Source organism: Gemmatimonadota bacterium, assembly GCA_016712265.1.
Taxonomy (GTDB): domain Bacteria; phylum Gemmatimonadota; class Gemmatimonadetes; order Gemmatimonadales; family Gemmatimonadaceae; genus RBC101.
The window spans coordinates 576,432-691,774 of record JADJRJ010000031.1; the positions used below are offsets into that span (position 1 = coordinate 576,432).

General features: G+C 67.7%; 95 protein-coding genes, 1 pseudogene and 1 riboswitch (2 of these 97 cut by a window edge). Of the genes and pseudogenes, 46 read left to right on the forward strand and 50 right to left on the reverse strand.

Features of this window, described 5'->3' with window-relative positions:
• Window positions 1–367 carry the 3' portion of a pyridoxal-phosphate dependent enzyme gene (locus tag IPK85_23425; protein MBK8250318.1) on the forward strand. 704 nt of this gene lie to the left of the window's left edge, so only the last 367 of its 1,071 coding nucleotides appear in the window; the start codon falls outside the window, past its left edge; its stop codon occupies window positions 365–367.
• 30 nt (window positions 368–397) lie between these two features.
• Here IPK85_23425 and IPK85_23430 read toward each other — a convergent pair whose 3' ends face one another.
• Together IPK85_23430 and IPK85_23435 are read right to left on the reverse strand one after the other, a co-directional pair.
• A complete protein-coding gene (locus IPK85_23430) occupies window positions 398–1,663 on the reverse strand; it encodes a DUF1501 domain-containing protein (GenBank protein MBK8250319.1) in 1,266 nt (421 codons plus the stop codon).
• Between the two features lie 18 nt (window positions 1,664–1,681).
• Window positions 1,682–3,490: a DUF1800 domain-containing protein gene (locus tag IPK85_23435; protein MBK8250320.1), complete on the reverse strand. Its 1,809-nt coding sequence runs from the start codon at window positions 3,488–3,490 to the stop codon at window positions 1,682–1,684.
• Between the two features lie 126 nt (window positions 3,491–3,616).
• Between IPK85_23435 and IPK85_23440 the strand changes: the two genes are divergently transcribed.
• The 9 genes from IPK85_23440 (at window position 3,617) to IPK85_23480 (ending at window position 13,511) form a co-directional block, all read left to right on the forward strand.
• Window positions 3,617–3,886 (forward strand): STAS domain-containing protein, encoded by a 270-nt coding sequence (locus IPK85_23440; GenBank protein MBK8250321.1) that lies wholly within the window; start codon window positions 3,617–3,619, stop codon window positions 3,884–3,886.
• A 25-nt stretch (window positions 3,887–3,911) separates the two neighbouring features.
• On the forward strand, window positions 3,912–4,277 hold the full coding sequence (locus IPK85_23445) for a response regulator (GenBank protein ID MBK8250322.1): 366 nt from the start codon (window positions 3,912–3,914) through the stop codon (window positions 4,275–4,277).
• A 28-nt stretch (window positions 4,278–4,305) separates the two neighbouring features.
• Window positions 4,306–6,354 carry a chemotaxis protein CheA gene (locus tag IPK85_23450; protein ID MBK8250323.1) on the forward strand — a complete coding sequence of 683 codons (2,049 nt, stop codon included), beginning with the start codon at window positions 4,306–4,308 and terminating at the stop codon, window positions 6,352–6,354.
• Window positions 6,351–6,836, forward strand: coding sequence for a purine-binding chemotaxis protein CheW (locus IPK85_23455; protein MBK8250324.1), 486 nt, complete (start codon window positions 6,351–6,353; stop codon window positions 6,834–6,836). Before IPK85_23450 ends, IPK85_23455 begins: the two co-directional genes overlap by 4 nt.
• Before the next feature lie 337 nt (window positions 6,837–7,173).
• The gene (locus IPK85_23460) at window positions 7,174–8,979 is read left to right on the forward strand and encodes a HAMP domain-containing protein (protein ID MBK8250325.1); all 1,806 of its coding nucleotides are present in this window, start codon (window positions 7,174–7,176) and stop codon (window positions 8,977–8,979) included.
• Between the two features lie 26 nt (window positions 8,980–9,005).
• Window positions 9,006–10,454, forward strand: a complete 1,449-nt coding sequence (locus IPK85_23465; protein MBK8250326.1) for a hypothetical protein — start codon at window positions 9,006–9,008, stop codon at window positions 10,452–10,454.
• A 30-nt stretch (window positions 10,455–10,484) separates the two neighbouring features.
• On the forward strand, window positions 10,485–11,024 hold the full coding sequence (locus tag IPK85_23470; GenBank protein MBK8250327.1) for a hypothetical protein: 540 nt from the start codon (window positions 10,485–10,487) through the stop codon (window positions 11,022–11,024).
• Window positions 11,025–11,031: 7 nt separating this feature from the next.
• Window positions 11,032–12,105 carry a chemotaxis response regulator protein-glutamate methylesterase gene (locus IPK85_23475; protein MBK8250328.1) on the forward strand — a complete coding sequence of 358 codons (1,074 nt, stop codon included), beginning with the start codon at window positions 11,032–11,034 and terminating at the stop codon, window positions 12,103–12,105.
• A 71-nt stretch (window positions 12,106–12,176) separates the two neighbouring features.
• Window positions 12,177–13,511: a response regulator gene (locus tag IPK85_23480; GenBank protein MBK8250329.1), complete on the forward strand. Its 1,335-nt coding sequence runs from the start codon at window positions 12,177–12,179 to the stop codon at window positions 13,509–13,511.
• A gap of 63 nt (window positions 13,512–13,574) precedes the next feature.
• Here IPK85_23480 and IPK85_23485 read toward each other — a convergent pair whose 3' ends face one another.
• Together IPK85_23485 and IPK85_23490 are read right to left on the reverse strand one after the other, a co-directional pair.
• Complete coding sequence (locus tag IPK85_23485) at window positions 13,575–14,372, reverse strand: hypothetical protein (GenBank protein ID MBK8250330.1); 798 nt, start codon at window positions 14,370–14,372, stop codon at window positions 13,575–13,577.
• A 161-nt stretch (window positions 14,373–14,533) separates the two neighbouring features.
• Window positions 14,534–15,232: a response regulator transcription factor gene (locus IPK85_23490; GenBank protein MBK8250331.1), complete on the reverse strand. Its 699-nt coding sequence runs from the start codon at window positions 15,230–15,232 to the stop codon at window positions 14,534–14,536.
• Window positions 15,233–15,543: 311 nt separating this feature from the next.
• On the opposite strand from IPK85_23490, the gene IPK85_23495 reads away from it, so the two are divergent.
• Window positions 15,544–16,083: a hypothetical protein gene (locus IPK85_23495; GenBank protein ID MBK8250332.1), complete on the forward strand. Its 540-nt coding sequence runs from the start codon at window positions 15,544–15,546 to the stop codon at window positions 16,081–16,083.
• A 316-nt stretch (window positions 16,084–16,399) separates the two neighbouring features.
• Window positions 16,400–18,511 (forward strand): elongation factor G, encoded by a 2,112-nt coding sequence (locus IPK85_23500; protein MBK8250333.1) that lies wholly within the window; start codon window positions 16,400–16,402, stop codon window positions 18,509–18,511.
• 84 nt (window positions 18,512–18,595) lie between these two features.
• Here IPK85_23500 and IPK85_23505 read toward each other — a convergent pair whose 3' ends face one another.
• Genes IPK85_23505 through IPK85_23520 form a run of 4 tightly spaced genes read right to left on the reverse strand, consistent with a single transcriptional unit; the run spans window position 18,596 to window position 23,512 of the window.
• Window positions 18,596–20,623: an Ig-like domain-containing protein gene (locus tag IPK85_23505; GenBank protein ID MBK8250334.1), complete on the reverse strand. Its 2,028-nt coding sequence runs from the start codon at window positions 20,621–20,623 to the stop codon at window positions 18,596–18,598.
• Window positions 20,620–21,054: a hypothetical protein gene (locus IPK85_23510; GenBank protein MBK8250335.1), complete on the reverse strand. Its 435-nt coding sequence runs from the start codon at window positions 21,052–21,054 to the stop codon at window positions 20,620–20,622. The genes IPK85_23505 and IPK85_23510 overlap by 4 nt, the downstream gene beginning before the upstream one ends.
• 57 nt (window positions 21,055–21,111) lie before the next feature.
• Entirely contained in the window at window positions 21,112–21,861 is a 750-nt protein-coding gene (gene thyX, locus IPK85_23515) for an FAD-dependent thymidylate synthase (protein MBK8250336.1), read from the reverse strand.
• 31 nt (window positions 21,862–21,892) lie between these two features.
• Window positions 21,893–23,512, reverse strand: a complete 1,620-nt coding sequence (locus IPK85_23520) for an FAD-binding oxidoreductase (protein ID MBK8250337.1) — start codon at window positions 23,510–23,512, stop codon at window positions 21,893–21,895.
• A 49-nt stretch (window positions 23,513–23,561) separates the two neighbouring features.
• Between IPK85_23520 and IPK85_23525 the strand changes: the two genes are divergently transcribed.
• A complete protein-coding gene (locus tag IPK85_23525) occupies window positions 23,562–24,686 on the forward strand; it encodes a hypothetical protein (GenBank protein MBK8250338.1) in 1,125 nt (374 codons plus the stop codon).
• Between the two features lie 10 nt (window positions 24,687–24,696).
• On the opposite strand, the gene IPK85_23530 is transcribed toward IPK85_23525, so the two are convergent.
• The 25 genes from IPK85_23530 to IPK85_23650 all read right to left on the reverse strand — a co-directional run bounded on the left by IPK85_23530 (window position 24,697) and on the right by IPK85_23650 (window position 49,562).
• Window positions 24,697–25,413 (reverse strand): energy transducer TonB, encoded by a 717-nt coding sequence (locus IPK85_23530; GenBank protein MBK8250339.1) that lies wholly within the window; start codon window positions 25,411–25,413, stop codon window positions 24,697–24,699.
• 127 nt (window positions 25,414–25,540) lie between these two features.
• A complete protein-coding gene (locus tag IPK85_23535) occupies window positions 25,541–26,041 on the reverse strand; it encodes a hypothetical protein (GenBank protein ID MBK8250340.1) in 501 nt (166 codons plus the stop codon).
• A 134-nt stretch (window positions 26,042–26,175) separates the two neighbouring features.
• Window positions 26,176–26,862: a PEP-CTERM sorting domain-containing protein gene (locus IPK85_23540; protein MBK8250341.1), complete on the reverse strand. Its 687-nt coding sequence runs from the start codon at window positions 26,860–26,862 to the stop codon at window positions 26,176–26,178.
• A gap of 447 nt (window positions 26,863–27,309) precedes the next feature.
• Entirely contained in the window at window positions 27,310–27,591 is a 282-nt protein-coding gene (locus IPK85_23545) for a hypothetical protein (GenBank protein ID MBK8250342.1), read from the reverse strand.
• Between the two features lie 106 nt (window positions 27,592–27,697).
• Window positions 27,698–28,900: a patatin-like phospholipase family protein gene (locus IPK85_23550; GenBank protein MBK8250343.1), complete on the reverse strand. Its 1,203-nt coding sequence runs from the start codon at window positions 28,898–28,900 to the stop codon at window positions 27,698–27,700.
• Window positions 28,901–28,905: 5 nt separating this feature from the next.
• The gene (locus tag IPK85_23555) at window positions 28,906–29,643 is read right to left on the reverse strand and encodes a phenylalanine 4-monooxygenase (GenBank protein ID MBK8250344.1); all 738 of its coding nucleotides are present in this window, start codon (window positions 29,641–29,643) and stop codon (window positions 28,906–28,908) included.
• Between the two features lie 271 nt (window positions 29,644–29,914).
• Window positions 29,915–31,345, reverse strand: coding sequence for an MATE family efflux transporter (locus IPK85_23560; protein ID MBK8250345.1), 1,431 nt, complete (start codon window positions 31,343–31,345; stop codon window positions 29,915–29,917).
• A gap of 257 nt (window positions 31,346–31,602) precedes the next feature.
• Window positions 31,603–31,944, reverse strand: coding sequence for a RidA family protein (locus IPK85_23565; GenBank protein ID MBK8250346.1), 342 nt, complete (start codon window positions 31,942–31,944; stop codon window positions 31,603–31,605).
• A gap of 73 nt (window positions 31,945–32,017) precedes the next feature.
• Complete coding sequence (locus IPK85_23570; protein MBK8250347.1) at window positions 32,018–33,691, reverse strand: AMP-binding protein; 1,674 nt, start codon at window positions 33,689–33,691, stop codon at window positions 32,018–32,020.
• Window positions 33,688–34,845 (reverse strand): acyl-CoA dehydrogenase family protein, encoded by a 1,158-nt coding sequence (locus tag IPK85_23575; GenBank protein MBK8250348.1) that lies wholly within the window; start codon window positions 34,843–34,845, stop codon window positions 33,688–33,690. Before IPK85_23575 ends, IPK85_23570 begins: the two co-directional genes overlap by 4 nt.
• A 95-nt stretch (window positions 34,846–34,940) precedes the next feature.
• Window positions 34,941–35,780: an enoyl-CoA hydratase family protein gene (locus IPK85_23580; GenBank protein MBK8250349.1), complete on the reverse strand. Its 840-nt coding sequence runs from the start codon at window positions 35,778–35,780 to the stop codon at window positions 34,941–34,943.
• A gap of 35 nt (window positions 35,781–35,815) precedes the next feature.
• Window positions 35,816–38,191 carry a bifunctional salicylyl-CoA 5-hydroxylase/oxidoreductase gene (locus IPK85_23585; GenBank protein MBK8250350.1) on the reverse strand — a complete coding sequence of 792 codons (2,376 nt, stop codon included), beginning with the start codon at window positions 38,189–38,191 and terminating at the stop codon, window positions 35,816–35,818.
• Between the two features lie 77 nt (window positions 38,192–38,268).
• Window positions 38,269–38,673 (reverse strand): hypothetical protein, encoded by a 405-nt coding sequence (locus IPK85_23590; GenBank protein MBK8250351.1) that lies wholly within the window; start codon window positions 38,671–38,673, stop codon window positions 38,269–38,271.
• Window positions 38,670–39,140 carry a hypothetical protein gene (locus IPK85_23595; protein ID MBK8250352.1) on the reverse strand — a complete coding sequence of 157 codons (471 nt, stop codon included), beginning with the start codon at window positions 39,138–39,140 and terminating at the stop codon, window positions 38,670–38,672. The genes IPK85_23590 and IPK85_23595 overlap by 4 nt, the downstream gene beginning before the upstream one ends.
• Complete coding sequence (locus tag IPK85_23600; protein ID MBK8250353.1) at window positions 39,137–40,675, reverse strand: carboxypeptidase regulatory-like domain-containing protein; 1,539 nt, start codon at window positions 40,673–40,675, stop codon at window positions 39,137–39,139. The genes IPK85_23595 and IPK85_23600 overlap by 4 nt, the downstream gene beginning before the upstream one ends.
• Complete coding sequence (locus tag IPK85_23605; protein ID MBK8250354.1) at window positions 40,672–42,087, reverse strand: carboxypeptidase regulatory-like domain-containing protein; 1,416 nt, start codon at window positions 42,085–42,087, stop codon at window positions 40,672–40,674. The genes IPK85_23600 and IPK85_23605 overlap by 4 nt, the downstream gene beginning before the upstream one ends.
• A complete protein-coding gene (locus tag IPK85_23610) occupies window positions 42,084–42,971 on the reverse strand; it encodes a 3-hydroxyacyl-CoA dehydrogenase family protein (GenBank protein ID MBK8250355.1) in 888 nt (295 codons plus the stop codon). Before IPK85_23610 ends, IPK85_23605 begins: the two co-directional genes overlap by 4 nt.
• A gap of 77 nt (window positions 42,972–43,048) precedes the next feature.
• A complete protein-coding gene (locus tag IPK85_23615) occupies window positions 43,049–43,885 on the reverse strand; it encodes a hypothetical protein (protein ID MBK8250356.1) in 837 nt (278 codons plus the stop codon).
• Between the two features lie 3 nt (window positions 43,886–43,888).
• On the reverse strand, window positions 43,889–45,013 hold the full coding sequence (locus IPK85_23620; protein ID MBK8250357.1) for a hypothetical protein: 1,125 nt from the start codon (window positions 45,011–45,013) through the stop codon (window positions 43,889–43,891).
• A gap of 107 nt (window positions 45,014–45,120) precedes the next feature.
• Window positions 45,121–45,858, reverse strand: a complete 738-nt coding sequence (locus tag IPK85_23625; GenBank protein ID MBK8250358.1) for a zinc ribbon domain-containing protein — start codon at window positions 45,856–45,858, stop codon at window positions 45,121–45,123.
• Window positions 45,859–45,931: 73 nt separating this feature from the next.
• On the reverse strand, window positions 45,932–46,564 hold the full coding sequence (locus IPK85_23630; protein MBK8250359.1) for a ribonuclease HI: 633 nt from the start codon (window positions 46,562–46,564) through the stop codon (window positions 45,932–45,934).
• Window positions 46,561–46,776: a hypothetical protein gene (locus IPK85_23635; protein ID MBK8250360.1), complete on the reverse strand. Its 216-nt coding sequence runs from the start codon at window positions 46,774–46,776 to the stop codon at window positions 46,561–46,563. The genes IPK85_23630 and IPK85_23635 overlap by 4 nt, the downstream gene beginning before the upstream one ends.
• Window positions 46,776–47,936, reverse strand: a complete 1,161-nt coding sequence (locus tag IPK85_23640; protein MBK8250361.1) for an ArgE/DapE family deacylase — start codon at window positions 47,934–47,936, stop codon at window positions 46,776–46,778. Before IPK85_23640 ends, IPK85_23635 begins: the two co-directional genes overlap by 1 nt.
• The gene (locus tag IPK85_23645; protein ID MBK8250362.1) at window positions 47,933–48,889 is read right to left on the reverse strand and encodes a hypothetical protein; all 957 of its coding nucleotides are present in this window, start codon (window positions 48,887–48,889) and stop codon (window positions 47,933–47,935) included. Before IPK85_23645 ends, IPK85_23640 begins: the two co-directional genes overlap by 4 nt.
• A gap of 73 nt (window positions 48,890–48,962) precedes the next feature.
• On the reverse strand, window positions 48,963–49,562 hold the full coding sequence (locus tag IPK85_23650) for a hypothetical protein (GenBank protein ID MBK8250363.1): 600 nt from the start codon (window positions 49,560–49,562) through the stop codon (window positions 48,963–48,965).
• A 235-nt stretch (window positions 49,563–49,797) separates the two neighbouring features.
• On the opposite strand from IPK85_23650, the gene IPK85_23655 reads away from it, so the two are divergent.
• The 3 genes from IPK85_23655 (at window position 49,798) to IPK85_23665 (ending at window position 51,997) form a co-directional block, all read left to right on the forward strand.
• A complete protein-coding gene (locus tag IPK85_23655; GenBank protein MBK8250364.1) occupies window positions 49,798–50,910 on the forward strand; it encodes a CoA transferase in 1,113 nt (370 codons plus the stop codon).
• A 104-nt stretch (window positions 50,911–51,014) separates the two neighbouring features.
• The gene (locus IPK85_23660) at window positions 51,015–51,584 is read left to right on the forward strand and encodes an RNA polymerase sigma factor (GenBank protein ID MBK8250365.1); all 570 of its coding nucleotides are present in this window, start codon (window positions 51,015–51,017) and stop codon (window positions 51,582–51,584) included.
• Complete coding sequence (locus IPK85_23665; protein ID MBK8250366.1) at window positions 51,581–51,997, forward strand: hypothetical protein; 417 nt, start codon at window positions 51,581–51,583, stop codon at window positions 51,995–51,997. Before IPK85_23660 ends, IPK85_23665 begins: the two co-directional genes overlap by 4 nt.
• Before the next feature lie 61 nt (window positions 51,998–52,058).
• Here IPK85_23665 and IPK85_23670 read toward each other — a convergent pair whose 3' ends face one another.
• On the reverse strand, window positions 52,059–52,949 hold the full coding sequence (locus tag IPK85_23670; GenBank protein ID MBK8250367.1) for an EamA family transporter: 891 nt from the start codon (window positions 52,947–52,949) through the stop codon (window positions 52,059–52,061).
• Complete coding sequence (locus IPK85_23675) at window positions 52,942–54,600, reverse strand: serine hydrolase (GenBank protein MBK8250368.1); 1,659 nt, start codon at window positions 54,598–54,600, stop codon at window positions 52,942–52,944. Before IPK85_23675 ends, IPK85_23670 begins: the two co-directional genes overlap by 8 nt.
• An 85-nt stretch (window positions 54,601–54,685) precedes the next feature.
• On the opposite strand from IPK85_23675, the gene IPK85_23680 reads away from it, so the two are divergent.
• Window positions 54,686–57,352, forward strand: coding sequence for a hypothetical protein (locus IPK85_23680; protein MBK8250369.1), 2,667 nt, complete (start codon window positions 54,686–54,688; stop codon window positions 57,350–57,352).
• Window positions 57,353–57,493: 141 nt separating this feature from the next.
• A complete protein-coding gene (locus tag IPK85_23685; GenBank protein MBK8250370.1) occupies window positions 57,494–58,264 on the forward strand; it encodes a hypothetical protein in 771 nt (256 codons plus the stop codon).
• Window positions 58,265–58,358: 94 nt separating this feature from the next.
• Here IPK85_23685 and IPK85_23690 read toward each other — a convergent pair whose 3' ends face one another.
• The 5 genes and pseudogenes from IPK85_23690 to odhB all read right to left on the reverse strand — a co-directional run bounded on the left by IPK85_23690 (window position 58,359) and on the right by odhB (window position 63,921).
• Complete coding sequence (locus IPK85_23690) at window positions 58,359–59,330, reverse strand: phosphoglycerate dehydrogenase (protein ID MBK8250371.1); 972 nt, start codon at window positions 59,328–59,330, stop codon at window positions 58,359–58,361.
• Complete coding sequence (locus IPK85_23695; protein MBK8250372.1) at window positions 59,327–60,454, reverse strand: alanine--glyoxylate aminotransferase family protein; 1,128 nt, start codon at window positions 60,452–60,454, stop codon at window positions 59,327–59,329. Before IPK85_23695 ends, IPK85_23690 begins: the two co-directional genes overlap by 4 nt.
• Before the next feature lie 75 nt (window positions 60,455–60,529).
• Entirely contained in the window at window positions 60,530–61,933 is a 1,404-nt protein-coding gene (gene lpdA, locus IPK85_23700; protein ID MBK8250373.1) for a dihydrolipoyl dehydrogenase, read from the reverse strand.
• Between the two features lie 168 nt (window positions 61,934–62,101).
• Window positions 62,102–62,536 carry a hypothetical protein gene (locus IPK85_23705; GenBank protein ID MBK8250374.1) on the reverse strand — a complete coding sequence of 145 codons (435 nt, stop codon included), beginning with the start codon at window positions 62,534–62,536 and terminating at the stop codon, window positions 62,102–62,104.
• Window positions 62,537–62,663: 127 nt separating this feature from the next.
• Window positions 62,664–63,921: pseudogene (odhB, locus tag IPK85_23710) on the reverse strand (2-oxoglutarate dehydrogenase complex dihydrolipoyllysine-residue succinyltransferase).
• 84 nt (window positions 63,922–64,005) lie between these two features.
• Between odhB and IPK85_23715 the strand changes: the two are divergent.
• From IPK85_23715 to IPK85_23745, 7 genes are all read left to right on the forward strand, one after another.
• Window positions 64,006–65,055, forward strand: a complete 1,050-nt coding sequence (locus IPK85_23715) for a zinc-binding dehydrogenase (protein MBK8250375.1) — start codon at window positions 64,006–64,008, stop codon at window positions 65,053–65,055.
• Window positions 65,056–65,416: 361 nt separating this feature from the next.
• On the forward strand, window positions 65,417–66,214 hold the full coding sequence (locus IPK85_23720) for a hypothetical protein (protein ID MBK8250376.1): 798 nt from the start codon (window positions 65,417–65,419) through the stop codon (window positions 66,212–66,214).
• 147 nt (window positions 66,215–66,361) lie between these two features.
• A complete protein-coding gene (locus tag IPK85_23725; protein MBK8250377.1) occupies window positions 66,362–67,693 on the forward strand; it encodes an aspartate aminotransferase family protein in 1,332 nt (443 codons plus the stop codon).
• Window positions 67,694–67,856: 163 nt separating this feature from the next.
• Window positions 67,857–69,062, forward strand: coding sequence for a P1 family peptidase (locus IPK85_23730; protein ID MBK8250378.1), 1,206 nt, complete (start codon window positions 67,857–67,859; stop codon window positions 69,060–69,062).
• A 110-nt stretch (window positions 69,063–69,172) separates the two neighbouring features.
• The gene (locus IPK85_23735) at window positions 69,173–71,083 is read left to right on the forward strand and encodes an NAD(P)-binding protein (protein ID MBK8250379.1); all 1,911 of its coding nucleotides are present in this window, start codon (window positions 69,173–69,175) and stop codon (window positions 71,081–71,083) included.
• Window positions 71,080–72,606, forward strand: coding sequence for a hypothetical protein (locus IPK85_23740; GenBank protein MBK8250380.1), 1,527 nt, complete (start codon window positions 71,080–71,082; stop codon window positions 72,604–72,606). Before IPK85_23735 ends, IPK85_23740 begins: the two co-directional genes overlap by 4 nt.
• 110 nt (window positions 72,607–72,716) lie before the next feature.
• Window positions 72,717–73,220, forward strand: a complete 504-nt coding sequence (locus tag IPK85_23745) for a hypothetical protein (GenBank protein ID MBK8250381.1) — start codon at window positions 72,717–72,719, stop codon at window positions 73,218–73,220.
• 1 nt (window position 73,221) lies between these two features.
• Here the strand turns inward: IPK85_23745 and IPK85_23750 are convergent, their stop codons facing one another.
• A complete protein-coding gene (locus IPK85_23750; GenBank protein ID MBK8250382.1) occupies window positions 73,222–74,769 on the reverse strand; it encodes a CoA-acylating methylmalonate-semialdehyde dehydrogenase in 1,548 nt (515 codons plus the stop codon).
• A gap of 45 nt (window positions 74,770–74,814) precedes the next feature.
• Window positions 74,815–75,942, reverse strand: coding sequence for an aminotransferase class I/II-fold pyridoxal phosphate-dependent enzyme (locus IPK85_23755; GenBank protein ID MBK8250383.1), 1,128 nt, complete (start codon window positions 75,940–75,942; stop codon window positions 74,815–74,817).
• A gap of 163 nt (window positions 75,943–76,105) precedes the next feature.
• Between IPK85_23755 and IPK85_23760 the strand changes: the two genes are divergently transcribed.
• From IPK85_23760 to IPK85_23775, 4 genes are all read left to right on the forward strand, one after another.
• Window positions 76,106–77,344 carry a DUF1015 domain-containing protein gene (locus IPK85_23760; GenBank protein ID MBK8250384.1) on the forward strand — a complete coding sequence of 413 codons (1,239 nt, stop codon included), beginning with the start codon at window positions 76,106–76,108 and terminating at the stop codon, window positions 77,342–77,344.
• A 154-nt stretch (window positions 77,345–77,498) separates the two neighbouring features.
• On the forward strand, window positions 77,499–78,479 hold the full coding sequence (locus tag IPK85_23765) for a hypothetical protein (protein MBK8250385.1): 981 nt from the start codon (window positions 77,499–77,501) through the stop codon (window positions 78,477–78,479).
• Window positions 78,476–79,693 carry a hypothetical protein gene (locus tag IPK85_23770; protein MBK8250386.1) on the forward strand — a complete coding sequence of 406 codons (1,218 nt, stop codon included), beginning with the start codon at window positions 78,476–78,478 and terminating at the stop codon, window positions 79,691–79,693. The genes IPK85_23765 and IPK85_23770 overlap by 4 nt, the downstream gene beginning before the upstream one ends.
• Window positions 79,693–82,578 carry an Ig-like domain-containing protein gene (locus tag IPK85_23775; protein MBK8250387.1) on the forward strand — a complete coding sequence of 962 codons (2,886 nt, stop codon included), beginning with the start codon at window positions 79,693–79,695 and terminating at the stop codon, window positions 82,576–82,578. The genes IPK85_23770 and IPK85_23775 overlap by 1 nt, the downstream gene beginning before the upstream one ends.
• 29 nt (window positions 82,579–82,607) lie before the next feature.
• On the opposite strand, the gene IPK85_23780 is transcribed toward IPK85_23775, so the two are convergent.
• Window positions 82,608–83,318 carry a hypothetical protein gene (locus IPK85_23780; protein MBK8250388.1) on the reverse strand — a complete coding sequence of 237 codons (711 nt, stop codon included), beginning with the start codon at window positions 83,316–83,318 and terminating at the stop codon, window positions 82,608–82,610.
• A gap of 94 nt (window positions 83,319–83,412) precedes the next feature.
• On the opposite strand from IPK85_23780, the gene IPK85_23785 reads away from it, so the two are divergent.
• Window positions 83,413–85,080 carry a protein kinase gene (locus IPK85_23785; protein ID MBK8250389.1) on the forward strand — a complete coding sequence of 556 codons (1,668 nt, stop codon included), beginning with the start codon at window positions 83,413–83,415 and terminating at the stop codon, window positions 85,078–85,080.
• A 42-nt stretch (window positions 85,081–85,122) separates the two neighbouring features.
• Here the strand turns inward: IPK85_23785 and IPK85_23790 are convergent, their stop codons facing one another.
• Entirely contained in the window at window positions 85,123–85,569 is a 447-nt protein-coding gene (locus IPK85_23790; GenBank protein MBK8250390.1) for a hypothetical protein, read from the reverse strand.
• A gap of 331 nt (window positions 85,570–85,900) precedes the next feature.
• On the opposite strand from IPK85_23790, the gene gyrA reads away from it, so the two are divergent.
• The 3 genes from gyrA (at window position 85,901) to IPK85_23805 (ending at window position 89,819) form a co-directional block, all read left to right on the forward strand.
• Window positions 85,901–88,417: a DNA gyrase subunit A gene (gene gyrA / locus IPK85_23795; GenBank protein ID MBK8250391.1), complete on the forward strand. Its 2,517-nt coding sequence runs from the start codon at window positions 85,901–85,903 to the stop codon at window positions 88,415–88,417.
• A 63-nt stretch (window positions 88,418–88,480) separates the two neighbouring features.
• Window positions 88,481–89,044 (forward strand): futalosine hydrolase, encoded by a 564-nt coding sequence (locus tag IPK85_23800; protein ID MBK8250392.1) that lies wholly within the window; start codon window positions 88,481–88,483, stop codon window positions 89,042–89,044.
• On the forward strand, window positions 89,037–89,819 hold the full coding sequence (locus IPK85_23805) for a 1,4-dihydroxy-6-naphthoate synthase (protein ID MBK8250393.1): 783 nt from the start codon (window positions 89,037–89,039) through the stop codon (window positions 89,817–89,819). The genes IPK85_23800 and IPK85_23805 overlap by 8 nt, the downstream gene beginning before the upstream one ends.
• A gap of 18 nt (window positions 89,820–89,837) precedes the next feature.
• Here IPK85_23805 and IPK85_23810 read toward each other — a convergent pair whose 3' ends face one another.
• Entirely contained in the window at window positions 89,838–90,965 is a 1,128-nt protein-coding gene (locus tag IPK85_23810) for an aromatic ring-hydroxylating dioxygenase subunit alpha (GenBank protein ID MBK8250394.1), read from the reverse strand.
• A 45-nt stretch (window positions 90,966–91,010) separates the two neighbouring features.
• A complete protein-coding gene (locus IPK85_23815) occupies window positions 91,011–91,919 on the reverse strand; it encodes a nuclear transport factor 2 family protein (protein ID MBK8250395.1) in 909 nt (302 codons plus the stop codon).
• Window positions 91,920–92,047: 128 nt separating this feature from the next.
• Between IPK85_23815 and IPK85_23820 the strand changes: the two genes are divergently transcribed.
• The 10 genes from IPK85_23820 (at window position 92,048) to IPK85_23865 (ending at window position 106,189) form a co-directional block, all read left to right on the forward strand.
• Entirely contained in the window at window positions 92,048–92,869 is an 822-nt protein-coding gene (locus IPK85_23820) for a dienelactone hydrolase family protein (GenBank protein MBK8250396.1), read from the forward strand.
• A gap of 152 nt (window positions 92,870–93,021) precedes the next feature.
• A complete protein-coding gene (locus tag IPK85_23825) occupies window positions 93,022–93,528 on the forward strand; it encodes a hypothetical protein (GenBank protein ID MBK8250397.1) in 507 nt (168 codons plus the stop codon).
• Between the two features lie 73 nt (window positions 93,529–93,601).
• A complete protein-coding gene (locus IPK85_23830; protein ID MBK8250398.1) occupies window positions 93,602–94,756 on the forward strand; it encodes an ankyrin repeat domain-containing protein in 1,155 nt (384 codons plus the stop codon).
• Window positions 94,757–94,838: 82 nt separating this feature from the next.
• Entirely contained in the window at window positions 94,839–96,908 is a 2,070-nt protein-coding gene (locus IPK85_23835) for a S9 family peptidase (GenBank protein ID MBK8250399.1), read from the forward strand.
• 89 nt (window positions 96,909–96,997) lie between these two features.
• Window positions 96,998–98,047 carry a hypothetical protein gene (locus tag IPK85_23840; protein MBK8250400.1) on the forward strand — a complete coding sequence of 350 codons (1,050 nt, stop codon included), beginning with the start codon at window positions 96,998–97,000 and terminating at the stop codon, window positions 98,045–98,047.
• A 140-nt stretch (window positions 98,048–98,187) separates the two neighbouring features.
• Window positions 98,188–99,459 (forward strand): MgtC/SapB family protein, encoded by a 1,272-nt coding sequence (locus IPK85_23845; GenBank protein ID MBK8250401.1) that lies wholly within the window; start codon window positions 98,188–98,190, stop codon window positions 99,457–99,459.
• Between the two features lie 81 nt (window positions 99,460–99,540).
• A riboswitch (TPP riboswitch) is annotated at window positions 99,541–99,646 on the forward strand.
• A 60-nt stretch (window positions 99,647–99,706) separates the two neighbouring features.
• Entirely contained in the window at window positions 99,707–101,758 is a 2,052-nt protein-coding gene (locus IPK85_23850; protein MBK8250402.1) for a TonB-dependent receptor plug domain-containing protein, read from the forward strand.
• 120 nt (window positions 101,759–101,878) lie between these two features.
• Window positions 101,879–103,930, forward strand: coding sequence for a PAS domain S-box protein (locus IPK85_23855; GenBank protein MBK8250403.1), 2,052 nt, complete (start codon window positions 101,879–101,881; stop codon window positions 103,928–103,930).
• 118 nt (window positions 103,931–104,048) lie between these two features.
• Window positions 104,049–104,735: a response regulator transcription factor gene (locus tag IPK85_23860; GenBank protein MBK8250404.1), complete on the forward strand. Its 687-nt coding sequence runs from the start codon at window positions 104,049–104,051 to the stop codon at window positions 104,733–104,735.
• A 53-nt stretch (window positions 104,736–104,788) separates the two neighbouring features.
• On the forward strand, window positions 104,789–106,189 hold the full coding sequence (locus IPK85_23865) for a HAMP domain-containing protein (protein MBK8250405.1): 1,401 nt from the start codon (window positions 104,789–104,791) through the stop codon (window positions 106,187–106,189).
• Between the two features lie 38 nt (window positions 106,190–106,227).
• Here the strand turns inward: IPK85_23865 and IPK85_23870 are convergent, their stop codons facing one another.
• Window positions 106,228–108,216 (reverse strand): TonB-dependent receptor, encoded by a 1,989-nt coding sequence (locus tag IPK85_23870; GenBank protein MBK8250406.1) that lies wholly within the window; start codon window positions 108,214–108,216, stop codon window positions 106,228–106,230.
• Window positions 108,217–108,482: 266 nt separating this feature from the next.
• On the opposite strand from IPK85_23870, the gene IPK85_23875 reads away from it, so the two are divergent.
• The gene (locus tag IPK85_23875) at window positions 108,483–110,072 is read left to right on the forward strand and encodes a DUF4173 domain-containing protein (GenBank protein MBK8250407.1); all 1,590 of its coding nucleotides are present in this window, start codon (window positions 108,483–108,485) and stop codon (window positions 110,070–110,072) included.
• Window positions 110,073–110,152: 80 nt separating this feature from the next.
• The gene (locus tag IPK85_23880; GenBank protein MBK8250408.1) at window positions 110,153–111,736 is read left to right on the forward strand and encodes a hypothetical protein; all 1,584 of its coding nucleotides are present in this window, start codon (window positions 110,153–110,155) and stop codon (window positions 111,734–111,736) included.
• 72 nt (window positions 111,737–111,808) lie between these two features.
• Here the strand turns inward: IPK85_23880 and IPK85_23885 are convergent, their stop codons facing one another.
• The 3 genes from IPK85_23885 to IPK85_23895 form a co-directional block, all read right to left on the reverse strand.
• Entirely contained in the window at window positions 111,809–113,788 is a 1,980-nt protein-coding gene (locus IPK85_23885) for a hypothetical protein (protein MBK8250409.1), read from the reverse strand.
• A gap of 18 nt (window positions 113,789–113,806) precedes the next feature.
• Window positions 113,807–114,445 (reverse strand): DUF305 domain-containing protein, encoded by a 639-nt coding sequence (locus tag IPK85_23890; GenBank protein MBK8250410.1) that lies wholly within the window; start codon window positions 114,443–114,445, stop codon window positions 113,807–113,809.
• A 119-nt stretch (window positions 114,446–114,564) separates the two neighbouring features.
• Window positions 114,565–115,089 carry a ferritin gene (locus IPK85_23895; GenBank protein MBK8250411.1) on the reverse strand — a complete coding sequence of 175 codons (525 nt, stop codon included), beginning with the start codon at window positions 115,087–115,089 and terminating at the stop codon, window positions 114,565–114,567.
• A 177-nt stretch (window positions 115,090–115,266) separates the two neighbouring features.
• Between IPK85_23895 and IPK85_23900 the strand changes: the two genes are divergently transcribed.
• Window positions 115,267–115,343, forward strand: partial view of a DUF839 domain-containing protein gene (locus IPK85_23900; protein MBK8250412.1) — the beginning only. The gene runs 1,366 nt beyond the window's last position; only the first 77 of its 1,443 coding nucleotides appear in the window; the start codon lies at window positions 115,267–115,269; its stop codon lies beyond the right edge, outside the window.

Sequence of the window (115,343 nt, forward strand, 5' to 3'; positions counted from 1 at the left end):
TGGTGTGTGTGCCGCCGCCGCACCGTCGATGAAACTCTCGTGGGAACGGGGGGCGGCGATCGAGACGACGAGTGCGGCGACCATTGCCGACGGGATTGCCGTGCGCGTCCCCATCGTCGAGGCGGTCGACAGCCTGCGCGGCATCGTCGACGACATCGTCCTGGTGGATGAGCGCCAGATCATCGAGAGCATGCGGGTGACCTGGCGCGAGACAGGGCTGGTGGTGGAGCCGGCGGGTGTCGTCGGAGTCACGGCGATCGCTGCCGATCGGTCGCGATTTGCGGGGCGACGCGTGGCCACGGTCTTGTGCGGCGGCAATGTCACGCCCCAGCAGGCCGTCGAGTGGCGGCTGACGGACCCGGGCTGACGTTCCCGGTTCCGTCTGCCGTCACGATACCTACCCCGTCTTCACGACGCCGCGCCAATCGGCCGTCGTCCCGTGATACCCCGGAAAGACTAACGATGTCTCGCCCGCCCCCAGGTGCCGGCCGAGCACCTCGCTGAACACCGTGCGGAAGTCCGTCGTGAGGGCGAGGTCTCGCCCCTCGTGGAGCTGCTCCCGCGCCAGTCCGGGCCACGTCCCGTGGACCCGGCCGCCGTTCACTTGGCCGCCGACGACGAACATCGCCCCGGCGTGCCCGTGATCGGTCCCTCCGCTGCCGTTGGGCCGCACCGTGCGCCCAAACTCGGACATCGTCAGGATCAACACGTCGGTCATGCGGTCGCCGAGGTCGGCGATCAGGGCGGCGATGGAGCTGCCAAAGTCGCGCAATCGCGTGGCCAGCTGGCCGGTGGCGTTGCCCTGGTTCACGTGGGTGTCCCATCCGCCGACGTCGGCGAACGCGACCTCCAGTCCCACGTTGGCCTTGATCAACTGGGCAATCTCCCGCAGTCGCTGGCCAAAGGCAGACCGTGGGTAGCTCACGCCGGCCCGCGGCTGGTACTGCTGCGGGTTGGCCGCGCGAAGCATCTTCACGGCCTCGAACATCTCAGTGCCAGAGGCGTGCACCACGTCGGCGGTGCCGCTGCGGTACAGGGCCTCCAGCCGATCGGCCGAGGACCCCGTGGCGCGGACGGTGAAGTCACCTAACGATGACATGGCGATGGCGGCAGACGGCCCCTGAAGGATGCGTGGCGTCTGCGCCGCCATGGCGACACCGCGGAAGGGCGATGGGTCGCTCGCGCAGGCTTCGCACGTGCCGGCGACGGCAAGGTAGCGGTTGAGCCATCCGTCCCGTGTGCCCTTGAGGTCGGGGGTCCCGCTCTCCATGTAGTCCTGTGCGTCGAAATGCGATCGTGTGGCACTGGGCGATCCCACGGCCACGACCGGGGCGAGGATCCCGTCGCGGTACAGGGGCGCGAGGTCGCCGAGCGCCGGGTGGAGGCCGAACATTCCATCGAGGTCGAGCGCACTGGCGCCGTCCCCTCGCGCGGGCCGCCCGATGGCGAGCGACGCCCGGGCGCTGTAGTACCCGGCGTCTCCATGCGGTACCAGCATGGAGAGGGCGTCGGCAGCACCACGCTGGAACAGGCAGATCAACACCTTCCCGCGCGCGGCGCGCGGGAGCTCCAGGCCGAACGCGGTGCGACGGAGGAACGAGGGTGAGAGCCCCATCGTCACGAGGGCCAGGGCTCCGGATTTGACGAAGGCACGGCGTTGCATGGGAATCCTCCTGGGAGCCTAACGGCGCTGGAATTCGGGGGAACCGATCGCGAGGGCGATCAGTTGGTCGAGCCCCCGGAGTGGAGGGAGGGGCCGCCCTGCGAGCGCGGCACCACGGCGCGCGAGCGGATTCGCGCGGTCGCTGGTGGGCGAGGACCGTTCCACTCCGCGCATGCGTCCGGTCATGGACTCCGCCTCGCCCTGGGCGGGGTCGGCATCAGCACCGGGCCCCGTGAGCAGCGGGTTCTGGCCGCTGGCGAGGATTTCACGCGTCTCCGGTGAGGCCGCTCCCCCCAACAAAGTGGCGATCACACCGTCGACCTGTGCGGCCGCGGGGAGCGCCGCGAGGCGCGCATAGTCCGGCCAGGCGGAGAGGCGCGTCCCTGGCACACGACTCGCCCCGACCTGCAGCCCGAAGTTGATGCGCGCGAGGATCGCGCCCGTGTTCATCCACTCGTCCCCCGTCTCGGGCCACCCATCCGGTGCCTGGTGCCCATAGAGGGGTTGACCGAGCTGGGCCACGACGGCGGCCGACAGGACCGTGGTGTCCGCCCGGCCACCGAGCACACGCACGGCACTCACGACAACCTCGAACGGCGACTTGACCTTCACGCGCCAGGCGCTGCGGTCGAAGAACTCCGGTGCCGTCACGATCGAGCGGACGACTGCCCGGAGGTCGCCGTCTGTCTCGCGAAAGACCTCCGCCGCGCGATCCACGAGGGCATCGGGGGGGGCGTCGGACACGAGGCGCACCGCGAGTTTGCGCGCGATATGACGCGCCGTCGAGGGATGGCGGGCGAGCAGGTCGAGGACGCGTTCCCCCTCCTCCTCACCCCTCCCGGCAGGGAATCGCTCGCCCAGGATTCGCTTGTCGCCTGCATCGTGTGCCGCGCGGTTGAAGAAAAAGCCGTCCGGTTGACCTGGGCGCACGCCCCATCCCGTGAGCGCCCGGGCGACCTCGATCACGTCCTGCTGCGAGTATCCGCCGTCGACCCCAAGGGTGTGGAGCTCGAGCAGTTCCCGTGCGTAGTTCTCGTTCAGCCCCCGCGGGCGTCGCGCGAGGGCCCGCTCGAGCGTCGCCGAGTCCACGTTGGCCACGCGCCCCTGGCGCACCGCTCGGCGTGCCAGCCCGACACGCCGTTGCGCCACGCGCCGGTCGACGAGCGTCGGGCGGGTGGAATCCGCAACGCTCTGCGCATTATCGAGGTAGGTCAGCATCGCCGGACTCTTGGCCACGGCCCCGAGGAGGTCGCGAAACCGACCCATGACCCGCGGGCGAATCACGTCCTGCTCATACGATGGCAGGAGGTAGCGCATCCCCGCGTTCTTGCCGACGAACACGTTGAAGTGATTGAGCCAGAAGTCGGTCATCACCTCGTCGAGTTGCCGTTCCGCGATCACCGCACGGGCGACGCGCGCGCTCAGGAGTTGCGTCACGAGCGTACGCCCGGCGCGCACCTGGGCCGCCAGGGCGAGGGAGTCTTCACGCGACAAGCGGCCACCCGTGACCAGCCGGGTGAGCGAGGCGGGCGGCGGATACGCGCGTCGCAGTTCGGCGGGCGACCGGCCAAGGTCCGGCCAGTTGTTCAGGAGCGCGACCACGGACGGGTCGGTACCGCGGGCCGGCTGCAATTGGTCGGCGATCCATCCGTCCACACCGCGCGCCAGGACGCGATCCACCTCGCCGTGCCGCGGCCCGAAGGCGAGACGATGCAGGACGTGCGAGGCGCGTTCGCGTTCGGTAAGCGTGTCCGATCGCCCCGCCGACCCTGGGCCGAGGAACATCGCAACCAACAACGGAATGCTGGACCGGAGGTGGGGTACCATGGGGGACTCCAGGGAAGGCGGACCTGGGGGGTGGGACGTGGGACGGGGAGTGGCGTTAACGGCCTCAAGGTGGGAGAGGGTAGGGCCGACACTGTGACCAGTACCCCCCAACACCGCGCTCTTGCCATGTCCGAGGAGACCCTTGCATTCGGCCCCGTCGCCACGCTGCGCACCGCGCGTGAGCTGCTGGACCGCGCACGCGGGGTTGGCTCGACGGCGGCCTCTGTCGTGGTGGATTGCGGAGAGCTGCGGCAATGCGACGCTGCCGGACTGCAGGTGCTGCTCGCGTTGCGCGCGGCACTGACGGCACGCGGCGGGCTCTTCCGGATCGTGAACGTTCCCGCGGACCTCCGGTGGCGGTTCGACTTCGTCGGCTTGCCGTACGCCGCCGCCTGATTCCCGTCTTCACCCCAGACGCCACATGGCAAAGACAGCTTTGGTCGTGGACGATTCGACCACGATGCGTGAGATGGTCTCGTACTCGCTGAAGGAAGCCGGCTTCGAGACCCTGACGGCCGGCGACGGCCAGCAGGCGCTCGACGTCCTGCAGGGCAAGTCGGTCGACTTGATCATCTCGGACCTCAACATGCCGGTGATGGACGGCCTCACGTTCATCAAGAACGCGCGCCAGCGTGAGGAGCTCAAGGGTGTGCCCATCCTCATGCTCACCACGGAATCGCAGGCGAGCATGAAGGAACAGGGGAAGGCGGCCGGTGCCACGGGATGGCTCGTGAAGCCGTTCAATCCCGAGATGCTGCTGAAGGTCATCGCCAAGGTCGTCCCCTGAGCGCGCGCAACGATCGACCGGTGCGCGCATGAGCCACGAGACGGATCCATTCGCCGAGTTCAGCGAGGCGTTCTTTGAGGAAGCGGCCGAACATGTCGCGACCGTCGAGGACGGCCTGCTGCGACTCGACGCGGGCACCCTGGGGGTCGAGGGGATGCATGGCGTCTTTCGCGCGGTGCATTCCATCAAGGGGCTCGCCGCGACGCTGGGCTTTGGGGAAGTCGCCGCCTTCACCCACGAATTCGAGAGTGTCCTGGACCGACTGCGCAGCGGCACGATGGTGTCGACGCCAGCGTTGGCCCAGCTACTCCTGCGTTCCAATGACACCCTGAAGACCCTGCTCGACGCGAGTCGCGCGGGCCGCGCCTCCTCGGTGCCGGTGGCTGAGGAGACGGCCGCGTTGAAGGCGGTGCTCCACGGAACAAACACAGGCGCGCCGACGGCCACCACCGCCGCCGTGGACGCCACGGACGTCGCGACGGGTCCCCGCCAGTACTCGATTCGCTTCCTTCCGCGACCGGGGTTGTTCGCGACCGGACAGGATCCCATGCTGGTTGTCCGGGAGCTGGCAGAGCTGGGCGACGAGGTCTCCGTGGTGTGCGAGACCACCCGATTGCCCGCGATCGACGCACTGGACCCGGAGCAGTGTTACCTGATCTGGGTCGTGAAAGTGACGACCACGGCCGCCCGCGACGTCATCGAACAGGCGTTCATGTTCATCGAGGACGACTGCGAGTATTCCCTCCGTGACGTGACGGACGACCCCTCGCGTGCCGGCGTGGCAGCCTTTGCCCCGACGCTCAAGCAGGTCGCGGCGGCTGCGGTGGGCGACCCGAAGCCGGTCGCGGCCGAGGCGACCTCGATTCGTGTCCCGACGGACAAGGTCGATGCGCTCGTCGACCTGGTGGGAGAGCTCGTGATCTCCCAGGCCATGGTCAACCAGATCGCCACGACCTTTGACCTGGGGCGCCTGAAGGAACTGCAGGACGCACTGGCGTCCCTCGATCGCAGCACGCGTGACTTGCAGGAGCGGGTCATGAGCGTCCGCATGTTGCCCGTCGCAACGGTCTTCAACCGTTTTCCACGCCTGGTGCGCGACGTCTCTGGCAAGATCGGCAAGAAGGTGCGCCTCGAGTTGCAAGGCGCCGAGACCGAGCTGGACAAGGGGATGATCGAGCGGATTGGCGATCCGCTGACACACCTCGTGCGGAACGCGATCGATCACGGGCTGGAAACGCCGGCGGATCGGCTCGCAGCCGGCAAGTCCGACACGGGGACGGTGATGCTTCGCGCCTTCCACGAAGGCGGCACCGTGGTCATTGAGGTGTCGGACGACGGACGGGGCCTCAATACGGGGCGCATTCGCGAGAAGGCGATCACCAACGGGCTGATCCGCGCGGACGAGGTCCTCAGTGACGACGAGTTGCACGCGCTCATCTTCGCGCCGGGCTTCTCGACCGCGGCGCAAGTCAGCGACCTGAGTGGTCGCGGCGTCGGGATGGACGTCGTGAAGCGCAACGTGGAAGGGATGAGTGGCTCGGTGGCCGTGGCGTCCACGCCCGGGCAGGGCAGTCGGGTTCGCATTCGCCTGCCGCTGACGCTGGCCATTCTGGATGGCCTCATCGTGGGTGTGGGCGGGGCGAGCTACGTCCTCCCGCTGCTGTCCGTGGTTGAGTCGCTGCGGCCGAACCCGCGGGACGTGCGGACGATCCTCGGCGACGGGGAGGTCCTCGTCGTCCGCGGGGAGAGCCTCCCATTTGTGCGACTGCACAGCGTCTTTGGCCACCCCACGGCGACGACGGAGCCCAGCCAGGCGATCGTGGTGATCGCCGAGACGGACGGCCGGCGGTTCGGCCTGATGGTGGACGACGTTCTGGGTCAGCAGCAGGTGGTCATCAAGAACCTCGAAGCCAACTATCGCAAGCTGGATGGCGTGATGGGCGCGACGATCCTTGGGGATGGTCGCGTCTCCCTGATCTGCGACATCCAGGAACTGTTCCGCTTCACCACCACCCGTCGCCATGCGGCGGACATCGGCGCCACGACGGTTGGGGCGCCCGAGGACATCTTCGCATGACCGCCCCGACGTTCGCGCAGGACCTGGATGTGGCGTCCGATGCCAACCAGTACCTCACCTTCCAGCTCGGCGACCAGGAGTACGGGCTGGAGATCCTGGCGGTTCAGGAGATCAAGGGACTGAGCGCCATCACGCGCATGCCCAACACGCCGATGCATGTGAAGGGCGTGACCAACCTGCGTGGGGCCGTGGTCCCGATCCTCGACCTCCGCGTGCGCTTCGGGCTCGCCGAGCGCGAGTACGACCGCTTCACGGTGTTCATCATCGCCACCGTGGGGTCGAAGGTGGTCGGGTTGGTGGTCGACGCCGTCGAGGATGTCATCGACCTGGCGCCGGACGCCATCCAACCCACCCCGGAACTGGCCAGTGCCCTGGGCGGCGCCTATGTCCGCGGCATTGCCCACGTCGGCGAGCGACTCGTCGCCCTGCTCGACATCGAGAAGATCGTAAGCGGCGATCTCGCCCTGCTCGACGCTGCCTGATCGCGCTGCACCCCTCACTCCCCCACCGCGTACGCCCCCTCGCACGGATACTCCCATGAACGCACGTTTCGCCATTCGCAGCGTCAAGACCAAGCTGCTCATTGCCTTCCTCGGCCTGGGGCTCGTGCCCATGGCCACGGTCGGGTTCCTTGCCTACCAGCGCGGAACCGAAAGCCTCACCGAGGACGCCGGCAACACCCAGGTCACGACCGCCTACAACGTGGCGGACAAGATCGACCGGAATTACTTCGAGCGGTACGGCGATGTCCAGGCGTTCTCGCTGGCCGCGGGACGCATTCGCGACTGGGATAAGCTGCGGAGCCTTACGGACGAATACATGGTGGCCTACGGCTTCTACGACCTCATGATCGTCGCAGATCGTGCGGGGAAGATTCAGGTCGTGAACTCTGTGGATCCAACCGGCAAGCCGCTGGACACGCGCACCATCGCGGGCACGGACGTGTCGAGTGAAGACTGGTTCCAGAAGGGGATCAACGGCGGGATCAAGGCGGGCGAGACGCTGACGGATGCGCCGGCACGGCACGATTGGACCACCGCCCTGTATGGCGACGAGGAGATCGTCACCACCTTCACGTCGGCCATCCGCGACGCCAGCGGAAATGTCATTGGTGTGTGGCGGAACTACGCGTCGCTCCAGCGCATTGCTGATGGCATCCTGGGAGACGCCCGGAAGGCCGCAAAGCAGGCAAGCAACACCGACCTCGTCTTTACCCTGGTCGACAGCAAGGGGATCAAGTTGCACGACGACCTGTCGGAAGAGGGCGAGCTCACCCAGAACCTTGCCACTGAATGGGAGTCGGCGCGTCGGGCCGCGGCCCACGAGCTCGGTTACGTGCGCCAGGTGGACGCAGCTACGCATACGGCCTACATCGCGGGGTTTGCCGCGTCGTCCCAGGCGTTCATGCCGAAGTATGGATGGGGCGTCATCGTGCGCGTGACCGAGGTCCAGGCCCTGGCCCGGGCCAATGCGCTTCGCAACGCGATGCTTGGCGTCGGTGGGGTGGCGGCAGTGCTCCTGATCCTCGCAGCCCTCTGGATGGCGGGCTCGATCGCACGGCCCATTGCGACCACGGCACAGGTCATGCGCTCGATTTCCGAAGATGGCGACCTGACCAAGCGCTTGACGGCCACATCGCAGGATGAGCTCGGGGACCTGGCTGACTCGTTCAACTCCTTTGTTGCTCGGCTCGGGGACATCGCGCAAGGCATTCGCGGATCCTCGGCGAACGTGGCCACCGCATCGCGCGAGCTCTCGTCCGTCGCAGACGATATCTCGTCGGCGGCGCAGTCACAGGCCTCGTCGCTGGAACAGACGGCTGCGAGCATGGAACAGATCACAGCGACGGTCAAGCAGAACGCCGAGAACGCCGGCCAGGCCAGCCGACTCGCGACGACGGCGCGTGAAGTCGCGGACAAGGGCGGGCGCGTGGTCGGTGATGCGGTTGGGGCGATGAGCGAGATCAACCGGTCGTCCAAGAAGATCGCCGAGATCATCACCACGATCGACGAAATCGCCTTCCAGACCAACTTGCTGGCGCTCAACGCCGCCGTGGAGGCCGCCCGCGCCGGGGCCCAGGGGCGTGGGTTCGCCGTCGTTGCGGCCGAAGTGCGGTCGCTCGCGGCACGCTCGGCCTCGGCGGCCAAGGAAATCAAGGGATTGATCCAGGAGTCGTCCAGCAAGGTTGAGCTGGGGACCCAGCTGGTGAACCAGTCGGGCCAGACGCTCGACGAGATCGTGACCAGCGTGAAGCGCGTGACGGACATCGTGGCCGAGATCGCCGCCGCGAGCCGCGAGCAGAGCGTGGGGATCGAGGAGGTCAACCGCGCGGTCTCGCAGATGGACCAGATCACGCAGCAGAATGCCGCGCAGAACGAAGAGTTGTCGGCGACCGCGGGCACGCTGTCTGGTCAGGCGCGGGAGTTGGATGCCCTGGTCTCGTGGTTCAAGCTGGAGCACGGAGGTGCGGCCCCCGCCGGACGGGCGATCGAGGCACCCATCGGCCGTGCGCCGCGCGCCATGAAGCGGCGTGGCAGTGAATCCACCGGGCCGGTCCGGGAGCAACCTGCGGCTAGCGCCGCAGCGGCCGCGGAAGCAGAGCTCGACGGCTTCGTCGACTTCTGACCGCCACGTCTGCTGGAGCTGCGCTGATGTCCGAGGTTGCGCCCTATGGCCCGCCCCTCCTGGGGGACCGCGAGTTCGCGTTCCTCCGGGACCTGATCATGCGCGCCGCCGGCATCCACCTGACCGACCAGAAGCGCTCCCTCATTGAGGGGCGACTGGCTCGGCGCCTGCGGCACCACGGGTGGCGCGACTATGCTCCCTACATTGAGCTGTTGCGAGACGGCGATGGTGATGGGACGGAACTCCGGGAACTCATCAACGCGGTCACGACCAACAAGACCTCGTTCTTCCGGGAACAGCACCACTTCGACTACCTCCGGACCGACGTCTTCCCGGAGTTCAGTGGGCGCGCGCTGCGAATCTGGAGCGCCGCCAGCTCGACCGGGGAGGAGCCGTATTCCATTGCGATGACCGCGCGGGATGCCCGCGTGAATGTGGACATCCTTGCGAGCGACATTGACACCAATGTGCTGGAGACCGCACGTGCGGGCGTCTACCGCGACGAGCGCGTGGCGGACCTGTCGCCCGAGCTGCAGCGCCGGCATTTCCTGCGAGGGGAAGGCGACAAGGCGGGGTTTGTGCGGGTGCGCCCCGAAGTGCGATCGATGGTCACGTTCCAGCGCATCAACCTGATCGAAGGGTCCTGGCCGGCGTCCGAGTTGTTCGATGTCATCTTCTGCCGCAACGTCATCATCTACTTCAACCGCGAGACGCAGGACCTGCTGTTTCGCCGGTTTGCAGAGCGACTCAAGCCTGGTGGCGCGATGATCATCGGCCATTCCGAGAACCTCTCGTGGTTGTCTGACCTGTACGAGCCCGTCGGCAAGACGGTGTATCGTCGAGTCGGTGGCGCCCCGCGACGTGCGCGGACCACGCGCCCGGTTCTTGAGGCCATCCGCCCCGCCGTCCCGGCGCCACCCCCACGTCCCGTCGTGCGCATCGAGGCGGGTGGTGTCCATGCGGCCAAGGGCCCGTCCGAGATCCGCACGGTGCTCGGGTCCTGCGTGGCCGCGTGCGTCTATGACCCGGCCATGCGCGTCGGCGGAATGAACCACTTCATGCTCCCGTCTGGGGACAGCGCGGATCGTCCGGCGCGGTATGGCGTGCACGCGATGGAATTGCTGATCAACCAAGTGATGAAGCTGGGGGGTGAGCGCAGCCGCCTGCGCGCGAAGGTCTTTGGTGGGGCGGCCGTGATTCGCGCCCTCAAGAGCGGGGCGGATGTGGGGCGCAAGAACAGTGAATTCATCCGCGCGTTCCTCGCGGCGGAACGCATCCCGATCGAGGCCGAGCAACTCGAGGGCGACCAGCCGCTCGAGGTCCGGTTCCAGACGGATACGGCCAAGGCACGGGTGCGCGCGATCGATGCTGAACGCGGTGCGGCCGTCTTCAAGTCCGAGTTGAAGGTGGCGGCGGCACCAGCACCGAAACCGGCACCGGTTACCGCCGACGAGCTGGATTCGGTCCTCTTCTAGTCACTCTGGGTCCCCATGAATGTGTCGCACGTGACCGATCCCGAAGTCCTCCGCGCTCGCGCCCTCGCCCTGCACCAGAACGTGCAGGGGGCGCTGCAGGAGCAGTTCCATGAGTCCCTGCAGGATCTGCAGCAGCTGCGTAGTCTGCTCGGCGACGCCACCGGCAAGCTGAGCGCGGCGTTCCAGACGATGATCCACCAGGCCAAGGCCCAGCGCGCGGCGGCGACCGCGCTCGAGTCCGTCGCCGGCGTCGAGGCGGTGCGCGAGGTGAAGGAGCTGGCCGAAGAAATCACGCGGGGCTCGCTGATGGTGGTGCAGAGCCTGCAGTTCGAGGACATGGCGACGCAGCTCCTGACACATGTGGACCGCCGCTTGTCCTGGCTGGAAGCCTACGCACGTGAAGCAGCCCCCCTCCAGACGGCCGTGAGCGGTGAAGTGGTCGGCATTACCCGGCTCGACTTTTCGGCCGTGGAGGAGCGCCTCGCCGTCCGCCAGCTGGAAAAGGCCGCGTGGAGCCGGAAGGCCGTCCAGCAGGAATCGCTCGATGAGGGCGACATCGAACTCTTCTGAGGGTACCATGTCCCGAATCCACGTCTTCGTCGTCGATGACTCTGCCCTCATGCGGCAGCTGCTCACGACCATCCTCTCCCGCGACCCGGAGATCCAGGTGGTCGGGCAGGGGGCCGACCCCGTCTCTGCCTGGCGACGGATGAAGGAGATCGAGCGCATCGACGTGTTGACGCTGGATGTCGAGATGCCCCGCATGGACGGGCTCACCTTTCTCGACAAGTTGATGCAGGCGCGCCCCCTGCCGGTGGTGATGGTCTCCTCGCTCACCGAACGCGGGTGTGCCACCACGCTGCGCGCCCTCGAGCTCGGCGCGGTGGATTTTGTCACCAAACCCAAGTTGGACCTCACCCACGGGACCCATGAGCTGGGCGAAGAGATCATCGCAAAGGTGAAGGCGGCGGCACGTGCCCGGATCCGGCGACGCGCCGCATCGAGCACGCCGGTGGCGCGCGTGGAGACCAAGGCGCCCCAGTGGACCGGTGCCGCGTTTGCTGAGGCAACGCACCGCGTGATGTGCATTGGCGCATCCACGGGAGGCACCGAGGCGCTGCGCGTCGTCCTGACCCAATTGCCGGCGAATGCGCCAGGGATCGTGATCGCCCAGCACATGCCGGAGCGGTTCACCAAGTCGTTCGCCGACCGGCTCAACACCCTGTGCCAGATCCAGGTCAAGGAGGCCGAGGACGGGGATCGGGTCGTGCCCGGTCTCGCGCTGCTCGCCCCAGGAAACTTCCACATGCGCGTGATCCGCAGCGGCGCAGAGTATCGCGTGCGCCTGTCGCAGGACCCGCCCGTGAATCGACATCGCCCGTCGGTGGATGCCCTGTTCGACTCCTGCGCGACGTCCATCGGCCCCAATGCCATCGCCATCATGCTCACGGGGATGGGAGACGATGGTGCCCGCGGCATGAAGGCCATGCGCGACTCCGGCGCCCGCACCATCGCCCAGGATGAGGAAACGTGCGTCGTCTTCGGGATGCCGCGCGTGGCCATCGAAATGGGGGGGGTCGAGGAAATCCACCCCCTGGAAGAAATTGCCGATGTCGCCTTGCGCATGGCAATCGGCGCCGTGCGATCGTAGCTCATAACCTTGGACCCCGTTCCGATACTCCTTGGAAGAACCCAAGTCTCTGGCTGTCTTCCACCCCCGCGATGAAGATCCTGATCGCCGAGGACGACCTCGTCACCCGCGAGCTGCTCAAGCGCATCCTGAGCCATATGGCCGACGAGATTGTCGAGGCCGGCGACGGGATCGAGGCGTTGGAGAAGCTGGAAACGGAGGACCCGGACTTCCTGTTCACTGACCTGCAGATGCCCGAGCTGGACGGTCGGGCATTGCTGGAGGCCATCCGCAACTCGAAGGAACACAGCGAGATGCCGGTGGTGTGCATGTCGGCGGTGAAGGACAAGGACGAGGTCACGGCCCTGCTCGCGTTAGGCATCCAGGACTATATCCTCAAGCCGATCCGGCCCGCGGAAGTGCACGACCGCTTCCGCAAGGTGATTGCGCAGCACAGCGGGTGGCGCAAGCGACAGGTGGCCGGTGGGAACACCGTGCTGCTCCTGGTGGACCCGGATCCCAACTTCCGCGAGTTCGTCAAGCCATTCCTCGAAGGACACTTCACCGTCATCGAGGCGGTGTCCGGCGCGCACGCACTGCGCCTCTTCAAGGAGTCGGAGCTGAAGCCGACGCTCGTGGTCACCGCGCTCGGTCTCCCGCTGGTGAATGAGATCCAGCTGTCAAACCTGCTGATGAAGATGGCCGTGGACACTCGGGTGACGGCGCCGACGTTCTGGCTCTGTGCCGACGACGACGACGCCCTGAGTCCCAAACACGTGAATTTCGCCGGGCAGATTCGGCGCTCGTTTGTGCCGGAGTCGTTCACCGCCGAGCTGCAGCGCACGCTGCTGCACGGAACCTCCCCGGGCGACCGCCTCAAGGCGCATTTCGCGGACGGGGCCCGTCGCTGGTCGCTCACCGCGACGCGCCAGACCCTCGGGGTCATGTCCGGCCAGGAGGTCACGGCCATTTCTGCCAAGAAGGCCCAACCCCTGGTTGATGGGGTCGCCGGACGAATTCAGCTGTCAAACGCCGACGCCCGCATCCAAATCCTGATTGCCTGCCCCAAGGAGGATGCGGTGGCCCTGGCCAGCAAGGTGTTGCGCCGGGAAGCCACGATCGAGACCGGCGGCGCCGACGTCTTCGGTGAATTGAGCAACACCATCGCGGGACGGGCCCGCGCCGCCCTCATGGAGCAGGGCTTCGACCTGGCGCTGTCCCTCCCGGAGATTGTCACCGACTTCATGTTGGAGCCGGCCGCGACCTGGGACCTCGCCGACTGGTTCGAGACCATGTCCGGCAATCGCTTCTTCGTCGCGATGGCGGTCGAAAGCCTCGGGGGCGGCGGGAGTTCCGGCACCCCGGGCGCGGTCCCGGTCGCGACCCCGGCGTCGGGGAGCAACGACGTCGACGACGCGCTATTCTAGCCCGCACGAGAAAAGGGCCCCGCAACCATCACGGGGCCCCACATCCCATCGGGCGTCGGACAGCTATCGCGACCACCCGACGTCGAAGGCGATCCACTGCTTGTGCCACTGGTCTCGGCTACCGGGCAGGGCCCCTGCGACCCGGGTGTTCTGCCCCGAGGGGCTCAGCTGGACGTGCGCCGACGGTGTGATCACGAGGCCAAGGACGCTGAAGGAGGTCGCCGCCCCGACGTCGACGTGAGTCAGCCCAGATTGGTTGAAGTTGTAGAACGCGTCGCCGACGTCGGCCTGCTCCTGCCCTGCCGACCACCCGGCGATCCCGGTGAGACTCACGGTTCGACTGCCCATGGAGAAGCCGCGGGCGATGGCCCCCTCCAGGTACCACCCACCCACGATGCCGACGTCCCGATAGGCGGTCAGAGACGGCGAAAACGGGATGGAGTCCGCTCGATAACTCGCCCAAACCTCGTCGGTGTCGTAAACGTCTGAAACTACCGAACTGAGCGAGTTGAAACGGTAGCCGACCCACCCGGAAGCAAGGGTCCCAAAGCCGAACGAGCGCCCCCATTGCGCGGTGAGGTCCCACTCATTCAACCCGACGTGGGTGCCGCCCTGACGAAGAGCATTGGGCGATGACGCGGTCGTGGGCTCCACGTTCCCCCACGCGGCGACGCTGAAGGTCCCGGCCACTCCCGCGTGCGCGAGGTTCAGGCGCGGCTGAACGACCGAGGCGTTAGTGAAGGTGATGCCACGCCAGACATAGTGCGAGGCGCCGGTCGCGCCGGCACCCAAGGTGGTCTGGGCCTCCCCCGCAATGGGCAGTAAGGCGAGCAGGGGGATTCCGACGAGTCGTAAGGACATAGGTCGCGAGGGGTGGAGGTTGCCAGCCCTTGCGATTCTCGACCGTTCAGGCCCCCTCGCTTGATCCCGAAAATTGCGCGGCGCCCGCGCCCCCGCATGGAGACAAACAAAACGGGCCCGCGCCGTGACGGCGCAGGCCCTATGGCAGCGGTGTGGCGACCTCAGCCCGCTTTGATCATGTAGCCAACCCCACGCACCGTGTGCACCAAGGGCTGCTCGGAATCCTGGTCCACCTTCTTTCGAAGGTAGTTGATGTAGACGTCCACGATGTTCGTGGAAGGATCCAGATCCTGCTTCCAGACGGCGCGGCTGATCTCGTCGCGACCGACCGCCTCGCCGGCCCGGCGCGCCAGGAACTCGAGGAGGGCGTATTCCTTTTGGGTCAGGGCGACCAGCCGATTGCCGCGGCGGACTTCGCGGGTGAGAGGGTCGATCGTGAGATCCGCGACAATGATCTGTGCAGCGGCGGCCTGAAGCGACGAACGCCGGAGCAGGGCGCGCACCCTGGCCAGGAGCTCCTCGAGGTCAAATGGCTTGCTCAGGAAGTCATCTGCGCCGGCGTCCAGCCCTTCGACGCGATCGGTCACAGTGTCTCGTGCCGTGAGCATGAGCAGGGGTACTTGAATGCCGCGGCTGCGTAGCTCCCGGGCGATGTCCATGCCCGACCTCTTCGGCAACCCGACATCCAGCACGACGAGGTCAATCCCGGGCTCGGAGGCTTTGGCGAGCCCCTCCTCGCCGTCCATGGCAATGACGACATCGTGCCCAGCTGCCGAGAGGGCCTGGTTGAGAAGATCAACGACCTCGCGTCGATCTTCGACGACGAGGACGCGCCCAGCGGGGTCTTTGGAAGCTGTCATGCGATCAAGTAAGTGTCACCTTCGGAGTGAATACAGCGTGCCCGGCTTTGGGGCAAGGGAAACGTTGAACGCGCAAGCTGAAGCAGGCCAATGAATTAGGACGTTCTCAGGTGCAGTGCCTGGCTCCGGCGTCGTTTCGTCACGACTTGAGGGGCTGCGAACCATTCCAAGTGTCGCCCGATTGTAGGGGGAACTGCAGAAAAATCCATGTGTCCGAGTGAGGCATGGCAGGGTCATTGCGGGTATGGCGCTGGACACGCGACCGCACACTGGGTGTGGGACGTGGTCTGGCTTTTCCGAGAGGAGGGGTGATGGACGTCCTCGTGATGCTTGAGGATCGCCCCGAACACTCGACGGTGCTCGCGCACGTGAACTCGGTGCCGTCGCCACTCAATTCCGATCGCCCATCGCGCGACGTCGTGACCCTGTATGGGGATCCGACGATCGAGCGGCTGGCGATGGCGTTGGCGGCGGCGGTCGAGATGCGGCGCGAGCCCACCGAACGTTCGGACACGATCCGGCACGTCGCGCTCTGGCCGGAGCGCGGCGCGGTGGGCGATGCGGCCTGGCGCGACCAGCAGACCGGGGGTCTGGTCACGCGTGATGTGCTCATTCCCCTGGAGGTCCTGGATGAGACTGCGGGAAGCCTGCTCGATGAGTGCGGGTCATCCTTGCAGCGCATCGTCGCGGGCCTGTCCATGCACGATTGGCCCGAAGGGACCCGTCGCGCCATCAGTTTCACCCTTTCTTCCACCGTCATCCTCCCCGCGGGGATTGGGGCACGCTCCGATGCGTTCCTCGACTCCTACCGACACGCGGACGGGGTTGGTGTGGACACCGAAGGAGATTGATCGACAACCTCATCTGTCAGAGTCGAGCTGTTCAGCAGGTCAGCAGGTGAGTGGTACGAGGGCCGTTGGTTGCAGATCGCGTGAGCGATCGTGCCACCCGCGGCTCTTGTTACATGGATGCCACGCCGGCGCAGCGCGCGCGTGAGCCGGCGCCCTCCGTCCGGCGGACTACCGTCCGCAGGCTGCGGTCCGCCCTCCGCCCTCCGCCGTCAGCCATCTCCCGTCCCACCACACGTCAGGTAATCCCCCTTGCCGACCCGACCGGCAAGCGCCAGCGTCCCGACCTACTGCACCTTCCACGCTGGAGAGGGCTCGCATGCGGGAGTATCACGCAACGGACATCCGGAACGTCGCCGTGGTCGGCCACGGCGCCAGTGGCAAGACCACCCTCGTTGACGCACTCGCCTTCGTTTCGGGGTCAAGCAAGCGCCACGGCCACATCAAGGACGGCACCACGCTCACGGACCACACCCCTGAGGAAATCGAACGCGGCTACTCGATTGAATTGGGGTGCGCGTTCGCCGAATGGCAGGGCTCCAAGGTCAACCTCATCGATGCCCCGGGATATCTGGACTTCCAGGGCGATGCCATCGCGGCCGTGGCTGCCGCGGATGGGGTGATCTGCGTCGTGAGCGCCGCTTCCGGCGTGGAGGTCGGCACGGTCAAGATGTTTCACGAGGCCACGGCTCGGCAGGATCCGATCCTCTTTGCCGTGACGATGATGGACAAGGAGCACGCTGACTTTGATCGGGTGTACGCGCAGGTCAAGGAGCGGCTGACCAACAAGGTGGTGCCGGTCGAGATCCCGATGGGCCAGGGCCCGACCTTCCGCGGTGTGATGAACCTCTTTGCCCGCAAGGCCTACCTCTACAAGCCGGGCACCAAGACGGGCGAATACACCGAGACGGACATCCCACCTGAGGAACAGGGCACCTTCGACAAGTACTACCAGGAAATGATCGAGGCGGTCTCCGCCACGGACGACGCCATGCTCGAACGTTACCTCGAAGGCGCCGAGATCGGTCGCGATGAGGCAATCCACGGCATGAAGGAAGCCATGAAGCGCATGGACCTGTATCCGCTCTTCGCGGTCTCCGCGGAACACGTCATCGGGGTGCATGCGATGCTCACCGAGCTGGTGCAGCTCATGCCGTCTGCCTACGAAATGGAGGAACTCCATGCCTTCAAGGGTGCCGAGGGGGATCACACGGTGGAGATCCACGCCGTGGACACCAACCCGTTCGCGGCCCTCGTCTTCAAGACACACTCGGAGCCACATGTGGGCGAGGTGTCGTACTTCCGCATTTTCTCGGGCTCCGTCAGCAATGGCCAGGAATTCTTCAACGCGACCCGGGATACGACGGAGAAGATGGGACACCTGAGTGTGGCGCAGGGCAAGGAACGGCTCGAGGTGCCGATCCTGCGCGCGGGCGACATCGGTTGCGTGGCCAAGCTCAAGAACACGCATACCAACGACACGCTGTCGACCCGGGAGCACCCCGTGCGCCTCCCGCCCATCGCCTTCCCGGAGCCCGTGGTGTCGTTCGCCGTCCACGCGGCGTCGCGCAATGACGAGGAGAAATTGCAGCCGGGGCTGCATCGACTCCACGACGAAGACCCGACGTTTGAGACGCACTACAACGCGGAAACGCATGAGACGATCATCTCCGGCATGGGCGAACGCCATCTCGAGGTGGCGATGGCGCGCCTCAAGCGGAAGTACAACGTCGTTGCTGAGCTGACCCGGCCGAAGATCGCGTACCGCGAAGCCCTGACCGCGAAGGGCGACGGTCAGGGTCGGCATAAGAAGCAGTCAGGTGGCCGGGGACAATTCGGTGATTGCTGGGTGCGCCTCGCGCCCCGGGCGCGCGGCGCCGGTTATCACTTCGTGGACAAGATCGTTGGGGGCGTGATCCCGTCGAATTTCCGACCGGCCGTGGACAAGGGGATCCAGGAGGCCTGCGCGCGCGGCATTCTGGCCGGCTATCCGCTGGTAGACTTCGAGGTGGAACTGTACGACGGGTCGTACCACTCGGTCGACTCGAACGAGATGTCGTTCAAGATGGCCGGGATCCTGGCGTTCCGGGCCGTCGCACCCAAGTGCCGGCCCGTCCTCCTGGAACCGCTCGATGAGGTCGAGATCCAGGTCCCCGAGGCCTATCTGGGTGACGTCATGGGCGACCTCAACCAGCGCCGCGGGCGCATCGTCGGGACGGACTCGTCAGGCAACGGCGCCGGGGCCGTCGTACGGGCGATCGTGCCCAACGCGGAGCTGCACCTGTACGCCACCGACCTGAACTCCCTGACGCACGGGCACGGGGTCTATGCGCGCCGGTTCCACATGTACGAGACGATGCCCCATGAGGCCGCGCAGAAGGTGATCGCCGAGGCGGCCAGGCACCGCACGGACGACATCGAGGAGCACTAGCAGACCAACAACGAAATGCGCCCGTCGCCAGGCCGGCGGGGGGCGCACCGTGGCTGGGGCGAAGCGCGGGCGACCGGGCGTGGCCTATTGCCGGTCGCCGCGCAGGATCGTCGTGACGGTGCCCACCGCGTACACCCGCCCTTGCCCCGGCTCTCCCCAGGCCTGGATCAGCAAGGGCGTTCCGCTGGCCGGCAGGCGCTGCCAGGTCGCTCCGTCAAACCGCAGGATCAGCCCCTCCTCGCCGACGGCGTACACATCCACCGGACTGCTTCCCCAGACTCCACGGATCGCGAGGGTCGTCCCCGAGGCCATCGCGCGCCACTGCCGCCCATCGTACCGCAGGATCGTTCCCTTCTCCCCAACAGCAAAGAGGTCCGACGGTCCGGAACCCCAAACACCTCGCAGCAACTCACGCGTCGGGGTGGGCATGGGGCGCCAGGCGCTCCCGTCAAACCGCAGGACCAGGCCGGAGTCGCCGACGGCATAGACGTTGGATGGGTCGGTTCCCCAGACATGCCGCAGGAAGGCCTGCGTGCCGCTGGTCATCGGGGCCCAGGAGCCGTTGCGGTACTCAAGGATGGTCCCGCGGTCACCAACGATGAGACCACTGGTTGGGCTCCCAAGCCAAACTGACCGAAGCAGCACCTGTGTTCCCGCGGGCTCGCGTCGCCAGTCGGTGCCGTTGTAGCGCCAGATCGTCCCCGTGTCCCCGACGGCGACCACATTCGACGCGCCAGAGCCGTGCAGCCCATACAACGTCTGTGACGGGGGCAGGGGGAATTGCGCCCATCCCGCGCCCGTCGTGCGGCGATACAGGGCGCCGCCGCCCCCCGCCGCGTACACGGTGCCGTCCCCCGGACCCCACACCGTCACCAGGGTCGGCGACGAGATTTCTGTCACCCAGGCGGTGGGGGCTGTCGATCCGCGAACCACCGTCCCGTCCCACCCCGCGCCCACCACACCGCCCTGGTGATCGCCCCAGAGGCCCCGAAGGTTCTGTCCGGTCGCCGTGTTGGGCAGCTCGCGCCAGGCAACACCGTTGTAGTGTACCACGCCACCGGTGTTGCCCGCGGCGTAGATGTCGTTCGCGCTCCGCCCCCAGATCGCAAACAGGTTGCGCGGGGTGGTTGGCGGCAAGGCTGACCAGCGCGTGCCGTCAAATCGCCAGGTCGCGCCGTTGATCCCCACCGCCCACACATCCGCCGGCCCGCTGCCCCACACGCCAAACAGCGGCGTCTCGGCCGGCGTCGGCATCGGTTGCCAGGTTGTCCCGGTGTAGCGCACCACGACCCCGTTCTGCCCTACGGCGAAGAGGTTGGTGGCCGAGGTCCCCCAGATCCCCCACAGTTCCCACACCTCGCCCGTGGTCATCACCTGCCACGAGGTCCCGTCGTAGCGCAGGATGGTGCCTCGCACGCCAACCGCCCAAACCTCCGTGCGGGACAGGCCAAAGACATCGAGGAGCGTCTCACCGGTCGGGGAGTCCACGAGCTGCCACGAGGCCCCGTCCCAGTGGGCGAGTACCCCGCCGGTCCCCACCGCCCAGACATCGTTGGCGCCCGATCCCCACACTCCCACAAACGTCTCGGCGGTCCCCAGGGTCGTCACCCGCCACCCAGTGGGGGTTGAGGCCAGGATGGTGCCCAGTTGTCCCACCGCGAAGGCGGTCGGCGTCGTGGCGTCGGCCCACACAGCGAGCAGGGACACATCGGTCACGCCCTGACGCTCGGCGCCGAACGCGGCGGGTCGAGCCGCCGCCTGCACGGTGACGTCGACCGTGTCGCGGAGTGTGCCGAGTGCGGCGATGATCCGCGTGTTTCCGAGAGCGACCGCCTGGACCGCGCCCGTGGACGACACCGAAGCCGTCGCGGGGGCGAGTGCGCTCCAGCCGATCGCGGCGCCGGCTACCAGGCGGCCGGCACTATCACGCACCTCGGCGGACAGCGCCGTGGCGGCGCCTGGGGTAAGCCAGACCGTGGCCGGCGTCACGTGGAGTGACGTCGCACCGCCGGGGTTCCCGGCCGGTGGTGCCGCGCCATCGTCGCAGGCAAGCGCCAGGGAACAAGCAATCGCCCACGCCGACGAACGGCGTGCTCCTCCGCTGAACGTCACTCAGGTCTCGGGGCGCCGGTGATCACCAGGATGGCACCCTGCGAGTGACCATCGCCACCCCAACGGACCTGTGCCTGCGTGGCGCTAAAATGTCGTACCTCGATGACGACATTGATCTGGATCTCTCGCAGCATCGTCAAGCCGCCAAACGGGCGGTCATCCAGGTAAACGGCGACCTCGGACTCCTCCGATCGCGTGATGGACGTGCGCCCCCGCGTTTGCAGGAAGGCCGGACGCAGCATGCGAATCGCGGAAAGCAGGTCCGTCGCACCGGAACGCCGGAGTTCGTCGGCGCGGAGTACCTCGGTACTGCCGGTCGCCCGGGCGCCCCGGCTTCCGGCACTCGCGCAGGCGCTGGGCGCGACGATCAGGCAGAACGCGACAAGACAGGAGCGGAGGACCATGCGTACCCGCGGAAGGACCATCCGCATTATCAGGGGTCCGGCGAGTGGTGTAAAGGGCCGGTGCTCGTTAGGTCCGACGGTTCGTCACACCTTGTGATAGCCGATCCGGCCGGCCTCGCGACGATCCTCGGCGGTGTAGATCTCCAAGTCGCCAAAAAATGCCGGGGCCTCGCCCTGGAGGATGCGGATCACCGCCACCGCCAGCCGGCGAATCTCGAGTTCTGCCCCCTCGCCGGATCGCAATTCCAGCATGGTGCGCCAGGCGCGCGCGTTGGCGGTCACCACAATCTTCGTTTCGGTGGAGTTCGGCAGCACGCCGCGTGCGGCTTCGCGCGCCATCTTGCGCCGGTGCACCTTGTCCTCCACCCACGCGTAGCGCGCCATCAGCTCGTCCACGAGCGCGATGTAGGCGGCCTGGGCCGCGTCAATTTGCGCCCGCCACGTGCCCTCGAGGGCCGCGTCGCCGATGATGGCCGGGGGCACGACGAACGCGGCCTCCGATTCGTCCACATACCGCTGGCTCAGCTGCGAGTAGGCAAAGCCTGCGCGGTGCCGCACCAGTTCATGGGTCAACGAACGAGAGACTCCCTCGAACAGCAGCGAATAGTTGGCGTGTTCGAGCACGCTGCCGTGCCCCTGCTTGAGGATGTTGAGCAGGTACTCGTGCGTGGTCCGGTTCGCCGGGTTCCGCTGGCTCATGTAGCACAGGCGACCCGCGAACTCGGCCAAGCGCTCGCCGTCGCTCGACGTCCCATTCCATTGCACCGGGAGGTGGGCCGGTTCCGTGAAGGCCGGGCGCGCGAGGACGGTGATGCGGGGCTCGTAGTGGAGCATCGGGTGCGGCGGAGGGCGGAGGCCGGGCAAGCTAGCCAGTCGCGTCGAGCAACTCTAGGCGCGACTCCTCCCAGCGCCGCTCCAGCTCGACCCGATCGAGAAGTGCGCGGACGCGCGGGGCGAGCGCGGGGAGCTGCGGGTCGTACTTGATGGTGGCCCATGCGTCCACGGCCGCAACGACCTTCACTCCGGGGTTGAGGACTCCCGCTGGGTCGAACAGGGTCTTGAGGCCCCGGAACAGCGCCAGGGCGTCGTCGGACCAGAAGTCGGCCAGGACGGGGGTTCGCAACCGGCCATCGCCGTGCTCGCCAGCCATCGTGCCCCCGAGCCGAAGCGTCAGCTCGGCTACGGAACGAAACAGGGCCTGCACCGCCTCGCGCCAGCCTGCCGTGCGCACGTCGACGAGCGCATTCACGTGAAGGTGTGCGTCCCCGGCGTGGCCAAAGATGACGCCATCCAGGTGCGCGGCTGCCAATGCCGCGCGCACCCCGCGCTGGTAGTCGCCAAGGCGCTCCGGTGGGACGCAGCCGTCCTCCACCACCTGCATCGACCTGACGTGCGGGTCGAGGCGCGCGAGGATCGGGCTCGCCGCATGCCGCAGCGCCCAGAGGGCCTCCTCGGATTCCGGGTCGACTCCAAGCTGGACGCTGGACGCTCCGGTCCGCCGCCAGGCGTCCTGCAGGGCCTCGCCCCTCGCCGTTACGTCACCCGCGGATGCACCCTCGAGCTCGACGAGAAGGACGCTCTCGGTGGCGGCGTCCACCGGCAGCGTGCGTCCGCGTGCGGCGACGCGCAGGAAGGTGGCGTCGAGCAGCTCACACGCGACAGCGCCGGCTTCCCGAGCGAGGGCGGCGGCATGCACGGCACCCTCAATGGTGGGCCACGCACCGAGCAGCGTTGCCGTGGCCCCGGGGAGCGGGGCGAGGTCCAACTCAAGCGAGGTGAAGAAGGCGAGCGTGCCTTCGCTGCCAACGAGGAGGTCGACGAGGTCTCCCGAGCGGGCAAAGTCGTGGAGGCCGTAGCCGGACGATTGCTTGCGAACCGCCGGCGCGGGGAGCCGGGCAGCCGCGGCGCGGAGGGCCTGTGCCTCACTCCACCATCGCTGGAGTGGCGCCGGGTCAGATGGGCGTGCTACCTGGCCGCGCGCGACGCGAGCCGACGTTCCGTCGGCGAACACACACTCGACGGCATGGACCCAGGACCGCGTCGCACCAAACGCCAGTGTGCGAGCCCCCGCGGCATTGCATGCGACCATGCCACCCAGCGTGCAGAACGCGCCGCTGGACGGATCAACGGGAAACCGGAGACCATGGGCGCGTGCGGCGGCGTCCAGCTGCGCTCTTGTGATGGCCGTTCCAGCGTGCGCGCGCTGCCAGGACGGCTCGATCGACGGGGCGGTGCGGAGCCGATGGAGGTCTACGATGACCCCCGGACCCACCGCCGCCCCGGCCATGCTGCTCCCGCTCCCGCGAGGGATGAGGGGCTGCCCTTCACGCGAGGCCCATGCGCACAGCCGTTGCAGGTCCTCGACGTCCACGGGAACGGCCACGGCCAGGGGAACGACGCGCAGGATGCCTGCAGATTCGCTGTAGGCTTCGCGGGCGAGCTGGTCGGTGCGGAACGTGCCGCGGAACCCCGTCGGATGGTTCACGCCTGCAAATCTATGGACAGCGGCGGTACCACCCCACACCTTGGGTGTCATGACGTGGCGTCGCGTGACGTTTCTCGCCGGTGTCGTCTTCATGGGGATGCGCGCGACCGCTGGCGCGCAGGTGGCCGCGCCGCGGCGGGTCGCGTCGTCTCCGGATACGGCGTTCGCGGCGGCGGTCATTCGCCTGTCCGAACCGGGAGGGTACTTCGACTCGGACAACCTGATCTCGAACGAGACGTCGTACCTTCACGTGGCGACGCGTCTCGATGCGGATCGTCTCCGCGGGGGGGCCTACGTCGGGGTCGGGCCCGATCAGAACTTCTCCTACATCGCGATCATCCGACCCACCGTCGCGTTTGTGCTGGACATTCGGCGCGACAACATGCTGCAGCACCTCATGTACAAGGCGCTGTTCGCCGCGTCGACCAATCGTCTCGAATTTCTCTGTCGATGGCTCGGGCGGGTGCCACCCCCTGACCTGGCCGCGTGGACGGGGCGGCCGGTCGACCAGTTGTTGGCGTGGATCGACCGCGCCGCGGTGGACCCCGAATGGCAGGCCCGGGTCGCGCGGGAAACGCTGGCGCAGGTGGTGGCCCTCGGCATTCCCCTGGAGGTCCGTGATCGGGACGTCCTCACCCGCTTTCACGCCGAGTTCATGCGTCGCGGACTCGAGCTGCGTTTTTCGTCGTTTGGGCGAGGTGATGACCCCACGCGTCCCACCCTGCGCACCCTCCTCTTGGCGACGGACCTTGAACGCGCCCCTCGTTCCTTCCTTGCCCGGGAGGCGGATTGGGCCTTCGTTCGCGACCTGCACGCCGCCGGCCGGATCCTCCCGGTGGTCGGTGATCTCGCAGGCACCCGGGCCCTCCCGGCCGTGGCGGACGAGGTCCGTCGCCGTGGGCTGGTCCTCTCAGCGATCTACACGTCAAATGCTGAGCAGTACATCTGGCGTGACGGCGGCTTCCCGGCCTTTGCGGCCACCATGGCGCGCTTCCCGGTTGATGCGCGTTCGGTGGTGATTCGCTCCGTCTTTGAGCGTGGTGGCGGCATTCCCTTTGCCGTCCCGGGCCATCGCAGCGTCCAACTCTTGCAGCGCGTGCGGGACTTCAACCGACACCAGCAAAGCGGCGCATTCCGAACCTACCGTGATGTCGTGACCCTCGACGCCCGCTAGGGGCCGCGGCTCAGGGCTTCTTCGGGGCCGCAAGCATCGCGGTGTCGATGCGGAAGGAGAAGAGCTGCTGCACGAGCTGTCGCACCTTGGTCTCGTTCATCTTCGCGGCACGAAAACGCATCATCGGCAGGGTGCGCCGCACGGACTCCGCAAAGTCCTTGTGCGTGGCATCCAGGACCTGGAACGACAAGGTGTCGGCTCGGCCGGTAGTGTCCACGACGTACTGCACGGCGACGGATCCTTCGAGCTTCTTCGCCAGCATGCTGGGCGGATACGGGGGGGCCGCACCGTCATCTACCCGAGTGGCCGCGCTGTCGACCTCCAGCACGGTCATCACTTCCTCGCCCTTGACCTCCTGCTCCGGTTCGGGCGGGGTCGGCTGACCCGCCAGCGGGTCCTCCTGGGATCCCGCCGGGACCTGTAACTGCAGCTGCTCGGTCCTCGGTGCGTCCGTCCGCTCGGTACCCGCGCCCCCGGGTGCCGGGGCCGTCGCGACGAAAGTGATCCGCTCACCCAGCACTTCCGGATTCCCCTGGGGACGGTCGACCGGAAGCAGGAATCTCGCCCACTCAAACGACTCCGGCAGCTCTTGCAGTGGGTCTGGCGCCGGCCGGGGAATGAGGAAGATCCCCAAGGCCACCACATGCACCACCACGCTCACCAAATACCCCTCGGCGACCTGGACGAGGGAGTGCGGAGCATGTTGGGAAAGGTGTTTGAACAGCATTGGGCCGGGGAGCGGCGCGGTCGACCGCCCATCGATAATGCCGCCGACCCTCCCTCAGGACAAGCGGGAGGCGGACGACGCGTTCCCCGGTGGGACGGATGTCCGGTTCGAGGCTCCCAGACGTCCGTTACGAACCGATGATCACCGCGGCGGGTCGCTTGTGTGACGCGGAGACACTGCGGGGCACCTTGAGCATCCGGAGCCCCAGCCAGAACATCACCACGACGAACAGGAGGTGCTTGGCCACCGCCTTCCAGGCAGCTCCCTCGAACTGGCTCTTGGATTCCGCCTGAACGGCACTGCGCAGCTGGACAATGTCCAGCAGGAAGAACACCAGGAGCAGTGTGAAGGCCAGGGACAGGCCGATCAACAGGAACGCCGTCAGGCGCTGCATCAGGTCGTGGCCCGAGGACGCGGCCACCAGGATGGCGAGCACGATCCCGAGAACCGGGGTCAGGAGGAACCCTGACAAGAGCCCAACACTGGCGAAGCGCCACTCAATGTTGTCCAGCCGAAGGGGAAGCACCCCCGAAACGAAGTCGAGCGCCGGGGTGGCGATCAGGAGAAAGGCGATCAGGTAGAGCGGACCGGCCAGGGTCTCGATGATCTCGCTGCGTCGCTGGCTCATGGGGGAGGGCAGGGGAACGAATGCTGTCTGACAGCAAAACGACGCTGGGCGACTCCGGTCACGCCCCCAATGCGAGAAGGGCCGTGCGTTTCCGCACGGCCCCTCGGCAGGTCACGTCGAAGGGGTGACGTGAGCTACACCAGCGATCCCCGACGGACGGCGAACCCGACGATGAGCAGCACCCCGGTTCCCATCAGGATCCAGGTCTCCGGCTCCGGCGTGATGCCCGTGGTCAGGAACTCCTGGGTTCCGCGTCCGCTGACGACGCCGGCTGCGTTCACATCGGTCACAATGGTCCACTTCGAGAAGTCGAAGTTGTTCGCCCCGCCAGTGTTGTACCAGGTGGAGGCCTGCGCCAGCCAGTAGGCTTCCTGCGTGTTGTTCGTGGCGCTCGTCCCACCGTTCGGTTGGCCCGGGTTCAACAGGTTCCACATCGCGGTCTGGATGCCGCCCCACTGCGTGGTGGTGACCCCGGAGGTGTTGAACAGCGACGCCAGGTAGGCGGCCTGCTGGTACTGTGCCAGCTTGGCGTTGCCATGGCGCGTCAGGCTCAAGTCACCCGAACCGAGATTCGTGAAATTCGCCGACCAGGTGTGCCCCCACGAGATGCTGTTCAGCACGTCGACGCAGTAGAGATCGATCTTCGGGCGCGTCGGGTCGGAAGTGACCGTGCCCCAGAATGGGCCGACGTAGTAGCCGTAGGCGGTGATCGCCGGGTTGGGCTTGGTAGGCTGGAACGCCAGGCTCCCGTTACGGGGCTGGGCTTCCGCGGTGACGGCGGCGAAAGCGAGCGAGGCAGCGAGAAGTCGGCGGAACGTCATGAGTGGGTTCGGTTGTGAAGCACCGTGGAGACTGCGTGTGTTGTGCAACACCGGCCCGGCTCGGCTCTGGACGGGCACCCGGAGGAAACGAGACCGGGGCCGATGTGCGAAAGCTCACAGAAGCAGGTCACGTGCCATCACAGTTCTCGACTCTGCTTCAATGGGTGCAGAGTGACCGAATGATCGACAAGCGCTTGCTCCACAACGCTTTAGCCACGACACCGCTGCCGCGTTGCTATTGGGTGGTCGGTAGCACTGTCCGAACCGGGTGGACGAAAATCCCTACCGCTGTAGCGCTCGCTGTGGCGTCGCTCCCACCTGACTCATCCGTGGAAGTCATTGTGTCGTAACGCTTTAGGTGCCAAGGCAAAACAATCCATGCGACAAGGGGTCGATCCACTGTATGGATCGACCCCGGAGAGTGACGCGGCAGGAAGGGCCTAATCGCTAGGCAGCGACGCCGTACCCGCCGATTCTCAACGCTTCGCTGATTCCCTCGTTCGCAGACTGGGCCATTCTCACCGCGGCGGTGAACATCCGCTTGGCCACCATCGCCTCAACGAGGCCCTGGTCCATCCGACTCTCCTCGGCCTCCGCAGGTCCGGCTTTGGACGTCGCGCCCTGCTCGGGTCGCAGTGACGCGCGCGCGATCTTCTCGGCGGCTTTGTCCATGGCCGCGCCCTGCCGCTGGATGCCGGCGAGGTGCGAGTTCAGTGGGTTGATCGTCATGGCGTTCTCCGGGTGGCCTCGATTGCGATCTGTATCACAAACCGCTGAAGCGGATGTAGCCTCGACCATCAGTCTCGGCGCCCGGCGCGCGGACTTTAGCGTTCGGTCACACTGCCCGGTTGGCGATCGCCTCCTGTTCACGGGTTGCCGGCGCTCCGCCTTCTATGAACTCAGCGATCCGGTCCCGAGCTCGCTCGGCGTCCTCCTCGCCCAGCGCGACCAATCGCTCCAGATAGTCCTTCTGGAACATGACCAGCGACAAGATGTCCGGGCTCTGCGTCTTTCGCGTGCCGAGTCCCCGGGTCAGGAATCGGAAGACCGATGGCAGCCGCGGCTCATATTCCCGCGACAGTCGGCCCAGATCCGTCGATGGACGCAGGACCAGCATGTCAACGATGCGCAATCCATTGCGGTCGGCGGGAGGGACGCGCGCGATGACTTCGTTTAGCCGCTGGAGTCGTGCGACGTCCTGGTCGATCAAGTCCAGGAAGATCGCGTTGTACAGGACGCCCAGCACCTGAGCAGGCGGTGGGTAACCCACCAGTTGCGGCCGGTCGGCTTCTGAGCGCGACCGATCGTAGCGCGTCGCGATGGTGATGATGCGCGAGGCGCCGAGGTGCAGCGCGGGTGAAATCGGGGCCGCGAGTCGGATGCCACCGTCACCATACCACTCGCGGCCCACCTGGGTCGCCGGAAAGAGCAGGGGCAGAGCGGCCGACGCCATCACATGGTCGATGGTGAGCTGCGCACGTTCACTTCGCCGCTGGGGACGTTCCCATAGTTGGATGTCGCGTCCCTGGACCCAGGTCACGGACTGCGAAGTGGTGTAGCTGGTGGCGCTGAGGGCCACCGCGGCGAGCCGTCCACTGGCGAGGTTGGCATCGATCCCGGGGATCGATCCATCCGGGGAGCGTGTCAGGATCTCCTCGAGAAACGATCGGAGGGGCGTGGTGTCCACCATCCCCTTTAAGCGCTCCGGGTGTCCGCGACCGCCGCCAATGAGCCGCAGTCCGCTCCGAATCACGGTGGATGCCAGGGTGGCCGTATCCACGCGAAAGACGCGCTCCGGCGTGAGGGACAACCACCGGTGCACCAGGTCCTCCATTGCCTCCAGAAAGGTGCCTGGGTGCGACGCCAGGTGCACCGTGTTCAGGGCGCCGGCGGAGACGCCAACCAGGACGGGGACGCGGAGATGCGGGTACTGCTTCGCAATGCCACGCAGCACTCCCACCTGGTAGGCTCCGCGCGCTCCGCCTCCGCCGAGCACCATGGCGAGGTCGTTCGTGACAGGCGTGGGGCGATGGCTCATGCGGATCAAGATATCATTGGTGACTCCGGGCTCGGCAGTTGGGTGCCGAGGTGATCGACGGCGTCCCGCAGCGTGCGAAAGTCCGGAAGGACGAACAGAGTCGGTTGCACCGCATCGACCACGAAGGACTGTTGCAGCACCTGCTCGACGACAAACGGCTGGAGCGCGCAGCCGCCTCCCAGGGCGTGCCGTTCTTCGGCGATCGAGGACACCAGGCCGGATCCATAGATCCGGGGGAGGTCCGCCGTTCCGACGAGCCCAAACTCCACCGTGAACCAGAACAGTCGCTGGACCGCGAGCATGGCCGCGTCGGAGGCAGCGCGGGTGCCGAGTAGCCCAAACTGCTGCAGCATGTCAGCGAACGTGGGGTTGGCATGCAGCGGCACGTGGCCGAAGACATCGTGAAAGATGTCCGGTGACGGGATGTAGGCGAGCTGGTCCCGGGGCCGCACGTGGGTCGTCGAGGGAAACCTGCGATCGGCAAGAAAGGAAAAGAACTCCCTGGGGTTGAGGTATCCGGACACGGGCACCACCTGCCATCCGGTGCGTGGGGCCAGCCGGGCGTTCAGTTCCGAGAGGACCGGGACGCGATCGTGGGAGAGGGCGATGACATCGATCCCGGTCAGCACCTCGGCGGCGGCGGTCTCATGCAGCGTCTCGAAGCGTTGTTGTACGAGGGTCGCCCACGTGGCGTGGTCTTCGGCGGTGTAGCGGCTGGAATGCTGCGCGTGAGAGGCGGTCATGGCTGGGGAGTAAAAGAAAAACGGCCCGTGGAAAATCCACGGGCCGTCGGGTGAACGCGTTCGCCAGCTACTTAACGCACGCCACCTCCCGCGTCCCGTGAGGGCGCGTAATACGAGGCGACGCAGTAAGCGGTGGCGGCAAACATCAGCATGGTCGACTAATAGCCTGCGTGTCGTGGTTCGTCAACCGCGGCAGAGCGCCCCCATGTGCGAGCAACCACGGCGCGTGGGATTTGCTTGGGGCGGCGGGATCCAGGCGCGGCGGAGCGCACTACACCGTCCTCGTCTTCCATGTCCCCCGGCGGAACAACACCACCGAGACTACCGCGAGCGTGGCATAGGCAATGGCGATGGCGAGGTAGACCCCGTGGGCCCCAAGTCCGGTGCGGAGCGCGAGGAACCACCCGAGTGGCACTTCCCAGCACCAGAAGCATCCGAGGTTGATCCACGTGGGGGTCCAGGTATCGCCGGCGCCATTAAAGGACTGGGTGATCACCATGCCATACGCGTAGAACAGGAACCCGGCGGATATCACGCGCAGGGCATCGATCGCACTTGCTGCGACGGCGGCTTCACCTGTAAACCCGGCGACGATCCACGGCGCACCAATGATGAACAGCAGCCCCAGTCCGCCCAGGAACACGGCATTGTACTTCCCGGCAATCCAGACCGCCGCCTCCGCGCGGTCCGGCTTGTGCGCGCCCAGGGCCTGCCCGACCATGGTCGCGGCCGCATTGGCCATCCCCCACGACGGGAGCAGCGCGAAGATCACCAGGCGGATGGCGATCCCGTATCCGGCAATCACGTCAGAACCGAAGCTCGACACGATGCGGATCAGGAGGACCCAGCTCGCCGTCCCGATGAAGATCTGGAACGTCCCCGATCCTGACAGGCTGACGAGCTTCCACATGACGGCGGGATCAAACCGGAGGTGCCGGCTGGCGAGATGCAGCCGCGAGCCGGGGCGGAGGAGCCGGCTGAGCGCGTACAACGCGCCGATGGAGCGACCGATGGTGGTGCCGACGGCGGCTCCCGTGACACCGAGCTCGGGAAACGGGCCCACGCCGAAGATGAGGCAGGGGCCGAGGGTCATGTTGATCGCATTGGCCAACCAGAGGGAGCGCATGGCGATGGCCGCGTCTCCCGCACCGCGGAAGATCGCGTTGACCAGGAAGAGCATCAGGACGGAGATGTTTCCGCCGAGCATCACGCGTGTGAACATCGTCCCGGTGCGCACGACCGACTCCTCGGCGCCCATGAGTCGGAGCAGGTCCGGGGCGAACACGGCACCGGCGATGCCTAACGCGGCAGCGGTGAGGACGCCAAGCCAGATGGCCTGCATGGCGGCACGCGCTGCCCCGTCCTGGTCACGTTCGCCAATGCGACGCGCGACCATCGCCGTGGCACCGATGCCGAGCCCCATGGCAAGGGTGTAGACCATGGTGAGCAGCGACTCGGTGAGGACCACGGTGGCAACCGCCTCAGCGCCAAGCCGGGAGACGAAGAAGACGTCGACCACGGCGAAGACGCTTTCCATCGCCATCTCGAGGACCATCGGGATGGCGAGCAGGATGACCGAGCGCCCGATGGCACCCTCGGTGTAGTCGTGGCCGTGAGCACCATGAATGGCCTCGCGGACCGATTGCCACATGGAGGGGGGATGCGACGACGTGTGCGCCGCGTCCGGCGGAACGGATGACATGGGAATCCTGGATTGTAGGGGGCGATCCCTCTGGTGGGACCGGGAACGAACCGAGCGAGCCTTAGGAGGCGTCGAAGACGACCGTCAACGCGCAGCTCATCAGCCGCGGTCGGTCGAAGGGGGCTCGGAGGTAGGAATCGTTCCGCATCGGCGTTCTCTCCGGCACAGACCCCCTCCGTCGGGCATCGGTCACTGGGAAAGTCCCGCGCGGTTTCCACGCGCGTCCAAACCAGACGGAGTGGGTGCGCGCGGCCTCGTCAGGTCGTGACGATCGCCGTCGCTTCGATCTCGACCTTCGCTTGGGGCTCCACCAGCCCGCTGACGATCACCACCGCCATCGCCGGATAGTTCCGTCCAAACACTTCACGGTAGGCGAGACCGATCGCCGGGCGCGCGGCCACGTACTCATCGCGATTCGTCACGTACCAGGTGAGCCGCACCAGGTGCTCCGGGCCGGCCCCTTCGGCCGAGAGGATATCGCGGATGTTGCGGAAGGCCTGGGCGACCTGCGACGCAAAGTTGTCGGTCTCGATCACCAGGGTTTCGGGATTCCAGCCGATGACGCCGGCCGTCACGATGACGCGGCCGGTGCCGGCCATCCCATCGCTATATCCATGGGGGCGTGGCCAGTGCGGGACAACGACGGGATGTGGGTTCACGGACGGCGCGTGGTCAGGCGGAGGGGTCACGCAGGCGATATCGCTGGAGCTTTCCGGTGTTGGTGCGGGGCAGGGCGTCGACGAACTCCACGGCCCGCGGGTACTTGTAGGGCGCGAGTTGTTGCTTCACCCAATCCTGAAGGACCTTGGTGGTGGCGGGGTCCGCGACGCGGCCTGGGCGCAGCACGACATACGCCTTCACCACCTGGCCCCGCTCGGGGTCCGGTGCGCCGACCACCCCGCACTCCTGCACCGCAGGATGCTCGAGCAACACCCCTTCCACTTCCGGGCCGGAGATGTTGTAACCGGCCGAGATGATCATGTCATCGGTGCGCGCCTGGTACCAGAAGTAGCCGTCGGCATCGAGCTTGTAGGAATCGCCTGTCAGGTTCCAGCCGTCCTGCACATACGCCTGCTGGCGCTCGAGGTTGGCGAGGTAGCGGCACCCGGTGGGGCCGCGCACCGCGAGTCGGCCCACCTCGCCGACGGGGACGTCACGCATCTGGTCATCCACGACGCGAGCCTGAAACCCGGGTACGACCTTGCCGGTCGCGCCGGGTCGCACATCGCCCTCGCGTGCACTGATGAAGATGTGCAGGAGTTCCGTAGCCCCGATGCCGTCGATGATGGTGATGCCCGTCGCCGCCTTCCACGCATCGAACGTGGCGCGGGGAAGCGCCTCGCCGGCCGAGACGCACTTCCTCAGCGACGACACATCGTGCTCGGCGAGGAGCGGCAACATCGCGCGATAGGCGGTCGGGGCCGTGAAGACCACCGTGGCCCGATGGTGCTGGATCGCCGCGATGAGGAACGGCGGTGTGGCCTGTTCGAGCAGGATGGCGCTGGCCCCGATGCGCATCGGGAAGAGCACGAGGCCACCCAGCCCAAAGGTGAAGGCAAACGGCGGGGAGCCGATGAACACGTCGTCGGGTGACGCACACAGGACGTGTCGGGCGAAGGTGTCACAGATGGCGAGCACGTCGCGATGGAAATGCATCGTGCCCTTCCCCTCGCCCGTGGTCCCCGAGGTGAAGGCGATGAGGGCGACATCGTCCGCCGCGGTGCGCACGTTCTCGAAGGTGGGCGCCTTGGCGGCCATCTGCTGTTCGAGGGCAGGGGAGCCATCCGGTGCTGGTCCGCCCCAGGTCACCACGCGTGCCCCCTCACGTGGGGTACCGTCCGCACGCACCTGCATCGCCGCCGCACAATCGTCCACCAGCTTCACGTCGGTGATCGCCAGGCGGATGCGCGCCTTGTCTGCGGTGAACGTGAGCTCGCGCGCGCGCAGCAGTGGCATCGTGCAGACGACGATCCCGCCCGCCTTGAGCACGGCGTGCCACAGCGCAACCATCATCGGGGAGTTGCCCCCGCGCAGCAGGACGCGGTGCCCCGGGACCAGCCCGTAATCCTCCACGAGGACGCGGGCGATGCGGTTGGCCCGGTCCAGCAGCGCGGCGAAGGTCAGCACCTCGGTGGGGCTGCGGAACGCGATCCGCTCGCCCCAGCCGCGCGCGACGGCGCCGTCGAGCAGCTCCACGGCCGCATTGAGGTGGTCGGGATAGGCGGGCTCCCCCACGCCGGTGTAGCTCATCGCCGGCCAGAGGTCGCGGGGCGGCAGGTGGTCGCGGGCGAAGGGGTCGACGTGGGCCGTCGGCACGCCCCCGGGCAGTCCGTCAGGAGTGGTCATGCGGGCGAATGCGGGCTGGGCAGGAGCTGTCCGGCAATAACCAGCTGCTGCACTTCACTTGTGCCTTCATAAATGCGCAGGGCGCGGATCTCGCGGTACAGGCGTTCCACCGGATGCCCGCTTTGCACCCCGCGCGCGCCATGCAACTGCACCGCGGCGTCGATGGTGCGCTGGGCGGCCTCGGTGGCCTGCCACTTGGCCATCGCGGCTTCACGGGTCACCCGGGCGCCCGTGGTGTCCTTCGTCCACGCGGCCCGGTACACGAGGAGGGCGCTGGTGTCGATATCGGTGGCCATCTGCGCGAGGCGCGCCTGGGTGAGCTGGAAGTCGCTGAGTGGCTGGCCGAAGAGCCGACGCTCGCGGACGAACCCGAGAGACTCGTCAAGGGCACGGCGGGCCATGCCGAGCGCGGCGGCCCCCACGGTGGAGCGAAAGATGTCGAGGGTGCCTAACGCCACGCGCATCCCCTTCCCCGGTGCGCCCACCACCGCATCGGCCGGCACACGGCAGTTGGCGAATCGCAGGTGGGCCAGCGGGTGTGGCGCGATTGTGTCGATGCGCGAGGCAACCTCCAACCCGGCCGCTTGCGCGTCCACCACCAGCGCGACAAAGCTCCGCTCGCCGCCCTCCGGCCACCGCGCGAACACCACGTAGAAGTCCGCGATCCCCCCGTTGGAGATCCAGGTCTTCTCGCCGTCGAGCTGCCACGAGCCATCCGGCAGCCGCTGCGCCGTGGTAGTCATCGCCATCACGTCGGAGCCAGCGTTGGGCTCGGACAGGGCAAAGGCCGCAATCGCGTCGCCGCTCGCGACGCGTCGGAGGTATCGGTCCTTCAGTCCGGGTGACCCGAACAGCGAGATCGGGCCCGATCCGAGCCCCTGCATCGCGAAGGCGAAGTCGGCGAGGGGGTCGTGACGGGCCAGGATCTCGCGCGCCAGGCACAGGGTGCGCACGTCGAGGGTGCCGTCGAACGCGACCGCAGGTTGCAGCCACCCGTCATGGCCCATGCCGCGCACGAGCTCCCGACAGGTCGCGTCCACGTCATGATGTGCCAGGGCGCCGAGCCTCGCGTCGGCCCAGGTGTCCAAGGTGCTCGCGAAGGCCCGGTGCCGCGACTCGAAGAAAGGCCAGCTGAGGAACGTCGTGTCCGCCACTAGATGGCTTGGTGGAGAGGTTGCACCCGCAGGGCACCGGCATTCGGGCCCGGCGTACGGAGGCCGTTGGCGAGATCCACCCGGGCGGACACCACTCAGTCTCCCCGGAACGACGGACGGGCGCGCGCCACAAACGCTTCGTAGGCGCGCTCAAAGTCGTTGGTCAACATGCACACCGCCTGCGCCTTCGCCTCGTGCGAGATCGCATCGTCGACCGACATCGCCCACTCCTCGTGCAGGCAGGCCTTGGTCACCCCATGGGCGAAGGTTGGGCCGCTTGCCAGCTCACGGGCGAGCGCCAGTGCTTCGGCCGCCAGCGCGTCAGGGGCAACGAGGCGATTGTAGAATCCCCAGCGCTCGGCCTCGTCCGCTGTCATGAACCGCCCTGTGTAGAGCAATTCCGACGCGCGCCCTTGGCCGATCAGGCGTGGCAACAGGGCGCACGCCCCCATGTCGGCCCCGCTCAGCCCAACCCGTGTGAACAGGAAGGCCACCTTGCTGCGGCTGGTCCCGAGCCGCAGGTCGCTGGCCATCGCCAGGATCGCGCCAGCACCTGCGCAGATACCATCCACGGCGGCAATGATCGGCTGCGGACAGGCGCGCATCGCCTTCACCAGTCCGCCCGTCATCTCGGTGAAGCGCAGGATCTCGTCCGTGCGCCCCGCCCGCTTCGCCTCCACCAGCGGTCCGATGATCTCGTGGACGTCGCCCCCACTGCAGAAGTTCTCGCCCGCGCCGGTGAGCACCACCACTTTGACGTCACGCGCGTGCGAGAGGGCCCGGAAAGTGTCCGTCAGCTCGGCGTACGACTCGAACGTCAGCGGGTTCTTTCGCTCCGGCCGATTGAGCGTGACCGTCGCCACCGCATCACTGACGGACCAGACGAAGTGACGCGGCGCGAACGCCGCGCCCGAGAGCACAGGAGAGGTGGGCATCGGCGCGAAAGATGCCCCGTGCGTAGCCCCGGTCGCTAGCCGCCGCCCTTCGCGCGCTCGAACAAGCGCTCCATCTGGTCCTTGCCGGACAGGTACTGCCATGGCCAGTGCTGCTCGCGGTAGCCCTGTTGCGCCGCGGCCTGCAGCGTCCAGGCTGGGTTGGCGAGGTGTGGTCGGGCGAGGGCGCACAGGTCGGCGCGCCCAGCGGCGAGGATCGAATTCACCTGGTCCGGGTCCGTAATGGCACCAACGGCGATGGTCTTCACGCCCAGCTCGTTGCGGATCCGATCCGAAAACGGGGTCTGGTACATGCGGCCATACACCGGCTTCGCGTCCGGCGTTGTCTGCCCGGTCGAGATGTGCATGATGTCGGCGCCGGCGTCACTGAATGCCCGGGCGATCTCGACGGCCTCGGCCGCATCGACTCCGCCGGCGGCCCAGTCCGTCGCCGAGATGCGTACGGACAGCGGACGTTCCTGGGGCCACACCTCGCGAACGGCGTGGAAGACCTCGAGGGGGAAGCGCAGCCGATTCGCCAGCGAGCCGCCGTACTCGTCGGTCCGGTGGTTCCCGAGCGGGGTGATGAAGCTGGACAGCAGATAGCCGTGCGCACAGTGCAACTCCAGCATGTCAAAATCGGCCTCGATGGCGAGGCGGGCGGAGCGCGCGAACTCGTGCACCACCTGGTCCATGTCGGCGCGCGTCATCGCCCGCGGGACCTGCATGTACGGGCGATGCGGCTGCGCGGAGGGGGCCAGCAGGGGCCAGTTCCCTTCTTCCAGCGGAACGTCGGTGCCCTCCAGGCCGAGCCGGGTGCTTCCCTTGCGTCCGGCGTGGCCCAGCTGGAGGCAGATCTTCGCCCGGGACCACTGGTGGGTGAAGGTCGTGATCCGGCGCCAGGCGTCCACCTGTTCCGGGGTGTACATCCCCGTGCAGCCCGGGGTGATCCGCCCTTCGGGTGAGACGCAGGTCATTTCGGTCATGACCAGCCCGGCGCCGCCTAACGCGCGGGCGCCATAGTGCACGAGGTGGAAGTCGTTGGGGAGGCCGTCGGTCGCCGAGTACATGTCCATCGGCGAGACCACGATCCGGTTCTCGAGCGTGAGCTGCCGCAGGCGGAACGGGGTGAACATCGGGGCCGGCGCCTGCTCGACCGCGCGGTGTTCGCCGGATGTCTTGCGGGGACGCGCGGGCGCATCCGGTCGCGGGCGTGGCGCCTCGCGCTCGGCGCGCGACGCGAACCAGCGCTCCACACCGGCCAGATAGGCCCCGTCACGCAGTCGCAGGTTCTCGTGGCTCACGCGTTGCGAGCGGGTGAGCAGCGAGTACGCGAACTGTTCGGGCTCGAGGCTCACGTAGCGCTTGACGTGCTCGAACCACTCCATGGAGTTGCGGGCCGCGTTCTGGATGCGCAGCACCTCCACACGCCGTTCCTCCTGGTAGCGGTCGATCGCCTGCGTCAGTTCCGCCGACGTCCCGTGCACAGCGGCGGGAACGCGGGCGACTTCGCGCGCCAGGGCGATCGCATCCTCCATCGCGAGCTTGGTCCCCGAGCCAATCGAGAAATGCGCCGTATGCGCCGCGTCGCCGAGCAACACCACGTTGCCGTGGCGCCACTGCTCGCAGTTCACGCGGAGGAAGGTGCCCCACGGGTCGCGCACGCGATGTACGGTGCTGTTGTGCTGCAGCCGGTGCCCCTGGAGCCACGGTGCGAACCAGGCCTCGCAGGTCGCCATCGTCTGGGCCGCATCCATCTGGTCGAAGCCGGCGGCGAACCACGAGGCCTCATCGCATTCAACGATGAAGGTCGAGAGCCCTTCGGTGAACCGGTACGCGTGGACCTGGAAGGTCCCGAAAGCGTTTTCGAGGATGATGAAGGTGAAGGCGTCGAAGGGCAGGGTGGTGCCCAGCCAGATGTACCGATTGGTGCGCTGGTCCACCGTGGCGCCGAAAGCGGCCGCATGACGGCGGCGCACAACCGAGTTCACGCCGTCGGCGGCGACGATCAGATCTGGAGGATTCGGCCGCGCCCGGAGCGCGTCCTCGTCGGCCATGTCGGACTGGTAGTGCCAGGTGACGCCGAGTGCGGCCGCGCGACCCTGCAGGATCCCGAGCAAGTCGCGTCGGGCGATCCCGCTGAACCCATGACCGCTGGAGGTGATCGTCCGCCCACGGATATGGATGTCGATGTCATCCCAGTGCGCGAAGGCGTCGGTGATGGCCTGGTACGTCGCCGCGTCTGCCTGCCGGAAGTTCTCGAGGGTCTGGTCGGAAAAGACGACCCCCCAGCCGAAGGTGTCGTCGGGGGCGTTGCGTTCGAAGCCCTCGATCTCGATGTCCGGGCGCGCCTGCTTGAGGAGCAGGGAGAAGTACAGGCCGGCTGGACCACCGCCGAGAACAGCAACCCTCACGAGGACCCCTGGGTACGAGAGGCTGGAATCGTACCGTTCGCGTCCCGCGCTGTCACCCCCGCGCGGGACGATGCGCGTCAGGTGAGTCCCCACGTCTGGAGATCCTCCGACAGCGCCTCCCCCGGGCGCGTCGGGCGCCGGTAGTACCACCACTCGCGCTCGGCGTCGAGTCCCTCTTCGTCCGCGATGTCGTCGCCCCACAGGCATGGGGACGGCATGGTCTGCGCGCGGAACCGCGCATCGGCACTCGTCAGGCGCTCCTCTACCTCCCTTGGTCCTTCGGGGCCGGCGACGGCGATTGCCGCAGCCAGCAGGTCGCGGAGGTCCATGTCGTTCAGGTAATCGTCCAGCGTCAGGGGATACCCTGATTCGATGGTCGCGACGATCTCGGACCACATGGACACGAGCCCCGGAAGCCCTGCGGCGACGATCGGTGCCGGGCATCCCCGGGCCTCGAGCAGGCGTTGGACGGCGTCACTCATGGGTCGGGCCGTCGCCGGGCCTGTCGGCGAAAGTACTGCTCTCCATCGTTGGGTCGGAAGAAGGTACGAATGGTGCCGTCGCGGTTGAAGGCGAGGAACGCGCCTGAGGTCCGATCGAACCGCGTGATGACGCCGTCGCCGCGCCGCGCCTCGAGGATCGGGCCGCCAGTCATGGTGTCGCGCAGGGCCTGCGCGAGTTGGAGGTAGACCGCCGACGAGACAGCGCCGAATTCCGCGCCGTGCTTCTCCACGTGATCCTGGAGTTGCTGCCGCGACCGAAAACCCACCGTGGGTCCAAAGGTCGTGGGCTTGGTCGGACGCGGCGCGGCGACGATTGGTGTCGCGACCACCGGGACCGGGGGGGACGGCTCCGGCGCGGGACGTGCTGCGGGCTCACAGCTCCAGGCGGTGAGCGCGAGCAGCCACCGTGTGGCGCGGCCGAGGCCACTCATGACGCGAGGGATCATCGCTTGCGTCGTCCGGTCCAGATCACGATGGAGCCACAGCCATCCCGTGGATCATCAAACTCAATGGGCACCTGGGCATCGCGCGGATACACCTCGACCGCCTTGATGTCGTTGGGGTTCACGACGAACTCCAGGTCGGCAGTGCCGGTGTACTCCATCATGTCGATGGCCTCGCTGTTGCCGGTGACGGTGGGGGCGGCGGCAAGGGGCGACCGCCCGCCGCGACCCTGCCCGTTGAAGAACCGGACGCCGTCCACGAAGATCGCCGGGATGCAGAAGAAGCCTCCCGCGCGGCCCCGCATCACGACCTTTCGGCCAAAGGCCCCGCTCGAGAGGATGTCGACACCAGGCATCTGGACGAACAGGTCCGACACCTGCTTGGGGTCGCGCCGATTGAGCTCGTCTTCATCAATGAACTCGCCCAGCCCCCGCTTGCGGCGCTGGTCGTACCCGGTGCGCCAGGCCTCGGCGGAGCGCTGTCCGACGATGCGCACGGTGTCCATCGCAGCGACGAATGGAGCGAGGGCGACATCATGGCGTGTGGGCGTGGGCGGGAGGACATCGATCACCGCGCGGTATGGCACGAAACCGATCCCCCGCACCACGAGGGTCTGGCTCCCCTCGGGGACCGAATCGAGGGCGAAGGCACCGTCGCTGGTGGCCGCGGTGACCAAGTTCGTGCCCCACAGCTCAATGCGCGCACCGGCCAGCGGGGCGCCCGTGATTGTGGAGACGGTCCCGCGTACGGCGCCCGTCCCGCGCGCCGTGCGGACCATCGACACCGTGTCGTGGCGCATCGTGGGGGGGAGCCCCTGCCCGCGATCGACGATGGCCGAGCTCACCTCCGTCGTCACCGTGGCGGTCACCCGGCCGACGACCAGGTCGCGTCGCAGGAGCCCTGTCGGCGGGATGTCCAACTCGAGATAGCCGGTCGAGTCGCTGCCTTGCCAGGCGCGGACAGCGATGGGACTCCGGATGGGCAGGCCACACATGGCAAACCACCCGTCGGCGGCCACCAGCGCACGCTGGCTCGGTGTCGCCCGCTGCAAGCCCTGGCGGGTGAAGCGCAACTCGGTCCACGTCGCGAGCAACCCACCCTCGGCGGTCGCCCCGTTCACGTGGCGGACCCGCCCGAGAAAGAGGCCGGTGGAATCCGTGGTCACGTCGGCCCGACAGAGCCGCGCCACCAGGGTGCGGGCGGCCGGGATCGCCAGCGTCACCTCGCGATCCTGCCCGGCGCCCAGGTCCACGGCGAGGCTCGGGGCCTCCAGGCCTAACGAGTCCAGCGCGACGTGCACAAATCCCACCACGTATCGCCCCGGGGCGAGCTCTCCCAGCTGCCACGCGCCGAGGCTGTCCGTCGTGGCCGACCACCCCTGGGCGGGGTTGCTCGCGCTGGCCAGCTGCACCACCGCACCGGGGAGCGGCCGCCGACCCACCGAGTCGATGACGACCCCGCGCAAGCGCGCGCGGCCCTCCTGCGCGCCGACCGCGCCGGCCCACACCAACGATGCCAGGAGGACGAGCTGCCTCACGGCGAGATTCCCTCGCGGGGCTTGGCCAGCCAGCCCCGGACGCCCGTCCAGATCACGATGCTGCCGCAATCCTCCCCCTGGAACTCCGGCGGGGCCTGCATGCGGCGTGGGTACACTTCGACCGCACGCACCAGATCGGTCGGGATCACGTCGTCGAGGTTCATGTCGAGCACGGGAACCCGCGCGCCGTCGATCACGAGGACCGGCAGGCAGGCGTCGAGTCCATTGGTGGAGCGCATGCGGACGCTGCGCGCCATGAGGTCCGCGTTCCGTACCTCCACGCCTGGCATCGACCGCAGCAGGTCGGTGAAGGTCAGCGGGCGGCGTACCTCGATCGCCGCGGCATCGAGGAAGATGCCGTGACCACGCTGTCGTCGTCGCTCGAAGTCAGCCAGTGCACCCTGCGAGCGCGGACGACGGGCCAGGACCCGGACCGTATCGATCTCCATCGGAAACTCGGGGAGTTCGACGTCCACGCTCATCGCGCCCGGCGCCACGTCGACCACGCGACGGGTCGGAACAAACCCGACCATGCGTGCCTCCAGGAGCTGCGTGCCTGGCATGGCGGGGAGCGCGTAGGCGCCGCGCTCGTCCGCCCGCACCTCGAGCTCGGTCCCCCACCAGCGAAGGCGCGCGCCGCTCACCGGCTGGCCATTCGCATCGCGGACCACACCACGGACGACCTCCGTCATCGTTCCCGTGCCGCGCGCGAAGGCAATGTCCCGGCGGAGGACGCCATCGTCCGGAACGTCGACCTCGAGGGTCGCGCTGGAGTCCTCTTCCGTCGACGCCCGCAGGACCACCAGCCCGCCCCGGGGAACGCCGCAGAGCGCGAACCACCCTCGGGGCGAGGCCTGCGTCGATGCCCCCTGGACCTCCGCGCGGGCGCCGCCCGGGCTGATCGAGATCATCCGCCATTGGGCGCTCACCCTCGCGTCGGCCCAGGTGTTGGCGCTGGTCGGGTCGCGGGTGTAGCCAAGCACGACGCCGAGCGAGTCGGTGGCCGCTTTCGGGCCGCACCAGGTGGCGACCACGGTCTCGCTCGACGGGACGGCCAGCTCAACGGTTGCGATCCGGCCGCCGCGGAGTTCCACCCGCTTCACCGGGGGATCGAGGCCGAGCGAATCGAGTCGCGGGTGGAAGAAGCCAACGAGGTAACGACCCGCCGGCAGGCTATCGACGGCAAACGCGCCGGCGTCGTCGGTATGGGTCGTGCGGCGGGCCACGGCGTGCATCGTCCCGTCCACGGGCACCAGCTGAACATTCGCTCCAGCCAGGGGCACCCGCCCCACGCTGTCGTAGACGAACCCGCGCACCGACTGGGCGTCGCCCGGTCGCCCGGCGACGGCGCTCGCGAGGACGAGGCCGACCAGCCCCGTGCCCCAACGACCGACGCGCAGGCGCCAGCTCATCCCCGGATCTCCCGGGGACGGGGAGGCGAGGACGTGTAGTCGTAGAAACCCAGTCCGCTCTTTCGGCCCAGCCACCCACTCGCGACCATCCGGTGGATGAGCGGCGGGGTCGCATACCGGGCCTCGTGGAAGGCGTCGAACATCACGCGGCCCACGTGTGCCATGGTGTCCAGGCCCACGGCATCGCACAACGCGAGGGGGCCCATCGGGACACCCGTGCCTAACGTCATTCCCGTGTCGATGTCGGCCACGCTCGCGATCCCATGCGCGTAGGCACGCACGGCGTCGTTGAGGTACGGCACCAGCAGCAGGTTCACGATGAATCCCGGGGTGTCCTTCGCGAGGATCGACACCTTGCCGATCCGCCGGACGAAGGAGAGCGCCGCGTCCACCGTGGCCTCGGAGGTGGTGATGGCGCGCACGACCTCCACGAGCGGCATCGCCGGGACCGGCGAGAAGAAGTGGAGGCCGACAAAGCGGTCTGCGCGCGTCGTCACGGCGGCCTGGTCAGCCACCGGAAGCGCCGACGTGTTGGTGGCAAAGATCGCTGACGGGGTCGCCAGGGCATCCACGGCACGCCACATCGCCTGTTTCGCGTCGAGCTGCTCTACGATCGCCTCGATCACCAGGTCGCATCCCGCGACGTCGCCCAGCTCGGCGCTCGCCCGGACCCGGGCCAGTGTCGCAGCACCGTCAGCAGCGGACAGCTTGCCGCGCTCAACCCCCTTCTGCACCGATCGTTCGATCGCGGCCTGCGCCTTCGCGGCCCGCGCAGCGTCGACTTCGATAACGCAGGTCTCCATCCCGGCCTGGGCGCAGACCTGGGCGATTCCCGATCCCATCAGTCCACCCCCCACTACGGCAACGCGTTGAATTTCGCTCATGCCTTCAAGATGGGCCGCCGGCCCGGGCGCGGCGAGCGGGCCGGCGCTGAATCCCCGCCCAACGGGGACGGGGCGTCCTACCGGGTGATGGCCGTGAGGAGGTCCGAGATCGTGGCCCCCCGCCGCGCATCCGCCCCGTGTTCCAGCCGGTCGAGGATCTGCTCGAGGCCGAGCTGCAAGCGATGCAACTTGGATTTCTGGGCGCGCCCGATGCCGTACACGATTGCACCGGCGGACGATGCCCATCCCCCGCCAAGCAGGGCGGCGAGCCACGGGTATCCCCCGGGGATGATGACCAGGGCGGCCACAGCGACCGCCCCGGCGACGCCGACCCCGCCCACGGCGCCAGCTGCAATCGCGGAACCCCGGCGGGATTCCGCCAGGCTCGCGTTCAGGCTGACCAGGGAGCGGGTGGCGTCGATGGCGATCGCCGTGGCCCCGACTTCGTTGGCCCGGGTCAGCGCATACGGACGCCCGGAAAAATTGAGCCCCGCCTGCAGGGAGCCGATGAAGTCGCGCCGTGCTTCCCACGTCAGGCGCTCGCCGAACCGGCGCTTGGGGCGCAACAACTCCTCCCGCTGCATCCAGTCGTCGAGGCGGGCAAGGACCGCCGCCGGCGTCCCCGGTACGATGCGAGACGCAGCCGCCGTCGTGCCGCCGAACATCGCGCCGAGCATCCCGCGCTCCTCCTGCACCTCAACACGCGTGCGTTCCTCGGCGAGCGCTTGCCGGACATGTGAGGCACTGATCCCGACCTCCTGCCCGAGCGAGACGAGCTGCGCCTCACTCATGCCGTCCGAGGCGTCGAGGTCACCCACGTTCAGCTCCGCCGCGCGCGAGAGGACGCGCTCGATCGCCGCCCGGGTGAGGGGAATGGGAGCGTTGGAGGCAGCCGGGAGGTTCTCGTCAGGCATCGGTCAAATTCCGTTCAGGACCAGGTCGACCTGTCGCACCAGCGCCTGGTCGAGTGGCCCCGGCAGGGGAAAGATACGAACGAACTGTGCGGAAAGGTCGCCGCCGGGCGCCTGCCGTGCGGTCCGCAGGTAGTAGCGGCGATAGCCGTCCGCGAGATCCGGCGCGATGCGCTCGAGCAGGAGGGCGCCGGCACGCACCGCCGCGAGCGTGGAGAGACGCCCGGATTCGCCCGATTGCTGCTCAGCCGGTGTTGTGTGGTCGCGGACCACCTGGTTGGAAACGGTGCCGACCACCTCATGCGCCAGGACGAACAACGCATCGCGCGGATCGTCGGTGGCGGACGGAAAGGTGACCGCCACGAAGTGGGTGTCATCGCCCACGTCGATCGTGCGTCCCTCGGCGCCGAGGGGGAGGGCGAGCACCATGGTGCCCGACCGCTGGCCGCTGTACCGGAGGAACCGCTCGAACGCGGGGGCATGGGTGCTCCAGGCCGCGGCGACCTGGGTGCGCATCCCACCCCGTGCCGCCTGCTGCTGCGACCACCAGGTGCGATGAAATCGCGCGCGTTCGTCGTCGAGGGATTCGAGGAAGAGCCGCAGGAACTCCCGCTCCGCCGTCCCCGGGAAATAGGTCGCGAGCGTGGCGTACATCCGGACGGACTCCCGGTCGTAGGCCGCGCGCACGTCGCCATTGTCACGCAAGAATCGCAGGCAGCCGCGTCGCAGGTCCTCCCAGGAGCCGAAGTAGAGGGCCAGGAACTGCGCCGCCGCCAAAGACGGACTGCTTGCGTGGCGACGCGAAAGGACGAGCGCGTTCTCATCGAGGCGAGACGTGATGTTCCCCGTGCGCCTCGCTTGCGACGCCTCGGCCCGGTATCCCAGGCGGAACGTCGGAACCAGCGACGAATCCGCTGTCAGCATCGCGAAACCATGGAGCCACAGGTCCACATGTTCGCGGGTCTCCAGGCGCCACCCGCTCGGTGCGGCGGCATCGCGCCGTGGCGCGTTCTCTGCGGCGCCGGCGGGTCGCTGTTCCGTCGCCGGGGTGCTCGACACCACGACCGTGCGAGGAGCGCACGACGGCGCGCCGAGGAGCGCCGGGAGCACGAGGAGCCGACGAAGGGACATGGGGGCAACTACGGGCGTGTGAGCGAGAGGGTGTCAGCCCGCTGGTACACCACACGCCGTCGTGGCGTTCGGTCGGAGCGGCCGCATGCCGACCGAGCCCCCGCTCACTACGCTCCGTTCTCCCGCCCGCACGTGATGCAGAACTTCCACTCCACCTCAAGCTCGGTGCTGCATGCCGGGCAGTGCTTGATCGTGAGGTTGTGGCCGCACCCCGGACAGAACACCACCTCGCGCCCGTCCGGGAGTCCGGTCCCGCAGTAACGACACCCTTGGCCGGGTTTGGCAGGTTGGGGGACCGGACGGCTCACGGGCATGATCGTTCTGGGAGCAGCTGGTGGTGGGGCCGCGGAGGCCCGCGGAGGAGATACCGGCGGCGCTGAGGGTGCCGCAGCCGGAATGGCGGTCTCCGGGGGAGTTTCGACCGATTCCGTCGGTCGCGCAGCGATGACGAACTGGTCCTGGGGGGACGCCGTGCTGACCGATCGCGATCCCTCCGGCGTGGGGCGAAGCATGACGTCGCGCAGGGGGCCGGCACCGAGCCGCACCGCTGCCGCCGCAAACGCGCGATAGGCCGTGAGGTCGGGATTGGGAGACTCCAGCTCGGCGCGCAGCGCGTGCTGCATCTCCGGCTCACCCTCGAGGAACCCGCGCGATCCGGCGAGTAGCTGCAGCAGCGCGAGTTCGTACTCGTCGTTCGACGCGAAGCCGAGCGCCGACCGGTTCTCGCGGTAGGAGACGAGCTGCTGGTAGAGCTGGGCGACCTCGAACGGGCGCGTCAGCAGGTCGGGTGCGGACGCCCGCACGTTATGCACGAGCCGCCGGTACAGTCGTTCGCAGTCATCCATGGCAGTGGAGCTTAACGACATCATCGAGCGAACGCTGGAAGGGTCCAGGGCGTCCACAGGAGGAGGGGACGACCTACGGAGTGAGGACGTCGTGCCCGGGGCCGGGTAACGCCCTGGAGCTGCGAAACGCGTGTGCCTCGGGAAAAGGCTCCAGGCGTGACGCCTTCCTCGCGGCGGTGCGCGCGGCCAACCAGGCATCGAACCCCGCATCGACCAGCCCATCGGACGCGCTGAGTTCCGTCGCGGCCCGCACGGCCAGGTCATTCGCGAACTCGTTCTGGGCATGGCCCGCGTGTCCGCGAACCCAGCGCCACTCCACGTCGTGGCCGGACGCGGTGCGCACGGCTTCCTGCCAGAGGTCGAGGTTCTCGATGGCGCCTGTCTTGCGCTTCCAGCCTCGCCGCGCCCAGTCATGGACCCAGCGCGTCATGCCGTCCACGATATAGCGCGAATCGGTGGTGAAGACCACGCGGCATCGGTTGCCCTTGCGTGACAAGGCGCGACACGCCTCGATCACGGAGCGGAGCGCCATCCGATTGTTGGTGGTGGCCGGTTCCGACACCCAGAGGGCACGCCGCACGAGGGTGTCGTGGTGCGGGAACTCCACCAGGACACCGGCGCCGCCGGGGTTTTCTCCCTCCTTGCCGTTGCCGAGGCACGACTCGTCGGCGAAGACGGCAACCAGGGGGCGCAGGTCGGGGCTCAACGGATGACCTCGATGCGTTCGATTTCGTCGATCGAAAAGGACATGGGGTCGCCGGTCGATGGGTGGCGGGCGATGAGGATCTCGCGACCGGCATGGTACTCCAGTCGCTGCGCCACGATGATCCACGTGACGCCGCGTCGTACCACGGCGATGCGCTCTTCGCGGGTGACGGCGCGTTCCAGCAGGTCATACTGCGCGGGAGAGAATGCCATCAGGGCGCCGCGGTCCAGTCGAGCGCGAGCCGCGCGAGGGCATCCGTCGCGCGATCCACCTCGTGGAGCGAGATGTACTCCTCGTCGGCGTGGGCCAGCCCCATGTCACCTGGGCCGAAGCAGATCGCCGGAATCCCGGCCGCGTTGAGGAGCGCCGCATCCGTCCAGGCACTGACGCCCGTGAGCGGGCCGGGCTGTCCGGTGTCGCGAAGGGCGGCACCTAACGACGCAACGATTGGGGCGTCGGCCGCGACATCACTCGGCGCCTGAGTAAGGATGTGGCGCATCGTCACCCGGAGGTTCGGGACCTGTGCGCGGACGGTGTCGCATGCGCGCTCGAACTCGGCGAGTACGTCGGGCGTTGTCTCTCCGGGCAACGTGCGGCGCTCGATGCGCAGCACACAGCGATCCGGGTACGTCGACCACCCCGTGCCCCCGCTGATCGTCGCGGCATGCAGGGACGGCCGGCCGAGGAGCGGGTGGCGCCGTGCGTCGAGGACCGTCGCCTCGAGGTGTCCCAGCTCGCCGACCAGGGCGGCCGCATGGGCGATGGCGTCGACCCCGAGGTCATATCGGCTGCCATGCGCGGCAACACCTGAACACTCGAACTCTACCCAGGTGAAGCCGCGATGCGCCGGCCCGATCGTCAGACACGTGGGTTCCGTCACGATCGCCGCATGGGTGCGGATGCCGCTCGCGAGCAGCGCGCGTGTGCCGAGGCTTTCGTACTCCTCGTCGACGACAGCCGCGACGAGCAGGGGACCGGTGAGCTGCGGGGCAACACGAGCCGCCGCGGCGCACATCGCCGCCACGCCGCCCTTCATATCGGAGGTGCCCCGGCCGTACATCCGGTCCCCCGCGACCGAGGCGTCGAACGGGGGGTGCACCATTTGTCCCACGTCCACGACGTCGAGGTGTCCATTGAACATCAAGCTGCGGCCGGGGCCGTGCGACGGCCCGACGCGCGCGATCACGTTGTGGCGGTCGGGGGCGACCGGCTGCAACGTGACCGTCATGCCCCACTGCGTCAGGACCTCGGCGAGCCAGGTGGCCACCGGGCCTTCCCCCGGGGCGCCGGGGCATAACGACGGATTGCGTGAGTCGTAGCGCACCAGTCCCTGGAGGAGTGCGCGCGCGTCGCCGCGGGCGGGAAGGGTCATGTTGGCTGTTCCGTGACCGTGACGCCGCCGAGGTCCACGGCAAAGTTGAGGAGACGCCCCAGCGGGGCGATGGCCGTGCGGACGGCGTCGACCCGGCCCAGGGGGGCGAGGACAACGACGCACCCGCCGCCTGAGGCACCGAGGGCCTTGCACCCCCGCGCCCCGTGGCGCGCCGCCATGTCGACGATCGCGTCGATCTGGGGCGTGGTGATCGCGGGATGGAGTGCACGCTGGTGCACCCAGTGGTCCCGGACGGCATCGCCTAACGCGTCGAGGTCGCCCACCTCGAGGGCACCGGCCATGTCCGCTGCGAGCGCCCGCATGCAGAGCAGGGCGTTGGTTACCGGAGCCTCCTGCCGCGCGTACGCATCGAGCACGGCGGTGATGGTATCGCCGCTGATGCGCGACTGCCCGGTGTACACCACGAGGCATTGTGCCTCGATCGCGCGCCGCGTCGCCTCCGTGAGGGGAATGCGACGCACGTGCGTATTCGCCCCGAAGGTCAGGTCGAGCGCGCCGCCATGCGCGGCGGCGTAGTGATCCTGCCAGCCGCCCGCGATCCCGAGGTCCTCGATTTCTACTCCGCGACTCTCCTCGACGATGCCGCGAAGATCGGTTGTGGAGTGTCCCTGCCAGGCGCGGAGTGCCGCGACCATGGCGACCCCCACTGCAGAAGACCCGCCGAGGCCTGCTCCAGTGGGGAAGTCGCTCCGCAACGTGGACCGCACGCCAACGACTCCGAGGCGGCGCGTGGCCGCCTGGGCCAACGGCGAATCCGCGGCCGCACGCACGTCTGACGCGGCGGTCGGTGCCGCCGTCAGGGTGACGGTGGCGTAGCGATCGATCGCCAGGTTGCAGACACGTCCGCCGCGCTCGTCGCAGAACGGGGGGACGTCGGTCCACCCTCCGCCGAAGTCGATGCGGGTTGGCGCGCGTGCGGTGACGGTTCGCATGGGCTGGTAATGAAACGAATGGCGGCGTGTCGCGCGACACGCCGCCATTCGAACACCGTGCGTACCGTTGATCCTACTTCTTCTTTGGGGCCGCCTTGGCAGCAGGCTTCGCTGGCGCCTTGGCTGCTACCTTGGCCGCGGGCTTCGCCGGCGCCTTGGCCGCGGGCGCGGCCGTGGCCTTCGCAGGAGCCGCCGCCTTGGCCGCGGGCTTCTCGGCGGGCTTCTCTACTGCCTTCACCGCCGGCGCCTTTGTCGGGGCGGCCGCCTTGGGTGCTGCGGCTGGTTCCTTGGCCTTCGCGGGCGTCTTCACCGTCTCCGCCTTCTCTACTGGCTTCGGGCGCTTGCCGTGGGCTTCCTCGACGTCCCGGAGGAGCTTGGTCGCCTCCTCCTGTGACATCTGGCCGCGCCGGACCATGTAATTGACCAGGTCCCGGGCGCTCTCGATGGCGAACGCGGAGATGCCGGCAGCGGCCCCGACGACATCGCGCATCGCCGACGCCATCTTGCTCCCCGCTTCCAGGCTGATCTCGTGTGCCTTGGCCGCCATTTCGGCAACCGTGTCACGGATATCCTGCCCGCGATGGCCAGGGCCACGCTTGGGTGGCGGCGGTGCAACCGGCGCCGCCTCTGGGACGTCGCTTCCGGCTGTTTCGGGCGTCAAATTTTCGGACATCAATTTTGCTCCACGGCGCACGCGAGCCTGACTGGCTCGCACGCGCGGCGAGTGGCGGGGATGTGGGAGGCCCGACAGGCGAGGCCGATGCGCAGGCTGTCGAGCGCGCTAAGTATATGATTTTCCGCCGGATACGCAAGGCACTCGGATGCACTTTAGAGCTAGAATTGCACGCAGTTCCCGCTAGTCGCGATGGTGGCAACTGATACTTCATAGCAACACAATGGAGCCATAAATGCTTCACGGGATCAATGTTCTCGACCTAAGCAGAGTTCTCGCCGGACCGCTGTGTGGTATGGCCCTCGGTGACCTTGGCGCAAACGTCATCAAGGTCGAACGCCCAGGAACGGGCGACGAATCCCGGGGTTGGGGGCCTCCTTTTGACCCACGGGGCGAAAGCGCCTACTACCTCTGCTGCAATCGCAACAAGCTCGGTATCACCCTCGACCTGGATCACGCCACCGGACTGGAGCAGCTGACACGGCTTGCCGCCGGCGCGGACGTGGTCATCGACAACTTCAGGCGTGGCACGCTGGAACGCCGCGGCTGCCATCCGGAACAGCTCCTCGCCCAGCATCCCCGGCTCATATGGTGCACCTTGACCGGGTTCGGCCCCGAGTCTGCCCGACCGGGGTACGATTTCGTTGTCCAGGGCGAGGCAGGCTGGATGTCAATCACGGGGGATCCCGACGGGGCCCCAATGAAAGCCGGGGTTGCCCTCGTGGACGTCCTCGCGGCGAAGGACGCGATCATCGCTATCCTCGCAGCGTTGGCCGCCCGCGCTGTCGGTCCACTTCCCCCAGACCGTCGGCGACTCTTCGTCTCGCTCTACCACTCGGCGACCACCGCCCTGGTGAACGTCGCCCAGAACACGTTGGTCAGCGGCGAGCCTCCCCGTCGATGGGGGAACGCACATGCCAACCTGGTGCCTTATCAGTTGTTTGCTGCGCAGGACCGGGATGTGGTCATTGCCGTCGGCAATGACGGCCAATGGGCGGGGCTGTGCAGGGTTCTCGGCCTCCAGACATTGGCGACGGATCCAACGGTCGCTACGAACGCGGGTCGCCTCTCTCAGCGCCAACGCGTCGTCACCGCCATCGCTGGTGCGGTGGCCGGTCGCGTTGCGGATGAGCTCGTCGGTGCCCTGCTTCGAGTTGGTGTGCCGGCCGGCATTGTCCGGTCCGTTCCGGAGGCGCTCGCCGACGTCGATGCGAGCGCCCTGACGGGAGTAATGCCCCTAGCAGGGGGGGTGCCCCGTCGACCACCACCCCGCCTGGGCGAACACACCGCCGAGGTCCTAGCGCGCGGGTGGGCGGCCTTCGGTTCGAGTGACGCCGGAGCCACGTGACGCGGTGACCCCTCGTGCGTCACTGAGATGTGACGACGATTGCATACGCGCCAATCCCCTCTCTGGGACTGTCGAGACCGCGCAAAAGCGGTTATGCTGCCGCCGTGAAAATCACGGTGCCCGCCGCACTGGTCGACCCGATCGAGGCCGATCAGGAGATTATTTCGAGGGTTCTCGCTGGACACCGCGACGCCTTCGGGATTCTCATCCAGAGATACAGCGACCCGCTCTACCGACATGCCCTTGGCATGACCGGGAGTCCCGACGTCGCTGAGGACATCCTGCAGACCTCGTTCATCAAGGCGTACCATCACCTTTCCGAGGTGCGTGGACGGTTTGATGCCTGGGTCTTCCGGATCGTAGCCAATGGGTGCAAGGACTGGCTGAAGAACATTCGCCGGACCCACCTGAGCTATGAGGAAGATGACCAGCCCACCACGTACGCGACGCCGGAAGAGGAGCTGGACCGGTCGGAGCTGCGGATGGACCTGGACGGCGCGTTGTCACAACTCCCCGCTTCGCTCCGGGAGGCCTTCATCATGAAGCATGTGGAAGGCCGGTCGTACGAGGAGATGGCGGACTTGCTGGCAACCACTGTTGGGGCGCTCAAGATGCGCGTACACCGCGCGCGCGAGGCGCTCCAGGCACTCCTGGAGGAGAAGTACGCCTCATGACTGACTTCAATATTGAGCGTGGTGGTCGCGGCGATCGCGAGCGTCCCATGCGTCCGGCTGACGACCTGGGTGCCCTTGGAGATCGCGAGGTGCCCCTGGCGCCGGTTGCGACGAGCGACGTCATCAACAAGTGGCTCGATGGCGAGCTGCCGGAGCCTGCGAACCTGCGCGGCGATGCCGCCCGGTCGGTCGAGTTCTGGCGTCGCATCGGCGAAGAGACGGCCGTGCGTCGCCAGATGGTGACCCCCGCGCACGTCCAGGCGCAGATCATGTCGGAGATCCACCGCGTTGCCCCCACCCCGGCGACGGACGCGTGGTTCCGTCGTGAGGTGACCGTCAGCTCAACGGTGCTCGTCGGCGGTGCGCTTGGCCTGATCGCCCTCGGGGCCATCATCGCGCGGTTCATCGGCTGATTCGGCGGCAAACGACGCACGAGACGCGGGCCGACCCTTCCGGGTTGGCCCGCGTCTTCGCTTAACGGATGGCGATCAACACACAGCCGGTCGCAATCATCGCCACGCCAATGCGGCGCGGCCAGGTGATGCGCTCCCGGAGCACCGCCCATCCCAGGAAGACGCCCACGACAATGCTCAGTTGCCGCAGCCCGATCACCAGGCTCGACGTTCCCTGCCGGAGCGCGAGCAACGTCAGCCCGTAGGAGAGCATGTTCATCACGCCGATGCCGACGATGGCGCCGCGATGGGCGCGCCAGGTGGCCTGCCGGTCAGCCGTCGCCACGTTGCGCACGACCCAGCCACCGTACGCGGCGGCGACGACGACCGTATAGAGATACATGTAGGCAAATGGGGCCATCTCGCGCAGGGCCACCTTGTCCCACACCGTATACGTCGCCGTAAGGAACGCCGCGAGGACGGCGTACCCAATTGCCGGCTGCCGCATGGCCCCGGTGAGCGTGCGCAAGCCGCGTCGATCGAGCGCGGGAAGTTGCAGGACGACAATTCCTGCGACGATCAGCGCGAGGGCCGCCACGGACCGCGCGCCGAGTCGCTCGCCGAGAAACAGGGCACCGAGTACTGGGAGAAAGACCAGTGCAGCCCCGCGCGACACGGGGTACACGAGCGACAGGTCACTGCGTCGGTAGGCGGCAGCCAGCGCGACGTAGTTCCCCAGCACGCCGGTCGCGGCGACACCTACGAGGAGCGCGACGCGTGGCCAGGGTGGGAGTCCATCCTTGGCGGTCAGCAGAAAAAACGGAGCGAAGACCAGTGCCTCGGCCACCTTGGACAGGGCGACGACCAGTTGGCTGCCTCCCGCACGCTTGAGTAGCAGGTTCCACCCGGCGTGGAGCAGGGCCGATGCGGCAATCAGTCCAACCGCATCCGGATGCAGGGAGGGCTCAGCCACCCGCCACGCGGACAAACTTCACATTGCGGACGCGTCCGGCGAAGACGCGCAGCTCCGTGACGCGTCCCGAGGCATCGCGTACAAAACGTACGGTGCGCCCGCTGCCGGAAAATCCATCGTGGTAGCTGGGCGCCAGTGACTCAGGCGGCAGGTGTGCATACTGCAACACCAGCTTGCCATCCGTCGCACGGATCAGGTAGTCGGCACCCACCTCGGGCGACCGGTAGGTGCCCACGTAGTCCTCGAGGCGGATGCCGGTCGCCGCTGGCACGTCGGAGCGGCGGAAATCCCGGGAGCCCCCGTCCTCATCCATCACCGCGGCCTGCCGGTCGGGGCCTGAGCCGCGAAACGTGAAGGTAATCCCGTTGGTCGTTCGGAAACGCGCCGCTCCGGCTGGCTGGGCCAGGCTCGAACCGCCCGGCATACGGATCACCATCCCGTTGGCGCCGGCGATCACGTCGAAGACGTCATCCGTCGCTTCGTTTCGGTAGCGCCCTACCCAAGGGGTCGCGTCGGACGCGGAGGCTGCCGTTGGTTGGGGAACGGTGCGCGCTGACGGCAGGAGCAGGGACGCAATGCGGCGCGCGGCGGCGGTTGGGTTGGCGTCCGAGGCACTGCACCAGACCGCAATGGAGACGCCGTCGTCCGGAAAACGGGTCATGTAGGTCGAATACCCGGCAGTCGACCCGCTATGCGCGACCTCGCGTCGCCCTTGAAAAGTGTCATGCCGCAAGCCCAGGGCGTACGGGATCGTGACGCCCGAGGTCAATCGCATCCGTCCCTCGAGGGCCTCGACCAGTGCCTTGCCGCCTGGCACGGTTCCGGTGGTCAGGGCCTCGTTCCACTTGAGGAGGTCGGCCATCGTGGACAGGAGCCCACCGTTTCCGTACACATTGGTGAAGGGCATCAGGGTGGCGTATGTCCCGTTGAGCCGCCTCTGGTACGCGGTGGCACGACCGGCAACGATCCGCTGGTGATCGTCGCGCCACTCCGTATGGGTCATGTCGAGTGGCCCGAAGAGTCGTTCCTTCGAAAATTGCGCGAGGCTCTTCCCTGACACGCGCTCCACGATGATCGCCGCGAGGGCGTAGCCGGTGTTGCTGTAGAGGTACTCGGCCCCCGGGCGGAAGTTCAGCTCCTGCTGGCGGGTGACCAGGTGGAGGATGAGCGGAAGGGTGTGGACTTGCTGGCCCGGCGGATTCCCGGTCAGCGAGAGCAAGCCCCACTGGTCGCGCAGGCCGCTCGTGTGCGTGAGGAGGTTCCGGATCGTGATGGGGGCGCCGAAGTCTGGTACTTCCGGGAGGTGCGTCCGGATGTCGTCATCGAGGCGCAGCTTGCCGTCGAGCTGCAGGAGGACGATGGCGGCGGACGTGAACTGCTTGGCGACCGAGCCGGACTCCATGACGCTTCCTGCGCCTAACGGGACCCCGTACTCCAGGTTCGCCATCCCGTAGCCCTTGGTCAGCAGGACGCGTCCCCGCTGGCTGACTCCAACGGCGCACCCCGGCGTGGTAGTTGTCCACCGCGCAAACACGGAATCCACGCGAGGTTCGAACGCCGGGTCCGCCTGCGCCGTCGCCAACCGCGAGACGACCAGGGATCCCACAACGAGTGAGGTGATTAGCGCGGGCGTTCGTCGGGCCGGAGGCATGGCGGATGGAGGAAGGGACTCCCCAAGGATAGACGCCTGCGCGCGGGGCATCCACATTTGCCTGTGAACCCGCTCCGGCCCCGTCATGACTCGTGTCGTCCTCCGCCTGGTTTGGACCTGCCTTGCCCTGGCCTCGCCGCTCACGGCCCAGGTGATCCCGGCCTTTGACCTCGGCACGTCGCCCATCGCGCTCCAGGGCGACGTGCGGCCGGGCGCGTATGTCGCGTCGGCCGGGCGCCGCGCGATCGCCATGGGGACGGAAGACGGCCGGTTTGAGCTCTGGTCGTGGCCGCTCAAGTGGCTGCATGACTTCCAGCTTGAGTTTCGGGTGCCAAAGTACACGCAGCCGATCCCTGCCCGTGACGTGGCGCGCCATGTCACCGTACGACCCGAGGGCGTCACGATCGAATACGCGTACGAAACGTTCACCGTCAAGCAGACGGTGTTCAGCGCCCTGGATGCGCCGGCGGTGTTCATGCTGCTGGAGGTCGATGCCATCCGGCCCCTTGAGGTCATTGCGACCTTCCGGCCCGACATCCACTACGCGTGGCCGGCATCGTTAGGCGGCCAGTATATCGCCTGGAACGCGCCGGCGAAGGCCTTCCTGTTCTCCGAGAGCCGTCGGCAGGTCAATGCCTTCCTCGGCTCCCCGGCGGTCACCCGGGCCTCGGACGTGCCGGCGCACATGCTCACCGCCGCCCCGCCGCAGTTCACGATCGGTGTGGGGGATCGCACCCAGCAGTACACCGAACCACGCCTCGGGGAGCCCCCGGGCGGCAACATCAACCTGCACGAGGCCTTCATCCCGATCGTGATGGCCGGAGGGGAGATGTCACGCGATTCGGCGCGTGCCCTGTATGATCGGATGCAGGCGCCTGGGGCCGCGCAGGCGGAGTGGCAGCGGCGCGTCGCGCACTACGCTCGCCTGCGGGAGGCCACCATGCGCGTCACGACCCCCGACCCGCTGCTCAACGGAGCCTTCGAGTGGGCCAAGGTCAACCTGGACGAGTCGATGGTGTGCAACCCGGACCTCGGCTGCGGGCTGGTGGCCGGGTATGGCCACTCCGGCTCGGCGAGTGACCGGCCCGGGTTCGGGTGGTTCTTTGGCGGTGATGCGGCGATCAACTCGTTTGGGATGAGCGCTGTGGGCCAGCGCGACCTCGTGCGTGACGGGGTCTTTCGCTTCTTTGCGAAGTACCAACGCGCGGACGGCAAGATCACGCATGAGATCTCACAGGGCGCGAAGAAGGTCGATTGGTTCGGGGCGTATCCGTACGCGTTCTACCATGGTGATACCACCCCGTTCTGGGTGCTGGCCTTTGGGGAGTACTGGAAGCAAACGGCGGATACGGCGCTGGTCCGTGAGTTGTGGCCGAACGTGCGCAAGGCCTACGACTGGTCGAAGCGCGCCGATTCGGATGGAGACGGGCTCATGGAGAACCCGATCGCCGGGGCGGGCGCACTGGAGGTGGGCGACCTGCAAGTCGGCATTGTGTCGGACGTGTACCTCTCCGGAGTTTGGGTGGCCGCGCTCGATCGTTTCGCCCGGCTGGCCGACGTGATGCGCGAGCCTGCCTTGGCGAGCGAGGCACGGGCGATCCGCGCGAAGGCGTTGCGCACCATTGAGCAGAAGCTGTGGCTGCCGCAACTCGGCCAGTACGCCTTCGCGCTCCTGGACGGAGGCAAGATCAACGAGAACCTCACGTCCTGGCCCGCGACGGCGATGGCCTTTGACGTCTTTGACGCAACCAACGGCGCGCAGATGGCGTCCCGCCTCGCCGGCGCGGAGATCATGACCGACTGGGGCGCCCGTCCGCTGTCCGCCCGCAGCGCCTTGTTCGACCCGCTGCATTACAACAATGGAGCCGTCTGGCCGTTTGTCACGGGGTGGGTGTCCCTCGCCCAGTATCGCTATTACAACGCCCACGCGGGCTACTTCGCCCTCCAGGCGATCGCCCGAACCGGATTCGCCGATGCCCTTGGCCGCAATCCCGAGGTGATCTCGGGCCGCGTGTACAAGCCGCTGGACACCGCCGTGCCGCATCAGTTCTTTGCCACGTCCATGGTGCTCACGCCACTGGTGCGCGGGCTGCTGGGGCTCGAGGTGGATGCGCCGGCGGGACGGCTCACGCTCGCCCCTCGACTGCCCGCCCACTGGGATTCGTTGCGCGTGGACCAGATCGCCGTGGGGGACGATCGCCTCTCGGTCGTCATGCGCCGCCGGCGCGGGGTCATCTCCGCCGAGGTGTGGCGCACGGCGGGTGATGCGGGTCGCCCGATTGAGGTCACCTTCGCCCCAGCGCTCCCGTTAGGCGCGACGAACGTGCAATCCATGGTGCCGGGGGCGGGCCCCGTGCAGCAGTTCCCGGGCGCGGTCGTGCAGGCGTCCACCGCGCGGCTGCGTGAGCGCTTGCGGCTCGGCACCAGCTGGGAAGGTGGCATCGAAGTGGCAACGGCGACCGAGGCGCCGCGGATCGGTGCGCGATCCCGCGCGCTTCGCATCATCAGCGAGCGCCTCGTGGGCGGCCGACACGTCATCACCGTTCAGGGGCGTGCACGCGAAGGGTACCAACTGCGCCTGCGCGGTACGGCACCGATCGAGCGGGTGACCGTCGAGCCGAGCACGGCCAGTGTGGGGCCCCTGGCCCTCGCCCAGCCTGATTCGCTGGGCTGGCAAACGCTGCAGGTCACCTTTCCCGCGGAAGGCGCCGACGACGACGGATACGTCACCGTGACCCTCGTCATCGGGTAGGTCGAGGTCGGCGAGGTCAGGTGTAGGGGTGGGCCGGGGCGCGCGTGTCAGTTGCACGAACGCCCTGTAGGGCACGCAGCATCGTCCGTCACTTTGACCAGCACGCGTCCCCCGGCGTGCTCTTTCCGGGAGACCAACACCATGAAACGCTTCGCCTGCCTCATCGCCCTCGCCGCACTCGCTGCCTGCTCGAGTGACTCCACCGCACCCGTCACGACGGAGTCCTTGGACGATCTCTCCGTTGAATTGGTGCAGCAGTACGACGCGACCAGCGCGTCGGCCATGGATCGTGCGGGAATCGGCGGCTCGGAGTTTCCCGACAGCCTCAAGCTGACGGCGGATCAGAAGGCGCAAATCCAGTCGTTGCACGACGCGTACAAGGCGGCGAACCAGGCGGATCTGGCGGCGCTCCGCGCCATCGAGGTCGAAGCGCAGGCGGCGATCAAGGCGGGGAAGACGCGAGAAGAGGTCAAGGCTATCCTGGCGAAGGCGGAGCCGATCCTTGCCCGCCTCGCCACGGCGATGGCCAGGCTGCAGCGAGACATCTGGGCGGTCTATACGCCGGCGCAGCAGGCGTGGATCACGTCCAAGGGACGCGGCGACGCCTGCTCGCGAGATGTCCTCAAGAGTTTGACAGCTGAACAGACGCGACAGATCGCTGCCCTCAAGGCCGCCTTCGCCGAGTCGGTGAAGGGCCACCTCGCGACGATCAAGGCGGTGCACGAAGAGGCACGCGCGGCGGCGCAGGCCGGAGCGTCACGCGAGCAGGTCGGGGCCATCCTCCGGAAGGCCGATGCCGCGATGGACGCGATCAAGCAGGCAGAGCGGCGCCTCGCCGCCTCCATCATGGAGCTCCTCACCCGGGACCAGAAGAACAATGCCTGCCTGGTGCGCCTGTTGATCGGCGGCTGAGCGGGAACAGGATCGGGCGGCGTCTCTGGGGGGAGCGCCGACCCAACACGCACCCTCGGGAGCTTCGGCTCCCGGGGGTGTCGTGTTTTTTCGGCTATCGACCGAGCTGCGTCCGGTTGACGGCGTTTGCCAGGTCGCCGTTCGCGAGGCAGTTCCGGACGGCTTCGGCGATCTCGATGGCAACGTTCTGCTGGGCCTCAGCCGTGGATGCGCCGAGGTGTGGGGTCATGACAACGTTCGGGAGCGATCGCAGTGGGCTGTCCTTCCCCAGGGGCTCCTGTTCATACACATCGAGCGCAGCTCCGGCCAAATGACCAGACGTGAGGGCGTCCAGCAGCGCCTTCTCGTTGACGACACCACCGCGTGCCACGTTCAGGAGCAGGGCCCCCTTCTTCATGGTCGCGAGCTGGGCGGCCCCGATGAGGTTGGCGGTGGCTTCGGTGAGCGGAACGTGCACCGAGAGTACGTCGGCCTGCGAAATTACCTCCGCTAGCGGTGCCAGCCGCACGTCCAGCTCCATCGCCCGCTCCGGGGTGAGGTACGGGTCGTACACAACCACCTGCATGCCGAAGGCGCGAGCCCGCTTGGCCACTTGGCCGCCGATACGTCCCGCCCCGACGAGGCCGAGGGTCTTGCCGTACAGCTCAATGCCGTTGAACGACTTGCGGTCCCACTCGCCCGCCTTCATGGAGCGGTCGGCGGCCGGGACCTTGCGGGCCACAGCCAGGAGCAGGGCCATCGTGAGCTCGGCTGCCGCGATGGTATTTCCCGCGGGAGCGGTGAGCACCGGGATGCCACGTTCGCTGGCCGCGTCGACATCGATGGTGTCGACACCGACGCCCGCACGGCCGATGGCCTTGAGGCGATCGGCCTTCGCGAGCGAGGCGCGGGTGATCTTCGTGGCACTGCGCACCAGCACCGCATCGGCGTCCGCCATCGCGTTGGCGAGGTCCTCACCCGACAGGCCCGGCTTGACCACGACCGTGAAACGCGGATCGGAGGCAAGTGGCGCGAGGCCGTCGAGCGCGATGCTGTCGGCGACCAGGACCGTCCACGTCGCACTCATGCGGACATCACCTCGCCGAGGTGCTCGAGGACAACCTCAAGCTCGGCCAACGTGTGGTCGCCCATGTGACCAATACGGACCATGTCATCCTTGAGCTTGCCGTATCCGGACGCGATCACGAACCCGCGCTTCTTCATCTCGCTGACGATCGCGGAGCCAGGCTTGCCCTTGGGTGCGGTGATGCAGGTGACACCGGGGGCGCGATACCCTTCGGGGGCGTAGAGGGAAACCCCGAGGCGATCGCCATTCTCGCGCGTCCAGGCCCAGGTGCGTTCCGCCATGGCGGTGTGGCGTGCCCACCGAGCTTCCATGGTCTCGCGCTGGATGTGTGCCAGCTGCACGTCGAGGGCGTACAGGAGCGACACGGCCGGCGTGTTGGGCGATTGGTTCTTCTTCGTGTATTCCTCGAACTCCAGGAGGTCGAAGTACAGGCCGCGCCGCTTGCTCTCCTTGGCGCGGGCCATCACGCGGTCGTTGGCCGTGCAGAACGCGAGTCCGGACGGGAGGGCCAAGGCCTTTTGCGAGCCGGTGAGGACGTAGTCGAGCTCCCAGGCATCACTCTCGATCTGTCCGGCGCCCATGGACGACACGGTGTCGACGACGAGGACCACGTCACCGGCGGCGTGGACGGCCTTGGCGATGTCGGCAATCGGGTTGAGGACGCCAGTCGACGTTTCCGAGTGAACGACGGTGACGACATCGTACTTCCCACCCTTGAGTGCGTCGGCCACCATGTCGGGCGAGTGATACTGCCCGTAGGGAAGCTCGATCTTGTCGGCCGCGATCCCCGAATTCACGGCGGCCTTGTGGAAACGCTCCGAGAACGAGCCGTTCACGAGGCACAGCACGCGCTCGCGCACCGCGTTACGCACGCCAGCCTCCATGAGCCCTGTTGCGGACGACGTGGCGGTGTGGACGAGCCGCGTGGTCCGGAACACCGCCTGCAACCCGGTGAGGACGCGTCCCATGATGGCTTCGATATCCTTGCCACGATGGGCCATCATCTGCTGGGTCATGGCAGCGAGGACGTCGTGGCGCACCTCGGTCGGCCCCGGGAGGAAGAACTTCCCGAACGGCGGGGCCTTCACCCCTGGCTGGCTGGTTGGATCAACGGCGGTGGTCATGGACAGTGTGGGAGGTCAGGAGGCAGGACGGCAGATGACAGACGGCAGGACAACCGAATCGACTGGTGCGCACCACTAAATGTGCAGGGCGCGGCCCAGCACGGCGAGCGCGGCTTCCTTTGTTGTTTCGGACAAGGTGGGATGCGAGTGCACGGTGATCGCGATGTCCTCTGAAGATCCCTTGTACTCGAACGCCAGGACGACCTCCGCGAGGAGATCGGATACGTTGGGGCCGATCATGTGACAGCCGAGGAGTTCGTCGGTCTGCGCGTCCGCAAGGAACTTCACGAAGCCGTTGGTCTCACCCATGGTGCGCGCGCGACCGTTCGCCGAGAAGGGGAATTTCCCCGACTTGTAGGCTCGTCCCGTGGCCTTGACCTCGGCTTCGGTCAGTCCGACCGTGGCGACCTCGGGCCAGGTGTATACGACTGCTGGCATCGAGCGGTAGTGCATGTGTACCGGCTTGCCCGCAATGACCTCGGCGGCCACGACGCCCTCTTCCTCCGCCTTGTGAGCGAGCAGCTTGCCGCCGACCACGTCCCCAATGGCAAAGACACCGGGGAGGTTGGTGCGCATCTGGTCATCGACGACGATCTCACCGCGCTTTCCGAGAGCCAGCCCTAGGGCGGCCGCGTCGATCCCTCGCAGGGCGGGGCGCCGGCCAACGGACACGAGCACATAGTCGGCGTCGAGCGTTTCGGAGACGCCGTCTTTCTCCACGTGGATCCGTACGCGTTCCGCGGCGACGTCGGCCCCGGTGACCCGGGTCCCGGTGCGCAGCTCAAGACCCTGCTTGCGGAAGATGCGGTCGGCTTCCTTGGTGATGTCGTCGTCGTTGCCGGGGAGGATGGTCGGCATCAACTCGACGACGGTGACCTTGGCGCCAAGCCGTCGCCACACCGAGCCGAGTTCGAGGCCAATCACCCCGCCGCCGATCACCACGAGGTGCCGCGGCACCTCGGGAATCGTGAGCGCACCGACGTTGGAGAGCACCCGTCGCTCGTCGAAGCGCAGGAAGGGCAGCTCAATCGGTACGGACCCGGTGGCGAGGATGACGTGGCGTGCCTGGTACATCGTAGTGCTGCCGTCGTGGCCCCGCACCTCGACGACGTTGCCCGGCCGCAGGGTCCCGTGGCCCTTCGCCCAGGTCACCTTGTTCTTCTTGAAGAGGAACTCCACCCCTCGCGTGTTGGACGAGACCACCTCATCCTTGCGCCGCATCATCTGGGCGAGGTCGAATCGCAATCCGTCAAACGCGAGACCGTGCTCGTGGCCGTGCAGGCGAGCGTGCTCGTAGTGTTCGGAGGACTGGAGCAGGGCCTTGGATGGGATGCAGCCCACGTTGACGCAGGTGCCCCCAAGGGTGGCATCCGACTCGACGCAGACCGTGGAGAGACCGAGTTGGGCGGCGCGAATGGCTGCGACGTAGCCTCCAGGGCCACCGCCAAGGATGACGACGTCGGTTGTGATCGAGGACATCGGAAGGTGAGATGAGGACCAGGCCCGGGTTGGCAGGGACGCGGCAGGCCTGGCCGAAATAAAGCGGGTGTAGCCGCGCGAAGCGACCACACCCGCCCCCCACACCGCAGTGTTTCGCGGTGCCCCATCGGTTTGCCCGTCCGCAGCGACAACGCGCGGGCCGAGGTGTTACGCCGCCTTGTTGGCGCCGTCCGCCCGGCGGGCTGTGAAACGGCCGCTCCGGATGCTGTCCCGCCATCCGGGGAGCCGCGTATGAAACGTTCCGTCGAGGACTGTCCCGCGCCGCAGGCCCTCGAACACGGTGACGACTTCGGCGTCCTCGGCCGGATCGAAGTACGGACCAATGAGGGCGACGAACGACTCGTTCGCGGCCTCGAGCAGCTTAACTCCGGTCGGGGCGACGTGTGCAGTGACAAAAAACAGGAAGCGACCCGCCACCGCGGCGTCGTGAGACGCGTCGCGGAGCAACGTGAAGGGCTGCGGCGCGCCGTCGGGATCGATCATCTCGCCGCGCCACGTGCCGTTCAGCCCGGCGACCGCGGACGGCTTGCGCAGGTCAGACCGGCTGGCGGGAAGGGGCGTGAAAGCGAATCTGGGACTCATGGGTGGAAACCTCCGGACTTCCGTACGTGGCCCGGCGCCGCAGGGATTCAGCAGCCGCCAGGTTCACCAGCTTGGACGCCACTGGTGCCGGAAAGGTTTCCTGCGTGACCGCCCCGTGACGGGGCGGTCAGTCGATCGCCAGCAACGCCGGGTCTTCCATCAGTTCCTTGATGCGAACGAGGAACAAAACTGCCTGCTGGCCATCGATGATGCGGTGGTCATACGACAGCGCCACGTACATCATCGGCCGCACGACGACGGCACCATTCACGACCATGGCGCGATCCTGGACCTTGTGGAGTCCGAGGATGCCCACCTGCGGGAAGTTGATGATGGGTGTGGAGACCAACGATCCGAAGACGCCACCATTGGTGATCGTGAACGTCCCACCGGTCAGGTCGTCCATGACGAGCTTGCCATCGCGGGCCTTCTTGGCGACGGCGGCGATCGCCCGGGAGATGTCCAGCATCCCCATGGCGTCGGCGTTCTTGAGGTTGGGTACCACGAGGCCGCCTTCGGCGGCGACCGCGATGCCCATGTTCACGTAGTGGTGGTAAATGATGTGCTCGCCGTCGATCCGGGCATTCACCACCGGGTATTGCCGCAGCGCGAGGCAGGCCGCTCGCACGAAGAACGGCATCATCGACAGTTTGAACCCCTGTTCTTTCTCGAGCTTCGGGTTCACGCGGGCGCGGAGGGTCTCCACGGCCGTCATGTCGATCTCGTTGAATGTCGTGAGGTGCGCCGTCGCGTGCTGTGACTCCAACAGGTGTTCGGCGATCCGCTTGCGACGCGTGGTCATCTTTTCCCGCGTCTCACGGCCCACGGGTGCCGAAGCAGGGGCGGGAGGCGCAGCGGGCAGCGGGCGCAGCCGCAGGCGGAACCGGAGCCGACGCAGCCGCTTGTTGGCCGGCGGCAACATGGGTGACCACGTCCGGCTTGCTGACGACGCCGCCCCGCCCCGTCCCGGTGACATCGGAGAGGGCGACCCCGGCTTCAGTCGCCACGCGGACCGCCGCCGGGGAGGCCTTCACGGCTTCCACCGCGGGTGCCATAGCCGCGACGGGCGTCACGGCCGCAGGCGCTGGTGGCGGCGGTGCGGCGACGCTCGGCGCAGCGGCAACCGGCGGGGTCACGCTCCCGGCGGCTGCATTCTCATCGACCTCACAGAGCACGTCGCCGACCTTTACCACATCACCCTCGGCCTTGGCGCGACGCACCAGGACGCCGGCTTTCAGCGCGGGAACCTCGACCGTTACCTTGTCCGTCTCGAGCTCGACGAGCGTCTCCCCGGAGCCGACCCGATCCCCTTCCTTCTTGAGCCATCGGGAAATGGTGGCTTCGACGATCGACTCACCAAGGGGCGGGACGGCGATGGAGAGCATGCGTGGCTCGACGCGGTTCGAGGGGTGCAACTCATGGTGGTGTCATGAGTTGCGGCCCGAAGAATATAACCCGCACCCCGAGGCATGCGAGCGCTAACCATCTCCGCCCACGGTGGGGCCGAACAGCTGGTCTACCGCGAGGATCTCGCGCCGCCGGAGCTGCGCCGTCCCGACGATGTCCTGGTGCGCGTGCATGCGGCCGCACTCAACCATCTGGACCTGTTCATGTTGGGGGGATTGCCGCACATCACCATGACCCCTCCCTGGGTCATGGGGTCGGATGGGGCCGGGGTGGTGGAGGCCGCCGGTCCCGCGGCGGGCGTAACGCCGGGAGACCGCGTGATGCTCAATCCCGGGATGTCCTGTGGGACGTGCGAATACTGCCGGGACGAAGCGGATCCCCTCTGCCTCAGCTACGGCATTCTCGGTGAACACCATCCCGGCACGTTGGCGGACTACGTCGTGGTGCCGGGGCGCAACGTGGCCCGGATCCCTGACCACGTGCTGTTCACGGAAGCGGCCGCGCTGCCGCTGGCCACGCTGACGGCCTGGCGCATGGTCATGACCCGGGCGCAGGTCCGTGCGGGCGATGCGGTGCTGATTTGGGGGATCGGGGGCGGGGTGGCGCAGCAGGCCCTGCAGATCTGCAAGGGGATTGGCGCGCGGGTTTGGGTGACGTCGAGCAGCGACGACAAGCTCGATCGCGCACGTGCACTGGGCGCAGACGAGGTGATCAACCACTCGCGGGGTGACGTCGGTCGCGAGATCCGCGCGCGGACGGGCAAGCGCGGTGTGGATGTCGTGGTCGACAGCGTGGGCCAGGCGACCTGGAAACAATCGTTAGGCGCGCTCGGCAAGCGGGGGCGACTGGTGACCTGCGGGGGCACATCGGGACCGATGGTGGAGACCGACGTGCGGCGGCTGTTCTGGAACCAGTGGACGATCCTGGGGTCGACGATGGGGACGGCGCGTGAATTTGCGGCCGTTGCTGCGGAATTCTCCGCGGGGCGACTGCGGCCCATCGTGGACTCCGTGATTCCGCTGGCAGAGGGACGCCGTGCATTTGAGCGACTCGCGTCCGGGCAGCAGTTTGGCAAGGTGGTGGTAGACGTCCGGGGAGGAACCCCCGGGTGACCAGGGCGTGGCGGGCTCTCAACACCGCAAGGTCGGATGCCGCCCGTTCCTGGCGTTGTGCGACCAACCGGACCCTCGGCGTGGCGTGGTGGTGTCAGTGACGACCGAGCGTCCGTATACCACCGAGGAGGAGCAGGCCGTTCGCCGGGCCCGCGCCGAGGCCGGGACAGCGGCCTGCCCGCGTTGCGCGCTCCCGATGCGGGAACGCGCCATCGGTGGCGGTTCCTTCGGCCTTGGATACGCGCGCCGTCGGACCTGGTTGCTGTGTCCCTCCTGCCGGAACAGCGTGATCTTCGATGCTGAGCGCGGCACGCGAACGTGAGGACGCTAGATTGCCTTTCTGCCTCCACACCCGCCCATCGTGACCTTCTTCGACCGACTGCAGGAGAGCTTTGCCCAGCTTGGGGACATCGTCCCGGCGCTGGCTGGCGCCCTGGTCATCCTGTTCGCGGGATACCTGCTGGCGAAACTCGTGGAGCGTGGCGCCGAGCGGCTGCTGCGCCGGGTGCGCCTGAACAGCCTGTTGGCGCGGGGTGGGGTGCTGGAGGCCGTGGAGCGTTCGGGCTCGCACTTCAACCCGACGCGCGTTGTGGGCAAGCTGCTGTTCTGGTTCGTGATGTTTGCGGTGATCATGGTGGCGGCCAACGCGTTAGGCATGGAGTCGCTGGCGGGCGTGTTCGCCGAGCTTGTGGGCTACATCCCCAGCCTGATGTCCGCGGTCGTGATCCTGATCGTAGGGATCGTGCTCGGTCGGTTCACCGGTGGCCTGATCATGGCCTCCGCGGGGGCCGTCCAGGGCGGCCCGACCCTGGCGCGTGTTGGACGGGGCGGGGTCGTCGTGTTGGCGATCTTCATGGCGCTCCAGGAGCTGGGAATCGCGACGGACATCGTGACGACTGCGTTCGCCATCCTCTTTGGCGCGATTGCGCTGGCCATGGCGCTGGCGTTCGGGCTGGGGAATCGCGAGTTGGCCGGCGAGGTGACGCGCGAGTGGTACTCGCGCTATCGCGCGGAGCGTGACGCCATCGAGCGCGAGACGGCTGAGCGGGAGCAGGAGGAGGAGGCTGAGCTGGACGCCGAGGATGTGGCCGATGATGCGGAGGCGCAGGCACGCGCGGCGGCGGTGGCGAAGGGTGCCGAGGTGAAGACCACCGACTGACCTGCCGATGGCGCCGTGCCTTGCGTCATGGCGCGTTGGTGTTACGCTCCCGATTCGCGTCTGCCGTCTGCCGTCTGCCGTCTGCCGTCTGCCGTCTGCCGTCTGCCGTCTGCCGTCTGCCGTCTGCCTTTCACCTGATTCTCTCCCATGGCCACTCTCGCCCCCGCCGACCTGTCGCTTGAGGAACTCTGGATGCCGTTTACGGCGAACCGGGCGTTCAAGCGAGCCCCGCGCCTGCTCGCCAAGGCCCACGGGATGTACTACACGGACGTGGATGGGAACGAGATCCTGGACGGAACGGCCGGGTTGTGGTGCGTCAACGCGGGACACTGCCGCGAGCCGATTGTCACAGCGGTCCAAAAGGCGGCGGCAACATTGGACTATGCCCCAGGCTTCAACATGGGGCACCCGCTGCAATTCCAGCTGGCGACGCGGCTGGCTGCCATGACGCCCGGCGACCTCGACCACGTGTTCTTCGGCAATTCGGGGTCCGAGGCAGTCGACACGGCCCTGAAGATTGCGCTCGCGTACCACCAATCGCGGGGCGAACCGCAGCGCCGGCGCCTCGTTGGCCGCGTGCGCGGGTACCATGGCGTGGGATTCGGCGGCATCTCCGTCGGCGGGCTCGAAAACAACAAGAAGGCGTTTGCGTCGCACCTGATGCCGCACACGGATGCACATCTTCCGCAGACGCATGGCATCGCCGAGAACTTCTTCAGCCGCGGGCAGCCAGTACACGGTGCCCATTTGGCTGATGCATTGGAAACGATGGTGGCGACGTACGGCGGTGACACGATTGCTGCCGTGATCGTGGAGCCGGTGGCGGGGTCGGCCGGCGTCCTGGTGCCGCCTCGGGGCTACCTGGAGAAGTTGCGCGAGATCTGCTCGGCGCACGGCATCCTGTTGATCTTTGACGAGGTCATTACGGGGTTTGGACGGCTCGGGTCGGCATTCGGCAGCACGTATTTTGGGGTGACGCCGGACATCATGACGGTGGCCAAGGGGATCACCAATGCGGCCGTCCCGATGGGGGCGGTGTTCGTTCGCAACGGGATCTACGAGAGCGTGGTGAATGCCGCGGAAGGCGGGATCGAGTTTTTCCACGGGTACACATACTCGGGACATCCGCTGGCGTGCGCGGCGGCCCTGGCCACACTGGACCTGTATCGGGACGAAGGGTTGTTCGAGCGGGCGGCGGAACTGGCGCCGTACTGGCAGGATGCCATCCACTCGCTCAAGGGCGAACCCCACATCGTCGACATCCGCAACGTGGGGCTGGTCGCCGGCATCGAGCTGGCCACGCGCGACGGCAAGCTTGGAGCGCGGGCGATGGACATTCATGTGAATTGCTTCCGGAACGGCCTGCTGATTCGCGTGACCGGGGACATCATCGCGCTGTCTCCGCCGCTCATCATCGAGAAGCCGCAGATCGACCGGATCGTGGACGGGATTCGCACCGCGATTCGCTCGGTCGACTAGGTCGAACCCGCCCCCCCTGCCGGCGGTGCCGCGGCACGGCTGGTGGGGGCGGTGACGTGGAGCCCGACGCATCGCGTCGGTTTGTGAGGGCGGCTCCGCATGGGTGGGTGGTTGCGCGACGCCGCGACATCGTCAGCTTGTGGGGTCCCCTGACGCCCCTCGCATGCGCCGCTCCTTCCTGTTGTTCGTCCTGCCGCTCACCGTGGCCGCCCAGAAGCCGCGCGAGCACGACCTCAAGTTGCCCATTGGCGGGACCCCCGGGCGACTGAACGCCATCACTGACGTCGCCGGTGTCGAGGTGGGCCACACCACCTTAATCTCGGGGAGCGGACCGCTGGTGGTTGGGAAAGGCCCGGTGCGCACGGGAGTCACGGTCGTACATCCGCGCGGCAAGACGAGCGCGGATCCCGTCTTTGGAGCGTGGTTCACGCTCAACGGCAACGGGGAGATGACCGGGACCACCTGGCTGCAGGAGGGGGGCATCCTTGAGGGCCCGATCGGCATCACCAACACGCATTCGGTCGGGATCGTGCGCGACGCGATCCTGATGTGGCAGGTCGGTAAGCCGGGGCTGCAGCCGTGGGGGCTGCCCGTGGTGGCCGAGACGTACGACGGCGGCCTGAACGACATCAACGGCTTTCACGTGACGCCGGATCACGTCAAGGCCGCGCTCGATGGCGCGACGGGCGGTCGCGTGCTGGAGGGAGCCGTTGGCGGCGGGACGGGGATGCGGTGTCACGGGTTCAAGGGCGGGATCGGCACCGCGTCGCGCGTCTTGCCCGCGAGTCAGGGCGGGTACACCGTCGGGGTGCTGGTGCAGTGCAACTACGGAAGCCGACGCGACCTGCGTATTGCCGGGGTCCCGGTGGGGGAGGAAATCACGGACCTCCAGTCCTGCCATGCCGGGCCCGGCGCCGTGCCGGCGGAGATGCGCGGGGTGCCCAAGTGCGGGACGAGCGGAGGGGACGACGCGGCCAGCGATCCCAATCGCGAGCAGGGCTCGATCATCGTGGTCGTGGCGACGGACGCGCCGCTGATGCCGCACCAGCTCCAGCGGGTCGTCAAGCGAGTTGCGGTCGGGCTGGGCCGGCAAGGTGGCTTTGGGGGAAACGGGTCCGGCGACATCTTTTTAGCGTTCTCGACGGCGAACCCCCGCACGGCCATGACGCCTGACTCGGCGAGTGTAAAGATGCTGAGCAACGCGATCATCTCCCCGCTGTTCCAGCTGACGGCGTGGGCGACGGAAGCGGCAATCACTAATGCCCTGCTGGCCGCCGAGACGATGACCGGCGCCAACGACCTGCGGATTTATGCCTTGCCGCAGGACCGGCTGCTCGCCGCCATGCGCAAGTATGGGCGCCTGCCCTGAGGGGTGAGGTGTGGGCGCGGAGGACGGGGCGCGGGTACGCATGGCCAGGACATCAGCGCAATTGACGCGGAGGCTCTATGGGGAACGGGGATGAGGCGCAGGACCTGGGGATGGACGAGGCGGTCACGCGTCGTGACTTCCTGAACGGTGTCGCGATCGGCCTCGGCGCGTTAGGCGCCCTGACGCCGCCGGAGCTGCTCCGGGCCGGCTTGCTGGGGCAGGCTGGGGAGGACTATCCGCCCGCGCGGACCGGCTTGCGTGGGAGCCACGATGGCGCGTTCGAGGCGGCCCATCGCCTGCGGGATGGGGCGACGGCGGACGCGTTCGGTCGGGCCACGCCGGTGGATGGGCGGTATGACCTGGTGGTGGTCGGCGCTGGCATCTCCGGCCTGAGTGCGGCGCACTTCTTTCGCGAGCAGGCCGGACCACGGGCGAAGATCCTGATCCTCGACAACCACGATGACTTCGGCGGGCACGCCCGCCGCAACGAGTTTGCCGTCGACGGCCGGTTGTTGCTCGGGTACGGCGGGACGCAATCGATTGATGGACCCGCCGGCTATTCCGCCGAGGCGAAGGCGCTGCTGAAGGCGCTGGCCATCGACACGCAGGCGTTTTATCGCCACTACGACCGCGAGTACTTCACGCGGCTCAAGCTTACGCCTGGCGTGTTCTTCAGCAAGGAATCGTTTGGCCGCGACGTGCTGGTGCCGCGGCCGCGAGGCAACGGGGATCGGGCCTTCCTGGCGAAGGCGCCGCTCAGTGCCCAGGCGCGGCGCGACCTGCTGCGGCTCCACACCGAACGGAAGGACTACCTCGCCGGCCGCACCCGGGAGGCCAAGCTCCAGCTCCTGGCGAAAACGAGCTACAAGGACTGGTTGCTGCAGCACGTGCGGGTGGGCGCCGACGTCGTGGCGATGTTGCAGAACAGCACCCATGACCTGTACGGCGTGGGGATCGACGCGGTGCCGGCGGGTGATTGTCGGGGGTTGGGTTTCGCCGGTTTTTCCGGGCTCGGCCTCGATGACGTGGCTGGTCCCGGCCAGGGGCTGTCCGCGGCGGGCGGCGACGAAGAACCGTACATCTTCCATTTCCCCGACGGCAACGCGAGCATCGCGCGGCTCCTGGTCCGCCGATTGGTGCCCGGTGTGCTCGACGGCCGGACGATGGACGACATCGTCCTGGCCCGCGCGCGATATGCGGCGCTCGACAACGCGAGGAATGCCGTTCGGATCCGGCTGCGCGCCACGGCGGTGCGCGTGCGCCACCTGCGACCCAACCATGCCGGCGATGTCGAGGTCACCTACGTACGCGACGGCCGGGCCGCGCGGGTGAACGCGGGCGCGTGTGTCCTGGCCTGCTGGCATGGGACCATCCCCCACCTGTGTCCCGAGATCCCACGCGAGCAGCAGCAGGCGATGAAGTACCAGGTGAAGGTGCCGCTCGTCTACACCAATGTCGCCATCCGGAACTGGACCTCTCTCGCGCGGCAAGGCGTGCACAGTGTGCGCTGTCCCGGGATGTACTGGAGCGGGGTCAGCGTCGACTTTCCCGTGAGCATGGGGAGCTATCGTTTCGCCCGGGGCCCGGAGGAGCCGGTCGTCCTGCATATCCTCCGGACGCCCAACCAACCCGGGTTGCCGGCGCGCGACCAGCATCGGGTGGGCCGCACCGAGTTACTGGCGACGCCGTTCGTCACGTACGAGGCCCAGGTGCGCGACCAACTCGCCCGAGTGCTCGGACCGGGTGGATTCGACCCGGCGCGGGATATCGCGGGGATCACGGTGAATCGCTGGTCGCACGGGTACACGTATGAGTACAACTCGCTCTACGATCCGGCGTGGGCGCCCGGACAGGCGCCGCATGAACTGGCGCGGGTGACCCGTGGCCGCATTGCCATCGCGAATGCAGACGCGGCCGCCTATGCCTACACCGACGCAGCAATTGACCAGGCGTGGCGTGCGGCGAGCGAGCTGACGGGGCCCGGTCGACGCGGAGGCCCATCGCGACCGGGGGCGGGGTGACCACCGGCCGTGCGCGGAGGGCGACCGTCTGCTGGACGCTAGCCCTCCTGCCGTACGTGCTGCTGACGGCGCGTCACTGGGGTTGGCACCCGGACGTCCTGCTTGGCGATCACGCCCAGTACGTGTCCCACGCGCTCGCCCTGCTTGATGGCCGGCCGTACACGGATATCGGGTACCTGTATGATCCGGGCGTCTGGGGGGTGGGGCCACCCGCCTATCCCCCGGGGTTTCCCTTGACGCTGGTTCCCGTCATCGCGGCCTTCGGTCGTGATCCCGCGGTGTTCCGGCTGCTCAACGTGTGCTTCGTCCTGCTCCTGGCCGCGGCGGTGTCCCGGGCCATGTCCAGGGAGATCCCGGTGTGGCAGCGTGCGCTCGCCGTCGGGCTCGCGGCCTTTGGGATGGAGAGTTCGGGTGGCTTGCTCGTCCCGCTCTCCGATCCCGGGTTTTGCGTATGGTTCTGGCTGTTTGTGGCGATGGTGGACCAGGCGACGGCCTGGGCACCGTCGCGGGTGCTTCTCCTGTCGCTGGTTGGTGGGGCCGCGATGGCCTATCGTGCCCCCGGTGTGGTCCTCATTCCGGCGCTGGCCGTGTTTGGGGTCATGACCTGGGGCCGGTGGCGCGGTCGTCCGTGGGGCCCGCTCGCTGTGTGGGGGGCCGCCGGGGCGGTCGCCCTCGCACTTGGCCTGGGGCGCAATCCGTATCGGGACCTGCTGGGCGTCACCTTCACGGTGTGGTCGCAGCGATGGACCCTGGCGTGGGATGCCCTCCGTTTCGCCTGTTTTGAGGTGCTGGGGTATCCGTTGCCCGGTGACATGCCTAACGATTTGTACCACCTTGGCGCGATGCTCCTGGTGGCCGGTGGGATGGGCATGCTGGCGTGGCGCTGGCGGCGCTCGTTTCTGGGGGTCGCCCTGCTGGCGTACGGCGCGATGCTGGCGCTCTCGCCCGTCGCGAATACGCGCTACTACTGGCCGGTGTACCCCGTGATCGGGCTGGCGTTTGTGATGGGGTTGGATTCCGTCGTGCGCGCGGTGCGTGTTCCGCGGCCGTCGGTCGCCACCGCGGCGGTGGTGCTCGTCATTTTGGCCGGGAGCCTCGCGCGCGGGTGGGGCCAGCGGCCGCCGCACTCCCTCCTCGGCGACTCCGCCGGGCGCGAGATGCTCGCTTGGGTGGCGGGCGCCGACTCGCAGGCTCCGATGCGCCTTGCCTTCCATAACCCGCGCGTGGTCACACTGGAGACGGGCGTCCCGGCGATGGGGATCGCAGACCGAACCACGGACGGGCACATCGAGCTCCTGGCGTCGCAGCGCATCACGCACATCGTCCTGCCCAAGCCGCCGCACGCGGGCTGTGTGTCGCAGCAGGTCGCCCGCCTGGGGGTGCGACATCCGCAGTGGGCGGTGCCACTGTGGGAGAACGAGGGGTATCTCGCTTACCGGCTGGATCCGGAGCGTATCCCCGCACCCGGGTCGTGGGAGATGATCGACTGGGCTACCCCCGAGCGATACTGCCCCTCGCCGTGACAAGGAGCATTCGTTAGGCGAAGCGGCTTGTCCACATGCCTTGCCCCACCGTTTGGTGGCCGGCACATTCCGGGTGCCCCCGTTTCCTGCGGCCTCTTCCCGACCCGTCCATGCGTGTCCCGCTGTCCCTGGTTCCTCGCGTCGTGGTGGCGTTGCTGTTCGCCACGACCGCCTGCTACCGCAACGTTCCCGTCGAGTTGGCGCAGGTTGCCCCTGGCACCCCCGTCAAGGTGCACCTGACGGCCGTGGCGCAGGATCGACTCCGGCAGGAGAATCCGGCGGGGCCGCGTCGCGAGTCGCTCACCGGGAAGTTCGTTCGGCTCACCACGGACAGTGCCGTGATTGGTGTTGAGTCGACGGTGATGGAAGCCAACGTGCGCACGCGGACCTTTTATTCGGACGTCCCCCTGCTGCGTGCGGACCTTCGCCTGGTCGAGCGACGCGAACTCAATCGGCGGCGGACCGCGCTCACCGTCGCGGGGCTGGGCATTGGCGCGATTGCCGCCGTGCTTGTGGCCGTGGAGTACGGGGGCAGTTCGACCGGGACCGTCAATCCGGGACCCGGGGTGCCAGAGCAGCGGATCCCGCTCGGGATCCGCCTGGCCATCCCCTGAACTACTTCATTACCGGCATCACGAATTCGCTCCCCACGCGAATCCCGGTGGGCCACCGGGAGGTCACGGTCTTCTGTTTCGTGAAGAAGCGAACGCCCTCCATCCCGTGCTGGTTCATGTCGCCAAAGGCTGACTGCTTCCACCCGCCAAAAGAATAGAAGGCGAGGGGGACGGGAATCGGGACGTTGACGCCCACCATACCCACCTGGACCCGGCTGACGAACTCGCGTGCGGTATCGCCGTCTCTCGTGTAGAGGCTGACCCCGTTGCCGAAGGGGTGGCTATCGGCGAGGGCCAGCGCCTCCTCAAAGGTGGACGCGCGCACGACGCAGAGGACGGGGCCGAAGATCTCCTCCTGGTAGATGCGCATCGCCGGCGTGACATGGTCGAACAGGCATCCGCCGAGGAAAAACCCCTCTTCGTGTCCCGTGACGCGTTGCCCGCGGCCGTCGACCACCAGGGTGGCCCCTTCGGCGAGGCCCTGCTCCACATATCCGGCCACCTTGTCCCGGTGGGCGGCGGTGACGAGCGGGCCCATCTCGACGCCATCGCCTAACGAATTGCCCATCCGGATCCCGCGGACGCGTTCGGCCAGGCGCGCGACGAGGGCGTTGGCGGTTGCCTCGCCGACCGCCACTGCCACGCTGATGGCCATGCAGCGCTCGCCGGCGGAGCCATACGCCGCGCCGATGAGGCCGTCCACCGCTTGCTCGAGGTCGGCGTCCGGCATCACGAGGAGGTGGTTCTTCGCACCGCCCATCGCCTGTACGCGCTTGCCGTGCTGCGCGCACGTCTCATAGATGTACCGTGCAATCGGCGTCGACCCCACGAAACTCACCGCCTGAACGGTCGGGTGGGACAGCAGCGCATCCACGGCGACCTTGTCCCCGTGGACCACGTTCAGTACGCCAGGGGGGGCACCAGCCTCCACCAGCAACTCGGCCAACCGGACCGTGCTTGACGGGTCCTTTTCCGACGGCTTGAGGACAAAGGTGTTCCCGCAGGCAATGGCCGGGGCGAGCATCCAGAGCGGGACCATCACCGGGAAGTTGAACGGCGTGATCCCGACACAAACCCCCAGCGGCTGCCGGAGCGAATACGAGTCGATCCCGGTCCCGACGTTCTCGCTGAATTCCCCCTTGAGCAGGTGCGGAATGCCGCAGCAGAACTCGACCACCTCGAGCCCGCGCTGGACCTCGCCGCGGGCATCGGCGACCACCTTGCCATGCTCGCACGCGATCAGGCGCGCGAGTTCGTCGGTGTGCTCCTCGATCAGCTGCTTGAAGCGGAACATGACGCGGGCGCGGCGCAGGGCCGGGGTGGCGCTCCAGGCCGCAAAGGCGCGATGGGCGTCCTGCACCGCCGCATCCACATCCTCGGGCGTGGCGAGCGGCGTCGCTCCGGACACCATGCCCGTCGAGGGATCGAACACCGGTCCCCAGCGCTCGACATGCTGCAGCGTGCGCTGTCCCCCGATGAAGTGATGAATGAAGGGCACCGCGTCGTCGTTCGACGCGGTCGGGTCAGCTGCGGGAAGTACCGTCGTCATGAACTGCGCGGCTCCAGGGAGCGGAGGGAAGGCGCTCCGCCAGGCTTACGCCTTGAGGAGGCCCGTGATCACAGGAAGTGCACGGCGCATCTCGTCCATCGTACCAATGGAGATGCGGGCGTGGGTATTCAGCGGGGGGAAGGGACGTCCGATCGCCACGCCCTCCTTGGCGCACGCATCCTGGAACGACTTGGCGTCGCGGCGGATGTCGGCCATGATGAAGTTCGTGTACGTCGGGAGCGCCTTGAACCCGGCGTCGTTGAGCGTCTTGAGGGCCAGGCTCCGGGCCTCGCCGTTCATCCGCTGCTGTTCCTTGATGTGGCCGGTAAGCTCGCACGAAGCCATGGCCGCCGCGGATGACAGGGCACTCACACTGTTCTGGAGCCGCCACGGCTCGAGCCGCTTGATCGTGCTGGCGTGCGCGATGCCGTACCCCACGCGCATGCCGGCCAAGCCGAACACCTTGGAGAAGGTACGGGCGACGATGATGCGCGGATCGTCGAGTGCGGCAGGGATCGCCGTGTCGTACCCGGGGAGGTCGCAGTACTCGAAGTAGGCTTCGTCGACCAGGATGGAAGCGTTCGGGGCGCGGCGGTGGACATCCTTGATGAAGGCGAGGACGTCGCTCAGCGGGTAGGCGCTTCCGGTCGGGTTATTCGGATTGCACAGGAACACGAGTCCGGCGCCGGGAGCGGCGGCGGCCATGGCGCCCAGGTCCAGCCGCAACATCGCGTCCACTGCCGGCGCCATGGTTTGGCGGCCGAGCCGAGCCATGTGGGCCGCGGGTTGCTCAAAGGTCGGTGCCGCTGCGACGAGGTGCGCCGTATTCGACGTCAGTGCCTCGGTGCAGATGCGCAAGGTCTCGCCTGAGCCCGCGCCCAGCAGGACGTTCTCTTCCTTCACGCCATGGCGGCGCGCAACGGCGGTGCGGAGCGCTGCATCGTTGGACTGCGTGTACCGGTTCGCGTCGCCAAAGGCGCCCGTGATGGCTTGGACCGCTGCCCGCGCCGGGCCGTGTGGATTCTCGTTGCTGTTGAGCCTGATGACACCGTTCGCGTCGAATCCGGGAGCGACCCAGCTGCCCGCCTCCATCCCCCGCGCCTGCAACATGGGGATGAGCGAGGCACTTCCGGCAACAGCGGTACCGAGGAACGCACGTCGGGACTGCGGCATTTGGGGCTCCGGCGGAGGGATGCGAGAAGATAGGTCTCGGAAGCGCCCGGTGGCGAGGGCCGGGGAGGCGGCGCCGTCGCCGGGTGTGCATGTTTCGCCTCGCTCGACCTGTCCCGGCAACATGCCAGGACCCCGCCTGTTCTCCGACCCTCCGACTACTCCCGTGCCTACGATCGATCCCGTCGCGCGCGCCCTTGTGCCGGTGGATTCCGCCGCCGCTGCCGCCATCTCCGCCCTCAACTACGACGAGTTCCAGAGCGATGGTGAAGCATGGGATATCCTGCAGCGGCAACCCAAATCCGTCCTCCGGGTCACGATGCCGCAGTGCGACGTCCCGACCCGCGATGCGCTGCTGGACGAGCACGCCCCCGAGACCCTGGCGCGCGCCGGCGAAAACCTTCAGGCGCTGGCGCGCGACCCGATCACGCGGACCCTCACCAACATCCTGTGGGTCTACGAGATCACGGTGCCGAGCGACCCGTCCATACGGCAGATCGGGCTCGGGGGAATGGGGCGGACCAATGAGATCCGGACTCCGGACAACCCCTCGGGCAGCATCATTCGCAACGAGGGGGTCCGGGAGTCCAAGGCTCGAGGGCGTGCCGAGCTGACGGCGGCGACGCGCGCCGACATGGGGATGGTGAACAACGCGGTGGACGATGAGCGCGGAGACTTCTACTCCGCCCTCGACGTGCACGCGCGGAACCACCCGGTGTCATTCGAGACGCGTGACGAGGAAGGCAACCGGCATCGCGTGTGGATCGTGCAGGATCCCGCAACCATCCAGGGCTTCCAGCAACTCCTGGCCCGGGAACCGCAGGCCTACGTGGCGGATGGGAACCACCGGAGCGCCGCTGCGGCCATGTTGGGGTATGAGCACTTCCTGACGGTGTTCTTTCCCGCGCGGACGATGACGATCGCGCCGTACAACCGGCTCGTGGACACGGGCGGTCTCTCCCGCGACCAGCTCCGGGCGACCCTGGAAACGACCTTCGAGGTCGAAGCCGCACCCGTGGTCGGTCCCTGGCAACCGACGCACACGCACGACATCGGGCTGTACGACGGTGCCCGTTGGCTACGCCTGCGTCCGCGGCCCGGGACGTTCGATCCCGCCGATGCCGCCCAGGACATCGACGCCGACATCGTCCAGCAGCACCTGTTTGCCACGGCCCTGGGCATCACCGATGCGCGGGACGATCGCATCACCTACGTCGGCGCGAATCGTGACGAGCGGTGGTTGCAGGCCGAAGTCGACGCCGGGCGCCATGGCATTGCCGTGACCTTGCCACCGGTCACGATGACGCAATTCGTGCGCATCTGCCGCCAGAACCAGTTGATGCCGCCAAAGTCCACCTGGTTCATCCCGAAGATCCGCATTGGCCTCGTGATGGCATTGCTTTAATCCGGCGTTAAGGCGGCGCGGACGCCGTGTGAGCTGCGAGGCGCGGAGATTGCGCGTAGGAGGATGCGGACCCCCCGGTCCGCTTCATTGACGACCCACGATCGAACGGCGAGTTTCCTGCCTCTGCGGTCGCGGTCAAATTCCCCTCGCGCCCGTGCCTTCCCGCGTGGACCGTCACGTGATCTTCCCCCCGGTGTCACCCATTCCGCGTCTCGCCGTCGGCGTGTTGTGCCTGGTCGTCAGCTCGGCGTGTGTGCGGCCGCGCCCGAGTGTGGTGGCGACGGACACGGCCGCCAGCGCCCTCGTGGCGCGCGAACGGGCGAGTGGCGTGCGCACTGGGGCGATAGGCATACCGCCGTTTGTCTCTGTGCGCGAGACCGGAGCCACGTCGGCGCTGGCCTTCGCACTGGCCGACCTGCTCGCGACCGACCTGGCGCGGAGCCGCCAGCTCACGGTTGTGGAACGGGGGCGCCTCGGTGAGGTCCTCCGCGAGCTGGACCTGGTCAAGAGTGGTCAGGTGGACTCGCTGACCGCTCCGCGCGTCGGCCAGCTCGTCGGGGCCGAGCGGCTGCTGCTCGGCGGTATCGATTCGTTGCCTGGCGGGGAGTTCCGGGTGGCGGTGCGCGTGGCCACGGTCGCGACCGGGATGGTGTCATCGGCAATTGATGCGCGCGCGTCGGTTGCCGACGTGCTCGCCGCCGAAAAGGCGCTGGCGTTCCAGCTGTTCGATGCGCTGGGGGTGGTGCTCACCCCTGCCGAGCGTGCCCAGGTGTCCGTGCACGCGACGCGAAGTCTCGAGGCACTGTATGCGTACGGCCGTGGGGTCGCGGCCGAGATTCGCGGCGACTGGACATCGGCTGCGTCGGAGTTCGGGGCGGCGCGGCGCACCGATCCCCTCTTTGGGCCGGCGGCGGCCCGGGCGAGCGCTGCCCTGGGGCGGGCGACCGCCGTTGCCGGCACGGCGACCCTGTTACCGGGGATTCGTGGCGTCGAGGCGCCCGTGATTTCTGTGGTCGATCGCCTGAACCGTCCGATTGACCACATCACCTCGCAGACCCGTCCGTTGGGAGGGGTGGGCGATCCCGCGTTCCCGGGGACCACGGTCACGGTGGTCATCACCGTGCGGCGCCCATGAACCGCGCGCGGGCGGTGGTGTGCCTGTTGTCCTGGGGTGGCGTGGCCGCAGCGCAGTCGCGCCTGGTGACCCGGCATGCCGCGGGGCTGGGGGTGGCCGTCGATGTTGTGCGATTCGGCGGCCCGGGGATCGAGCAGTTCGGCTTTGCCGGTCGGGACTCGGTGCGGGTGCGCGGCGCCACGCAGCTGATCATCCCGGTCGCGGTCGCCAGCTCGTTAGGCGCGGGATGGCGGCTCGACGTAACGGCCCTCCATGCGGTCGGTCGCGTGTCGTTCCACGACGCGCGAACCGGCGCGGCGGGTGCGATCACCCTGCGCGGTACGAGCGATGTCCGGCTGCGGGCGACCGGCCGGTTCCTGTTTGATGGGCTGGTCGCCACCGTCGGCGTGAACGCGCCCACCGGGCGCACCACCCTCAGTGACGGCGAATACAGCGCGCTGCGCGTGCTGGTCGCCCCGGCGTTGGCGTTAGGCAGCACCCCGGTCGGCACTGGGCCTAGCGGCATCGTCGGGGTGGTGGCGTCCCGGGCGGTCGGCCCATGGACCGTGGCATTCGGTGGGTCGTTCGAGCACCGAGGACGGTATCAACCGATCGCAGCACTGACCGCCGGGACGGATGCCGCGGACTTTCGTCCGGGGAGCGTGGTCCGGACGTCGATGGCCGCTGAGCGTTTGGTGGGAGCGCATCGGCTCAACCTCGGCGTGGCGGCGGACCTGTTCCGAGAAGATCGGTTGCGTGGCGCGGTCGATGGCGCCGGTGCGGGAGCAGCCTCTCTCGCGACCGTGCAGCTCGGGCCGGTCTTGACCGCTGATGCGCAACTCCAGCTTGGGGCGCCGCGCTGGCGTGAGGTGGTGATGTATTCCTCGGCCTTGTGGCGCGCGCGATATGCACGTGATGGCATCACCGTGGGAGGCTCGAGCGGGCGCTACGTCGAGACGGGCCTGCGGGCGGCGCGTCCGCTCCGGCCGGGAACGGATGTGGTCCTTGGTGCAGCCGCCCGGATGCATGGCGGCCTCGCCACAGACCTCGGCCTGGCCACGCGCGCGGTTCGTGCCGGCGACGTCACGGTCGGGTTCCGCTCGGGCATTGGGCCCGTGGCAGTGCAGCCTTACGTGCGCGGCCAGGTCGGCGTGCTGGGCACTCGGGGCGGCGTGTTGCCTTCCCGTTCGTTTCGTGGGTTCACCAGTGGCCTGGTTCTCCAGGGACGCTTCTGATGCGTATACGGACAGGCAGGTGGCGGACGTGGCTGTTGGCGCCGTTGGTCCTCATGGGATGTGAGGGACTCGACGACGCGTTGACGCCCGGTCGGGAAGCGTCCGCGCTGCCGGCGCGGGTGGCAATGTTCGCGTCTCTGCCGGCGACGAGCGCGACGACGACCGTTGAGCTGGGCGTGGTCGGCCGGTACCTGCGCACGGACGGCACCACCGGGCGCCTCCTGGAGCGTACCGTGGCGTTGACAAATGCCGCTGAGCAGGCCGTGCCATTGGCGGTCGACCTCGGGGCCTGTTTGGCCGACGCACAGCGTCGCACCGGTCCGGACGGGAAGGGCTGTCAGGTCACGCTGGCGGTCGCCCTGATGGTGGACGGCGCCACCGTGGATCGCCAGCTCATCGGTCCTCTGTTGCTCCAGCCGGGAGCCACGGCGCAGGTGCCGGAGCCGGTCTCTCTGTTCGAGATCGACGCGGTGGAGGTCCGCGGTCCCTTGGGCCTGCTCCCCGACGGCGCGGCGTTGTCGTCGATCGTGGGTAGCCCGGTGGCGCTGCGTGCAACGATCCGTGATCGCGCCGGAGTCGCCGTGACGGGGCGGGTGGTCAGCTGGAGCTCGGACGCCCCTGCCGTGGCCACGGTCGACAGCGCGGGGACGGTGACCGCCCTTGCCGCCGGCACCGCACAAATCACGGCGACTCATGGCGCGGTGTCGCGGCACGTGGCACTGCGGGTGGCGCGTCCACCGGTGGAAGTGGTGGTCCGACCAGGCCTTGGCGCTGGGGTCGGGCGCATCGTGTCAACGCCCGCCGGACTTGACTGTGTCCTGGGCGGAGGTGTCGGACGGGGCAGCTGTTCGGCATTGTTTGCCGCCGATTCGATGGTCCGGCTGCAGGCATCCTCCGAGTCGGGGAGTCGATTCGCGGCATGGGGCGCGTCCTGCGACGGCGCGGCCGCAACCTGCCAGTTGGTCGTGGACGCTCCCCGCGTCGTGACCGCCGGCTTCGTGGCGCTTCGTCGCGTCGCCGTGGTCGGCGATGGGGATGGGCGCGGGAGTGCGGTCGGCGGCGGGCTCGATTGCCGGATTGATGGCCGAGACGCGCAGGGGACCTGCACCGTGACCGTTGCTGAGGGTGAGCGCCTCACGGTCCGCGCGGTCGCGGCGGTCGCGACCACTGCGGACGCAGAGTCGCGGTTCGCCGCCTGGGGTGGTGCGTGTCGCACGGCCGGCAGCGCGACCTGCGAACTCGATGTCGCGGCGGATGACGTCACGCTCCGCCTGGGCTTCCACGCGCCGCGCGTCGTGTCGGTCCAATTGGACGGCGATGGCAGCGGCCGTGTAGACGGACACGGGGTGAGCTGTGCCGGCAGCGCGGCCACCCTAACGGGGAACTGTCGCGTGAGTGTGGCGCATGGCACCGCGATCACGCTGCGTGCCGTGCCGGTGGCCGGCTCGCGCTTTGTCAGTTGGAGTGGGGCCTGCGCGGCGGCCGGTGACGCGTCGACCTGTGACGTCATCGCAGATCGCGCGCTCTCCGCGCGTGCCGCGTTCGCGGCTGGCCGCGAGTTGGTCGTGGAACCCGGTGGTGGAGATGGCGAGGGGCGCGTGATGGGTCCGGGCGGCCTCGATTGCGTGGTGAAGGGCAACGCGGTGGCCGGGACCTGCCGAGTGATGATCAGCGCGGACAGTGCCCAGCTGGAGGCGATGGTCGCCGGCACGCCGCGGCGACAGACGTTTGGTGGGTGGGAGAGTGGCTGTGCGATCCCGGCGAACCACCGTTGCGTCGCACGCCTGGCGGACGGGCGAACGGTTGTTCGTCCCCGATTCCACGATGAACAGCGGCTGGTCCTGTCCGTGGGCGGGAAGGGCGCGGGCCAGGTGACGGCCTCGGCGGCCGCGCTCGCGTGCACCCTGGCGGTCGGCGGGCGCGTGAGCGGGGTCTGCGCGGCATCGGAACCCTGGGGGACAAACGTCACACTGCAGGCTGTCGCGGACGCCCGGTCCGCCTTCGCCGGGTGGAGCGGCGAGTGTCAGCCACTGACCGCGACGACCTGCACGACCCGCCTCGTGGCCGCACGCCAGGTGACGGCGACCTTCGTCCCACGGCAGGTGCCGCTGACCCTCAGCGGGGTGGGCGACGGGGAGGGAACGCTCCTCGTGAATGGCCAGCCGGCGTGCGTCCAGGTGCTCGGGGGCGCGTCACCGACGTGTGACATCCTGGTGAACGTGGGCGCGGTGGTGACGGTGACGGTGGCCCCGGCGGCGTCGAGTGTGTTCCAGGGGTTCGTCGGCGATTGTCTGGCCACCACCTGCCAGCTGAACGTGGATGCGCCCCGTGGTGTGAGGTCTCGCATCGCCCTGCGTCGCTTCACGCTGACGACGACCCCGTCCGGGGCGGGCGGGGGCGTCACGACGGTCAATGGAACCGCGGCCTGTACCCTCGTGCCCGGCACGTCGCCGGCGCCGTGCCAGATGTCCATCGCGTGGGGCACGACCCTTCAGCTGGTCAATACTCCAGCGGTGGGAAGCGTGCTCGCGTCACTGGGTGGGGCGTGCGTCCTGGGAACGCCATGCACCATTCGGGTCACCGGTGACGTCCAGGTAGCCCCACGGTTCGAACCCGGGCTGCGGGTCGAGTTGTTGCCCGGCGGGACCGGTGGTGGATCGCTCAGCGCCCTGGGGCTGACGTGCACCCTGGCCGGTGGCGTGGTGTCCGGGAGTTGCGTGGGCTACGTGCTGCCCGGTGCATCCCTCACGATTGCGGCGCAGCCGGACGCCAACTCGCAGCTGCAGGGCTGGGTCGGTGGTTGCCGCGCGACGGTTGGCGCCACCTGTGTCACCCCCATCCTGGAGCCCCAACGCATCACCGCGCGATTCGCGCCGGTTCCCTGAGCCACCGGCGCGAACCGATGTGCGGCGGCTTACTGTGTCACGCGCTCGATCGACGCCAGCCGGGCCTTGGCCCGGTCGAAGTCGGGATTCAGGGCGAGGGCGTTGCGATACTGGGTCTTGGCCTCGGCGACGTTGTTGCGGTCCTCGGCCTCCAGGGCCCGGCTGAGCGCCATGAGTGCCTTGAGCTGGTTGGGGTTCTTCGCCGCGGGAGCGGTGGCGCTGGCGACCTTCAGCTCCGGGAGCTTGAGCCCGGCGTTGAGCTTCTGTCCGAGCTGGATGACGAGCTCAAGGAGCCGATCGGCCTTGCCGCTGACCGTCTCCACGTAGTCGATCGCGGAGGTCTCGGTGTTCACGGCCCGCACGTCAATGCGCATGTTCTGCTTTGGGTCGATGACAAACGCGCCCATGAGCATGTGCCGCGCGCCCAGCGTCTTCCCCAGCTTCACCGCCGTCGCTTGGTCGACGCGGTCGGACGCCTGCAGGTTCTGCTCTTCGATGAGCGTCTGCAGGCGGTCACGCTCCACCACGCGCACTCCCGTGTTCTGGGCGAGTTCGGTGATGAGCATCTCGGCCATCCCCTTGCTCAACGGGGCGTAGGCGTCATGTTCGACCAGTGCGCCGTTGGTCAGGTACAGGACGGCGAGCGTCGGGCGTCGGTCGCTCGCCGGCGATTGGGCAGCGGCGTGGGCGGCTCCGAGGGTCAGGCTCGCAAGCGCGAGGAAGGTCCGGGCGCGAAGCATGGGCGGATGCGGAGGGAGGTGTGGTGCGGGACACGCAACCTCGCGTGTCCAAGGCGAACTCGTCAATAGCAATATCATGGCCAAGGTGTGTCCCGTGTGCTCTGTCACCTATCCCGATGCGAGCGTGTTCTGCGCCGCAGATGGGGCCACTCTCATCTTGGAGAATGGTGGCAACGACCTGGTCGGCAGCGTGGTCGCGGATCGCTACCTCGTGGAGCGGCTGCTTGGCGAGGGCGGGATGGGGCGCGTGTACCTGGCGCGGCACGTGCGCCTGCCGCAGCAAGCGGCGATCAAGGTGTTGCACCCGGGGATGATCGCCGATCCCGAGGCCGTCGCGCGCTTCAATCGCGAGGCCGCGAATGCGGCGCGCATTGAGAACGATCGGGTGGCGCGCGTGTTTGACTTCGGTGAAACGCGAGAGGGCTCGGTCTACCTGGCGATGGAGTATGTGCCAGGGCGGAGCCTGCACGCCCTGATCAGCGACGTGGGACGCCTGTCCCCGGTGCGCGCCGCGCGCATCACCTATCAGGTGGCGGAGGGGCTGGATGCGGCGCACCGCATCGGGATCGTGCATCGCGACCTCAAGCCCGACAACATCATGGTGGTCACCGATGAATCCGGCGCGGATCGGTGCAAGGTCGTGGACTTCGGGATCGCGAAGGCGGCTGACAGCGGATCGCGCACCCGCCTCACGCGGACGGGCATGATCGTCGGGACGCCGGAGTTCATGAGCCCTGAACAGTTCCTGGGCGAGGAGCTGGACGCGCGCAGCGATGTGTATGCCCTGGCGTTGGTGGCCTACAACGCCCTGACCGGGACCCTGCCATTTGTCGCCGCGACGCCGGAGCGAGCGATGGCGGCGCGCATGATGGAGGCGCCGCGGCCGCTGGCGGAGGCCCTGCCCGGCCAGGCGTGGCCGGCGGAGCTGCAAGCCGTGTTTGACCGTGCCCTGGACCGCGACCCCGGGAACCGTACGGCGAGCGCCCTGGAGTTCGGTGAGGCGGTGGTTGCCGCCGTGGAGGCATGGACGGGCGAAGCGGTATTGCGAGGCCGGACGCCCCTCAATACGCGGGCGGTGACGCCGTCATCGAGTGTTGCGGTCCCCACGTCGAGAGCGACGCCGGCGGGCGTGCCCATGGCTCCACCGCCGACGCCGGCCTCTACGCCGGCCGGCGACAGCCGGTCACGCGCCCTGGTGGTGGGGGTGGCGGTCGTCCTGTTGGCGATCGTCGGCTACATCGCGACACGACGCCCCGAGGCGCCGACTGCCGCGCCAGGTCTCGTCACCGAAACCCCGGCTCAGGCCAGTGATACGGCGATCCAACCGAACGTGCCGCAGCGCAGGCCCGTTGGACCGGACGGCGCCGCACCCACACCGCAGCTGGCGTCCCCAGCCGCGTCACCACTGACACCGCCGACGGGTTCACAGACGACGGCGACGAATACCACGGCGCTGGAAACCGATCCGGGCGCGCTCGCGGAGCGTGATTCGTTGCAGGAGGTCCTTCGCGACGACGCCAGTGGTGAGGCCGAGGCGCGTGCGGCCATTCCGGCGCTCGAACGCCTGCTGCCGCGGATGGCGAACGCCACCGACAGTACCTGGACCTACCTGGCCCTCGTCAATGCGCACGGCCAGGCCGGGTCGCCATCGACGCGCGCGTGTACTGCCTTGCGGAATGCCGAGCGATTGGCAGCGACCGCGGCACAGCGCGCGATGGTCACCAACCTGTTTGACTCGCCAGTATTGGCGTGTGTGCGGTGAATCCCGGCGAGGGCAGTTGCCCTCGCCGGGAACACTACGCGCCTAACGAACGCGGCAATCTGCAGCGCCGCTCGCCACCACCACGCCCGAGGCGCTGAGGATGTCCGCCATGACGTCCGGGCCCGAGGCCTGGACCGTGATGAAGGTGCGAGCGATCGCGGTCGCGCCCTGCGCGATGTCCGCGGGATTGCTGTCAAAGTCGAACTCGGCCTCGTCGCCGACGGCGGCGGCCGCAGGGGAGGCGGCCGTGTTGGCCCCGGAGCGTACGCGCGCGGAGTAGGAGCCTCCGATGGCGAGGTTGTTACCGTCCACGGAGATCTTCGACCGACGTCCGGTGCGGACTTCGCAGCGGACGCGCGCGGTGGCGGCGGCGATGCTGCTTCCTCCTGAAACGGCGAGATCCGTGGAGGGTTCGAGCGGCGCGCGGGTTTCCGTGGAACAGGCGACGAGGGTGGCGAAAACGAGGCTGGCGGCGGCAATGCGGGACATTGGTGGCTCCGTGAAGTGGGTTGGTGTACGCAAACGCCAGTGGCAGGGCCCGTGCCGATCGTCCCACGGTTAGGCAAGTCGTTGTCCCACATAATGTTAGGCAATTTCACTGTCGGGCCCGCCTGCAACGCGATGGACCACGCCACTGGAACGGAATGAGGCGGAGGTGTTCCGTCTTGATCCTTTGAGGTGCGACGATTGCATGGAGCGGGCGTAAGTCATTGCAGCTTCGCACTTTGCAGGCACGCCGCAGGCTGGAGTTTCGGCTGGGGTTCGGGTATATTGCCGCGCCAGTAGCAACCGCCAGAAACTCCCCGACAACCCCGGGTCCATGACCGCTCCCAACCAGCGCGAGCGCATTCTGCCGCGCCTGATCGACGAAGAGATCAAGGAATCGTTCATCAACTATTCGATGAGCGTGATCGTGTCACGCGCGCTGCCGGATGTGCGGGACGGGCTCAAGCCCGTGCACCGCCGCATCCTGTTCGCCATGAACGATCTGGGGCTCACGCCGGGGCGGCCCTACAAGAAGTCAGCGACGGTGGTGGGTGAGGTGCTCGGCAAGTACCACCCGCACGGCGACAGCGCCGTGTATGACGCCTTGGTGCGTATGGTCCAGGAGTTTTCCTTGCGATATCCCCTCGTGGACGGGCAGGGGAATTTTGGTTCGGTGGAAGGGGATCCGGCGGCCGCCTATCGGTACACCGAGGCCAAGCTCACCACGATGGCGATCGAGTTGCTGAACGACATCGACAAGAACACCGTCGACGTTGCGCCCAATTTTGATGATCGCCTGACCGAGCCGAAGGTCCTCCCGGCCGCCTTCCCCAACCTGCTGGTGAATGGGTCGTCGGGGATCGCCGTCGGCATGGCGACCAACATCCCGCCGCACAACATGCGGGAAGTGATCGCGGCGACCATCGCCCTGATCGACAACCCGGACATCACGGTGGACGAACTGCGGACCCACGTGACGGGGCCGGACTTTCCGACCGGCGGGTACATCTACGGGCGCGCGGGGATCAAGGACTACCAGGAGACGGGTCGCGGCAAGATCGTCATGCGCGCGCGTGCGATCATTGAGGAGAAGGAGTCCTCGAACAAGTCCCAGATCGTCGTCACGGAGGTGCCGTACCAGGTCAACCCGACGCGCATCATGGAGGAGATCGTCGACCTGGTGAAGGAGAAGAAGATCGAGGGGATCACGGCGCTGCGGAACGAGTCGGACCGCGATGGGATGCGGATCGTGATCGAGCTGCGGCGGGACGCGATCCCGCGGGTGGTGCTGAACCAGCTCTACAAGCACACGCAGATGCAGTCGTCGTTTGGTGTGATCATGCTGGCCCTCGTGCCGGATGCCCAGACGAAGCAGCTGGTCCCCAAGGTGATGCCGCTCAAGGAGTGCCTGCAGCACTACATCGCGCACCGGCACGAGGTCATCGTCCGGCGCACGCAGCATGACCTGGACAAGGCGCTCGAGCACGAGCACATCCTCGAGGGGCTCAAGATCGCGGTCGACAACATCGATGCGGTCATCAAGATCATTCGGGGCGCGAAGGATACGGAGTCGGCCAGCAACCAGCTGCAGAAGCAGTTCAAGCTGTCCGAGCGGCAGGCGCAGGCCATTCTCAACATGCGCCTCGCCCGGCTCACGGGCCTGGAGATCTCCAAGCTCGAGGAAGAACTCAAGGAAGTGCGCGGGACCATCAAGGCGCTCCGCACCCTGCTGGAGTCCAAGGCGCAGCGACTGGCCCTGATGAAGGACGAACTGCTCCAGGTCGCCGAGACCTACGGCGACGACCGGCGCACCGAAATCACGAGCGACGAGGGTGAGTTCACGATCGAGGACCTGATCGCCGAGGAAGACATGGTGGTCACCGTGTCCCACGGTGGTTACATCAAGCGCACCTCGATCTCCACGTACAAGAAGCAGCGCCGTGGGGGCAAGGGCCTCACCGGGGCTGAGTTGCGCGACGAGGACTTCATCGAGCGCATGTACGTCGGAAGCACCCACGACTACATCCTGGTCTTCACCGACGATGGGCGCTGCTACTGGCTCAAGGTCTACGAGATCCCGCAGGCCGGGCGCGCCACCAAGGGCAAGCCGATCGTCAACCTGATCAACGTGTCCGAGGACACCAAGATCCGCGCGATGGTCTTTGTGCGCGACTTCCCGGCCGACCAGTTCCTCCTCTTCTGCACCAAGGGTGGCACGGTCAAGAAGACGGCCCTCTCCGAATACTCCAACCCGCGCACGACCGGGATCAAGGCGGTCAAGGTCGAAGCAGGCGACGAGTTGATGGACGTGCAGATCACGCACGGCACCAACGACATCGTGCTGGCCACCTGGCACGGCATGTCGGTGCGGTTCCACGAGAGCGATGTGCGCGAGATGGGACGCGACACGACCGGCGTGAAGGGGATCGAGCTGGCCCCGGACGATCGCGTGGTCGGCATGGTGGTCGTCAAGCGTGAGGCGACCCTGCTGGTGGTCACCGAGAAGGGTCTCGGCAAGTGCACCAACATCGCCGACTACCGCGTGCAGAAGCGCGGCGGCAAGGGGATCATCACGGTCAACCGGACGGAAAAAACCGGCAACGTCGTGACCCTGATGGAAGTGCTCGCCGAGGACGAGATCATGATCATCACCAAGAGCGGGATGATCATCCGGTCCCCCGTGTCGCAGGTGCGGGTCGCCGGGCGCAACACCCAGGGGGTACGGCTGGTGAACCTCGACGGGACGGATACGGTCACCGCCGTGGCGCGCGTGGTGCCGGAGGAAGAGAAGGAAGGGGACGACGTGGATGGGGTGACCACCGCGGACGATGGTGCGGGGACTGCGGAGTAGTTCGGCGAGGCGGCACGGCGCGTCGCTCCCCTGGCGCCGGCCCGCCTCGCCGTTGGAGTGGCGATGATCCGTGTCGATGAGATCCTGGTCGTCGCCGCAACCCCGCGCGAGCTGGCGACCGCCGGTGGATGGCGGACGCTGCAATGCGGAGTTGGTCCCGTCGAGGCCGCGGCGTGTACCGCTGCCGCGCTCGCCGGCGGTCAGGTGCGAGCCCTCCTCCACGTCGGCATCGCGGGGGCGCGCCGCGCGGCGGGTATCCCGATTGGCGCGCTGGTCATCGGGACCGCATCAGTCTATGCCGACCTCGGCGTGGGGCCGGAGTGGGCGCCGCACGAGCTGGTGCCAGATCCCACGCTCCTTGCTGCGGTCCGCACGGCACTGCCCGGCACGGCTGAGACCGTCATAGGGACCAGCGCGCGGATCGGTGGGTGTGCAACGCCGGTGGAGGCCATGGAGGGATTCGCCGTCTTGCGTGCCGCACAGCTCGCCGGGGTCCCCGCAATCGAGGTGCGGGCGATCTCCAACATGGTCGAGGACGAGGATCGCGCCCTCTGGCAGTTTGACAAAGCGTTGGCCGCCATCACGTCCGCCACGCCTCGCCTGGTGGAGGCGATCGCCCGTGCGTGAGCTCACGTTTGGCTATTCGCCGTGCCCCAACGACACGTTCGCCTTTCACGCGTTGGCGCACGGACTGGTAGAAGCGCCCTTTCGCGTGCGGCCCGTGCTGCTCGACATCGAGGAACTCAACCGGCGGGCACACGACGCGGCGTTTGACCTGACCAAGCTGAGCGTCGGGGCCTTTGCCGCGGTCGGCGATCGGTACCGCCTGCTCCGCAGCGGCGCCGCGTTAGGGCACGGTGTGGGTCCGCTCGTGGTGGCGCGGGTGGCCTGCTCCCTCGAGGAGGCGGTTGCCGGGCGCCTGGCGATCCCGGGGAAGGAGACGACCGCGTACCGGCTGTTGCGGCTCGCCGCTCCGCCGGTTGGAGAGGTGCGGGAGATGCGCTACGACCGAATCCTCGGTGCGGTGGCGCGTGGAGAGGTCGACGCCGGACTCATCATCCACGAAAGCCGATTTACCTATGCGGACCACGGCCTGGTTCAGGTGGCGGATCTGGGCGCGTGGTGGGAGCGGGAGACGTCGCTGCCCGTTCCGCTCGCCGGAATCTGTGGGCGGGCGGACCTGCCAGAGGAGTTGCTCCTGTCGGTGGAAGAGGCCATCCGGGCCTCGGTCCAGTACGCCTTCGACCACCCGGCGGCCAGTCGGGAGTACGTACGGGCGCATGCTCAGGAGATGTCGGACGAGGTGTGCGACCAGCACATTCGCCTGTACGTCAATGCCCACAGCCTGGACCTTGGGGCCGACGGCCAGCGCGCCATCGCGCGACTGGTGGCCTCCGCGTAGGCGGTGGCGGCGGAGCGCCTAACGATCGCTCGCTCCAGCCGCGTCCCGCCAGTGGCGGTAGGCCGACTTCAGCAGGCGCTGGAAGTGGTAGACGCCCGACTCCATCTCGACGGAAAACCGTCCGCGATCATAGGCGCGTGAACGCAATCCTGCCTGCACGCGTTCACAGATCTCCCGATCCTCGCGCTGGACCATGTCACTGTAGTCGATGTCGCGCTGGATCTGGGCGGCGCGTCCCGGGGCGTCGGGGTCGGTGTAGTAGTACCAAAAGATGACACGACAGCGATCCGGCCCGTCGGGGAGGACCAGGTTCACCTGCACGCGATGCGGCAGGATATTGAACATGAGGTTGGGATAGACCCAGTAGTAGAACGCCTCCGCGCCGGCTTCACTCGTGTAGATGTTGTCGCCCACCAGGGGCGAGTGCTGCAGGGTGTGCCACGGCCCGACTTCCGTGACGTACGACAGGTAGTCCAGCGCCTTGTTCAGCTCGGGATGGACGTGCGGGATGTGGTAGCCCTCGAGGTAGTTGTCGACGTAGACCTTCCAGTTCGCGGGCACGTCGTAGTCCACCCGATGCACCAGGCGATGCTGCTCCAGTGTGATGGGCGCGATGCGCTCGGCGATTCCCGCCATCACCGTCGACAGGGAAGGGACCCGCTCCGGCTCCAGGCACACGAACAGGAATCCCTGCCAGGTGTCCACGGCCACCGGGACCAGCCCATAGTCGCGCTTGTCGAACAGCTCGGTGCGGTCGAACTGGGGGACACCGCGGAGGGTGCCGTCAAGCAGGTAGGTCCACCCGTGGTACTTGCAGGTCAACGCCCTGACGCAGCCCGACGGTTCGAGGGCCAGCGGGCCGCCGCGGTGCCTGCACACGTTGTAGAACGCGCGGATCGTGCCCTCGCGATCGCGCAACACGATGACCGGGTTGTCGGCGACGGTCGCGAGGAAGTAGTCCCCGGGGTTGGCGAGCATGCTCGTGTGGCCGACGCCCTGCCAGCTTCGGGCGAAGACCGCGTCTCGGTCCACCGCGTGAAAATCGGGTGCGGTGTACCACTTGGAGGGGATGGTTTCCGAGCGCTCGACGGGAACGACCGCGAGGTCGGCATCGTCCAGCTCGGTCCGTGCGTGTTGAGCCGTCATGCCCGAAGTCTACCGGCACGACGGGGACCGCGCGTGGGTCCAGGATCACTCGGCGATGTATCGCCACGGATCGCCGGCGCTTGCCCGGCGCCAGATGGTGAAGAAGGGGATCCGCGCGGGTGGGCCACCCTGGGCTCGCGGTGGCGCGACGATGGTCCCAATGGAGATGCCGAGGTCACCGGACGTTGCCACGATGACGCGGTCGGACCCCCACCGGAGCGCGCTGCCCATCCCGGGCGTCTCGCCCTGGCCCACCTGAGCGGCGATGGCTTCGGCGCCTACCACAAACTCGGGGGATGCGCCTCCCCCCATGTTCACCGCGTCGGGCGTGCCGTATTGCCGGAACGCTTCCTGAAGCCCGACCTTCGCCGCGAGGTCGCTGAACGCGGATTCGGCGCCAGCAAGGTCCCGGGCCGCCGTGGCGGCGTTGGCCAGCGCCACGCCCCACCGTGGAGGAAGGGACGGGGCCATCAGGGATCGGGACGCCGTCCCGCCGGAAGCGGCACTGCGCTTGTAGACCGCAACCCGCCACTGCCCTGCGCGCTTCACCCAATACGACATGTACTTGAGCGGGGTGGCGGCCGCACCAGGCTTGTGGTGCGTCATGTAGCCGAACGTGAAGCCCTGCTGCCCATCGGCGGAAATGCCTCCCCGGATGGGTTCCCAGGTGAGCGACCCCCCCTGGTTGCTCGTGGCCGCGCGGAGTGCGCCCAACACGGCGTCGCGTCCATTCACGAAGCCCTGCGGCGCCTGCATCGAGACGTCCGGTGCGAACATCGCCCCGAGGGCCTCAGGAATCCCCAGCTGCGCAGCGTCGGCGGAGAAGCGGCGGTCGGTGGCGAGCAACTCCTCAACCGCATCGCGGGCGTCGCGAGGGGCCTGGCCGGCGGCTGGGCTCGCCAGCATGACGAGGCCGGCGAAGAGGATCAGGTACTGGGACATGGAGTTCGGCATGCTGGGAATCTGTCGCGCCTGAGTGCCGGTGACCGGCCCGGTGGGACGAGGTGCTCCGTCCGCGGTGTCGACTGGCACGCGGCGCCGCGCGACTCCAATTTCAGCGCCTCACTCACTGCCCCTGTGTCATGCGTTCCTTGCTGATCGCCGTCGCCACCGCCTCCGTCGCTGCGACGGCATGTTCCCCAGGTCGCGGCGAACCCGCCGTGGACTCCCCAGCTGCTGCCGCCTCCATAGCTGAACAGGACGTGGTGTACTCCGCGGACGGGACCACCCTGAGGGGTTTCATGGCGGCCCCAGGGGACACGTCGCGCAAGCGACCGGGGGTGCTCGTGGTGCACGAGTGGTGGGGGCACAACGAACACGCCCGCGCCCAGGCACGGCGTCTGGCGGAGGCCGGATACGTTGGGCTCGCGCTGGACATGTATGGCGAAGGGAAGAACACAACGCATCCCGACTCGGCCAACGCGTTCATGATGCAGGCAGTGAGTGACCAGGCGCGGATGGTCGGGCGATTTCGGGCGGCGCTGGCCGAGCTGCGCCGCGATCCCCGGGTGGACTCCACGCAGGTGGCGGCGATCGGCTACTGCTTTGGGGGGATGGTGGTGCTGAGTATGGCGCGTGCCGGTGAGCCGTTGGTTGCCGTCGGCTCATTCCATGGCGCAATTCCGCCAGAAGCCGCGGTCGATTCCGGGAGCGTGAAGGCCCGGATGTTGATCATGACTGGTGGCGCGGATCCGATGGTGCCGGCCACCCAGGTCGACGCCTTTGCGTCCGCCATGCGCAAGGCCGGCGCGCAGGTGGAGGTGGTGACATATCCTGCCGCCATGCACGCCTTTACCAACCCGCGGGCGGACAGCGCCGGAGTGCCCGGGTTGCACTACGACGCGGCGGTGGACACGCAGTCCTGGGATGCCCTGCGCAAGATGCTCACCGAGGTCTTTCGTTAGGCAGGCGGGAACCGGCCGGATCCCCAACCCTACACTGCAGGTCACGCAGGACGTACGGTTCGTCCCACCCGGCTGAACGGCGCACGACCCGACGGTGTCCCACCCGGCGTAACCAGGAACTCGGTTGCGACATTCTCCCGGAGGATACCGTCATGCGTACCACCATGCTGCTCGCCGCCACGATCGTCGTTTGCCCGCTGTCCAGCCATGCGCAGGCGTATCGCGCGTCGCGCGCCGTCACCCCACCCCCGGTCATCCGTCTGGACCCGGTCCGTGTGGCCGACGCCCTCGCGCGCGCCGATGTCGCGTGGCAGGCAGGGAAGGGAATGGAGGCCCGTCGCATCTATCAGGGGTTGATCGCGGAGCAACGCGACGCGCGGGCGTTTGCTGGCACGGCGATGTGGCGACTGGCCCTGAACTACCTGTATGCCGACGAGAAGACGAAGGCCGCCGTCCAGCTCGATGAACTGGCGGACCACGCCGCTGCCTTCGGTGATCCCTCGATGCAGCTGCGGGCGTCGTTCGAGTCCGCGGTGCTCTGGCAGCAGCTCAAGCGCGGGGAACTGGTTCCGGCACGGATCGAACGGGTGCAGTCGCTCCTCCAGTCCCCGGCGATTCCAGAGGCAGACAAGGAGTTCGTGCGGGCACGCCTGAAGTAACGATAGGCTTTGTGGGGGAGCGCTGGCTCCCCCCCCCCCTTGTCGTGTGGGGAGGGCGGCGGAACTTCCGGACATGGAATTCGTGCCCGTGGCATGGGATGCCCCGATTGACGCGTACCGACAGCAGGCAGAATCACTGCTGGCGGGGTTTCAGGCGGCGGTGCCCGAGGTGTTGGACGCCGTACACCGGACGCATCCGCGCTTTCTCGATGAGGTCGTGACGTGGAAACCGAGGGACCTCACGCGAGAGGAGGTCGCGTCATCACCGTTCGACCTCGAGGACGCGCGCCTCGCGACAGCCCGCGCCTACAGCTTCCTGGATTGGCCCTCCCTGGTCGAGCACGTGACGGCGGTCGCTGACCCGACGTCCTGCACGCATCGTTTCGAGGATGCGGTCCAGGCGGTCATCGGTGGCGAGCTCGAGCGCCTCACGGCCTTGCTCGATCGTGAGCCATCGCTGGTTCGTGCGCGTTCGTGCCGCCGCACCTGCCACGATCCGTCGGTGCACGAAGCGACACTGCTGCACTATGTGGCCGCCAATGGCGTGGAAGGGGTGAACCAGCGAACGCCGCCTAACGCGCCTGCCATCGCCTCGTTGCTCCTGGAGCGTGGGGCAGACCCGAACGCGACCGCCGGCCTGTACGGCGATCGCTGCGGGGTGATGGCGATGCTCGTCTCCAGTGCGCACCCCGCCGGGGCAGGGGTGCATGTCGCGCTCGTCGACACGCTGGTGGCGCACGGGGCCAGTGTCGAGCCCGTGGGTGGCAGGACCTGGGGATCCCCCTTGCGGACGGCGCTGGTCTTCGGCTATCGCGAGGTTGCTGAGGCACTGGTGCGTCATGGTGCACAGGTGCAAGGCCTCGATGTCGCGGCCGCACTCGGCCAGACAGACGTGGTGCGCCGTGACCTCTCCGTGTCCACGCCCGACGAACGCCACCGCGCCCTGGCTTTCGCAGCCCAACTCGGACATGCCGAAGTCGTTGACCTGCTGCTGGAAGCTGGTGAGGATCCGAATCGGCTCAATCCTGACGGTATGCATGCCCATGCCACGCCGCTGCACCACGGGGCGTTGGCCGGTCACCGTGAGGTCGTGTCGGTGCTGATGCGTCACGGGGCCCGGCTCGACATCCGGGATACCCTGTGGCAGGGCACGCCGCTTGGCTGGGCCGAACACGCCGCGCAGGCAGACGTTGCGGAGCTCCTGAGGACCCACGGCGCGCGGACCTGAGGGGGTGGCCCAGGGCGTCAGCGGTTGCGTCCCGCTGGATGCGGGCGCACCTTCGCGGTGCCCTCGACCGAGAGTGTCCGCCATGGCGCGTCGCTTCACAAACCTCGTTGTTTCGCTCGTCGCCGCTTCGGCGGCGATGGCGCAGGGTCGCGCCCTGCGCATTGAGGATTATTATCGGCTGCAGACGGTTGGTTCCCCGGTGCTTTCTCCCGATGCGCGGTGGGTGGCCTTTACGGTGGCGAGCCGCGTCGAGGCGACCAACGCGGAGCCGCGCGAGGTGTGGCTCGTGTCGAGCGAGGGCTCGCGCGCCGCACAGCGGGTGTCGCCTGTGGGGGTCGATGCGGACGGAGTGCAGTGGACGGATGACGGCAAGCTTCGGTTCGGGGCTGACAATCGCGGTTGGACGGTGGACCCTGCCAACCCAGGCGCCGCCGTTGAGGGGGCGCGTCCGGCACCGCGTCGGGCGGGCGGGGGCGGTGAGCTGACGCTGCCTTCGCCCGCGGGAGGACTCACCGCCATCCTGCGTGCGGTCGCTCCCGCCCGTCGTGAGCGCGTCTTTGCGTCGGACTTCGAACGGCGGCACGAAGAGCGCTTCAAGGGGGTCCAGTTTGACTGGCTCGACTTTCAACGTGATGGCCAGCCGTTTCCGGTCCCGAACCGTACGGATCCGCTCGTCACTCCGCCGCAGGAGGTGTTTCTCGCCGGGCCGGACGGTGAACGCCAGCTGACACGCCTTGGCCTGCGCCCGGTTGGTTTGCAATGGAACCGTGCGGGGACCCACCTCGTGTTCACAGCAGATACCGCGTATCGCAACGAGCGAAAGTATGGTGGCGCGGCGGTGTACGTGGTTGCGACGGACGGCACGGTGCGAACGTTGACCAATGATCCGTCGTTCGCGCACACCGGGGCGTCGTTCTCGCCGGATGGTCGGTGGGTGCTCTACACGAAGCAGCTTACGACGGATGCGGTGATCACGCGGCGCTTGAATCACGGCGGGGCGACTGACCTGGTGGTGCGTGCCACGGACGGAGGTCCGGAGCGGGTCCTGACGGCGGACTGGGACTACCTCCCGACGCAGCCCTCATGGAGTCCGGACGGGCGCTCCGTCTATTTCATGGGGGGCGTTGGCGGCAGCACGCACCTCTTTCGCGCGGGCGTGGAGTCGGGCACGGTGGAGCAGGTTACGATGGGCGAGCGTCGCATCAACGCAATCACCTTCGATCGACGCTACACGACTATTGCCTACACGGTGGGGAAGATCGAGGCGCCCGCCGACGTGTACGTGGCGCGCATCGACGGCACCGGCGAGCGACGGCTGACCGACCTCCATGCGGCGTTCACCACCGAGGTCGCCCTGAGCCGGGCGGAACGGCTGCAATTCAAGAGCAAGGACGGGACTCCCGTGGAGGGATGGCTCATGTACCCGCATGGGTATCGCCCGGGTGGCGTACGATACCCGCTGGTTGTGAGCAACCATGGCGGGCCGCACTCGGCCGACGGATACGCGTTCGACTTCAAGAGCCAGTATTTCGCGGCCAACGGGTACTTCGTGCTCAAGGTCAACTTTCGCAGTTCCACGGGATACGGCGAGAACTTCCTCTGGGGTACGTGGGGTGCATGGGGGGATCGCGACGGGGAGGACGTGATGGCGGGCGTCGATCATGCCATTGCGGCGTATCCCATCGATCGATCGCGCGTGGCGACGATCGGGCACTCGTATGGCGGCTTCATGACGAACTGGCTGATCACGCAGTACCCGGACCGGTTTGCCGCGGCGATTCCGGGGGCAGGGATCGTGAACTGGGTCAGCGACTACGGCACGGCCGACATCGCACGAACCAAGGAGACCGAGTTCTTTGGTGCGCCGTGGGAAGAGATGGCGCGCGAGGTAATGATGCGGCAGTCGCCGCTGACGTATGCCGGACGGGTGAAGGCCCCGACCCTCTTTGTCCACGGGGAGGTTGACCAACGGGTGCCGTACTCGGAGGCCGAGCAGATGTACGTGGCGCTCAAGAAGAACGGGGTGCCGGCCAAGATGATCCAGTACGCGGGAATGGCGCATGGCATCACCGGCTCGTGGAACCAGGTGCACCGGGCGATGAACGAGCTGAAGTGGCTGGACCAGTACCTCAAAGGCGGGGCGACGCAGTAGGTCCCCGGTCGCTGAAACCCGGCGTGGCCCCGACGGGTAGTCGGGGCATGCGCCCTTCATATGCCTTCCGTTTGCGCGGCCCGACTCTTGTGGCTGCGGTTCTCCCCCTGCTGCTCTTATCGCGCCCCGGCGCTGGCCAGGAACGCGATCGAGAGCTGCCTCGCGGCATCTCGATCGGTGACAGTCGCGGCGTGTCGGGGCTGCGCATCAACTTCCGCGACACGCGCCTTGAGCGGGTCGATGGGGTGAACATCACCCTCTGGTCGCCGAAGGACGGGGGCGAAGGCGACATCACCGGCATTGCCCTTGGCTTGCCGGCCACCGGCGGCCGCGACATCACCGGACTGGCGCTCGGGGCTTTTGGTGTGGGTGCGACCGGTCGGATGAAGGGGCTTGGGATGGGTGCCCTTGGCGTTGGCGCCGGCGGCGACCTCGAAGGGATCTTCCTTGGGGGATTGGGCGCGGGCGCCGGTGGGTCGGTGCGCGGGATAGCTATCGGTGGTTTGGGGGTGGGGGCGGGTGGGAACATCGAGGGGGCCGCGCTCGGCCTGCTGGGCGCTGGGGCCGGCGGCAACGCCCGCGGCCTCTTTGTGGGCGGGCTGGGTGCCGGCGTTGGCGGCAACGGGCGCGGGCTGTTCGTCGGTGGCCTGGGCGCGGGTGTTGGTGGCAACCTCACGGGGATCGCGATCAGCGGGTTGGGGACGGGGGCCGGTGGGAACCTGCGGGGGCTGGCTCTGTCGTTAGGCGGCATTGGTGCAGGAGGCAACCTGACGGGGATTGCGGTGGCGGGGCTCGGTATTGGGGCCGGCGGGTCCATCAACCGCCTTGCCGTGGCGGGGCTTGGTGTGGGTGCGCCGAGGATCTCGGGGATCGCCGTTGCGGGACTTGGCGTCGGGGGACACGAGCTTCGTGGTTTGATGGCCTCGGCCGGCACGGTGCGTGTCGTCGACGGCGGAACGTTGCGCGGCGTGGGGATCAGCTCGTTCAACTACATCCAGGGGCACCAACGCGGGCTCACGATCGGACTGGTGAACTACGCCCGCACTCTTCACGGTGTGCAGCTGGGGGTGGTGAACATCGCCAAGGGGAATCCGGCGGGTCGACGTGTACTTCCCCTGGTCAACTGGGGGAGCCGGTAGCGCGGTTCTCGCCCCCGCTCGGTCTCCGGGATGGGCGAAACAGGGGGGCGGGAGTCGTCAGGGGTCGGAGGACGCGGACCCTGAATGTCCCCGACGCCTCCTGACGGGCGGGGGCCTACCCTCCCAAGGGAGGCACCTGCATGGAATGGAACGCCAATGCCATCGCCCTGATCGTCTCCGCCCTGTGTGGCGGGGCCGTGGGTTTGGAGCGCCAGCGATCGGGGCACGCCGTCGGTGGAACGCATGACGGTCAAGGCGGGGAGCACTTCGCCGGGCTCCGGACGTTCACACTCCTGGGGACGCTCGCCGGGGTCACGGGAGTGCTCTGGCGAGACGGCTTCGCCCTGCCCGCCGCAGTCTTGCTGGGCGGGGCTGCACTCCTCATCGCGGCGGCCTATGTCGGGGCGAGCCGGCGTGATGTCGATGGCACGACCGAGGTCGCGGCGCTCGTGGTGCTCGCCGCCGGATTCCTCGTGGGCGTTGGCAAGGCGGCGTTAGGAAGCGCGATTTCGGCAGCGACGGTCCTGCTGCTGATGGAGAAGACGCGCCTCCACGGGTGGGTGGAGCGGGTGGACGACCGTGAGTTCCGGTCGGGGGTGCGCTTCGCGGTGATGGCAGCGGTCGTGTTGCCACTCCTGCCCGCCGGTCCCTTTGGGCCTGGTGTGGGCATCCGTCCGCGGGAGCTGTGGCTCGTGGTGCTGCTTATCACCGGACTCGAGTTTGCCGGGTATGTGGCACGTCGTCGCGTGGGCAACCGGAATGGATACACGCTCGCCGGGCTCCTGGGGGGGCTGATTTCGTCGACCAGTGTGACGCTTTCGTATGCGCGGGTGGCGCGAGCCCAACCGGCGATTGCATCCGCCCTCGCGAGTGGGGCCATCGCAGCGAACGCTGCGGTGTTTCCTCGCGTGGCCCTCACCGCCCTGGTGCTGAACCCGGGGCTCGGGACACGGGTGGCCATGCGACTGGCCCTTCCGTTCGTCCTCATCCTCCTGGCGCTCTGGTTCACCTTGCACCGCACGCCGGCTGCCGAGGGTGACGAGCACGAGGGGAGGAATCCGATGCATGTGGGTCCTGCCCTCCAGTTGGCGGCGATTTACCAGGTCGCGATGTACGCGATCCACGCGGCCTCCCACTATTTCGGCGCGGCCGGTCTCTATGTCATCGGGTTCTTCCTCGGGATGACGGACATCGACGCGTTGACCATTTCGGCAGCGCGACAGGACGGTACGATGAATGGCGCGGCGGCGTCGAGCCTTCCGACGGTGGTCGTGGTAGGCGTCCTCGGCACGACGCTGTTCAAGTTGGGTGTTGCGGCCACCCTTGGCCGGGGTGCGTTCCGCCAGCGCGTCACGCTCGCCCTCGGTCTCGTCGTTGCCGCTCTGGTTGCGGCACTGGTCGTCGTTCCGTAGACACGTGTGAGGCCGCTCGGACGCCGGGCGACTTCCCTGCGCCTGCCCTTACGCGGGCGTTCGCCCTCCACTAAGATCCGCCGCACATGACCGGGGTGCCCAACGCGGCGAGTGCGCGTTCGGCTGAGAGAGTCCCGTAGAACCTGATCCGGTTCGTACCGGCGTAGGGAGTCCAACGATGTTCTCGAGCAGGCACGCGCGCCCATGGCGCAGCATCGCGCGTCCATCGCGCGTTCGGATCACCACGATGGCCTTTGCCATCGGTCTCGCTTCGCCACTCGCGCTGTCATCGCAGGCGGCGTCACGCGACAGCCTCGCCCGCGCGGATACCGGACGACTCGAGGGGGTCCTCGTGCGTGCGATTCGCGGTGGCGTTCGGGCCCCCATCGCGGAACGGACGCTGGACCGGGCGACCATACTTGCGCGTCACCTGGGCCAGGAGGCGCCCCTGCTGCTGCAGGGAGCGGTGCCGTCCGTCACCGCGCATACGGAGACGGGGACGGCGTGGGGGTACTCCTACCTCCGCCTGCGCGGCATGGACCAGACACGAATCAACATCACGCTCGACGGCGTGCCGTTGAACGACCCGGAGGACCAGGTGTTGTATTTCGCGAACTTCGCGGACCTGATGTCCAGCGTGCAGTCGATCCAGGTCCAACGTGGCGTGGGCACCAGCTCGGCAGGCACGGCATCGTTTGCCGGGTCGGTCAACATCGAGACGATGCCCCTGGCCACCGCTGGGGCCGGTGGGGATGGGCAGGTGCAGGTTGGCTCATGGGGCGCGCGGCGGATGAGCGCCGCGTTCCACACCGGGCTGCGACCAAGCCGCTTGGCGGCGTACGGGCGCGTGGGGACGGTGCGCACCGATGGGTACCGTCGGCATAGTGGCGTTGACGGTCGATCTGCGTTGCTCGGCGCGGGATGGTTCGGGGACCGCGACCTGGTCAAGCTCACGCTGCTGGCCGGCCGCTTCGCCGACACGCTGTCGTACGTTGGGGCGACACGCAGCGAACTGGCGGCCGACCGGCGCTTCAATCCCCTGGACCCGTCGGAACGGGACCGGTTCACGCAGCAGATGGTGGCCCTGTCGCACACGCGTATCCTGTCCCCAGCCAGTGCCTGGAGCACCACGCTCTACCGGAACTCAGCGGAGGGGAGCTACGACTATTTCGCCTTGCCGGATCGCTATCGCTACAACTTGCAGCACTGGTGGTACGGGGTGACCAGTGCGTGGAGTACGACGCGGGGCACGTGGCAATGGCATGTGGGCGTCAACGCGAACACGTATGCGCGGGATCATCGGGCGTACCTCGAGCCTGCGACCCAGTTCTACGACAACACCGGCCACAAGGACGATGTGAGTGCCTTTGCCAAGGCGTCGGTTGGGTCTGGACGCGTGCGGTGGTTCGGGGACCTCCAGGCACGGTGGGCACGGTTTGCCTACACACCGGATCCGGGCGCGGGAATCGGCGGGCGCAGCCAGGTGTGGACCTTCCTGAACCCGAAGGTCGGGGTGACGGCGGCCCTTCGCCCGGGAGTCTCGGCGTTCGTCTCGCTGGGTCGGGCGAGCCGCGAGCCGGCGCGCAATGACCTTCTGGCCGGCGAGGACGATCTGAACGCCGGCAACGTTCAGCTGTTGGGCGATTTCGGCCGGGTGCGCCCGGAGGAGGTCACGGACCTCGAGTCCGGGGTCACGCGCTCCAGCGCCCGCGGCCATCTGACGGCGGGACTCTATGCGATGCAGTTCCGGAACGACATCGCGCGCATTGGTGCGCCAACGGCGTCCGGCCTCGTCCTGCGCCGCAATGTCGGGGCGAGCGTTCGACGGGGGGTGGAAGTAGATGCCTCTCATCGATTGCACGAGCGGCTCGTGGTGGGCGGGAACGCCAGCTGGGCGCACCATCGGTTACGCTCGTTCACGGACTCTTCCTCGGGAACACCGGAAACGCGCCGGAACGTTGCGCCGCTGCTGTCGCCTGTCTGGACGAGCACGCAGTCCATGCGCGCCACCCTCCGTGACGGCGTCGACCTGAGCTGGGAGGGCAGGTACCAGTCGCGGGCCTTCCTCGACAACACGGGTCGCGCGGATCGCCGACTCCCCGGGTTCTATGTCATGGACCTGAGCCTCCACCTCCGTCATCGCGATTGGTCCGTCGCGCTGCGAGGCACCAACATCGGGGCGCACGAGGGGTTCGGCAGTGGCGCGGTGGGGTCCGATGGGGTTGCGCGATTCTTCGTCTTGCCGGCGCGCGCGGTCTTCGTGACGATGGGACGCCAGTGGTCCGGCGCCACGCGCTGAGGCCGGGCCTGTCCGATTGGTTGGCGCTCATCTGGGGATCGTTGGACGCAAAAGATGAGACACACCTCACCTCTGCAGTGTCGAGTGCGTGAACGCGGGTGGTGACGCTATGTTAACCGCGTGCCAGCAAACCAGGGCCCGCCCGCGGCCACCGCCCCGGCATGGGGACACGAACTGAAGGAACAAGGCATCGGGTACTACATCGCCGATGCCGCCGGCTGTTTTGCCTACTGCAACCCGGCGGTGACCGCAGCCACGGGATACCGCGCCGAGGAGTTGATGGGGCGCCGATCGGTGGACCTCGTGGTGGACGAGGAACGTGAAGCCGTCACGCTACAGTATCGGGCATGGGCAGCCGATCCGGCGGTATCCGACGTCGCCATGGAGTTCCGGGTGCGCGGCAAGGACGGCCGCGTCTTTTGGGTTGAACAATTCACCCATATCGAGCGGACGGCCGACGGCCGACATGTCCGCTACTGCAACTTCCTTCGAGAGATCACCGATCGCAAGGCGACCGAGGCAGCGTTGCGCGCCTCGCAGGGGCGTTATGATCGCGACGTCGGCAAGGCCGTCGATGCCCTGCGAAGTTCGGTCTCCCTCCTCGAGGCCACGCTCGAATCCACGGCGGACGGCATCCTGGTCGTTGGCATCGATCGCAGCATCGCGCGATTCAACCGGCGATTCGCCGACATGTGGCGGATCCCGGATGCCGTCCTCGCTACCGGGGATGATGCCCAGGCGCTCGGCTTCGTGCTCTCGCAGCTCAAGGACCCGGACGGTTTTCTCCGGACCGTGGAACGACTCTACGCCAACCCCCAGGCGGAGTCGATGGACACCTTCGAGCTGAGCGATGCCCGGATGTTCGAGCGCTATTCGCGCCCACAGGTGGTGGACGGGGTGACGGTCGGTCGGGTCTGGAGTTTTCGCGACGTCAGCGAGCGACGTCGCGCGGAGCTGGAGCGACAGGAACTCGAGGCGGGACTGCGGCGTGCGCAGAAGCTGGAAGCCATGGGCACCCTCGCCGGTGGGATCGCCCACGACTTCAACAACATCCTCACGGCGATCATTTCGTCAGCGGAACAGACGATCGAAGACCTGCCCTCAGGGCACGAGGCGCAGGGCAGCCTGCGCACTATCCTGCAGGCCGGACATCGCGCAGCCAACCTCGTACGCCGCATCTTGCTGTTCAGTCGCGGGGAGGTCGGTGATCGCACGACCATCATGATTGACGCCGTGATTCGGGACGCCATGGGGCTCTTGCGTCCCTCGCTTCCATCGACTGTCGAGATCGTAGCGTCACTGCCCCATCCCGCGTCACTGGCCATTCACGCCGACGCGACACAGGTCCAGCAAGTCATCGTGAACCTCTGCACCAATGCGTGGCACGCCATGCGCGCGCGTGGAGGTGGGCGGATCTCCATTGACGCGGCCGCCGTCGAGCTTGCGCCCGGGGATGTGGCCCGCGAAGGCATCGTGGTTGCCCCGGGCCGCATGGTGCGAATCACGGTGACGGACAACGGGTGTGGCATGCCGCCGGCGATCCTGCCGAGGATTTTCGATCCATTCTTCACCACCAAACCCGTGGGAGAAGGCACTGGCCTGGGGCTCGCGATGGTGCATGGCGTGGTGCGCGCGCACGGCGGCGACGTGTCGGTCTCGAGCACCGAAGGGGTGGGGACGAGCTTCCGGTTGTACTTCCCGGCGGCGGTCGGACAGGTCGAGGAGCCAGTCATGGGGCTCGATCGCGCACGGGGGGCGGGGCAGCTGGTCTTGCTAGTGGACGACGAACCGGACGTTCGATCGGTGGGGGCGCGTACGATGGAGCACCTGGGATATCGTGCGATCGCCGTGCCGTCTGGTGAAGCCGCCCTGGGCGAGCTCAGGCGGCGTGGGAGCGAGGTCGCACTACTCATCACCGACCTCACGATGCCGGGGATGTCCGGCTTGGACCTGGCACGCGACGCACGCGCGCTCTACCCGGACCTGCCGGTCGTGTTGTGCACGGGGTATGGCAGTCGTGAGACGGAAGCTGAGGCGCGGGCGCTCGGGGTTCGGGTGGTGCTCCCCAAGCCGCATTCCCTGCACGACCTCGGCCGGGCGGCGGCGACGGCACTCAATGCCGTGCCGAGGGGGCGCCGCGTCGCTCCGGCGTCCGCGGGGACGGGCAGCTGACACCCTCGACCGGGAACGGGGCCCACTACGAGGTGGCTGGGTAGGAGCGGTGGCCCTGAGGGGACCGGCCGGGGCGCGCCGGTGGTAGGGAAGGCTGCGTGCGCCGTAGCTTTCCGGCATGCACCTGCTTCTCGTCGAGGACGACCTCTCGCTATCTGGCACGGTCGCGCGTGGCCTGCGCGAAGCGGGCTTCACCGTCGACCTCGCGGCGACGGGGCCGGACGCTTTCCGCATGGCTACTACGGGTAGCCATGACGCCATCGTGCTCGACGTCCGTCTTCCGGGGATGGACGGACTGGAGGTGTGCCGACGCTTGAGGGCCGCGGAGTATCGCGCGCCGATCCTCATGCTCACCGCCCTTGATGCCGTTGAGCAACGCATCGCCGGGTTGGACTCGGGGGCAGACGACTACCTCAGCAAGCCGTTCGAGTTCGGGGAGTTGCTGGCGCGGCTTCGGGCGATCCTCCGGCGCCAGGCTGAACCGGCCACGGCCATCATCACGGTGGGCGACCTCACCATCGATACGCGATCGACCCTGGTGCGACGGGGGCCGCGCGCCATTGCGCTGACGGCGAAGGAGTACGCGTTCCTCCTCCTCCTGGCCCGCAATGCCGGGCGCGTGGTCAGCCGCGCGGAGTTGATGTCGCATGTCTGGGACGAACATCGCCCGAGTTACACCAACGTCATCGACGTCTATGCCAGTCGGTTGCGCCGTAAGGTGGATGACGGTGAGGCGACTCCCCTCTTCGTGACGCTGCGGGGAACGGGATACCTGTTGTCCCCGCCCGCCGACGCGTCGACGTGATCGGGATCGGCCGCAGGTCGGTGCGTCTCCGTCTGACGGCATGGTATACCGTCATGCTGGCGCTCCCCCTGGTTGGTTTTGCGATCGCGTCCTACGCGGTCTTTGCCGACTCGCTGCGTGATCGCACCGATGCGTTCATCGACGATGCCCTCATGGCCATCACGCGCGAAGTGTCTGCGGAGCGGCGGTTCGCCCAGAGTGCGACCGGCGCCATCCGCACCACACTCAGCGAAGTCCGCTTTCGGGACCTCGACATCTGGGCGTTCGAGGCGACCGGGGCGGTCGTTGGGATGTCGGCGCCACAGGGTGGCTCGGTCGAGGTCGCGCACCCCATTGCGGTCGACTCGGCCGAAATCGCTGCCGCCATGCAGCGCGTCGGTTCGCAGCCCTTTTCGCTCGACGTCAAACACGCGGACGGCGGCTACCGCATTCGTGCGCGTCCCTTTGCGCTTGCCCCAATGACCTATTGGGTCGTCGGTGCATATCCCGTTCGGGAAATCGAGGCAACGCTGGGGAGAATCCGGACGATGTTCCTCCTCGCGATTCCCTTGCTGATCCTCGCCGCCGCGACAGGGGGATGGCTCCTTGCGCGCCGCTCGCTGGCCCCGGTGGCGGCCATGGCCTCGCGCGCGGCCGAGATCAGCGCGTCGACGCTGTATGAACGCCTGCCGGCGGACACCACGGATGAACTCGGAGACCTCGCCCGCGTCCTCAACTCCCTGCTCGATCGCATGGAGTACGCGTTTGACCAGCAGAAGCGCTTCATGGCCGATGCGTCCCACGAACTGCGCACGCCGGCGGCCATCCTGCGCGCCGAGTCCGACGTGACGTTGTCGCGGGACCACCGGGACGAGGCGGAGTATCGCGAGTCGTTTCGGGTCATGCGGGACGCTTCGCACCGTTTGTCGCGTGTGGTCGAGGACCTGTTCCTCGCCGCGCGGGCCGACGCTGGCCAGGTCACCGTGGCGCCCGTCGAGGTGTACCTGGAGGAAGTGATCCACGATGCGGTCCGCGCCGTCCGCCCGCTGGCGGTCGCGCCGCGCGTGCAGGTAGAGTTCACGGACGCCGTCGGCGCGTCCGTCCTGGGTGATGCCGACCTGCTCGGTCGCATTCTGCTCAATCTGTTGGAGAACGCGCTGCGACATTCGCCAGTTGGTGGCACTATCGAGGTGTCCCTGCGGCGCCACGAGGACCGCTACGTAGTGTCGGTGATCGACGCCGGTCCGGGGATACCCCGCGCGGACTGGGAGCACATCTTCGAACGATTTGTGCGACTGGATCCGGCGCGTTCGCGCGTGGGATCGGCTGCCGGGGTTGGCGCCGGCCTCGGACTCGGCATTGCCCGACGCCTGGCGGTGCTCCACGGCGGACAGTTGGTCGTGGCGGACTCTCGCCCGGGCCGCACGGAGTTCCAGTTGACCCTGCCCGTTGCTCCCATCATCACCCGCGGCTAACAGTAGACTGCAGCGGCAGATGCTTGCTCGCGGGCCGGCTACCGCGCCGAGAAGGTCACGCGCAGGGTGCGCCCTGGCTGCGGCAGGCCGCACTGGTCGTAGACAGCGGTGTTGCCGATGTTGTCCAGCGACAGCAGGGCCTTGAGCACGCGGAAGGGTCCGGTGCGCCCCGTGGAGATGCTGCGTTCCACCGCCAGGTCGCCCGCGGTCTTCGCGGGAAGCGTATCGAGGCGCGACGTGTCACCGTTCAGGCAGTATTGGCGACCGGTGTGCCGAGCGACGCCAAACAGCGTGAGGTTGGCAGGGAGTGGGACGCCCAGCTCAAGACGTCCACGTTGCTCCGGGTTGTTCTCCGCGCGACGCGACTGGTCGTTTGCGGTCTGGTCGAAGATCCTGATGCGCTGAAGGGTGGCGTCGCCATGCACGGTGACGGGGCGCCCCGCGTAGGTGCCGAAGGCGAAGCCGCCGAGGAGCTCCACACCGGCGCTCGCGATGCGATCGCGATTGATGCGCTGGAACCGCGTGGGGTTGGACAGGGTGATGCGCACCACGGCGTCTTCCATCCGATGTCGGAATGCGATCACCTGGATGGTCGATTGCGGCAGGGACGCGATGACGCGGTCCACCGTGAACCCTCCCTCCATGCCGAGCAGCGTCTCGGGACGGAGGTCCGGGTTCGGGCGGAATCGGTCGAGCGCACCGGAATACAACTCGCGCAGAGCGGGGAAACGCGAGCGCTCGCTGATGCTGGCATGCAAGCGGACTCGGGGTGAAAGGTCATGCGCTGCGCCGAGTCGCCAGCCCGGATTGTCGAGGGACTCCTGCCCAGGCGTCCGCCCACCCGTCTCCGGGGTTGTGGATCGGTCGAAGACCACCCCACCGGCCAGCCGGGTGCGATCTCCCACCGGGACGTCGAGCTCCATCCCGGCGCTGGACAGCTTCTGTCGATAGTTGGACGCGGCGGATGGCGTCAACGTCTCGGCGTATCGGATGTCAGCACCGGTCACGCCGGCACGCAACGTTGCCACGCCCAGGGTGTGGGTGAGCAGGGCTCGTGAGGTGACCGTGCGCTCATCGCCGAGCTCGGATCCGTTCACGGTGGTGAAGTCACGTCCCGCATAGGTCTCGATCCTGACGTCGCCGCGATTGACACCGACGCCAAGGTCAAGCGATCCCACCCCGAGCCGCGTCGTGAAGGTGCCGGTGCCCGCCGAGAGCATGGCGATGCTCCGCCGGGCGAGTGGGTAACGCCACAGGCGCGGTGCGGAGAGGTGCTCCTCCGGTGGGACGCCGCGCTCTGCGTCATAGGCGGAGTACATCATGCCGATGGACGCACCCTTGGTGTTGTTCCAGCGTGCCGACAGAAAGGCGTCGAGCTGCCTGAGGTCAGTGCCCGTGCGAAGGCCGTTTCTCTGGGTGGGGTCAGTCACATCGTTCGGTAACGCGACACCATCGCGCTGTCGATGCGCCATTCCACCGCGGGTCGATAAGGCCCCACCGCCGAACTCCGCCACGCGGCGGGCATAGCCGAAGGTTCCCACCGTCGATCCAAATTGATCGACGCCGGCCCCGGCCCACAGCTGGCCCCCAGCCGGCTGGGAGAGCGCGTCGTGCGTGATCTCGATCGATCCTCCCAGGGTGTTCGGCCCGTTCAGCAACGAACCCAGACCCCGGACCACGACCAATCGCTCGCTTCCCGTGATGGGGATGAGCGAGGGATCCGCCCGGTGATCCCATCCCAGCGAGAGTGGCACGCCATCAAAGAGGACGGCCGCCTGTCGGGAGTCGGACCCCCGCACGGAAATCTCCATTTCACCCCGGGAATTCTGGCGCACCAGGACGAACGGCGATTCGCGGAGCGCCTGATCCAATGAAGGGGCCGGTGAGGAGCGCAGCTCCATCGGCTTGAGGAGCAGCACGCCAGCGCCGCCAACAACAGCTGTCGCCCGCGCGGCGCTCACGACACTCACCGCGCCGAGCGAATGCACGCTGCTGTCACGGCGAACGGAATCGCGCCGGGTCGCCACGGTATCCCTGCGCGCTTGCGGTGCGGCAGCCGATGAAGCCGCGCACACAGCCAGCAGTGCGCGACGGGCGATTAATGAACCAGTCATGAATGGGCGCGGGACGCTACTGAGACGCGCAGATCGTGTCAATCGTTGATCAGTTCGCCGCCGTGCCATTCGCAATTGCGGGTGCGATCCAGCAAGAAGAGCACTCTTGTGGCTCTGTACTTTACAATGTAAAGTACTCTGCAAGTCGCGCGACGTCCACCATTCACCACGCCCCACACATGCCGAGCCCGCTTCCAAATACCAGCGTCACCGGCGCCGAGTCGGCCGTGCACGCGAGGCGGGTGCTTGTCTGCGCGTCGGTCCTTGGGCTGAGTGCGGACCTCCTCCTTCGGGACGAGCCATGGGGGATCGGACTTGGCGCCTGGATGGCAACGCTCGCGGCCGGGGTCATCGGGCTCGCCCGGTTACGGCCCGAACGGCTCAGTCGCGAAAGCCGTCTTTGGCTCGGTCTCGCGGTACTGTGCGCGTTCCTCCTGGCGTGGCGAGATGCACCGATGCTGCACGTCTTCAACGTGCTCGGCGGCCTGGCGGCCCTGACGTTGTTCGTGCTCAGCCATGCGGCGATCCCAGTGTCCGGTCTTGGGGTCGCGCGCGTTCGGGATCTCGTCCAATCGGCGGTGGGGACGGTGCGCGGAGTGGCAGGTGGTGCCATTCCGCTCGTGTTGCGCGAGGCCGCACTGCAGGAGACGCGTCGTTGGGGCAATGTGCGCGCGTGCCGGCTGGGTCGAGCCGCCGTGATCGCCGGCCCGGTGCTCCTGCTGTTTGCCACACTGCTCACGCGCGCGGATCCTGTGTTTGCGTCGTATCTGCGGCTTCCGGACTGGCGATTGGATGAGGTGCTCTCGCACCTGATCATCAGCGGGTTCTTTGCGTGGATCGCCGCTGGATGGATGCGTCGGGCTCTCCTCGAACGCGCCCACCGGAATGCCGAACCGGAATGGCCGCTTCCCCTCGCACTCGGCGTCACCGATCTGGTGATGCTGCTTGGGGGGCTTTGCCTCATCTTCGCGGCGTTTGTGGCCGTCCAGGTGGGGTGGCTGTTTGGCGGGGAGGGACTGGTGCTTCGGACGACCGGCCTCACGTATGCAGCGTACGCGCGTCGCGGGTTTGCCGAGCTGACGATGGTATCCGTCCTCCTCCTGCCGCTGCTCCTCGTGGTGGGAGCGTTGGTGCCCAATGCGGACACGCGTGGCCGGCAGCTGTACCGCGGGCTGTCCGCCATCCTGTTGGTCCTGCTCGGCGTCATCATCATCTCCGCGTTTGCGCGGATGCAGCTCTACGTGCGCTTCTATGGCATCTCGCTGGATCGCCTGTACGCGACGGCGTTCATGGCATGGTTCGCCGTTGTCTCCACATGGCTCGGTGTCACCGTGTTGCGCGAGCGGCCGCGGGGATTCGCGACGGGCGCGGTCGCGAGCGGATTTGCCATCCTGCTCGGCCTGAACGCCATGGGCCCGGACGCCTGGGTGACGCGCCAACACCTCAACCGGGCGGCGGACGCCAGCTCCCCCGCGATGGGCCTGGACTGGCCCTATGTAGCGTCGTTAGGTGGTGACGCCGTCCCCACGGTCGTCGGCGCCATGCTTCGGCCCCAGGCGGCCGGTGCCGTCGCGGACGGAGAGACGCGGTGCCGAGCCGCGGCCGCGTTGCTCGAGCGCTGGACCGGGACGTCCACGGAACGTTTCACCCGGCGATGGACGCAGTGGAACCTCGGCCGACGCCACGCGATGGACGCGGTCCGTGCCCGCGAAGCCGAACTGCGAGCGCTGGCCTGTCCCGCGGCGCTGCCGGGCCACCTGCGCCCCTGACACTGGTCGTGCCCAAGTGCGGCCGTGCCATCATGGCCGCGCCGCTGCCGTTGTGCCGAGGATCTCCGTACGTTCCCGCCATGTCCAAACGACCGCGCGCACCGCGGACACCGCCGCCGGCACCACTGGCGCAGGCGAGGGCACCGTGGGTCAATCACCTGTGGTGCGCCGCCGCGATCATCCTCGCCGTCGGGTTCGCCTGGATCACCCGGGACCAGGTCAATCCTGACGGGGTGGCGTACCTCGACCTCGCGCGGGCCGTCCGGTCGGGAGATTTCGCGTCGTTTGTTCAGGGGTACTGGTCTCCGTTGTATCCCTTGCTGCTCGCCGTGGTTGGGCCCAGCGTCGCGACCGCTCACCTGCTCAACGCGGCGGTGGTGAGTGCCGGAGCCCTCGTGTTGCACCGCGCGATGGCCAAGGCTGGCGTCGTCGCCACGGCCGCCGCATGGTCGGCCTACCTCATCGCGTCGCTGGTCCTTGTGCGGATCAGTGCGGTCACGCCGGACCTGCTGCTGCTGGTGTGCATGGTGGGGTGGTGGGTGGCGTTGTGGCGTGCAACAGAGCCCCGCGTTGGCTTGGCGGGGCTGTGGGCTGGGGCGGGCTTCCTGGCAAAGACTTCCATGTGGCCATGGCTGATTGTTGGCACAGCAGTCCTCGCCTGGCGGGACCCTGCGTGGCGCGATGCGCGCCGGTTGGGTCTGTACCTGGGGCCGATGGTGCTGCTCGCCTCGCTCTGGGTAGAGCCGCTGAGCGTGTCGGCGGGACATCCGACGCTTGGCGTGACCGGTTCGCTCAATGCCTGCTGGTTCCTGCGCGAGTGCGACGGCCAGACCCCCGATCGTCACATGGGGGCGCACGCGGCCTACGACACGGTGCCGGTCTCGGAGCTTGGCACGGTGGCGGTCGCGCGCTTCGGGCCGTCGCCGTGGACCTACGCGCCATGGTCTGATCCCGAGGCGTGGGCGCAGGGGGTCCAATCGCAGTCGTCCACGCCGCTCACTGTCGCTCGGTACGCGACGATTGTCCTGACGAATGCGTGGCTTGCCGTGCGCTGGACCCTCGGCTACATGCTCGTCGGACCCCTGCTGGCGCTCCTCCTCGCGGCGCGGGGGCTGAGCGGTGAGGCGCGGGTCGCGCGCGATCCCGCGGTGACGCTGGGCCTGCTCGCGGCCGCAGGTATTGCGCAGTTTGTCGCCGTGCAAGCCGTGACGCGCACCTTGGCCCCGTTCGCGTTCCTCCTCGTCGCGGCGGCGTTGCCCCGAGGCCCGTCGTCCGTTCCCACGGGACATCGCCGCCTGCTTGCGGCCCTGCCGTTGGTGGTCGCTCTACTCGCGATCGCGCGGGTCGCGCAGTTCGAGATCGCATTCAGCAAGGTCGAAGGTCCACGCCTGACCGAGGTCCGGGGATTCCTCGATCGCATCGGCCCGGCGTTCAGCCGGCGCACGTTCCTGGTCGTGGGGCCGGCCATCACCTTGATGCCGAGTGCGGAGCAACTGGGAGCGCGCGTGGTCGGCCAGGTGTTGCCGCGCTCGGTCGCGTCGTTGAATGCCTTGCCCCCGGACCAGCGCCAGGCCGCGTTGGTGGCCGCCGGGGCGGGACAGGCCGATGTGGCGATCGAGCTGGACGACCGTGGAAGGACGCGCCTCACGGTACTTTCGCGTTAGGGCCGGCGGATCCTGATATGCAAGCGGGCCGCCCTTTCGGACGGCCCGCTCGCACGACACACCCAGCGTGAATCAGGACACGACGCTCGACAAGTCCTTCACGGCCTTGATCAGCATCTGCACGCGGTTCGGGTCACATGACCCGCGGGCATCACCCTCCAGCGCCGTCGCCAGCGTCGACAGGGCCGTCGTGCGCGCACCACCGTTCGCCCGCTCCGCGGTCGACAGCGACCCACGCACCGTCGCGATCCGCGACGCGCTCAGGCACTTGTTGCGCTCCAGCTGGTCCACGAACGCCTTGGCCAGCGAGAACGAAGGCGGCCACTCGATCTTCGGCTGCCCCTGGGCGTTGAGGTGCGTCCAACGCACGGTCTTGGCGGCGTCGATCTCGTTCTGTGACACAAACTGGCTCGGCACCAGGTCCGCGATGTCCATTCCGCGCGAAATCTCGGAAGAGACAATCGAGCCGTTGTACCAGTACACCGACCACGAGCCGCCGCTCCCCATACGGGTCGAGTCAACGGGGCCGCGATCAAAGAACGCGATCTCGTAGGGCTTGGCCGGGTTGGTCCAGTCAAACACGGAGATGCCACCCTGATACCACGACTGCACCATGACGTCGCGCCCCGGGATGGGGATGAGGGATCCGTTGTGGGCGACGCAGTTCTCCTGAGCCGTTTGCACGGTCGGGATCTTGTAGTAGCTCTGGAACTTCATCTTCCGGTTCTCGATCGTGAAGATGGCGTTCGAGCCCCACTCCATCTTGTCGGTCGCGCGGCACTTCGGGGCGCCACCACCACCCCACTCGTCGGAGAAGAGGATCTTCGTACCGTCGTTGTTGAACGTGGCCGAGTGCCAGTAGGCAAAGTTGGAGTCCGCCACGGCATCCAGACGCATCGGGTTGACCGGGTCGGAGATGTCGAGCAGGATCCCGTGACCTTCGCAGGCGCCACCGGCAAGGCCCAACGACGGATACACGGTGATGTCGTGGCACTGACGGCCCGCGGCAATCGGGGCCCCCGCGCGTTGCGGGGCAAAGAACCGATCCACGTACGACTGCAGGGTGGTCCGGAGCGTGGCCGAGTCGGCTGCCGTGGGAGCGCCCGTGCCCCCGCGCGCCTTGACCGTGGAGTCGAGGAACATGCGGAGCATCTGGCCCGCGACCACCATGTCCGTGCCCTGCGAAGGGTTCTTCGCGATAAAGCCGCCCGCAGCGCGGGCGCGATCGGCCGACGCCTTCGCGGCGGCGATGTCGTCCGGGGCTGCGCCATGGCTCGGCGTGGCGGTGAGGCCGGTGAAGATGTTGGCGCGACTCACGACGGCGGAGGCCGCCGGGTTGTTCAACGGCACCCGGATGATCTCGATGCGGAAGAGCGACGAGTTCGGGTCCGTGTTCGGGTTCGATGAGACGCACCCGGGCAGTTCGTTGGGTGAGCGGACGCCGGCCGAGCCCGAGACGTAGATGTAGATGTTGTTCGGGTCGCGCGGGCTCTCGACCACCGTGTGGGTGTGCGAGCCGCGGCAGGTCTGCACGTTGGCCACGACCTTGGGATTCTTGATGTCCGTGATGTCAAAGACGCGGACGCCGCGGAAACGGATGGCGCTGACCGTGTCGGGCACACCGCCGGGCAAGCAGTCGACGCGTCCGTTATTGGCCTCGGCGGACATGAACATCAGGTTCTTGTAGACCGAGACGTCGTTCTGCGAAGCCGGGCAGCTGAACGCGGTGACGAGCTTCGGCTGCGCGGGGTTGGACACGTCCCAGATCACCGGGCCGTTGTAGTTCCCCTGGATGACGTAGTTGCCGGTGAAGGCCAGGTCCGAGTTGGTGATTCCGGCAAAGCCCGGCGGCGAGACCGCCTTGGAAACGATCTTGAGGTTCGAGACGGCCTCGCCCGCGTCGTGCAGTCCGGCTTTCAGGCCCACGCGTGCATCGTTGCGTGGGTCGATGACCGGTGTCGGGGTGGGAGCGGGGGTGTTGCGCGCACACGCCGCGATCAGCACGACGGTCGCGGCGCGTGTGGCGCGGTGCAGCAAACGATTGGCGTTCATCCCAGGGGCCTCCGGGGGTTAGGGAAGTTCAAGCAACATCTGCAACATGCGATTGATCTCGGTCGTCTGGTCCGTCTCGGCGTCCGAGGCAAACTTGAAAATGGTTTCGTCCTGGCCAGCGCCGTGTGCGGCAAAGAGCGTCTTCACCATGTCGACGGCACCACGGTGATGCTGGATCATGAAGGTCAGGAACAGGCGGTCGAACTCGCCGCCGCGTGCCGCGTCGAGTTGTGCGAGCTGCTCCGCGGTCAACATCCCCGGCATCATCGCCATGCTGTGGCCGGCGTGGCCCATCGCGGCATGGTTGGCGGTCCCGAGGGTGTCCGCCGCCGGGACCGGTTGGTTGCGGTCCGCGAGCCAGGTGCCCATGAGGGCGATCTCGTCACGCTGGGCGTTGATGATCCGTTCGGTCAGTCGAATGATCGCCGGGCTCGCGCCACGCGTCGGCGCCCACTTGGAAATCTGGATCGCCTGCGCGTGGTGATGGATCATCCCCGACATGAACTCGATGTCGGCGACGGTATACGGGTAGCGGAGGGAGTCGGCACGCGCACGTGCGATGGCTGCCTCCGGACCCATCAGGGACGGAGGTCGGCGGGCGCCCGTGCAGCCGGCAGCCGCGGCCAGAGTGAGGAGTGACAAGGTCCTGAGTCGCATGGATCGGGGGTTGGACAGGAGAAAGATCAGGGAGGTTGTGGTCGGATGCCATCGGGCGAGGGCAGGGCGACCGCCATGCGGGGTGGGCGGTCCACCCTCTGCCCCCTGCCGTTCGATGCCTATCCCGCTGCGCCCCCCTCCGCTCCAGCTTCACCCGCCATGCCTCCGCTCAGGAGGAAGCTCTCGACGAAGAACAGGCCGCTCTCGCCCGCGCGCTTCACCATGCGCAATAAGGTGTCCATGCTCGTCACCTCCTCGCGCTGCTCGCGCACGAACCACTCGAGTTCGTTCTTGGACAGGTGATCGCCTTCCTTGACTGCGCGGTCCATCAGGGCATTGATCTGGCTCGTCACGCGCATCTCGGATTCGAGTGCGAGGCGCACCGCATCTTCGGCGGACTTGAAGGTCGCACGAGGAGCGGGAATCGCCGGGATCGTGACCTTTGCGGACGCATCCGAGAGAAACTTCACGAACCGCATGGCGTGTACACGTTCCTCGGCGGACTGCGCGTGGAAGTGTTTCGCCAGCATGGGGAGCCCCTCGCCCTCGAAATACACGGCGATGGCGATGTACTGGTGGGAGGCCGCGAGTTCGTTCCCGACCTGCTCGTTCATCGCGACGTTCATGGCTTTCGAAATCAGCATGTTCGGTCCTCGGTTTGGGAAACGCCGTCGGCCCGCCAGACACCGCCGCAGGTGCGGTTGGTGCCCGGCGATGGCTCGTGACAGGGATGTAGCCAGATCCCGGATAGCGGTGGGGGCAGGCGCCGCTGAAATTTGGCGCATGCGCGACATGCACCCGGTCGACGGAGCATAGTGAAGATGGCCACCCAGCGGGCAAGACGCGAATTCCTCGAACGAGTATGGCGCTATGGCGCGACGGCCGCCGCAACCCCGAC

Coding starts and splice junctions, on each gene's coding strand:
- IPK85_23430 (MBK8250319.1), bottom strand. CDS start 1,663: ATGCAACGCCGTGCCTTCGTCAAATCCGGAGCCCTGGCCCTCGTGACG.
- IPK85_23435 (MBK8250320.1), bottom strand. CDS start 3,490: ATGGTACCCCACCTCCGGTCCAGCATTCCGTTGTTGGTTGCGATGTTC.
- IPK85_23440 (MBK8250321.1), top strand. CDS start 3,617: ATGTCCGAGGAGACCCTTGCATTCGGCCCCGTCGCCACGCTGCGCACC.
- IPK85_23445 (MBK8250322.1), top strand. CDS start 3,912: ATGGCAAAGACAGCTTTGGTCGTGGACGATTCGACCACGATGCGTGAG.
- IPK85_23450 (MBK8250323.1), top strand. CDS start 4,306: ATGAGCCACGAGACGGATCCATTCGCCGAGTTCAGCGAGGCGTTCTTT.
- IPK85_23455 (MBK8250324.1), top strand. CDS start 6,351: ATGACCGCCCCGACGTTCGCGCAGGACCTGGATGTGGCGTCCGATGCC.
- IPK85_23460 (MBK8250325.1), top strand. CDS start 7,174: ATGGTGGCCTACGGCTTCTACGACCTCATGATCGTCGCAGATCGTGCG.
- IPK85_23465 (MBK8250326.1), top strand. CDS start 9,006: ATGTCCGAGGTTGCGCCCTATGGCCCGCCCCTCCTGGGGGACCGCGAG.
- IPK85_23475 (MBK8250328.1), top strand. CDS start 11,032: ATGTCCCGAATCCACGTCTTCGTCGTCGATGACTCTGCCCTCATGCGG.
- IPK85_23480 (MBK8250329.1), top strand. CDS start 12,177: ATGAAGATCCTGATCGCCGAGGACGACCTCGTCACCCGCGAGCTGCTC.
- IPK85_23485 (MBK8250330.1), bottom strand. CDS start 14,372: ATGTCCTTACGACTCGTCGGAATCCCCCTGCTCGCCTTACTGCCCATT.
- IPK85_23490 (MBK8250331.1), bottom strand. CDS start 15,232: ATGACAGCTTCCAAAGACCCCGCTGGGCGCGTCCTCGTCGTCGAAGAT.
- IPK85_23495 (MBK8250332.1), top strand. CDS start 15,544: ATGGACGTCCTCGTGATGCTTGAGGATCGCCCCGAACACTCGACGGTG.
- IPK85_23500 (MBK8250333.1), top strand. CDS start 16,400: ATGCGGGAGTATCACGCAACGGACATCCGGAACGTCGCCGTGGTCGGC.
- IPK85_23510 (MBK8250335.1), bottom strand. CDS start 21,054: ATGCGGATGGTCCTTCCGCGGGTACGCATGGTCCTCCGCTCCTGTCTT.
- thyX (MBK8250336.1), bottom strand. CDS start 21,861: ATGCTCCACTACGAGCCCCGCATCACCGTCCTCGCGCGCCCGGCCTTC.
- IPK85_23525 (MBK8250338.1), top strand. CDS start 23,562: ATGACGTGGCGTCGCGTGACGTTTCTCGCCGGTGTCGTCTTCATGGGG.
- IPK85_23530 (MBK8250339.1), bottom strand. CDS start 25,413: ATGCTGTTCAAACACCTTTCCCAACATGCTCCGCACTCCCTCGTCCAG.
- IPK85_23535 (MBK8250340.1), bottom strand. CDS start 26,041: ATGAGCCAGCGACGCAGCGAGATCATCGAGACCCTGGCCGGTCCGCTC.
- IPK85_23540 (MBK8250341.1), bottom strand. CDS start 26,862: ATGACGTTCCGCCGACTTCTCGCTGCCTCGCTCGCTTTCGCCGCCGTC.
- IPK85_23545 (MBK8250342.1), bottom strand. CDS start 27,591: ATGACGATCAACCCACTGAACTCGCACCTCGCCGGCATCCAGCGGCAG.
- IPK85_23550 (MBK8250343.1), bottom strand. CDS start 28,900: ATGAGCCATCGCCCCACGCCTGTCACGAACGACCTCGCCATGGTGCTC.
- IPK85_23555 (MBK8250344.1), bottom strand. CDS start 29,643: ATGACCGCCTCTCACGCGCAGCATTCCAGCCGCTACACCGCCGAAGAC.
- IPK85_23560 (MBK8250345.1), bottom strand. CDS start 31,345: ATGTCATCCGTTCCGCCGGACGCGGCGCACACGTCGTCGCATCCCCCC.
- IPK85_23565 (MBK8250346.1), bottom strand. CDS start 31,944: ATGGCCGGCACCGGCCGCGTCATCGTGACGGCCGGCGTCATCGGCTGG.
- IPK85_23570 (MBK8250347.1), bottom strand. CDS start 33,691: ATGACCACTCCTGACGGACTGCCCGGGGGCGTGCCGACGGCCCACGTC.
- IPK85_23580 (MBK8250349.1), bottom strand. CDS start 35,780: ATGCCCACCTCTCCTGTGCTCTCGGGCGCGGCGTTCGCGCCGCGTCAC.
- IPK85_23590 (MBK8250351.1), bottom strand. CDS start 38,673: ATGAGTGACGCCGTCCAACGCCTGCTCGAGGCCCGGGGATGCCCGGCA.
- IPK85_23595 (MBK8250352.1), bottom strand. CDS start 39,140: ATGATCCCTCGCGTCATGAGTGGCCTCGGCCGCGCCACACGGTGGCTG.
- IPK85_23605 (MBK8250354.1), bottom strand. CDS start 42,087: ATGAGCTGGCGCCTGCGCGTCGGTCGTTGGGGCACGGGGCTGGTCGGC.
- IPK85_23610 (MBK8250355.1), bottom strand. CDS start 42,971: ATGAGCGAAATTCAACGCGTTGCCGTAGTGGGGGGTGGACTGATGGGA.
- IPK85_23615 (MBK8250356.1), bottom strand. CDS start 43,885: ATGCCTGACGAGAACCTCCCGGCTGCCTCCAACGCTCCCATTCCCCTC.
- IPK85_23620 (MBK8250357.1), bottom strand. CDS start 45,013: ATGTCCCTTCGTCGGCTCCTCGTGCTCCCGGCGCTCCTCGGCGCGCCG.
- IPK85_23625 (MBK8250358.1), bottom strand. CDS start 45,858: ATGGATGACTGCGAACGACTGTACCGGCGGCTCGTGCATAACGTGCGG.
- IPK85_23635 (MBK8250360.1), bottom strand. CDS start 46,776: ATGGCATTCTCTCCCGCGCAGTATGACCTGCTGGAACGCGCCGTCACC.
- IPK85_23640 (MBK8250361.1), bottom strand. CDS start 47,936: ATGACCCTTCCCGCCCGCGGCGACGCGCGCGCACTCCTCCAGGGACTG.
- IPK85_23645 (MBK8250362.1), bottom strand. CDS start 48,889: ATGCGAACCGTCACCGCACGCGCGCCAACCCGCATCGACTTCGGCGGA.
- IPK85_23650 (MBK8250363.1), bottom strand. CDS start 49,562: ATGTCCGAAAATTTGACGCCCGAAACAGCCGGAAGCGACGTCCCAGAG.
- IPK85_23655 (MBK8250364.1), top strand. CDS start 49,798: ATGCTTCACGGGATCAATGTTCTCGACCTAAGCAGAGTTCTCGCCGGA.
- IPK85_23665 (MBK8250366.1), top strand. CDS start 51,581: ATGACTGACTTCAATATTGAGCGTGGTGGTCGCGGCGATCGCGAGCGT.
- IPK85_23675 (MBK8250368.1), bottom strand. CDS start 54,600: ATGCCTCCGGCCCGACGAACGCCCGCGCTAATCACCTCACTCGTTGTG.
- IPK85_23680 (MBK8250369.1), top strand. CDS start 54,686: ATGACTCGTGTCGTCCTCCGCCTGGTTTGGACCTGCCTTGCCCTGGCC.
- IPK85_23685 (MBK8250370.1), top strand. CDS start 57,494: ATGAAACGCTTCGCCTGCCTCATCGCCCTCGCCGCACTCGCTGCCTGC.
- IPK85_23690 (MBK8250371.1), bottom strand. CDS start 59,330: ATGAGTGCGACGTGGACGGTCCTGGTCGCCGACAGCATCGCGCTCGAC.
- IPK85_23695 (MBK8250372.1), bottom strand. CDS start 60,454: ATGACCACCGCCGTTGATCCAACCAGCCAGCCAGGGGTGAAGGCCCCG.
- lpdA (MBK8250373.1), bottom strand. CDS start 61,933: ATGTCCTCGATCACAACCGACGTCGTCATCCTTGGCGGTGGCCCTGGA.
- IPK85_23705 (MBK8250374.1), bottom strand. CDS start 62,536: ATGAGTCCCAGATTCGCTTTCACGCCCCTTCCCGCCAGCCGGTCTGAC.
- IPK85_23715 (MBK8250375.1), top strand. CDS start 64,006: ATGCGAGCGCTAACCATCTCCGCCCACGGTGGGGCCGAACAGCTGGTC.
- IPK85_23725 (MBK8250377.1), top strand. CDS start 66,362: ATGGCCACTCTCGCCCCCGCCGACCTGTCGCTTGAGGAACTCTGGATG.
- IPK85_23730 (MBK8250378.1), top strand. CDS start 67,857: ATGCGCCGCTCCTTCCTGTTGTTCGTCCTGCCGCTCACCGTGGCCGCC.
- IPK85_23735 (MBK8250379.1), top strand. CDS start 69,173: ATGGACGAGGCGGTCACGCGTCGTGACTTCCTGAACGGTGTCGCGATC.
- IPK85_23745 (MBK8250381.1), top strand. CDS start 72,717: ATGCGTGTCCCGCTGTCCCTGGTTCCTCGCGTCGTGGTGGCGTTGCTG.
- IPK85_23750 (MBK8250382.1), bottom strand. CDS start 74,769: ATGACGACGGTACTTCCCGCAGCTGACCCGACCGCGTCGAACGACGAC.
- IPK85_23755 (MBK8250383.1), bottom strand. CDS start 75,942: ATGCCGCAGTCCCGACGTGCGTTCCTCGGTACCGCTGTTGCCGGAAGT.
- IPK85_23770 (MBK8250386.1), top strand. CDS start 78,476: ATGAACCGCGCGCGGGCGGTGGTGTGCCTGTTGTCCTGGGGTGGCGTG.
- IPK85_23775 (MBK8250387.1), top strand. CDS start 79,693: ATGCGTATACGGACAGGCAGGTGGCGGACGTGGCTGTTGGCGCCGTTG.
- IPK85_23780 (MBK8250388.1), bottom strand. CDS start 83,318: ATGCTTCGCGCCCGGACCTTCCTCGCGCTTGCGAGCCTGACCCTCGGA.
- IPK85_23790 (MBK8250390.1), bottom strand. CDS start 85,569: ATGTCCCGCATTGCCGCCGCCAGCCTCGTTTTCGCCACCCTCGTCGCC.
- gyrA (MBK8250391.1), top strand. CDS start 85,901: ATGACCGCTCCCAACCAGCGCGAGCGCATTCTGCCGCGCCTGATCGAC.
- IPK85_23800 (MBK8250392.1), top strand. CDS start 88,481: ATGATCCGTGTCGATGAGATCCTGGTCGTCGCCGCAACCCCGCGCGAG.
- IPK85_23810 (MBK8250394.1), bottom strand. CDS start 90,965: ATGACGGCTCAACACGCACGGACCGAGCTGGACGATGCCGACCTCGCG.
- IPK85_23815 (MBK8250395.1), bottom strand. CDS start 91,919: ATGCCGAACTCCATGTCCCAGTACCTGATCCTCTTCGCCGGCCTCGTC.
- IPK85_23820 (MBK8250396.1), top strand. CDS start 92,048: ATGCGTTCCTTGCTGATCGCCGTCGCCACCGCCTCCGTCGCTGCGACG.
- IPK85_23825 (MBK8250397.1), top strand. CDS start 93,022: ATGCGTACCACCATGCTGCTCGCCGCCACGATCGTCGTTTGCCCGCTG.
- IPK85_23830 (MBK8250398.1), top strand. CDS start 93,602: ATGGAATTCGTGCCCGTGGCATGGGATGCCCCGATTGACGCGTACCGA.
- IPK85_23835 (MBK8250399.1), top strand. CDS start 94,839: ATGGCGCGTCGCTTCACAAACCTCGTTGTTTCGCTCGTCGCCGCTTCG.
- IPK85_23845 (MBK8250401.1), top strand. CDS start 98,188: ATGGAATGGAACGCCAATGCCATCGCCCTGATCGTCTCCGCCCTGTGT.
- IPK85_23850 (MBK8250402.1), top strand. CDS start 99,707: ATGGCCTTTGCCATCGGTCTCGCTTCGCCACTCGCGCTGTCATCGCAG.
- IPK85_23860 (MBK8250404.1), top strand. CDS start 104,049: ATGCACCTGCTTCTCGTCGAGGACGACCTCTCGCTATCTGGCACGGTC.
- IPK85_23865 (MBK8250405.1), top strand. CDS start 104,789: ATGCTGGCGCTCCCCCTGGTTGGTTTTGCGATCGCGTCCTACGCGGTC.
- IPK85_23875 (MBK8250407.1), top strand. CDS start 108,483: ATGCCGAGCCCGCTTCCAAATACCAGCGTCACCGGCGCCGAGTCGGCC.
- IPK85_23880 (MBK8250408.1), top strand. CDS start 110,153: ATGTCCAAACGACCGCGCGCACCGCGGACACCGCCGCCGGCACCACTG.
- IPK85_23885 (MBK8250409.1), bottom strand. CDS start 113,788: ATGAACGCCAATCGTTTGCTGCACCGCGCCACACGCGCCGCGACCGTC.
- IPK85_23890 (MBK8250410.1), bottom strand. CDS start 114,445: ATGCGACTCAGGACCTTGTCACTCCTCACTCTGGCCGCGGCTGCCGGC.
- IPK85_23895 (MBK8250411.1), bottom strand. CDS start 115,089: ATGCTGATTTCGAAAGCCATGAACGTCGCGATGAACGAGCAGGTCGGG.